General features: G+C 66.9%; 72 protein-coding genes and 3 pseudogenes (1 of these 75 cut by a window edge). 38 read left to right on the forward strand and 37 right to left on the reverse strand.

Annotated elements, in window-relative coordinates:
* The 5 genes from C8258_RS18390 to C8258_RS18410 form a co-directional block, all read right to left on the reverse strand.
* Window positions 1–3,019 carry the 5' portion of a TIGR02680 family protein gene (locus C8258_RS18390; protein WP_106956237.1) on the reverse strand. 971 nt of this gene lie to the left of the window's left edge, so the window shows 3,019 of its 3,990 coding nt (coding positions 1–3,019); its start codon is at window positions 3,017–3,019; its stop codon lies off the left edge, out of view.
* Window positions 3,016–4,272: a TIGR02678 family protein gene (locus tag C8258_RS18395; RefSeq protein WP_106956238.1), complete on the reverse strand. Its 1,257-nt coding sequence runs from the start codon at window positions 4,270–4,272 to the stop codon at window positions 3,016–3,018. The genes C8258_RS18390 and C8258_RS18395 overlap by 4 nt, the downstream gene beginning before the upstream one ends.
* Window positions 4,269–5,783 carry a TIGR02677 family protein gene (locus C8258_RS18400; RefSeq protein ID WP_106956239.1) on the reverse strand — a complete coding sequence of 505 codons (1,515 nt, stop codon included), beginning with the start codon at window positions 5,781–5,783 and terminating at the stop codon, window positions 4,269–4,271. Before C8258_RS18400 ends, C8258_RS18395 begins: the two co-directional genes overlap by 4 nt.
* Window positions 5,784–5,832: 49 nt before the next feature.
* Window positions 5,833–7,050 carry a TIGR02679 family protein gene (locus C8258_RS18405; RefSeq protein ID WP_369974767.1) on the reverse strand — a complete coding sequence of 406 codons (1,218 nt, stop codon included), beginning with the start codon at window positions 7,048–7,050 and terminating at the stop codon, window positions 5,833–5,835.
* Window positions 7,051–7,112: 62 nt separating this feature from the next.
* Window positions 7,113–7,448, reverse strand: a complete 336-nt coding sequence (locus C8258_RS18410; RefSeq protein WP_106956241.1) for a cupin domain-containing protein — start codon at window positions 7,446–7,448, stop codon at window positions 7,113–7,115.
* 71 nt (window positions 7,449–7,519) lie between these two features.
* Here C8258_RS18410 and C8258_RS18415 point away from each other — a divergent pair, with 71 nt between their 5' ends.
* Together C8258_RS18415 and C8258_RS18420 are read left to right on the forward strand one after the other, a co-directional pair.
* Complete coding sequence (locus tag C8258_RS18415) at window positions 7,520–8,470, forward strand: GlxA family transcriptional regulator (protein ID WP_106956242.1); 951 nt, start codon at window positions 7,520–7,522, stop codon at window positions 8,468–8,470.
* A gap of 365 nt (window positions 8,471–8,835) precedes the next feature.
* Entirely contained in the window at window positions 8,836–9,744 is a 909-nt protein-coding gene (locus C8258_RS18420; protein WP_106956243.1) for a sugar phosphate isomerase/epimerase, read from the forward strand.
* Between the two features lie 180 nt (window positions 9,745–9,924).
* On the opposite strand, the gene C8258_RS18425 is transcribed toward C8258_RS18420, so the two are convergent.
* The 5 genes from C8258_RS18425 to C8258_RS32305 all read right to left on the reverse strand — a co-directional run bounded on the left by C8258_RS18425 (window position 9,925) and on the right by C8258_RS32305 (window position 15,236).
* Entirely contained in the window at window positions 9,925–11,178 is a 1,254-nt protein-coding gene (locus C8258_RS18425; protein WP_106956244.1) for a cytochrome P450, read from the reverse strand.
* Window positions 11,179–11,191: 13 nt separating this feature from the next.
* Entirely contained in the window at window positions 11,192–12,445 is a 1,254-nt protein-coding gene (locus tag C8258_RS18430) for a cytochrome P450 (protein WP_106956245.1), read from the reverse strand.
* Window positions 12,446–12,617: 172 nt separating this feature from the next.
* Window positions 12,618–13,352 (reverse strand): MerR family transcriptional regulator, encoded by a 735-nt coding sequence (locus C8258_RS18435; protein WP_106956246.1) that lies wholly within the window; start codon window positions 13,350–13,352, stop codon window positions 12,618–12,620.
* A gap of 28 nt (window positions 13,353–13,380) precedes the next feature.
* Window positions 13,381–14,802, reverse strand: coding sequence for a serine hydrolase (locus C8258_RS18440; RefSeq protein ID WP_106956307.1), 1,422 nt, complete (start codon window positions 14,800–14,802; stop codon window positions 13,381–13,383).
* Between the two features lie 239 nt (window positions 14,803–15,041).
* Window positions 15,042–15,236 carry a hypothetical protein gene (locus tag C8258_RS32305; protein ID WP_146161266.1) on the reverse strand — a complete coding sequence of 65 codons (195 nt, stop codon included), beginning with the start codon at window positions 15,234–15,236 and terminating at the stop codon, window positions 15,042–15,044.
* Between the two features lie 175 nt (window positions 15,237–15,411).
* Between C8258_RS32305 and C8258_RS18450 the strand changes: the two genes are divergently transcribed.
* The 3 genes from C8258_RS18450 (at window position 15,412) to C8258_RS18460 (ending at window position 17,785) form a co-directional block, all read left to right on the forward strand.
* Entirely contained in the window at window positions 15,412–16,272 is an 861-nt protein-coding gene (locus tag C8258_RS18450; RefSeq protein ID WP_106956248.1) for a haloalkane dehalogenase, read from the forward strand.
* Between the two features lie 397 nt (window positions 16,273–16,669).
* Window positions 16,670–17,113, forward strand: coding sequence for a hypothetical protein (locus C8258_RS18455; RefSeq protein WP_146161267.1), 444 nt, complete (start codon window positions 16,670–16,672; stop codon window positions 17,111–17,113).
* Between the two features lie 96 nt (window positions 17,114–17,209).
* The gene (locus C8258_RS18460; protein WP_106956308.1) at window positions 17,210–17,785 is read left to right on the forward strand and encodes a GNAT family N-acetyltransferase; all 576 of its coding nucleotides are present in this window, start codon (window positions 17,210–17,212) and stop codon (window positions 17,783–17,785) included.
* 34 nt (window positions 17,786–17,819) lie between these two features.
* On the opposite strand, the gene C8258_RS18465 is transcribed toward C8258_RS18460, so the two are convergent.
* Complete coding sequence (locus C8258_RS18465; protein WP_106956250.1) at window positions 17,820–18,620, reverse strand: nuclear transport factor 2 family protein; 801 nt, start codon at window positions 18,618–18,620, stop codon at window positions 17,820–17,822.
* A 100-nt stretch (window positions 18,621–18,720) separates the two neighbouring features.
* On the opposite strand from C8258_RS18465, the gene C8258_RS18470 reads away from it, so the two are divergent.
* Window positions 18,721–19,587 carry a class I SAM-dependent methyltransferase gene (locus C8258_RS18470; protein ID WP_199195753.1) on the forward strand — a complete coding sequence of 289 codons (867 nt, stop codon included), beginning with the start codon at window positions 18,721–18,723 and terminating at the stop codon, window positions 19,585–19,587.
* 127 nt (window positions 19,588–19,714) lie between these two features.
* Window positions 19,715–20,662 (forward strand): NADP-dependent oxidoreductase, encoded by a 948-nt coding sequence (locus C8258_RS18475; RefSeq protein ID WP_106956251.1) that lies wholly within the window; start codon window positions 19,715–19,717, stop codon window positions 20,660–20,662.
* An 11-nt stretch (window positions 20,663–20,673) separates the two neighbouring features.
* On the opposite strand, the gene C8258_RS18480 is transcribed toward C8258_RS18475, so the two are convergent.
* The 3 genes from C8258_RS18480 to C8258_RS18490 form a co-directional block, all read right to left on the reverse strand.
* Window positions 20,674–21,975, reverse strand: a complete 1,302-nt coding sequence (locus C8258_RS18480) for an NtaA/DmoA family FMN-dependent monooxygenase (protein ID WP_106956310.1) — start codon at window positions 21,973–21,975, stop codon at window positions 20,674–20,676.
* Between the two features lie 124 nt (window positions 21,976–22,099).
* Window positions 22,100–22,438 carry a ferredoxin family protein gene (locus tag C8258_RS18485; protein WP_062963090.1) on the reverse strand — a complete coding sequence of 113 codons (339 nt, stop codon included), beginning with the start codon at window positions 22,436–22,438 and terminating at the stop codon, window positions 22,100–22,102.
* A complete protein-coding gene (locus tag C8258_RS18490; protein ID WP_106956252.1) occupies window positions 22,438–24,033 on the reverse strand; it encodes an FAD-dependent oxidoreductase in 1,596 nt (531 codons plus the stop codon). The genes C8258_RS18485 and C8258_RS18490 overlap by 1 nt, the downstream gene beginning before the upstream one ends.
* A gap of 245 nt (window positions 24,034–24,278) precedes the next feature.
* Here C8258_RS18490 and C8258_RS18495 point away from each other — a divergent pair, with 245 nt between their 5' ends.
* Window positions 24,279–25,607: an LLM class flavin-dependent oxidoreductase gene (locus C8258_RS18495; protein WP_106956253.1), complete on the forward strand. Its 1,329-nt coding sequence runs from the start codon at window positions 24,279–24,281 to the stop codon at window positions 25,605–25,607.
* Between the two features lie 28 nt (window positions 25,608–25,635).
* On the opposite strand, the gene C8258_RS18500 is transcribed toward C8258_RS18495, so the two are convergent.
* The gene (locus tag C8258_RS18500; RefSeq protein ID WP_233225174.1) at window positions 25,636–27,012 is read right to left on the reverse strand and encodes a lipase family protein; all 1,377 of its coding nucleotides are present in this window, start codon (window positions 27,010–27,012) and stop codon (window positions 25,636–25,638) included.
* A gap of 453 nt (window positions 27,013–27,465) precedes the next feature.
* On the opposite strand from C8258_RS18500, the pseudogene C8258_RS33255 reads away from it, so the two are divergent.
* From C8258_RS33255 to C8258_RS18530, 6 genes and pseudogenes are all read left to right on the forward strand, one after another.
* Window positions 27,466–28,872, forward strand: a pseudogene (locus C8258_RS33255) (MFS transporter); the annotation flags it as partial.
* 18 nt (window positions 28,873–28,890) lie between these two features.
* Entirely contained in the window at window positions 28,891–29,817 is a 927-nt protein-coding gene (locus tag C8258_RS33260; protein WP_255420430.1) for a collagen binding domain-containing protein, read from the forward strand.
* Window positions 29,818–30,133: 316 nt separating this feature from the next.
* Window positions 30,134–30,910, forward strand: a complete 777-nt coding sequence (locus C8258_RS18515) for an STAS domain-containing protein (protein WP_369974769.1) — start codon at window positions 30,134–30,136, stop codon at window positions 30,908–30,910.
* 191 nt (window positions 30,911–31,101) lie between these two features.
* On the forward strand, window positions 31,102–31,614 hold the full coding sequence (locus C8258_RS18520; RefSeq protein ID WP_051025313.1) for a hypothetical protein: 513 nt from the start codon (window positions 31,102–31,104) through the stop codon (window positions 31,612–31,614).
* A 36-nt stretch (window positions 31,615–31,650) separates the two neighbouring features.
* Entirely contained in the window at window positions 31,651–32,370 is a 720-nt protein-coding gene (locus tag C8258_RS18525; RefSeq protein WP_106956256.1) for a hypothetical protein, read from the forward strand.
* A gap of 149 nt (window positions 32,371–32,519) precedes the next feature.
* On the forward strand, window positions 32,520–33,668 hold the full coding sequence (locus tag C8258_RS18530; RefSeq protein WP_106956257.1) for a cation:proton antiporter: 1,149 nt from the start codon (window positions 32,520–32,522) through the stop codon (window positions 33,666–33,668).
* Between the two features lie 7 nt (window positions 33,669–33,675).
* Here C8258_RS18530 and C8258_RS18535 read toward each other — a convergent pair whose 3' ends face one another.
* Both C8258_RS18535 and C8258_RS18540 read right to left on the reverse strand, forming a co-directional pair.
* Window positions 33,676–34,482, reverse strand: coding sequence for a methyltransferase domain-containing protein (locus C8258_RS18535; RefSeq protein WP_106956258.1), 807 nt, complete (start codon window positions 34,480–34,482; stop codon window positions 33,676–33,678).
* Between the two features lie 20 nt (window positions 34,483–34,502).
* Window positions 34,503–35,051 carry a TetR/AcrR family transcriptional regulator gene (locus tag C8258_RS18540; protein ID WP_106956259.1) on the reverse strand — a complete coding sequence of 183 codons (549 nt, stop codon included), beginning with the start codon at window positions 35,049–35,051 and terminating at the stop codon, window positions 34,503–34,505.
* Window positions 35,052–35,161: 110 nt separating this feature from the next.
* Here C8258_RS18540 and C8258_RS18545 point away from each other — a divergent pair, with 110 nt between their 5' ends.
* A complete protein-coding gene (locus C8258_RS18545) occupies window positions 35,162–35,650 on the forward strand; it encodes a hypothetical protein (RefSeq protein ID WP_106956260.1) in 489 nt (162 codons plus the stop codon).
* Between the two features lie 12 nt (window positions 35,651–35,662).
* Here the strand turns inward: C8258_RS18545 and C8258_RS18550 are convergent, their stop codons facing one another.
* Window positions 35,663–37,057, reverse strand: coding sequence for a glutamine synthetase (locus tag C8258_RS18550; RefSeq protein ID WP_233225175.1), 1,395 nt, complete (start codon window positions 37,055–37,057; stop codon window positions 35,663–35,665).
* Between the two features lie 183 nt (window positions 37,058–37,240).
* Window positions 37,241–37,738: a DUF6764 family protein gene (locus tag C8258_RS18555; RefSeq protein ID WP_233225176.1), complete on the reverse strand. Its 498-nt coding sequence runs from the start codon at window positions 37,736–37,738 to the stop codon at window positions 37,241–37,243.
* A gap of 341 nt (window positions 37,739–38,079) precedes the next feature.
* Between C8258_RS18555 and C8258_RS18560 the strand changes: the two genes are divergently transcribed.
* From C8258_RS18560 to C8258_RS18570, 3 genes are read left to right on the forward strand one after another with little or no spacing between them, the layout of a single operon-like run.
* On the forward strand, window positions 38,080–39,207 hold the full coding sequence (locus tag C8258_RS18560) for a polyprenyl synthetase family protein (protein ID WP_369974770.1): 1,128 nt from the start codon (window positions 38,080–38,082) through the stop codon (window positions 39,205–39,207).
* Window positions 39,208–39,218: 11 nt separating this feature from the next.
* Window positions 39,219–40,757 carry a phytoene desaturase family protein gene (gene crtI, locus C8258_RS18565; protein WP_106956262.1) on the forward strand — a complete coding sequence of 513 codons (1,539 nt, stop codon included), beginning with the start codon at window positions 39,219–39,221 and terminating at the stop codon, window positions 40,755–40,757.
* Between the two features lie 10 nt (window positions 40,758–40,767).
* Window positions 40,768–41,739 carry a phytoene/squalene synthase family protein gene (locus C8258_RS18570; protein ID WP_106956263.1) on the forward strand — a complete coding sequence of 324 codons (972 nt, stop codon included), beginning with the start codon at window positions 40,768–40,770 and terminating at the stop codon, window positions 41,737–41,739.
* On the opposite strand, the gene C8258_RS18575 is transcribed toward C8258_RS18570, so the two are convergent.
* From C8258_RS18575 to C8258_RS18585, 3 genes are read right to left on the reverse strand one after another with little or no spacing between them, the layout of a single operon-like run.
* Complete coding sequence (locus C8258_RS18575; protein ID WP_106956264.1) at window positions 41,696–43,168, reverse strand: SDR family oxidoreductase; 1,473 nt, start codon at window positions 43,166–43,168, stop codon at window positions 41,696–41,698. The genes C8258_RS18570 and C8258_RS18575 overlap by 44 nt on opposite strands.
* A gap of 24 nt (window positions 43,169–43,192) precedes the next feature.
* Window positions 43,193–44,515, reverse strand: coding sequence for a deoxyribodipyrimidine photo-lyase (locus C8258_RS18580; protein ID WP_106956265.1), 1,323 nt, complete (start codon window positions 44,513–44,515; stop codon window positions 43,193–43,195).
* Between the two features lie 55 nt (window positions 44,516–44,570).
* Window positions 44,571–45,167: a lipocalin family protein gene (locus tag C8258_RS18585; protein ID WP_369974771.1), complete on the reverse strand. Its 597-nt coding sequence runs from the start codon at window positions 45,165–45,167 to the stop codon at window positions 44,571–44,573.
* A gap of 280 nt (window positions 45,168–45,447) precedes the next feature.
* On the opposite strand from C8258_RS18585, the gene C8258_RS18590 reads away from it, so the two are divergent.
* Together C8258_RS18590 and C8258_RS18595 are read left to right on the forward strand one after the other, a co-directional pair.
* Window positions 45,448–46,329 carry a MerR family transcriptional regulator gene (locus tag C8258_RS18590; RefSeq protein ID WP_106956266.1) on the forward strand — a complete coding sequence of 294 codons (882 nt, stop codon included), beginning with the start codon at window positions 45,448–45,450 and terminating at the stop codon, window positions 46,327–46,329.
* A 243-nt stretch (window positions 46,330–46,572) separates the two neighbouring features.
* Window positions 46,573–46,707: pseudogene (locus C8258_RS18595) on the forward strand (SDR family oxidoreductase); the annotation flags it as partial.
* A 27-nt stretch (window positions 46,708–46,734) separates the two neighbouring features.
* Here the strand turns inward: C8258_RS18595 and C8258_RS18600 are convergent.
* Window positions 46,735–48,852, reverse strand: coding sequence for an MMPL family transporter (locus C8258_RS18600; protein ID WP_233225177.1), 2,118 nt, complete (start codon window positions 48,850–48,852; stop codon window positions 46,735–46,737).
* Window positions 48,853–48,951: 99 nt separating this feature from the next.
* Between C8258_RS18600 and C8258_RS18605 the strand changes: the two genes are divergently transcribed.
* The 9 genes and pseudogenes from C8258_RS18605 to C8258_RS33265 form a co-directional block, all read left to right on the forward strand.
* Window positions 48,952–49,473: a MarR family winged helix-turn-helix transcriptional regulator gene (locus C8258_RS18605; RefSeq protein WP_106956267.1), complete on the forward strand. Its 522-nt coding sequence runs from the start codon at window positions 48,952–48,954 to the stop codon at window positions 49,471–49,473.
* 380 nt (window positions 49,474–49,853) lie between these two features.
* On the forward strand, window positions 49,854–51,050 hold the full coding sequence (locus tag C8258_RS18615) for a CdaR family transcriptional regulator (RefSeq protein ID WP_233225178.1): 1,197 nt from the start codon (window positions 49,854–49,856) through the stop codon (window positions 51,048–51,050).
* 174 nt (window positions 51,051–51,224) lie between these two features.
* Window positions 51,225–52,679 carry a dihydrolipoyl dehydrogenase gene (gene lpdA / locus C8258_RS18620; RefSeq protein ID WP_106956269.1) on the forward strand — a complete coding sequence of 485 codons (1,455 nt, stop codon included), beginning with the start codon at window positions 51,225–51,227 and terminating at the stop codon, window positions 52,677–52,679.
* Window positions 52,680–52,690: 11 nt separating this feature from the next.
* Entirely contained in the window at window positions 52,691–53,851 is a 1,161-nt protein-coding gene (gene pdhA / locus C8258_RS18625; protein WP_106956270.1) for a pyruvate dehydrogenase (acetyl-transferring) E1 component subunit alpha, read from the forward strand.
* 19 nt (window positions 53,852–53,870) lie between these two features.
* Window positions 53,871–54,854 (forward strand): alpha-ketoacid dehydrogenase subunit beta, encoded by a 984-nt coding sequence (locus C8258_RS18630; protein ID WP_199195760.1) that lies wholly within the window; start codon window positions 53,871–53,873, stop codon window positions 54,852–54,854.
* A gap of 12 nt (window positions 54,855–54,866) precedes the next feature.
* The gene (locus C8258_RS18635) at window positions 54,867–56,189 is read left to right on the forward strand and encodes a dihydrolipoamide acetyltransferase family protein (RefSeq protein ID WP_199195755.1); all 1,323 of its coding nucleotides are present in this window, start codon (window positions 54,867–54,869) and stop codon (window positions 56,187–56,189) included.
* Window positions 56,190–56,360: 171 nt separating this feature from the next.
* Complete coding sequence (locus tag C8258_RS18640) at window positions 56,361–56,600, forward strand: hypothetical protein (protein ID WP_143859980.1); 240 nt, start codon at window positions 56,361–56,363, stop codon at window positions 56,598–56,600.
* Between the two features lie 311 nt (window positions 56,601–56,911).
* The gene (locus tag C8258_RS18645) at window positions 56,912–57,358 is read left to right on the forward strand and encodes a PaaI family thioesterase (protein WP_233225179.1); all 447 of its coding nucleotides are present in this window, start codon (window positions 56,912–56,914) and stop codon (window positions 57,356–57,358) included.
* Window positions 57,359–57,411: 53 nt separating this feature from the next.
* Window positions 57,412–57,585, forward strand: a pseudogene (locus tag C8258_RS33265) (transcriptional regulator); the annotation flags it as partial.
* Between the two features lie 127 nt (window positions 57,586–57,712).
* Here the strand turns inward: C8258_RS33265 and C8258_RS18655 are convergent.
* From C8258_RS18655 to C8258_RS18705, 11 genes are all read right to left on the reverse strand, one after another.
* Entirely contained in the window at window positions 57,713–59,017 is a 1,305-nt protein-coding gene (locus C8258_RS18655) for an MFS transporter (protein WP_106956274.1), read from the reverse strand.
* Window positions 59,018–59,204: 187 nt separating this feature from the next.
* Entirely contained in the window at window positions 59,205–60,425 is a 1,221-nt protein-coding gene (locus C8258_RS18660) for an aspartate aminotransferase family protein (protein ID WP_233225187.1), read from the reverse strand.
* Between the two features lie 177 nt (window positions 60,426–60,602).
* A complete protein-coding gene (locus C8258_RS18665) occupies window positions 60,603–61,466 on the reverse strand; it encodes a phytanoyl-CoA dioxygenase family protein (protein WP_106956276.1) in 864 nt (287 codons plus the stop codon).
* Between the two features lie 159 nt (window positions 61,467–61,625).
* Window positions 61,626–61,907, reverse strand: coding sequence for a hypothetical protein (locus tag C8258_RS18670; protein WP_106956277.1), 282 nt, complete (start codon window positions 61,905–61,907; stop codon window positions 61,626–61,628).
* A 3-nt stretch (window positions 61,908–61,910) separates the two neighbouring features.
* Window positions 61,911–62,255 carry a hypothetical protein gene (locus C8258_RS18675; RefSeq protein WP_106956278.1) on the reverse strand — a complete coding sequence of 115 codons (345 nt, stop codon included), beginning with the start codon at window positions 62,253–62,255 and terminating at the stop codon, window positions 61,911–61,913.
* A 306-nt stretch (window positions 62,256–62,561) separates the two neighbouring features.
* Window positions 62,562–63,677, reverse strand: a complete 1,116-nt coding sequence (locus C8258_RS18680) for a Zn-dependent alcohol dehydrogenase (RefSeq protein WP_106956279.1) — start codon at window positions 63,675–63,677, stop codon at window positions 62,562–62,564.
* 42 nt (window positions 63,678–63,719) lie between these two features.
* Window positions 63,720–65,075, reverse strand: a complete 1,356-nt coding sequence (locus tag C8258_RS18685) for an NAD-dependent succinate-semialdehyde dehydrogenase (RefSeq protein ID WP_106956280.1) — start codon at window positions 65,073–65,075, stop codon at window positions 63,720–63,722.
* A complete protein-coding gene (locus tag C8258_RS18690) occupies window positions 65,072–65,776 on the reverse strand; it encodes a transporter (RefSeq protein ID WP_106956281.1) in 705 nt (234 codons plus the stop codon). The genes C8258_RS18685 and C8258_RS18690 overlap by 4 nt, the downstream gene beginning before the upstream one ends.
* Entirely contained in the window at window positions 65,773–67,164 is a 1,392-nt protein-coding gene (locus C8258_RS18695) for a flavin monoamine oxidase family protein (RefSeq protein WP_106956282.1), read from the reverse strand. The genes C8258_RS18690 and C8258_RS18695 overlap by 4 nt, the downstream gene beginning before the upstream one ends.
* The gene (locus C8258_RS18700) at window positions 67,148–68,071 is read right to left on the reverse strand and encodes an alpha/beta fold hydrolase (RefSeq protein WP_106956283.1); all 924 of its coding nucleotides are present in this window, start codon (window positions 68,069–68,071) and stop codon (window positions 67,148–67,150) included. The genes C8258_RS18695 and C8258_RS18700 overlap by 17 nt, the downstream gene beginning before the upstream one ends.
* Window positions 68,064–69,599 carry an NAD(P)/FAD-dependent oxidoreductase gene (locus C8258_RS18705; RefSeq protein WP_106956284.1) on the reverse strand — a complete coding sequence of 512 codons (1,536 nt, stop codon included), beginning with the start codon at window positions 69,597–69,599 and terminating at the stop codon, window positions 68,064–68,066. Before C8258_RS18705 ends, C8258_RS18700 begins: the two co-directional genes overlap by 8 nt.
* A gap of 155 nt (window positions 69,600–69,754) precedes the next feature.
* On the opposite strand from C8258_RS18705, the gene C8258_RS18710 reads away from it, so the two are divergent.
* The gene (locus tag C8258_RS18710; protein WP_106956285.1) at window positions 69,755–70,984 is read left to right on the forward strand and encodes a CdaR family transcriptional regulator; all 1,230 of its coding nucleotides are present in this window, start codon (window positions 69,755–69,757) and stop codon (window positions 70,982–70,984) included.
* A 101-nt stretch (window positions 70,985–71,085) separates the two neighbouring features.
* Here the strand turns inward: C8258_RS18710 and C8258_RS18715 are convergent, their stop codons facing one another.
* On the reverse strand, window positions 71,086–71,682 hold the full coding sequence (locus tag C8258_RS18715; RefSeq protein WP_106956286.1) for a TetR/AcrR family transcriptional regulator: 597 nt from the start codon (window positions 71,680–71,682) through the stop codon (window positions 71,086–71,088).
* Window positions 71,683–71,823: 141 nt separating this feature from the next.
* Between C8258_RS18715 and C8258_RS18720 the strand changes: the two genes are divergently transcribed.
* On the forward strand, window positions 71,824–74,043 hold the full coding sequence (locus C8258_RS18720; protein ID WP_106956287.1) for an MMPL family transporter: 2,220 nt from the start codon (window positions 71,824–71,826) through the stop codon (window positions 74,041–74,043).
* Here C8258_RS18720 and C8258_RS18725 read toward each other — a convergent pair.
* A complete protein-coding gene (locus tag C8258_RS18725) occupies window positions 73,977–75,890 on the reverse strand; it encodes a YhgE/Pip family protein (protein WP_255420428.1) in 1,914 nt (637 codons plus the stop codon). The two genes, C8258_RS18720 and C8258_RS18725, sit on opposite strands and share 67 nt — an antisense overlap.
* A gap of 740 nt (window positions 75,891–76,630) precedes the next feature.
* On the opposite strand from C8258_RS18725, the gene C8258_RS18735 reads away from it, so the two are divergent.
* Window positions 76,631–77,368 carry an HAD family hydrolase gene (locus C8258_RS18735; RefSeq protein WP_106956319.1) on the forward strand — a complete coding sequence of 246 codons (738 nt, stop codon included), beginning with the start codon at window positions 76,631–76,633 and terminating at the stop codon, window positions 77,366–77,368.
* Here the strand turns inward: C8258_RS18735 and C8258_RS18740 are convergent.
* A complete protein-coding gene (locus C8258_RS18740; RefSeq protein ID WP_146161270.1) occupies window positions 77,362–78,792 on the reverse strand; it encodes an XRE family transcriptional regulator in 1,431 nt (476 codons plus the stop codon). The two genes, C8258_RS18735 and C8258_RS18740, sit on opposite strands and share 7 nt — an antisense overlap.
* 115 nt (window positions 78,793–78,907) lie before the next feature.
* Here C8258_RS18740 and C8258_RS32905 point away from each other — a divergent pair, with 115 nt between their 5' ends.
* The 6 genes from C8258_RS32905 to C8258_RS18760 all read left to right on the forward strand — a co-directional run bounded on the left by C8258_RS32905 (window position 78,908) and on the right by C8258_RS18760 (window position 83,299).
* Window positions 78,908–79,078 carry a hypothetical protein gene (locus C8258_RS32905; RefSeq protein WP_199195757.1) on the forward strand — a complete coding sequence of 57 codons (171 nt, stop codon included), beginning with the start codon at window positions 78,908–78,910 and terminating at the stop codon, window positions 79,076–79,078.
* 376 nt (window positions 79,079–79,454) lie between these two features.
* Window positions 79,455–79,769 carry a hypothetical protein gene (locus C8258_RS18745; protein WP_146161271.1) on the forward strand — a complete coding sequence of 105 codons (315 nt, stop codon included), beginning with the start codon at window positions 79,455–79,457 and terminating at the stop codon, window positions 79,767–79,769.
* 428 nt (window positions 79,770–80,197) lie between these two features.
* A complete protein-coding gene (locus C8258_RS32310; RefSeq protein WP_146161272.1) occupies window positions 80,198–80,587 on the forward strand; it encodes a hypothetical protein in 390 nt (129 codons plus the stop codon).
* Between the two features lie 1,544 nt (window positions 80,588–82,131).
* Window positions 82,132–82,668: a helix-turn-helix domain-containing protein gene (locus tag C8258_RS32315; RefSeq protein WP_146161273.1), complete on the forward strand. Its 537-nt coding sequence runs from the start codon at window positions 82,132–82,134 to the stop codon at window positions 82,666–82,668.
* Complete coding sequence (locus C8258_RS32660) at window positions 82,637–82,810, forward strand: hypothetical protein (RefSeq protein ID WP_158271281.1); 174 nt, start codon at window positions 82,637–82,639, stop codon at window positions 82,808–82,810. Before C8258_RS32315 ends, C8258_RS32660 begins: the two co-directional genes overlap by 32 nt.
* A gap of 108 nt (window positions 82,811–82,918) precedes the next feature.
* Window positions 82,919–83,299 carry a hypothetical protein gene (locus tag C8258_RS18760; RefSeq protein WP_106956294.1) on the forward strand — a complete coding sequence of 127 codons (381 nt, stop codon included), beginning with the start codon at window positions 82,919–82,921 and terminating at the stop codon, window positions 83,297–83,299.
* The last annotated feature ends 523 nt before the right edge of the window (window positions 83,300–83,822 follow it).

The raw sequence follows: 83,822 nt of genomic DNA on the forward strand, positions 1-83,822 counted from the left end.
TCGGCCAGGCAGCCGTCACCTTGCGGGCGGCGTCGAGGGCCGCACGGACACCGCCGGACCCGGTGAGCAGTTCCCGGAAACTTTCGGATTCGGGGATCTCGGCGTCTGCAGGCAGGTTTCCGCCGGCGAGCTCCCGGAATCGCTGAGCAATGAGGTCGCGTTCGGTGGTCTTGTCCCGGTGAGCCTGCGCGGCGGCATCGGCCTCCGTGCCCAGCGTGGCTTCATTTCTGGTCCATTCGCGCTCCCGCTTACGTTCTGCTTCCAAAGAATCTGCGGTGGTGGAGATTTCGCGCCGCAATGCGTCGATCTCGTTCAACACCTCGCGGTATTCCATGCCGACGGAGTCGTCGACCGCGCGCAATTGTTCTTCGGCGTCCCGGAGTTCGGATGCGGCGCGCTCTTCGCTTTCGGCGGATTGCTGTGCCGCACCGGCCGCCTCGTCGGCGTCTGCGGTACGAGCTCGCTCGTCGGACTCGGCATGCTCGAGGTCGCGGCGATAGTCAAGCCACGTCTGTGCCTTGCCCTGGAACGATTTCAGCACGGTGCGTAGTGTCTCCAGGGTTGGCATTTCGGTCGGCAATCCGCTTTCGGCACTGCACATATGCAGGTCCTGCAGCGCGGTTGTCTGTGCTGCTTGCGCGCGTGCCAAATCGGCGATCGTGGCTCGCACTGCCTGGTCCGCAGCATCTCGGCGGCGGTCCGCATCCGCGAAGGCCGTCCGGGCGGAGCGGAATGCGCTGCGGTCCGGTTGTGCCCGCATCTCGGCATCGACGGACCCGCGACGGTTCGACAGATTCTCCAGTTGCAGCTCGTAACCCTCAATACGCCTGTCGATTTCGGCGATCATGGCATCGAGTTCGGCGAGGCGGCGCTCGCGATTCCGTCTCCTGGCTTCGGCACCGATAAAGGTGACGGCCGGTTTGGCCCAGCTGCCGTGCAGAGTGCCGATGCGCCAGCTGCCGTCGGCCGCGACCGCCATCGTCGGACCGCCGGTGAGCGTTTGGCCGAAGGATATGGCTGCCAGCACCTTTCGTACCGATTCGGCCTCCGCCGCGTCCTCGTGCACGATCAGCATGTCGGCGAGAGACCGGCCGATAACCGCCTCAACCGCGTCGGGGACGGCGAAGATGTCGTGTCCGGCAATCTCGCCGCGGGGGCCGATCCAGGCATCGAGGAGCCCGGACGACTCGAGTGCCGCTTCGATCGCCGCGGCCGTGGCGGGATCCACCGCCGGTGCGAAATCGACCAGCTGCCAAATTGGTGCGCCCGACATGAGGGACCGGTCGGCCGTTCGCCATCGGGGCACGACCGGAGGCACATCTTGTTCGGTCAGCAGCTTCTCGCGGTCGGCGGCCGGTTGTTCCCGGTCCCCAACCGCCCCCTCTTTGTCCCGGCGACAGGCTTCGATCGCGGTAGCGATCGCCTCGCGCGCGTCGGTGACGGCCTCATTGACCAGGTCGGCGAACCCGGTATCCGAATCCGCGACGGAAAGCAACGATTCCGCAGACACACGCAGTTCCGAGCAGCTCTGCGCCCACTCCTCGATGTCGTGCCGCAACGCTGCCAGCGCCCGGTCTCGCTCGTCTCCGGCGGTGCGCAGCCGCTCATCGGCGGCAACCAGGTTGCCCCGGGCCTGCTCGACACGCTTTTCCTCGGCCTCACTCAGTGCCCGCGTCTTCTCGTGCTCCGCGATATGGCGTTCGACCAGCCGAATCCGGTCTTCGCGCGCGGCCACGGAATTGCGCAGCAGGTCGGAGCATTCCGCACGTACCGAACTCGCGGCCATCTCGTCCACAGTCGCGCTCATTCCGCAGGACAGAGCTGCTTGCCGAATTTCCGTGGCAGCCAGGGCCACAGCTTCCCGCCACGATGCGGCGGTCTCCTGGGCCTTCCGGTACCGCTGCGTCGCGCTCGCCGCCGCTGCGACGGCGGCACGGGTCCGGCCCTGCGCGTCGTCATACCACCGTTTTGCCTTCGCCACGTTCGCGCGCAGATCGTCGAGCTTCGCTCCCTCCTGGTAAGCGTGGGACTTCATCAGCCCCTCCCGGCGCGAGACGGACTGGGCATGGGCCTGTTCGAGCTCGATCACTTTCTGCTCGATGTCCATGAGCTGTTGTTTCGCCGCACCGTGTTGTCCGGCAGCCTCCCGTGCCTGCTCCGACAGGGTGTCGAGTTCGGAGGTCACCGAAACCAACTCCCCGGCATGAGCTCGGAGTACGCGCTGTGCGTAGGTGCGCTGCTGATGCGCGAGCTTCGCCACCGCGGCCGATTCCTCATCGAGACGTGCCAGCCGCTCCCGCTGCGCATCCAGCCGCTCGAACCCCTCGGCGAGGTCGGCGAGTTCGTCGGTTCCCAAGGGCGGCAGCGCCTTCGACAACAGTGTCGACAACAGTCCGGGATCGAGGCGCTGGGACAGTTTCGGCATCCGCAACTGCAGCAAGGCGGTGATGAGAGCGTCGTACCGTTGTTCGGACAGTTCCGGGAACAGCTTGGTACGCACGGCATTCCGGTATTCCGCGGCGTTCTCGTAGACATCGCCGTACTCGCCGATCCGGGCATCGAGTTCGGATTTGCCGATCGGCCGCTCCGAATCGGTTAGTACCAGCACTCCTTCTTCGCCCGGCTCGCCGATCCGCTGGCTGGTGGTGAAGAAGTCCGGATGCACGCTGATGGTCCGGCTGGTGGCCTGTAGTCTGGCACCGCAGGTGAACCAGCGGTCCTGCTGCCGGAATTCGAGCCATACGTAACCGACGCGGGTCACCCCGGTGGCGCCCTCCCCCATCATGTTCCAGTGCATCGTGCGTTCGTTGGTGCCGAAGGTCGAGAGCCGATTGGCCCGCAAGCTGGCATCGAACAGGAAGGGCAGCAACAACTCCAGCGCCTTGGATTTGCCGCTCCCGTTCGCACCGCGTAGCAGCAGTCGGCCTTCGTGAAATTCGAAAATTTCACGGTAGTAGCGCCAGATGTTGAGGATTCCGGCGCGAGTCGGTGTCCAGCGCACCTGAGCGGCAGCGGTCATGACTGCTCCTGAGTGGGATCGGCGAGGCGAGGCTGCTGCACGCAATAGCGCGCCGCAGCGGGTAGTGGCACGACCAGCCCGGCCGTGGTGATGCGAACCAGCTGGAACTGAGTGAGCACCGCCAGCGCGTCGGTAACCAGGTCACGGGGACCGTCGTCGGTGCGGTAGGTGCGTGCCCAACGGGGGAATCGCTGCAACAGCTCAGCCGCGTGGCGGCGCAGTTGCTCGACCGTAGTCGGGCCGATCAGCTCTTCCAGCAACAGCAAGGCGGCGACCTTGGCGGTGGCGGCATCATCCGGGAATTTCTGGTCGGTGGACAGTGCCTCGGGGTCTACGAACATCACCCCTTCGGCCCGCTCCTCCAGAACGAAGCCGGCGGTATCGGCAGCTCGTTTGAGCATCTGCCGTCCGGTCGGGGTCGCCAGGTAGGCGCGTTCGGCGTCGGTCAGGGTGTCGAAGTACAGCACGGGGTCCTCGACCAGTTGACGAAACACGCTGTGCCGCAACCAGAGATTGCGCTGCGCATCCGGCACTGCGGGGGAATCGGTATGGCGACCTCGATGTTCGGCGGCAGCGCCGTAACGACGTTCCCGGGTCAGTTCGCCGAGTACGTCGGGCAGCCGCAGCGGGACCTCCTCGGCCGGAACGCCCAGCTGCGAGGGACCCGACGTGGTGACCAGGAGCCGCAGCAACAATGTGGTATCGACCCGGTAGAGCACCTTCGCCTGCGTCGAGTCGATGAAACTGTCCGATGATCCGTCGACGATTTCCAGCACGCCGAACGACTCCAGAAGTCGAAGGACATCTACGAACGCTCGCCGCTCTGCCCGGTCGACCGGGTCGAACCCACTGATCAGCGGTTCGCTCGCGGTGGCGGCCGCGACATTGCCGGCCAGGATGCCGATGGTGGTCACCGGAACTGTGCAAAGCTCCGCCGCGACGACACACAGCAGCACATACCGGCGGCGGTCGAACGGCGCCCGCTGAGAACGATGGCGCCGAGCCGGACGCGTGGGATCGACACTTGTACGGACCTTACGCAACCGCGCGTATCCCACCCGCGGCTCCACGATGAGCCCCCATCCGCAGAAGGTGTCGAACCAGGCGGCAATCGGTACCCGGCGCCGGCGGACGACGTCGAAACGGTCGGGGGCCGACCTTGCGGTGAGCAGCGGTTCGGCGAGCAGATAGCGGATGCCGCGCCCTACCTCTTCCTTTTCGGCGATCGCGAGCTGGTTGGTGAGGTCGCTCATCGCCGGACTCCGACCGCACGAATCCCGACGAGATAGTCCGGGCCACGGAAGACACCGTGCGGCAGGCGCAGTTCGGCGACAGCGCCGTCCGCGGCGGGCCGCAGCACGATCTGGATGCGGCCGTCGTGTGCCCGGGCCGACCGGACGCCCTCTGCATCCGGTGCCGAACCGAGTGCACGTCCGATCAGGTCGAGAAGTCGCTGGAACATCGCGTGGTCGAGTTGCTCGAATTCCGACAGCCGCCGGGCGGTGCCGCCGGTATCGAGCATGTCCCACGCCGCCTGGATTTCCGCGCGCTCGGCGATCGCTTTGGCCGCTCGTTCCTTACGCAAGGCCGATACATCAGGAACGGCGCCCGTCCGTCCCATCCGTTCGGTCTTTCCCGCGGTGCGCAGAAGTGGCGACACCGGCACACCTGGGGCCTCGATCCACGAAGCCGTGTAACTCACCAGCTCCGGGTCCGGGTGTGCCAGATGAGCGTGCCGCGCCGGACTGAGGCCGAAGACCGTGGACCACAGGCGATTCAGGTCGTCTCCAGCCGGGATGATCGCGAACCAGCGAGCGAGCTCACGGAAGTCGGCCGAAGCATTACTCGATCGGCGGCGTGATTCGGTGAGGCGGTCGAGAACTTGTAAGAGAGTGACGATGGCACGCCGTCCCACATGTCGCAGCTGATCGACACGTGGCACGGAGCCGTCGGCTGGCAGGAACCAGGCGCGCAACCCCGCCCAGCGAGCCCGGCGCTGTTCCAGCCAGGCCGGACGGGGATCGGTTCCACTGAACGCGGGCAGATCGGCACCGGCCAACGCCCGCTGCTGCAGCCGGGCGACACCGAAATCCTCCAGCTGCCGAATCCGCATCGCGATGGTGTGCGCACGGATATCGAGATCGTCGAGAAACTCCTGCAGATATGCAACTGTGGCGGCCTTGACTTCGTGGAACACCACGAGATCCACGCCGTCCGCACGCAGCAGGCGTTGCAACTCGCCGTTGAATTGTTTTGTCCCCGAACGCAATGCCTCCAAGTGCCCCTCCAGCTCGGCCAGCACCACATAGACCTGCCGGTCGGTGCCGGACTCCGACACGCGGATCAGGTCGGCCAGGCGATCGGCGATCGCGTCCAGCACCGCGGTCTGCAAGGCGCCGCTCGAGGCAAGGACGGTCAAGGCGTGCACAACTCCGGCGAAGGCCGCCTCCCCCATCTTGGTCAGTGAATACAGCAGATTGCGGCGTTCGTAATCAATTGCGGTGCGGTAGTTCTCCGAGTGATTCTGGATTACATCCACGAGATTCCACGCCCGCAACTGGTCGAGTACCTCGGCCAGTTCGTCGTCGGCGACGGGTTCGAGCCGGCCAACCGAAGGCAACCGGGAACGCAGATTATCCAGGCTCAGCGCCGTCTCGAGATGTTCGTTCGCCTCACCGAACGCATGCAGCACCGCCGTATACAGTCCCGAACGCTCTGCACCGGTGAACCGGAACATCTCCGGTGGGACTCGAATCGGATCCATGCAGCGCCTCCCCTCGATCAGCAGCCACGGTAACGCCGTGCACCGACAACTACAGCGCCAGATCGTCCAGGAGTATCCCCACGACTCGTTCCTCCGGCACCGAAACCCCGGTTCGCCGCATATGGGAGGCCAGATCGCTATCCCAGGGAGCCTCCGATACCCGGCCCACCGGGGGCCCGCCCGGACCGACCGCCGGCAGGTAGTCCGAGCTACCCATGCGCCAAGGATGCGCACCGGTCCGCGCGATGACGTGTGCCGCAATCCGCAAACCCTCACCGTCGAAATCGCCGTGATATTCGAGCCGGGCACCCGCAGTGGACAGGAGATCCAGGAGCCGAATACCTGCGCTGGACGGCCAGCCTGCGGTGCACACGATCGGCGGACAGGAGGGTCCGAAGCGCCGCAACGCGCTCGCGAGCACGCTCGGATTCTCCACCACCCGAACCACTTCCGGCACCGCATCGAGTTGCTGTGCAGTGCGCACCTGCTGCAGCGTCAGCGAGGCAGCCGAGCCTGCGGCTGCGCAGACGGCGAGCATCGCTTCGAGCACCGATCCGGCTCCGGCCACACGTAGTCCCGCGGCGAGAACGGTGGACGAGAGTTCGTCGTCGGCCACGCCTGCCGTCTCCCAGAAACTGCGCACCCCCGCGGCATCCCGGGGCACATCACAGTCGTGGATTGCTGCCAGCGCACGAAAAACGATCGCCTGCAACCGAGTTCCGTTGTCCAAGGCATGTGGGTCACGCAGCGTCTGCTCCGCGAAAACCGGGAGCGGCGTCCCTGGTGCGGGTATAGCGTGCAGCACTGCCAGGGCCTCGGCCAACAGATCCCGCGTTGTGTCCACCGATCCCCCGACGATGCCGGCACGACGCATGGCGTGGGCCCACTCCCCCAGCGCCGGTTGTGAGCGAACGACGGGATGAGTATCCAGCCAATTCCACAACTCCCACCGCCGACCCGCCTGCTCTGCACGAGCGGCCGACCGATTCTCGATCGGTCCGACGAGCTGTTCCACAACCTGATGAGCCGTCATCCCCACGGACTCTGTCAATGCGGAGTCCAGCTGATCGACACGAATGCTGCACACCTCGGGCGGCAGAACTGCCATGCCCAGCAGGTCTGCCAACGCTTCGCGCTCAGCCTCGCTCAAAGGGCCGACTCGAACCGACGTCACCGTGGTGCCGGATCCGAAGCGCCGATGTAGCGCACGCCAAACAATCATCAGATCGGCTGAGAGACCGACCACCGTCCCGCCCGTCATAGGCATCAGTATCCGGTATGGAGCGTTGGCTGCACCCCACTAACCGAGCCGCGGCTACCGCCTGCGATCTACCCCTCGGGATAGAAGAGGAACAGCGTGCACCCCGTCTCGCTTCCTGGCACATGCCAGCTTTCCGCCGGAGCATGAATGAACGTGCCCGCCGAGTAATCCCGCGCGCCGTCGTTGAAGGTGCCGGTCAGGACGTAGACCTCCTCGGGCCCGGGTTCGTGCACGTCGCGGCGGGGCCACGACGTCCCGGGGTCCATTTCCAGGACGTGGGCGTGGGCGCGGTTGTCGCCCTTCCACAGTTGGCGTAGGCGGATGCCGGGGAAGAGTTCGCGGCTCGGAGCGTCGGCGACGGTGGTCCAGGTGTAGCCGGGCTGGGCGAGGATCTCGGGGTTCATATCTGTCACGGTGCCGGATGCGGCGAAGCCCGGACAGTGTCTGAGATGACGTCGAGGGGTACATTCTTGCCATGCATCGTGTGGTGGCGTTGGTGCGGCCGGTGCAGTCGACGTTCGAACTCGGTTGCGCTGTCGAGGTTTTCGGTACCCAGCGGGACGGCGTGCCGCAGCACTACGAGTTCGAGGTATGTACGGAAGCGCCGGGGGCGGTGCCGACGACTGCGGGTTATGCGATATCGGTGACGCGAGGGTTGTCGGCGCTGGACTCGGCGAACACCGTGATCATTCCGGGGTGGCTGCCGGTGGAGACGCCGCTGTCGGGACCGGTGCGGCAGGCGCTGGTCCGGGCGCACGGCCGTGGGGCGCGGCTGGTCACCATCTGTTCGGGAGTGTTCGCGTTGGCGCGGACCGGGCTGTTGGACGGGCGTTCGGCGACGACGCATTGGGCGCGGGCCGGGCAATTGGCGCGGGAGTTTCCGCAGGTTCGGGTGGAACCGGATCGGCTGTATGTCGACCACGGCGATGTGGCCACGAGTGCGGGAGCGGGTGCGGGAATCGATCTGTGCCTGCACCTGGTTCGCGCGGATCACGGGGTCGCGCATGCCGCACTCATCGCGCGGCACATGGTCATGCCGCCGCATCGGGACGGCGGTCAGGTTCAGTACGCGCCGCCCTCGCCGGTCGAGGACGGATTCGACGGTTTGCTGGAGTGGGCCGAGGCGCGGCTCGAGACATCGCTGTCGGTGGCCGATATGGCCGCGCAGCTCAACGTCTCGCCACGAACGCTGGCGCGCCGGTTCGCCGATCAGGTCGGCACCAGTCCGGGTGGGTGGTTGCTGGAGCGTCGGGTGGCGCGGGCGCGAGTTCTGTTGGAAAACACGGACTTACCGGTCGATGCCATCGCGGTCCGGGTGGGTCTGGGCTCGGCGGTCAATCTGCGTCGCCGCTTTCACGACCACGTCGGCACCACGCCGGGCGCGTATCGGCGCGCGTTCCGAACACCGGTCGCCGGTAAAACGTAGTTACTGCCGCCGACAGGAGCAGGCTCCGGCGGTTCGTCGTGATCGAGGAGTTCCGCAGCAGTCCCGACCAGAGTGCCGTCACCGTCTCGTCCCAACCAACCGGGCCCTCACCGTCTCGCCCTAACCGACCCGGCCCCCTCACCATCTCGCTCCCAACCTGCCGAGACCCTGCCGCCGACCGAGTTCATGTCTTCGTTGCGTCTCAGCCGACCAGCAGTGGCCGAGGGTTGGGACCGACTCGCAGGAGGGCCGACCCCACGCCGAGCAGCAAGCCGTGAGAATCCGACGAGGAAACCGACGTCGGCCACGAGTGCCACGCAATCTCGACGAGGGTTTCGTCGCGGGTGGCAGGGTAGACCGCCAGTGTGGACATCGGCGCAACCGGCGACCGCGAGACAGTTCGTACGCTCGGCACGCGTGGCGACTACTCGCTGACGCTCAGCGATCTCACGCTGCGAAACGCGGATCTGCGTACTCGTTGTGCGGCGGCCGCGGCGGCCGGCTTCACCGGCATCGGGCTTTCTATCGAGCACTACCGTGCGGCATTGGAGGACCAGCTCTCCCCCGCGGATATCGCCGCTGTGATCGCGGAGCACGGTCTCGAAGTGAACGAAGTCGAGTTGGCCGCCCACTGGGCGGATCCGGCCGCATATTCCGAGGACGAACTCGAATCCGACCGCACCGTGGTGCGAATGGCGGCCGAACTGGGCGCCAGCCGAATCCACACGACCATGTCGCAGCATTTCCCGTTGGACACCCTGGCACGCGGGTTGCGCGCATTGTGCCGCCGCGCCGCCGATGCGAGAGCCTGCGTCGCCCTCGAGTACATGCCGTACGCCGCGATCGATTCCGCTACCTGCGCCTGGAAGGTGATCGAGGCATCCGGCGCGGACAACGCCGGACTCCTCATCGATGCCTGGCACTGGGAGCGCGCCCACACCGCAGACGAACCGGATTCCGCACTTCGGGCCATTCCGGCGGAGCGGGTGGCGGCGATCCAATTGTGCGACACCCTGCCCGAACCGTTGTCCGACCTTCGCCGCGAGGCGCTGCATTGTCGCTGGCTGCCCGGTCACGGTGCGGCCGAGCTGATTCCGATGCTGCGCCGACTCGCGCGCCACGGCGTCCGGGCACCGATCGCGGTCGAAGTCGTATCCGACGAACTGGACGCACAGGATCCGTACGTCACTGCCCGGCAGGCTTACGTCAGTTCGCGAAGCGTGCTGCGGGACTCCGGCTGGCCACTTTCGACTCCGCGCAGATCGGTTCGGTGAGCGCACCGGGCCGCAAACGCACCGCACCGGTTCCACCCGTTGGTGATGTCGTCGGGAGGATCGGGTGTCGAGCTCACCGTAGGTCAGTGATCACACGCCGTGCGCGTATCGGCGGGTCTGCGGAGACCCTGCGGCAGCGGGAGTCCGCGCAGGGCGAGGCCATCCTTCGCTCGGTTGGGGTCAGGATTCGCGTGCCGTCCGGTAAACGGGAATTTCGCGATGCCCATTGGTGACAATGCTCGGAATTGGTTTCAGCTCATCGGGTTCCACCGCCAGCTCCATATCGGGAAACCGCGCGAACAGAGCCGGAAGCGCTATCGCCGCCTCCAATCGCGCCAGCGGCGCCCCCAGACAATGATGTACCCCGTACCCGAACGCGAGGTGTTCCTTCGACCGCCGCCCGGCATCGAACATATCGGCATTGTCGCCGTGCACTTTTCGATCCCGCCCCGCACCCGCCAACGACGCGATGATCACGTCACCGCGGTTGAGCCGCACTCCCGGGAAGTCGGAATTACCGGCGATGTCGATGTCCTCCACCGCGAAACGCATCGGCATATGCGCCAGCGGCGCATTCCAACGCAGTCCTTCTTCGATCACCTCGGACCACGGCGTTTGTTCCGCGATGGCCGCCTTCCGTTGTTCGGGATGGGTAAGGAGACCGATGATGCTGTGGTCCAACAGATTCGCGGTGGTTTCGTGACCGGCCGTAATGATCAGCAGCAGTGTGTCACGCAGCTCCTGTTCGTCCAACCGCGATCCGTCCGCGTCGTCGTGGGCGTTCATCAACACGGTCGTGAGGTCGTCGCCGGGATTCTCCCGCTTGTGCCGCAGCAGTTCTTCCATGAGGACGAACAGCGCTCCGAAATGCGCACCGACTTCGGCAGGGTCGAGGCTGGTATCGAGAATTCCGTCCGCGTGGATGCGCAGTTGTTCATCCATCCCGGCCGGAACACCCATCAGTTCGCCGATGACGCGAATCGGCAACTCGGTGGCGAAACCCGCACGCAGATCGACGATTTCGCCGTCGGAGACAGCGGACAACTCGTCGAGCAGTTCGGTGACGAACGCATCGATCCGCGGCCGAAGTGCCTGGGTGCGTTTGTTCGTGAACGCCGGCGCCACGAGTTTGCGCAGCCGCTGATGCTGCTCGCCGTAGGTGGTGAGCATATTTCGCGCCGCCACCCACGGAAACATCACCCACTCGGGCCCGATCTCACCGTCGATGAACCGCGGCCAGTGCTGATGTGCGTCCTTGGAGACGCGCGGATCGGTGAGCAGTTGCCTGAGGATGGCGGCGTCGGTAACCGACCAGGCCGGCACGCCGCCGGGAAGCACCACCTCGGTCACCGGGCCGCGAGCGCGGATGCGAGCCAGCTCGCCCTGGATGTCGGCGGCGCTGGGATCCAGCACCAGCGGCTGCGTATCTGTCATCGGTGACCCTCCATCAGGTGAGACGCATCGGCGGGCATGCGGGAAACACCACCGGCAGGGCTGCCAAGGCGCGGTGAAACTGCCCGGTTCTCCAACTTAGTTGCTGCGCAGGAACTTCCGGGCGAATATCCGGAAGCGCATCGAGCAGCAGATCGATGGCCTGCCGTGCGATCGTTTGCGCGAGGGGCTGCGCCGGGCACGAGTGCGGGCCGACTCCCCACGCCAGATGGGACCGGTTTCCCCGGCGGTCGCCGCCGACGATATGCGGGTCGGTGTTGCACGCCGCCAAGCTGACGACCACCGGCTGATCGGCCGGCAACCACACGTCGCCGATGAGTTGCGGCTGTCTCGGATACGTCATGCAGAAATTGGCCAGCGGCGGATCCGCGAACAGGACCTCGTCGATGGCATCGCGGGTATCCATGGCGCCGCTGAGCACGTTGCCGCCGTACTCTTCGTCGGCCATCAACAGCAGCAGGGTGTTCAGGATCAGGTTGCAGGTCGGCTCCGTGCCCGCCGAGAACAGCAACGCGGCCTGGTTCACCATCTCCATGGGGTCCAGGCCCTCGGGGTGGGTCAGCAGTCGCGAGGTCAGGTCATCACCGGGGCGTTCGCGCTTCTGCTCGACCACCGCGAGCAGCGCCTCGATGAACCGCTGCTGACCTTCTTCAGCGCCGACCCCGTCCAGCATCGCGGCCATCCCCTGATAGGCCGCCGATGCGGCGTCTTCGGGAAAGCCCATCAGCTCACTGAGAACCCGAAAGGTCAGTGGGAAGGCGTAATCCATCCGGAGATCGGCGGTGCCGCGCTCGCAGAAGGAGTTGACGAGAGCGTCGGCGGCGCGTGCGACCGCGCCGTGGACCTTGTGCAGGTTGACGGTGTCCAGCGCGTCGGTGATCGTGCGCCGGTAACGGGCATGTTCGGCACCCGCGGTGCGCAGGGCGTTCTGCCGATAGCCGAGCATCGGCGTCACCGGGCAGTCCGGCGGAGCGTTCTTCTCCCATCGGCGCGGATCGGCGGGAAAGCGAGCCTCGTCGTTCAAAATCTGCAGTGCCGCTTGATATCCGATCACCAGAGTGGCCGGCACGCCGGGCGCCAGTTCGATCGGTACCAGCGGCCCGCGGCGGCGCATGGATTCGTAGGCGCGGTGCGGGTCCGCCGCGAAGTCGGTGGAATCGAGCCGGATCTGCGGTTCCGCGGAGCGCGCCGGAGAACCGTGACCGGATGTCCGGCCGCTGTGGTGCACCGCGTTTGCGTCGTTCAGCATGCGTCCCCCGCGTGAGATGTTGCGTGTCCTGTCCGATGTCCTGCGAGATTGCCTGCCATTCGTTGTATGGGCACGGCGGACACCCTAGCGGAAACCGTTGTACTTCAATGTTTTTGACGAAACCGTCAGCGAGGTAGCTTGTTGCGTGCAGGTAGCTGCTCGGCGGCGAGCGTTACTGCTCCTCGCTCGGCTCCCGCATCAGCTCGGCGAGCCGGTCCCACGCCGGGGATGACGCGCCGGGCTGCGACTGGACCGCCAGGCGGGCGATGGTCGCATCGTGATCCGGCACGTCGCTCGCTCCATTGTCTCTGCGCCCGAACCACTCTCGCGTCCGCGCCGCCAACTCGGGTAGCCGAGGATCCGCCGGGGAGCAATCGTAGACGGCGTCGTAGTCGAGATAGATGGCGCGGAATTCGGGATCGGTGAGTAATTCGCGCTTTTCGGCGATCCACGCGGCGGCCGCTGCGGGTGAGGCGGTCTGCATGAGGATCCAACCGTCCCGTTCCAGCTGGATCTGCCGTTCGCTGACGCCGAGTTCGCGCAGCTCGTCGAGATGATCGGCGACGTCCGCGGACACGTAGAGGCGGTCGCCGCCACGCAGCTGCGTGAGTTGTTCCCGGGTGCGCCGCAACTGCTCGATACGTTGTTCGAGGTCGTGGTCGATCTCGGTGAGGGCCGCCGAAAGGGCGCCCGGGTCGGCGTCGAGCAGATCCTTGACGCGGGCCAGCGGCACCCCGGCGTGCGCCAGTGTCCTGATCTTGACCAGGTCGATCGCGTGCTGCGCGGTGTAGCGGCGATAACCCGAGGCGTCGCGGTCGGGTTCGGCGAGCAGACCGCGTTGGTGATAGTGGCGCACGGCCTTGACGGTCACGCTCGCATAGTCCGCGAGCTGTCCGATCGTGAGCATACCGACATCCTTCCGCGCGCCGAGGCGGTCAGGAACGCCGGGTCAGGCGGCCGCCGGCATTGCGGAAACGGGCACGGCCGTCGCGAATGTCGTGATAGGAGACCAGCAGCAATCGCAGATACCCGTCGAAGATTTCCGGCGGATAGCCCACGGGCGCGAACAGACCGGGCCGGACCGGAACATAGCGTTGCGGCGGTGCCGAGGTCGCACCCCCGGCGAATGCGGTGAAGATGCGTTCCTGCGTCGCGTCGTCGGGTTCGTAGGTCACGCGCTCCTCGAGCTGCCCGTCGACGACGCCGACATCGACGCGGAGCTGACCCGATCGGTAGGTGCCGGCGTACGGGGTGAGGTCGAACTCCGCATCGAATTCATCGACGAGCGTGGGGATTTCGATGCCCAGATATTCGGTCAACAGCCACCGCAGCAGCCGGTCGTGCAGCACGATCGCTCCGGACATGTTGCCGAAGGCGGTGAAGACCAGATCGTGTTCGGGGACCACACACAGAATGGACACCCCGCCCGGTGACGCGCCCGACATCGCCAGCACCGTGGTGTCACCGAACGGATACCGCACCCAGCCGAGTCCCATCGGCGGGACGTTCGGAGTGCGCATATCGTGGGCGACTCGTCGCATCGTCGCCGTCGATTCCGCGGACAGCACCCGCACACCGGTCGGCGCGACGCCACCGGCGAGGTGGGTGCGTCCGAACGCCAGCAGGTCGGCGACCGTGCCGATCGGGGTGCCGCCTGCCGGTCCCCAGGTGTCGGGGAGCATGAACATGCCGGTCGGCGCGACACTCCCGGTGTCGGGATCGATGAAGTGGCCGACCGCCGTACTGCGCAGAATCGCTTGTCGCGCAGAGGTACTCGACGTCGTCATGCCCACCGGGTCGAACAACTCCCGTTGCAGCAGGTCCGGGTAGGACGTCCTGGTGACCACCTCGAGCAGCCGGCCCGCCACGATCATGCCGCCGTTGGAGTAGCTGAGCTGCTCGCCGGGTGCGAACAGGGTGCCGCACTGCGCGAGGCCCTCGACGTAGTGTGTCAGCGCGTCGCGCCCCTCGGCGTCGGGGAAGAACAGGTCCGCGTCGATACCGTTGGTGTGGGAGATCAGGTGCCGGACCAGGATTTTGTCCGCGGCGCCCGGTTCCGCGAGCGCGAATTCGGGCAGGTATTCCACCACCGGCGCATCGAGTTTCAGCAGTCCGCGTTCGACCTGTTGCAGGACGAGCGTGGTGGTGAGCACCTTGGTGACGGAACCGAAGAGGAACCCGGTGTCCTCGCGCATCGGGGCGCCGGTGGCGAGGTTCGCGGTGCCGTGCGAGACGAGAATCTGTTCGCCCGCGTGATGGATACCGGCGACGTAGCCGGGGACCTGGTCCGATTCACAGCAGGAGTCCACCTGCGAGCGGATCCGGTCGGCGATGGCGTGCAATGCGTTGTCGTTCATGCGGACCATCGTCGAACCTTGCCCCTGGGTCAAGGTCAAGCCGGAGACGGAAATTGTTCGACGCTATGACGCGGGGGGCTCCGGGCTGAGCTCATAGGCCTTCCGGACCATCGGCGACCGCTCCCCGACCCAGTCGGTGGTACGACGCTTACGCCGCCTCGCAACATGCGGTGGAGGCGGTCGCCGACGCGATGCGTCAGGAACTGGCCGAATTCGGTTTCTCTGCGGGCGGGGCGGTTTCACGGCACGTGGTAGATACATCCGCCCATTCCGAGGTAGTCCCGGAATTCACAGAGCAGATTGCTCAGCGCATTCGCCGAGCCCGAGGCCGAACCGGTGCCGGTCGTGTCGGCGGATGCCGAGGGTGCGGTGGCCGCGAGCGGCAGTGCCAGGGCGGCAGCGGTCACTACGGTGACGGCGAATCGCTTGCTCATGAGACTTCTCCGTATCGATGAGTGTCAGGGCTGACTTCGGCCCCCACTTCGAAGCGTAAGAAGCCCTCGGAGTGCGAAACAGCCCCGAGTTTCCAGGTCTGGTGACCTTGGTGATTCGGGTCGCAGAGCGCACCGGGCGGGTTGCGGGGATAGCCTGGGCCGGAGGGAGGGCACCATGATGATCGATTTCGTTCCGGACAAGAGTCTGTATCCGTTCGAGTCGCGCTGGTTCGACTCGGCGGCCGGGCGCATGCACTACATCGACGAGGGGTCCGGGCCGACGATCCTGTTCTGCCACGGGTCTCCGACGTGGAGTTTTCTCTATCGTCACATCGTCACCGAACTGCGGGATCGATATCGGTGTGTCGCGGTGGATTATCCGGGGTTCGGATTGTCCGAGCGACCTTCCCATTTCGGATATACAGTCGCCGAAGTCACCGCGGTGCTCGGCGAGTTGATCGATCATCTTCGGCTCGACGAGTTCATCGTCATGGGACAGGATTGGGGCGGGCCCATCGGGTTGGGCGCGGCGGTCGCGCGGGCGGATCGGGTGCGGGGAATCGTGTTGGGTAACACGGTGTTCTGGCCGATCGAAGCAATGGCCAACAAGGCATTCAGTGCGATCATGAGCAGCCGTCCGATGCAGCGCCGAATACTCGAGCAGAACTTTCTCATCGAGCGCGTGCTGCTCTCGGAATTGGGGCGCACGCTCACCGCGGCAGAAGCCGAGCATTATCGCGCGGTACAACCCACCGCGGCCGCGCGTTGCGGACTTGCGGTGATGCCCAGAGAAATTCGTGCCGCGACTCCACTGCTGGAGCAGCTTTCCCGAGATGTTCCCACGCGCCTCGGGGACAAGCCGGCGCTGTTGGTGTGGGGGATGCGCGACCCCGTCTTCCGGCCGAAAACGTGCATTCCGCGCATGCGCGGCGCCTTCACCGATGTCGAAACGGTCGAACTGCCCCGCGCTCGGCACTTCATCCAGGAGCAAGCGCCGAACGAGATCGCAACGGCCATCGCGAATCGTTTTCCGTAAGTGTTTCGCGGCAGAGGCGTAGCCCGCCAGGCTTTACCGGCGCGCCGTCCGACACTCCGCACGGCGAACCGAACTATCCGAAGACCTGCGTGGCTGTCGGTCGAACAGCTTATTGTGGACGCCGTCCAGCCCCGCGATAATCGGTAGCCGATCTGCGGCAAGTCGGCCGACCACTCGAACCTGATGAGACCGAAAAGGTTTCGGAAAGCGTGCGATGAACAGGCGTGCAGTTGTTTCACCGTTCGTCACGATGTCGATCTGCTTGCTGACGATGGGCGTTGTCGGGTGCGGTGGTTCGGCCGGCGAGGCAGTCGGCGACAACGAGGCGGTCGGTGATGTGCGGAGTGTCGGGACAGCCTCGCCCGCAGGCACATCCGCTGCGTTGTCGAATGTGGCGATGCCCGGCGTGGCAGTAGCCGATGCCCGGTCGTACGCAGCCAACTCCGGCGGGATCGACGGTTACTACTTCACCACTCCGGCCGGGAGTTGGCATTGCGCGATCGTCGTCGGCGGTGACCCACATATGGCCGGATGCCAGCCCGCGACGAACACCGGCGCGGGGATCGGCGTGAAAGGCGCTCCGACGGTGGAGAGCCACTACTCCCACAAACAGGTCCCGCCCGACACGATCATGATCGAGCGGGGCAGCCAACCGCGTTTCGCGGTACTGGGGCAAGCGGTGTTCCGGCAGACGCCGAACGAGGCAAAAGTGTTGCCGTACAACACATCCCTGTCGGCCGACGGCTTCACCTGCACCGCCCGAGACTCCGGCGTGTCATGCCGAGACGATGCCTCCGGAAAGGGGTTCACCTTCTCCACCGAAGGCTTTGCGATGAACTGAGCCGGCACGTACACCACGAGGCTATCGGTCGACCACGCGCGCACGGGTGTGATGGAATTTGTGAGCGGACGCGCCACGGCGAGCGGAGCGGGGGAAATGCCTTATCTCACTTCCGATGTCATCACAGCGGGGATGCTGTCGCGGGACGAGCAACCCGAAGTCGCGGTGGGCGGCGAGCTCCGGCTGCGGCCGTGGGATGCGAACGATGCGGAATTGCTCCTGGCCGTGTACGCGGACCGTGATATTCAGCAATGGCACTGCCGAACACTCACGGATCTCGACGAAGCCCGGGAAATGATCGACCGGTGGCAGAGCGCGTGGAGACAGGAGACCGGCGCCCACTGGGCGATCACCTCCGGTCGGCGCGTCGTCGGCAGAGCCGGTTTCCGGCATCTCGACCTCGCCTACGGGGAGGGCGAACTCGCCTACTGGGCCGTGCCGGGGCAGCGTGGACACGGGTACGTCCCGGCTGCGGTGACCGCGTTGACGCACTGGGCCTTCGACATCGGATTCCTGCGAGTGTTCCTGCGCCATTCGTCGGCGAATACGGCGTCGTGCCGGGTCGCGGAAAAGACCGGCTTTCGGTACGAGGGCACGCTGGTTTCGGCGGCGCCGCATCCGGACGGGCGCCACGACATGCATGTCCATGCCCGGATGGCGAACCACGGCTGAGCTCGGGGAACCGCGACCTCATCGCCAAGCGGGTTCAGTCCTCGGCGACGAAGCCGCGCAGTGCGACCACCCGCCGGCCGTCGACCTCCAGTTCCGCGATCCCTCGTCCGGTCGGGGTGCGCACACTGACGGTCACGAATCGGCCAGCAGCGATGGTCTTGCCGACCTCGAGTCCGCGCACCCGCTTGACGAATTCGGCATGGCCCACATCGGAACCGGCCGGCCATTCCACCACCGCGCCTGAGCTGAGTACCGCGCGCACACCGGCGACGTCACCGCGACCGGCCGCTTCCAGCAATCCGGTGGCGGCGCGTTTGCCCGCCGCGCCGACCCGGAGGAACCCGCGGCTGAAACCCACAGCGCCACCGATGCCTTGGTTTCCGAGCAGCTGCGGCGCGAGTTTCGTGGCCGCGGCAAGCCCGCGCCCACCGGCGGCGAGCAGTTGACCGACCATCACCGGCAGCTCCCAGTGCGCGTAGAGGCGGGCGATCTTCCATTCGCTGCCGACGCGTGTCAGGTCGTAGCGCAGGTGCATCGGCACGTGCAGGGTCACACCGGTGGACATGGTGGTGTCGAGGACGAGGTCGCGGAAGACCGTGGCACCGCGTACGACGTCGTGGTCGACATGAAAGACGATGTCGTTGGGGCCGATGAAGGTGTCGTAGAAGCGTTCGATCGCCGCTCGGCCGATGTGCGGGCGCGAGCCGACCGGATCCTCGACCCGGCCATCGGGTGCGAACAGATCCACCCAGGCCACACGATCGTGCACCGCGACCGCCTGCGGGGATCGTTCCACCGTGGCGAGCAGTTCCGCCGCCGACGCGTTCGCGGACATCGTTCCTCCAGACTCTCGACTGCCCCCAATCTATAACGCGTTCCAGTTTCATACCGGGTAACCAGCGAACCTCCGGCAAGTGCGCGTGACGGATCTCGCGATGATCAAGCCGCGACCCGGGCGTACGGTGACCGGTATGCAGGTCGGGCAACCCAGCAGAACCGCGATGGCCACGGCACAGTCGCGGGCCTATCACCAACTCGCCGATGAACCGCGGATCTTCACCGATCCGCTGGCGGTGCGGATCGTCGGCGAGGAAGCGGCTCGCGACAATCCCTTCGACAAGGGAGTGGATCCCGAACTGGCCCGGCGCCGCCGGCTGTTCCTCGCCACCCGCAGTCGCTTCGCCGACGACACCGTCGCGGAGGCGGTCGCCGGCGGAACCCGCCAGGTGGTCGTGCTCGGCGCGGGTATGGACACCGCCGCCTACCGCAATCCCCACCCGGATGTGCGGTTCTTCGAGGTCGACCACCCCGACACGCAGGCGTGGAAGCGAAACCGTCTGTCCGAAGCGGGAATCGAGGTGCCCCACTCGATGACCTTCGCCCCGGTGGACTTCCACCGCGACAATCTCGCCGACGCGCTGGCACAGGCGGGACTGGATCGTGCCCGCAGCGCGGTCTACGTCTGGCTCGGCGTGGTGGTCTACCTCGAACACGACGCCATCGCCGAGACGCTGCGCTACATCGCCGGCCAGGGTGGCGGTGCGGACCTGGTGTTCGACTACTCCTACCCACCCGACGCGGGCCAGCAGGCTCGCGGGAAACGCGTTGCGGCCGTGGGAGAACCATGGGTGAGCTTCTTCACCGAAGAGCAGATGCGGAGCGAACTGGAGTCGGCCGGATTCACCGACATCGAGGACCACTCGGGGATCGCGCTGGTGCGGTCCTATGCCGACCTCCCCGCCGACGGACCGGCGCTCCCGGGCCCGCATCTCGTTCGCGCGAGAACCGCTGTGAACGGCTGAGTCGACCGGAGGCTCCCGAGACCGGCTGCGGCACTACGCGCACCTTTATCTTCCGAACCCTCGGAACAAATCTCCGGCAGACGGCGGTTGCCCCGAGAGATAGCAGAATGCGAACTCGGGAGGTGCAATGCTGGCGATCGGATTCGAGGAGCCGGGTGGTCCGGAAGTACTGAAACCGGTCGAGGTGCCCGAACCGCACGCCGGTCCCGGCGAGGTGCGGATCCGGGTGGCGGCCGCGGCCGTGAACCCCTCCGACACCGTGACCCGCTCCGGGATGGCACACGATCGCTACCGGGAGGTGACGCCGCCGTACGTCCCCGGCTGGGACGCCGCGGGAATCGTCGACGAGGCCGCTCCCGAGACCGGCTGGCACAGTGGCGACCGGGTCGTCGCGATCACGCTACCGGTACTCGCCGGGGGCGGTGCCTATGCGGAGAAGATCGTGGTACCCGCGGGCCAGGTGGCGCGCCTGCCCGAGGGAAGCGACTTCGTCTCCGCCGCAACGCTTCCGATGAACGGCCTCACCGCCTGGTTCGCCCTGGACGCGCTCGACCCGCGCGCCGGGCGCACCATCGCGGTGACAGGGGCGGCCGGTGCGGTCGGCGGTTACGTGATCCAGCTGGCCAAGACGCGCGGCTACACCGTGATCGCCGACGCGAAACCGGCCGATGAGCAGCTGGTCCGCGATTTCGGCGCGGATGTCGTCCTACCGCGCGGCGAGGACCTCGCTTCTCGCATCCGCGCCCACGCTCCCAACGGTGTGGACGCGCTGATCGACACCGCGCTCCAAGGCGATGCGGTGCTCGCGGCGGTGCGCGACGGCGGTGCGTTCGTCATCCTCCGGCCCGCAGCCTTGGGTGGCGGAGCCACGCCGGAGCGCGGCATTTCGGTCCACCTCGTGATGGTCGCCGACCATCTGGACGAACCACATGCGCTGAGCGAATTGAGCCGCCTCGCCTCCGAAGGCGCACTCACCCTGCGCGTGGCCCGGACCTTCCCCGCCGACCACGCCGCCCGAGCGCATGAGCTGCTCGAAGCCGGCGGTGTCCGGGGCCGGATCGTCCTCGAATTCTGAAGAGCGCGGTACTAGTTCCGCGGCGGCAACGGAGGAAGTTCGAGGTTGTCGCGGAACGTCTCGCCCACGTAGTCGGAGCCGACGATGCCGCGGCGGCGAAGTTCGGGTAGCAGGCCCTCGAGCAGGAAGTCGCGGTTGCGCGGGTCGTCGAGGCCGCCGAGGCCGATCACGTCCAGGACGTCGGCGTCGTAGCGTTCCTGAATCGCGTCGGCGAGTTGTTCGGGAGTGCCGGCGGCGGCCCAGTGGCCGGTGTCCTTGGCGGCGATGATCAACTCGCGCAACGTTTTTCCGGAACGAGCCAGCGCGGTGAAGATCTCGACGCGGCCGCGGCGCCGGTTCACCGCGTGCACATCGGGCAGCAGCGAGTCCGGGATCGGCCGGTCCAGCGGCAATTCGGACAGGTCGATCTCGCCGCCCAGCATATCGGCCAGCGCATGGCGGCCCGCCTCGAAATCGGTGGCCTCGGCACGTTCACGAACCAGCCGCCGCGCCTCCTCCTCGGTGGCGCCGTAGGTGGTGTGCAGCGAGCTGAAGATGTACGGCAGTCCGTCGGCTCGGCCCAGATCCGCTGCGCGCGTGCGAATTTTCTTCGTGTAGGTGAGCGCGTCGTCGAGCGTCGCCAGCGAGGTGAACACCACCTCGGCGAACCGGGCGCCCAATTCCACGCCACCCTCGGATTGCCCCGCCTGGAACTGCACCGGGCGTCGCTGCGGCAGCGGCGGAATGTTCAGGGGGCCGCGCACGGTGAAATAACGTCCGGCATAGTCGATCGGACGTACCAGCTCGGCATCCAGAACCGCACCGCCGTGGCCGTCCGGCGTGAGCGCGCCCGGCTGCCAGCTGTCGAACAGCGCGTTCGCGACTTCGAGGACTTCGGTCGCGCGGGCGTAGCGTTCCTCCGGGCTCGGCAGGTCCCCGGCGCCGTAGTTCTCCTCGCCCAAAGAGGAGGTCACCGCATTCCACGCGGCGCGACCGTTGCTGATGTGGTCGAGCGTGCCGAACAGTCGCGCCAGGTTGTAGGGGTGGTGGAAAGTCGTTGTGACCGTGGCGATCAGGCCCACATGCCGGGTCACCGCGCTGAGGGCGGACAGGAAGATCAGCGGTTCCTGCGCCCCGATGGCGCCCTGGGCGCCGAAACTCAGTAGATCCGCCGCGAACAGGGCGTCGAAGCGGTGTTCCTCGGCGAGTTTCGCGACACCCAGGGCGTCGTCGAGCGTCGAGCGCCGCGGATCGATCGCGGCGTCGTAGATTTTCGGCGAACCACTGACCCCGGTCACGACCTTCAGCGGCCGGCGTCGCGCACTGCTACCCATCCCCCGACGGTATCGATAGCCGCCCTCGTCGCCACCGGTTGCATTCAGCGAGATCATTTCGAGCGAATCGGGAATTGTGTTGCGAGCCCGATTGTTTCAGCTCGGCTGCTGCCAGGCGACCGGCTCACGCTCCCGAGGGCTTCGGCGCCGGGCCGGGAGGAAGTTCCGGCCCCACCGCCGTCAGACTGCCCGGCCGGCGCCCCTTCCCCCAGCCGATCTCGCGCCGATACGCGCCGATGTGCTCACGCGGGACCGCCTGTTGCGGCGGCAGCGGTGTGGATTGCGGGTCCACGTACAGCGCGTCGGTCGGGCAGTACGCCTCACACATGAAACAGGTCTGGCAATCGGATTGCCGTGCGATGACCGGGATTCCGTCACCACCGCGGTCGAAGACGTTCGTCGGGCAGACGTCGACGCATTTGTCGCACGCGATACAGGCCGGAGCGTGAACAAGTTCGATCATCAGGCCACCGCCGCGACCGCGGGGGCATCGGCCAACCGCAGCGCAGCCGCCACCGTCCACACCTCGTCGAGCCCGCCGCTGAGGATGTGGTGGTGCTGCGCGGGATCCAGCTCCGGATGGTCGGCCCGTTTGCTCATACCGCGAGATTCGGTGCGCGCCAATGCCGATCGGTACATCAGCCGTCCGACCGCGGTGATCGCGGCGGCCTCGCGCGCCCGCACGCGGTCGGCGCCGGTGGCCCGCAACCCCGCGGCCGCCTCCGTCCACACCGCGTCCAGGGCGGCCAACGCCGGACGGACCCGGTCGCCGTGGCGCAGATAGTTCTTCTCCACCGGCAACAGTTCGGCGCGGGCCGCGGCGAGCACCTCGTCCGCGCCGATGCGCCCGGATCCGGTGGGCCGCAACCCGGTTCGCCCGGCCCGGGTCAAACCGTCCGGACGGCCACCGCGCCGCGCGAATCGCGCCGCACCTTGCCCCGCCCAGCTGCCCGACGACATCGCCCATGCCGCATTGTGGCTGCCGCCGCCGGTGAATCCACCGCAGATGCGTTCGCGGGTGGCAGCGTCGCCCGCGGCGTACAGCCCGCTCACCGAGGTCGCACACTCGTCGCTGACCACCTCGATCCCGCCGGTGCCGCGCACCGTGCCCTCGGCCAGCAGATCCACCTCGAAGCGCTGGGTGAACGGGTCGATACCGCGGCGATCGAATTGCAGGAAGAAGTTCGGTTGTCCACGCCGCATCTGCTCCTGCGTGGTTCGGTCCGCGCGGTCCAGTTGCGCGAACACCTTCTCCTGCAACAGGGTTCGCGCGATGACCGAACGTCCCTGCACCGATCCGGCGCCCTCGAGAATGCTGCCGTCCTCGTGGAAGAAGGTGGCGTAGCGGTAATAGGCGGTCTTGGTGACGGTCGAGCCCTTCGCGGCGATGCCGTAGGCGTTGGAGAATTCCATCCCGGAGAAGCGTGCGCCCACCTCGGCGGCCATGAGGGTGCCGTCGCCGGTGTCGACGTTGGTGCCGAGCGCGCGCGAGAGGAAGGCGCAGCCGCCGGTGGCCAGCACCACCGCGCCGGCGTGCACGCGGTAGTCGCGATGCTCGCGCAGCAGATAGCCGGCCGCGCCGCGGACCGTGCCGTCCCGATCGACCAGCAGTTCCAGGGCCGGGGCGTGGTCGACGATCCGCACACCCAGCCGCTGCACCCACGCCCGCATGCGGCGCATGTATTCCGGGCCTTGCACGCCGGTGCGAATCGGGTTGCCGGTGCGCGGGTCCACCGGGAACGGGTAGCGGCCCTCCTCGGCCAGCCGGTGCATATTCGCGTAGGTCTGGTCGAGCACTCGGTCCATCCAGCGGTGGTCGGCGAGGAAGCCGCCCAACTCCTCGCGACTGGCCTTGGCCGCCGCGCGGGCCGACGGATCGGGCGCCACGTACCAGACGCCCGTCCCCGCGGGTGCGGTGGCGCCGCTGGTGCCGCAGTACCCCTTGTCGACCAGGACCACCTCGGCCCCGGCCTCGCGGGCGTGGATCGCGGCCCAACAGGCGGCCGGTCCACCGCCGATCACCAGCACATCGGCATCGATCTGCCATGCCTCGCTCATCGCCGTACTCCTTCGAAAGCGGGGCCGAAACCGCCGCCGGACAGATGCCCGACAGAAATACTCGCCCGCGCCCCGGCGGCGGAGAATCCTTACGATCAGCAGGATTCTGTGGTGAAGTAGCGCGCGTCGGCTGAATTCGAATCACGCCCCGCACAAACCGTTTACGCGACCGCACCCGTTTGGTTGACTGCCGTCGCCCGGTCCGCAGACCGGTTTCATCGCGACTATCGGACGGGTGTGCTCGTATGAGTGAACGGCAATTGCATCTGAACGCCTTCATCTATCCCGCGGGCCATCACGAGGCCGCGTGGCGGCACCCCGACAGCAGGCCCGACCGCATCTATGATGTGACCTATTACCAGGAGATCGGCCGCACCGCCGAGGCCGCCACCCTCGATGCGGTGTTCTTCGCCGACGGCCCCGCGCTGCGCACCGATGTGCGCTACAACGCTGCGCCCGGCCTGGAACCGATCACACTGCTGACCGCGATCGCCTCGGCCACCACGCATCTGGGCCTGATCGCGACCGCGTCCACGACCTATTACGAGCCCTACAATCTGGCCCGGCTGTTCTCCTCGCTCGATCACATCTCGGGCGGGCGCGCCGGATGGAATATCGTCACCACCGGAACCGACCTCGCCGCAGCCAATTTCGGACTGGACCGTCACCCCGATCACACCGAACGTTATGCGCGCGCACGCGAATTCGTGGACGCGGTCGTCGGATTGTGGAACAGCTGGGACGACGATGCGGTGCTCCTCGACCGTGCCGCCGGCATCTACGCCGATCCCGACAAGATCCATCGCATCGATTTCCGCGGCGAATATCTGCGCGTGCGCGGACCGTTCAACGCCGCGCGCACTCCGCAGGGCCATCCCGTGCTGGTGCAGGCCGGCGCCTCCAACGACGGACGGGCCTTCGCGGCCCGCTACGCCGAGGCAATTTTCACCGCCCACCAGCGGCTCGAGGACGCCCAGACGTTCTACGCCGACATCAAGCGCCGGGCCGAAGATTTCGGCCGCGATCCCGGGCACGTGAAGATCCTGCCGGGTATCAGCCCGTTCATCGCCGACACCGAGGCGCAGGCGAAACAACTACAACGCGAATTCAACGAGCTGACCGTGCCCGAATACGGTCTCGGCCAGCTGGAAAACCTCGCCGGGGAATCGCTGCGGAATCTCGCGCTCGACGAACCGGTGCCCGCCGCATTGTTCGCCGACGCGGGCGATGTCACCGACAATGCGGCCAGCCGCCGACAGGTGATCGCGGGCATCGTCACCCGCGAGCAGCCCACGCTGCGCGGACTGCTGCACCGGCTCGCGGGTGCGCGGGGGCACCGGGTCTTCGCGGGCACGCCCGAACAGGTCGCCGACACCATCGAGGATTGGTTCCGCCACGGCGCCGCCGACGGATTCAACGTCATGCCGCCCTACTATCCGGGCGGACTCGAGGTGTTCACCAGCACGGTGGTGCCTATCCTGCGCAGCCGCGGGCTGTTTCGCACCGAATACACCGGCACCACGCTGCGCGACCACTTCGGATTGCCGCACCCCGGGTCGGCCGCAGCGAACTGATGCCGAAAACCTTACGCCACAGCACTTTTCAGCGGGCGGGGCATTCATTCGGCGCGGGGACACCGCGCAGTCGCTGATCGAGCCAGTCGATCGCGCCCGGGAAACCGGCCATCAGGGTGATCGAATGTTCTCCCAGGACGCTGCGGAAGACAGCGGGAACGCCGCGAGCGCACTGCGTGCGGAACAGATCGGTCGACTCGACCTCGGGGATCCAGATGTCGAGCAGGCCGTGGTAGATGTACAGCGGCGCGGCGGAGGTGCGGTCGCGCAGATCGGTGGCGGCGAACAGTGCGCGGGCCGCCTCGGTGTCGAGCGGATGGGCGGTGTCGGTCGCCAATTCGATCGGCACGCCGGTCACGCCCAGCGGCCCGTTGCTGTCGCCGCAGGTGTCCTTCACCGGGGAGGTGGCCAGCCACTCCCCCAGATGGTTCAGCTGATCCAGCAGTTCCGGGTGTTCCCGGGCGAAGGCCAGCGCGACGACCATCAGGATTCCCGACGCGATATTGCCGTTGAAATGACGGGCCACCTCGCTGTAGTCGGTGGCCAGACCACCCACCGACACCCCGACGATCGAGCCCGCCAGTTCCGGCGCGTACTCGCCGAGCAGCATATCCGCCGCATAGGCCGCGATCGCACCGCCGGAATAGCCGCCGATCGCGAACTTGCTGTCTCCCAACGTCTTCGGTTCGACCGTCCGCACCGCGCGCATGGCGTCGAGGATCACGTGCCCGGCGACATGCGGTTCGGCATAGGCCATCCACGGGCCCTCGTGGTCGGGAACGAGCACTCCGTACCCGCGCGAGAGGCCCCACCACGTGGTGGGCGGGAAGAGGTCACCCGCGCTGAATTTGGGATGCAATCCGTGCGCCAGGGCATAACCGGGGGTGCAGCGCAGGCCGAGCGAATTGATCGGGATGGCGTTAACCAGCACGGGCCGCTGTCCGGGACCGGTCCAGTTCGCGGCGGGAATCAGCAGGGTCGCCGTGCCGAACGAGGGCGCACCGGTCGCGCCCGTGGAACGGAATTTCAGCTGCAGCGCGCGGGCGATCGGCACCACCGCCAGCGGCGCGGCCGTGGCCGTCACATCGCGCACCTCGATCGGGTCGCCGGGACGCATGGCGTCGAGTCCGGCCGGCCATTGATCGAACAGCGGATCGCCGGCCGGCGGCGACAACACCGACCGCCACAACGCGGCGAGCTCGGGCGGCAGTTGGGCGTTGGGCGGCGAGGGGGCCGGTGGCAGGTTCGGCGCCGGGATCGTCCGATCGATCCACTGTTGCCATTCGGTCGAATCCGTGGGAGCAGGGCCGTTGTCCGCACGACCGAGCGGTGGGCGAACCGTCATCGACACCAGCAGGGCACATGCCGCGAGCACGACGATCAGCAGCGTCCGGGCTCGTTTCACAGCAACCTCCACAACAGATCGACCAGCCCCGTGCCGGGGCGGTAGTGACTGGAGCCGAGATCGGGTTCGAAGGACCCGCCAGGCACAACGATATCCCCAGCTGACGACACCTGCGCGCAACTCACCGCCGCTCCGCCGACCGCGTCGGCCACGAGAATGCCGGCCGCGAGAACGGCCGCCGGGAGGAACCGCCGGCAAGGTTTGGATGCCACACCGAAAATCACTGTGCCCCTTTGTGAATGACTGCCCCGACGCAGGCACACCCTACGGTCGGCGGGTGCGGCGCAGAGCCGATCGGGCCGCGGTCGGGCACAACTCACGAAGCCGGAGCGCCGATATGGGTGCCCGGCACAACGGCTCGACAGGTGAAACGGGCGATTTTCATCAAAATGTGCATGATGCACCTCATATGTATGATGCAAACTTCGGCTCGTGATATCCGAGGAGTAGGGCGTGGAGAAAGCACATACCGCCGGGCGTTCCGGCGCGATACTGGCGGTGCTGGCATTCGCCGGCATCGTCGTCTCGCTGACGCAGACGGTGGTCGTGCCGTTACTCGGCCAGCTGCCGCAAATCCTGCACACCAGCCCGGCCAACGCCACCTGGGTGGTCACCGTGAGCCTGCTGGCCTCCGCGGTCACCACACCGGTGTCGGGGCGCTTGGGCGACCTCTACGGCAAACGCCTCGTGCTGCTCGGCTCGACGGTGCCACTGCTGGTCGGGTCGGTGATCTGCGCAGTGTCCTCCTCGCTGTGGCCGATGATCGTCGGGCGCGGCCTGCAGGGTATGAGCGCCGGCATCGTGCCCGTCGGCATCGCCGCACTGCGTGACCTGCTGCCGCGCGAACGCCTCGGATCGGGTATCGCGCTGATCAGCTCCTCGCTCGGAATCGGCGGCGCGCTGGGCCTGCCGATGGCGGCCGCGGTCATCCAGTACTCCGACTGGCGGGTGCTGTTCTGGACGATGGCCGCGCTCGCGGCGGTGATCGGCGTCCTGATCTTCACCCTGATTCCCGCCACCCCGCCGACTTCCGCCGCCACCGGCCGGTTCGACGTGCTCGGCGCCCTCGGTCTCGGCGTGGGCCTGGTGTGCTTGCTGCTCGCGGTGTCCAAGGGGTCGAGCTGGGGCTGGGGCAGCGGCCTGACCATCGGCTTGTTCGTCACCGCCGTCGTCGTCCTGCTGTTGTGGGGCTGGTGGGAATTGGCCGCCCGCAACCCCCTCGTCGATCTCCGCGTCACCGCACGACCGCAGGTACTGCTGACCAACGCGTCCTCGATGGTCGTCGGCATGGCGATGTACGCCCAGTCGTTGGTGGTGCCGCAGCTGTTGCAACTGCCGAAGGCCACCGGGTACGGACTCGGGCAATCGATGATGGCCATGGGCCTGTGGATGGCACCGGCCGGACTCATGATGATGCTGGTCTCCCCCCTCGGCGCCAAACTCTCCGCCCGCAGCGGACCCAAGATCACCCTGATCGTCGGCTGCGTCATCATCGCCGCCGGATACGGATCCTCGATGGCGCTGATGGGCAGCACCTGGGGCCTGCTGATCGTGACGCTGATCATCAACACCGGCGTCGGATTCGCCTACGGCGCCATGCCGGCCCTGGTGATGGCCGCGGTACCGCAGTCGGAAACCGCCGCGGCCAACAGCTTCAACACGCTGGTCCGCGCGATCGGCACCTCGGTCGCGGCCGCCGTGGTCGGCGCGGTGCTGGCGCAGATGACGATCTCGCTCGGCGGGCATGCCCTGGCCAGCGAGAACGGATTCCGCGTGTCGCTGCTGATCGGATGTGGTGTGGCCGTGGCCGGCGCACTGGTGGCGACGTTCATTCCGGGACACCGGACGGCCGCGATCGCCGCGACCGCCGCCGTGGATATGGATGCCGAGCACAGCTCGTACTCTGCGTCGCACGCCACTGAATCCGCGGTTGCGAAGGACGCAAATGCTGTGCGGCGCAACGGTATTGAGCAGACGCCGCGCCGGCCCGATGTCTCCGGACCGGTCGCCTTCGGTCGCGTCCACGACTCCCGCGGTGCGGCGCTGCCGAATGCCGTGCTGACCCTGATCTCGATGTCCGGCCGCCAGATCGGCCGGGCACTGACCGACGCCGAGGGCTACTTCGAACTCGCCGCCCCCGAACCCGGCTCGTATGTGCTGATCGCCTCGATCGACGGACGCCGCCCGGACGCGTCCACCGTGCAACTCGCGCACCATCCGGTGCCCTGCGATGTCGTACTCACCGCGATGGCCGGACTGGCCGGCACCGTGTCGCGCGGCGACGACGGCACCCCCATCGCGGGCGCGCGGGTGTCGGCTCTCGACGCTCGCGGTGAGGTGCTCTCCTCCGCGGCCACCACCGACGACGGCACGTTCGGCCTGGCGGAACTGCCCGAAGGCGATTTCACGATCGCGGTGAGCGCCGACGGCTTTCACCCGACCGCCCTTCCCGTGCGAGCGGGTGGCAGCGACACACCGCGCCTCGACGTGACGCTGCGCCCCTGCGCCCGCCTGCACGGCGTGGTGCGCGGCCGCGACGGCCGTCCTCTGCCCGATGCCCTGGTCACCCTCACCGACTGGGACGGCACCGTGGTCGACACCATGGTCACCGGCCCCGACGGCGCCTACACCTTCGCCGACCTGCACGACGGCACCTACACCGTGGTGGCGAGCGGTTACGCACCGGTGCACACCCCGGTGGTGGTCGGCGGCGAGGCAGAGGAGCTGAACGTGGAACTGGGACACGGCAATTCGAGCGAATCTCTGGAGCAGCTCGCGGCCCGGTCTTCCGCCGACCATCGGTAGCAGGGCTGACGTTGCTCTCGCCTTCCTCACCGGGAGGTCGGCTGCGGGATCGACGACAGTCGTAGTGAGGTGGAGCGAGCGTGTCTGCTGGGCCCTAGAGAGGGGTTGGAGCATCGGGGGTGAGATACCTGGGCGGTGCCGCTTACTGTCTGCTTCCGGCCGAACGCCGGCAAGTTGGTCGACCGTCCGGCGTCACGTCGAAAAGAAGTTTCGGCGAAGGCGGCGCGGGTACGGATCGAATATGTGCGGTATGCACCCCACCACGACTGCCGGTCGCAGTGCGGACCCTGGTGTCGGCATTCGGATGTGATCCGTTGTGACTACCGCCCCGCTCATCTGCTGGCAGGCCAGGAAAGCCGATCGTTGTGTGGTGCTCGAACCAGATTTCACACTCGATGCGGGGACATACCGCCAATTCAGCGACGGCCTGGTCAAATTCATCGTCGGGCAACCTCGGGCCGTCATCGTATGTCTCGACCACATGACGGTCGCATCCGAAGCCGTTCTCACCGCCTTCACCAGCGCCCGGCTGCGCACGTCGAATTGGCCGAATGTACCGATCCTGCTGGCCGCCGAGAGTGAGGAGGCGCGGCGCAGGCTCGAGCGCAGCGCAATCCGACGATGGCTGACAGTGCATTCGACCGTCGCCGCAGCGATCGCGGCGGCGGGCGAACCGCCGATTCGGCGGTGGGTCGCAAGGACCATGGCGCTGTCACCTTTCACCGGGCACAGGGCGCGTCGGCTCATCGACGAAGTCTGCGCCGAATGGGACCTCGGCGAGATCAGCGAGGCCGCACAGATCATCGTCACCGAATTCATCGACAATGTCGACCTGCACGGCCACTTCACCGGCGTCCCCGATATCGACGTGCGGCTGGAATATCGCGAAGACCTTCTCACTATCGCGGTCGCGGATCCCGATCCTCGCGAAGCCGTTCTGCGGGAACCGGCCCCGGGCTCCGCCGGGCGCCGATTACACGGCCTGCACATCGTGGCCGAGATGGCTTCGGCGTGGGGATGCATACCGCGGTGGCCGACCGGCAAAGTGGTGTGGGCGACGGTGGCGGCCACCCGGCACCCGCAGGACACCTGATCGGGTCCGGACCGCGATCATTCGGCCGGCTGAAAACCATGGTGCCGATGTAGATCACTCGGCCCGATCACGTCCGACCGCCCCCGCGCCGGCGCGAAGCGCGGGTGGTTAATGTACGGACAGCTCGTGAGAACCCTCGGTTCACCATCCGAGAGGGCACGAGCGATATCAGGCATCGAGAAAGAAGAATCATGCGTCACGTCATTCGCGCAGCCGCGATCGCGGTTCTCGCCACCTCCGCCACGGTCGGCATCGCCGGTCCGGCCTTCGCCGAGTCTGGGTCGCCCGCGACCGCCACGGTCGCGGGCGAGCAGGGCACACCGGCCGATCCGGCCGCCCCCGCCGGTACACCGGTCGATCCGACCACGGAGTATCTGAACGCATTCGACACCATCGCCGGTGCGTGGGCCGACGACTCGACGGTCGGTCAGGTCGTGGGGACGGCGGCCGGCCTGGCGGTCGGCTGTCCGCTCGGCGCGATCACCGGCGGCACGCTGACCATTCCGGTGCCGGTGCTGACCCCGATCGGCATCGTGGGCGGATGCATTCTCGGCGCGGGCACACTCGGTTTCCTCGGTGGCATGGCCGGCGGCATCGTCACCGGCGGACCGAGCTTGGCGAACGCGGTGGGCGACCAGTACAACTCGCTACATTCCAAAGGCCTGATCGCACAGTCGATGCCGGCCGACGGCAACGCACGGTAATCGACACTCGCCCACCGATCAGAGCGGAAGAACTTCATGAAGACCACCACCCGGACCATCGCCGTGTCCACCCTGCTCGCCACCGCCGTCGTCGCGGCGGCCGGAGCGGCCCAGGGCGAGACCGTCGCCCCCGCACCTGCTGCCCCCGTTGTCCCGCAATCGAATTGGACCAGTACCGATCTGGGCCCCGGCATCCGCTACCAGGACGACACGACCACCGGCACCGCGGCGCTACAGACTCCGCTCGGCGCGGTGGCGGTGCGCCCCGGACAGTTCGACATTCGCGACGGCGCCGGTAGGACGCTGCTCGGAACTCCGATCGAGGTTCCCGCGACCGCCGAGTCCGTCCCGCCGGCGACGCCGTCGCAGACCGTCGCCGGTACCGTGGAAAGCACTGCGGCGCAGCCGAATCAGGTCGCCGACACGCAGATGTCGGATCTCAACCAGGCCGTCGCGGCGGCGGGACCGCACATGGGTCTGGCAATGGCGGTCGGCGGTATGGCCGGTTCGGTGATCGGCGCGGCCATCGGCTGCCCCCTGGGTATCGCCACCGGCGGCACCCTGATCTCCGTCGCCACCGCCGGCACCATGACCGTGCCCGCGATGGCCGCGGCCTGCCTGGTCGGCGTGGTCGCGGTGGGTGGCCTCGGTGCGAGTGTCGGCGGAATCGCGGTCGCCATTCCGGTCGGAATCGCCGCGGGCACACAGAAATACAACCAGCTGCAGGCCGAACACGCCCAGGGCGTCACGCACTGAGCCATCGCCGTGCCCGGCTCTCCGCGCATGCGGCCGGGCACGGCGCCGGACAGCAGGCGACGGCGTGTCGGCGTGACCGGGAGTGTTGCGCGGCGGACAGTGTGCACGACGTCGAGCGGCAGCAGGTCGAGCGGAAGAAGTAGACACCGATGAGTTTGTCCACCCTGGCCCTGGTGCTGGCGCTCGGGCTGGCGGGACCGTTGCTGGCGTGGCGCGCGGCCTGGCACATACCGGTGATCGTCGGCGAACTGCTGGCCGGAATCATCTGCGGCGTCACCGGGTTCGGGCTGCTCGACGCCTCGGATCCGGTGTTCGCCTTCCTGGCCGACATGGGTTTCGCGCTGGTGATGTTCGTGGCCGGCACCCATGTCCCGATTCGTGATCCGCGGATCCGCTCGGCACTCGGAATCGGCGCAGTACGCGCCGCGCTGGTCGGTGCGGCCGCGGCCGTCATCGGCTACTTGCTGGCCGGATTCTTCGACACCGGACACGGCGCGATCTATGCGGTCCTGCTCGCCTCCTCCTCCGCGGCACTGGCGCTGCCGATCATCGATTCCCAAGGGCTGCAGGGCAGATCGGTGCTGGAACTCACGGCCCAGGTGGCCATCGCCGACACCGCGTCGATCGTCGCGCTACCGCTGGTGATCGACGCGGGCAATTCCGCACGCGCGGCACTGGGTGCGCTGGCGGTGATCGGCACCGCGCTGCTGTTGTTCTTCCTGCTGCGGTGGCTGGAACGATCCGGTCTGCGCCGGCGTGCGCACCGGGTCTCCGAGCGCCGCAAATTCGCCCTCGAACTGCGGGTCAGTCTGGCCATCGTGTTCGGGATGGCCGCCCTCGCCACCCGTACGTCCGTCTCGATCATGCTGGCCGGGTTCGCGGCCGGACTGGCCGTCGCGGCCGTCGGCGAACCGCGCCGCGTGGCGCGGCAATTGTTCGCCGCGACCGACGGATTCCTGGCTCCCCTGTTCTTCGTCTGGCTGGGCGCTCGGCTGAATCTGCGGGAATTCGCCGACCGCCCGCGACTGGTCCTGCTCGGACTCGCGCTGGGAGCCGGTGCGCTGCTGGTGCATCTGCTCATGCGGATGCTGGGGCAGCCGGTCGCCTTCGGTGCGCTGGCCGCCGCGCAGATCGGTGTGCCGGTCGCGGCCGTCACCGTCGGCACCCAGCTGCACGTGCTGGTTCCGGCCGAGGCGGCGGCGATGATGCTGGGTGCGCTGATGACGATCGTCGCGGCGGCGGTGGCTGCCACGCTCGCGGCGCGCCGGCCGCCGGTGGCCGATCCGGTCGCGCCGTGAACCAGGGTCAGGGTTTGTGCGCCACCACCGCGAACATGGTCACCGAGAAGTGATAGTCCCCGGTCTCGGCACCGCGCCGGATTTCGGCGAGAACGTAGTCGCGCTGGGCAGCGGTGATCAATCCGTCGGCCACACCTCGCTCGGTGACCGCCGTGAACATCGGGAGGATCGACTCCGGCTCCCAGATCACGGCCTCGGAACCGATATCGTCGATCACCAGCCCCGCGTCGACCAGCCGGCCTCGTAAACGCCTGCCGGAGTTGCGATTCGGACTGTTGGTTTCCATCCGCTGCTGCAAGGCCGCGACGACCTCCGGATCGCCGGGATGGAAGATGGCCGTCGACCAGTCGCTGTCGATCAGCACCACCCGGCCGCCCGGCCGCAGCACCCGCGCGATCTCCGCGGTGGCCTTCGCCGGATCGTCGAGGTGCTGATACACCCGCTCGCAGCGAACCGCGTCGACGGAGGCGTCCGGCAGCGGCAGATCGTAGGCCGATCCCTCGATGAATTCGGCCTTCACGTCGGCGGCGCGCTCGCGTGCCACTGTGAGCATCGACGGATTCGGATCGATACCGATGGCGCGACCGGACTCCCCCACCAGAGCGGCCAGCTCCACCACTTCGGTGCCGGTGCCCGAGCCGAGGTCGAGGGCCGTTTCGCCGGGTCGCAGGGCCAGCGCGGCGCGCGCCCACTCGCGCATCCGCACCACGCCGGGTAGCGCGGCCTGATTGTCGAGTATTCGGACGATCAGGTCTTGTTCCGGGTGGTCGACCTGGTCGATGTGGAAGGACGGAACGGCTTGTTCATCGCTCACCCCGCCAGTATGCCGCGCGGTCAGTCGAACAGCAGCTGTGCGGCGTGAGCGAGCACATCCGATCTGCTCTGTCCGGGGTGTTCGGCCTTGATCAGGCGATTGGCGATGACCATCGAAAAAGACAGCAGCGCAACCGCTTCCACGTCTTCCGCGGCGACACCGGAGTTCCGCAGGAGGGTGCGCAGGTAGTCCATCCTGGCGTTGTCCACTTTCCGCAACCGCGCCTCCACGTCCGGGTCGCGCCGGGCCCAGGCCCGGATGGCGAGGTCCAGCGGCGTCAAATCCTCGGCGAAGGTGAGCGTGCCCGCCCGCCGGATCTTGTGCTTCGGGTCGCCGCCCTCGCGTTCGACCTGTTCGCGCACATCGTCGACGGCTCGCCGCTCCCAATCGTCGAGCATCGCCTCGAGTAGTTCGTCGCGGGAGCGGAACTGCCGGTAGAAACCACCGCGGGTCACGCCGAGCTGCGCCGCCAGCGCTTCCACCCGGACCGCGTCGGGGCCGTGGTGCTCGAGCACGGAGAGGCCGGCATCGACCCACGCCTGCCGCGGAGTGCGCACCGGTGGTGCCATCACGTCCTCCTTCTCGACCGGCTCGCTACGCCCTTGATTAGATCACCCTCCGATAGATACAGTACTGTTCTGTATCTATCGTGCAGTACCGAAACCAGAAGGTTCTCGTCATGTCCGTGCACACCTCCCCCCGCGTCCGGCAATGCGGAATCACCGCCGAGCTGCTCACCCTCACCACCCTGGACGACGTCGTCTACATCGACAGCCACGTGCTGGAAACCCCGGCCGTCACCGGCCGCACCGCCGAGCAGTGGGCCCGCACGATCATGGAGGACGTCCCCGAGGAGGTCCGGGCGCGATTGCGTGCGGCGTGGGCCGGCATCGAACTCGACCTCACCCCCGGTGCGCCGGAGACCGTCGCCGGCTGGCGCATCACCTTCTCCGCACCGGATTGCCTTCTGCTGCGGGCCGATTCGGGACTCGGCTTCCACGGCGAACTGGCACTCGAGATCCGCGACGGCGTCGTCGCACTGTCGACCTTCGTGGCCATGCGGGGCACGCGCGCGCCGGATGTGTGGTTCAGCGTGGTGCCCGGCCATCTGGCGTTCGTGCGTTCACTGCTCGAACGAGCCGGCAGTACGGAGCCGGCGGCGAGCTGACGACCGCGCGGGTCAGTACCTCCACCGGCACGCGTCGGTGATCTGCTCGGGCGTGGCGTCGGCGAACAGCGCGATCTCACCGCGCCGGACGCTGTCGATGGTGTCGGCGAGGTCGTCGCCGAATGCCGCCCACAGCACCTCGTCTGCGTCGAAAGCCGCCACCGCGTCCGCGAGCGTGGTGGGCAACGGGGTGATCCCGCGCGCCGACCGGGTGGCGGAGTCGAGGCGAGCCGGATCGCCGGCGACCGGTTCGGGCAGGGTCGCGCCCGCTCGTAAGCCCGCCCGGCCCGCCGCCAGCAGGCCCGCCAGTGCCAGGTAGGGGTTGGCGGCGGCGTCGAACGTCTTGATCTCGATATTGGCCGCGCGGTCGCGTTCCCCCTCACTTCCGGTGATGTAGCGCAGGGCGGCCTCGCGGTTCTCCAACCCCCAGCAGCGGAAGACCCCGGCCCAGTGACTGGGCTGCAATCGCAGATAGCTCGCCACCGCCGGGCAGCCGACGGCCAGCAACGCGGGCAGATGGTCCAGGATCCCCGCGGCGAAGTACTCCCCCTCCGCACCGATGCCGAACGGACCCGGACCGCCGCACATCCGATTCACGCCCTCGCGCCACAGGCTCAAATGGACGTGGCCGCCGTTGCCGACGACCCCGGGCACGACCATCGGGCTGAACGTCGCCCGCAATCCGTGGGCGCGGCTGACGGCCCGGACGACCTCGCGCACCAGCACGGCGTTGTCGGCGGTGCGGACCGGATCGGCGGAGGCAATCGACAGTTCGAACTGGCCCACCTCGTATTCGGGATGGATCTGCTCGACGCCGATGCCGCTGTCGCGCACTTTCGTCACAACATCGCGCAGATAGGGGGCCAGTTCGCCGAGTCTGGCCATGCCGTAGGCGGGCGCCGAGGTGGCAGGGATGAAAGTGTCCGGGTCGAGTGGATCGGGGCGCGATATCGTCCATTCGAATTCGATCGCGGTGCGCAATTCGTAGCCGTCGCCGGCCAGTTCGGCGACGAGCCGGCGCAGCAGCAACCGCGAATCGCGTGAATGCGGCGTGCCACTTTGCGTGTAGCGATCCGCGGGCGCCCATCCCCAGCCCGGTAGCGCCGCCACGGCGGTGGCCCGGTCGACGTCGGGGTACAGCCGCAGGTCACCGGTCGGGCCACCGGCGACGTGTTCGGTCAGGATGGAGTCGTCGACCAGGAAGGCGTCGAAAACCGGCGACGCCCCGATGCCCCAGGCGGCCGCGTGCGAGAACCGTTCCACCGGAACGGCTTTCATCCGGACGATGCCGCCGGTGTCGACCCAGGTGACGGCCACGGCGTCGATATCCCGGGCACTCAGGGCGGCAGCGACGGCGCTGGCCCGATCCGCGCGGTCGCGGCGCAGCCGCTCGGTCAGTGGTTCCACGTCGACTCCCGGGAGTTCGAGGGAGGCCGGCACAACCAGACACAGACGCCGGCGGGTTGCCGCGTTCGAGACTACGCGCCGAGATCCCGATCGCTCGCACTTGCGCCGCTGTCGCGCCGGATCACCCGACCACCCCACACTCGTGTGGAACCCGCACGAGAACCGTGGCGTGGCGGTGTGTGGTCACCGCATCGACAGGCAGCCCTGGAAGGTCTGGAAATCGCCCGCGAAGCCCGGGCCGCCGGTACATACCGGGGTCCCGACGCCGGAGACGGTGACCGTGGCGCCCGGCCCCGCGATGCCGATGGCAAGACCCGGCCGGACCCCGGACAGGTCGGCGGTCGCGCCGGAGCCCACCGCGATCGCCGCGGGCCCCGACCACGGCCCCGAGGCGGACCGGGCGGTGCCACCACCTTGCGCGATGGCCAGCGACAAACTCGTCGGCCCCGCGTTCGCGGTGGCCGTACCGTTGATGCCGTAGGCGGCAGCCGCGCTCCCGCCGGTGCTGGTGGCCGAACACGCGGCATCGGCTCCCGTATCGGCGACCGATGTGGCGCCCGGCGCCGGGCAGCTGGTGGAGTCGGCTTGGGCCGGCGCGGCCAGCAACGCGGCCGAGGTCAATGCGATACCGCCGCCGGAGATGAGAGCGAACAGCGCGCGACGCGCGGAAGAACGAGACATGAGGGCCTCCTCTGATTGGTTCGTCTCAGCCAGAATACCCGCAATTCGATGCATAAACGATGCAATTTCTTCTTTGTTGCATCTGACCGCAGTGGGAACCTTCCGGACCCGGCCCACCTCGGACGAGTCGACCGACAGCCCTCCCTGCGCCTACGCGACACTCGGTCGACCCCAGCAGATGAATACGGTTTTCACTGCATCATTTATGCATCGTTTGCTGTAGCCTTGGGGTCGGAAGTCGAGGGAGGATCCCCCACCCGGACCGGAAGACGCGGTCCCGATCCCGCCTCGCAGACCCAGCCGGCACCCGTATCGCCGCACCACCGAACCGAGGAGTGGACGTGAGCGTCACCATCGACAATTCACGCCGATTGTGTTCCCCCGCAACGATTCTGGCCGACCATCCGGTGAACGTGGCGGACGGTGTGGCATGGTGGCGCGCCGCGGTGCGGGATCGAGTGCTGACCGAACTGGACGCCTTCCTGCGCGCGAACCGGATCGGCGCCGTCCACGGGATCGCGGTCGACGACATCGCACGCCGATACGTGGCAGGCGGCAAATGCCTGCGATCGACGTTCATGTACATCGGCTGGTTGTGTGGCGAGGCCCCGGATGCCGCCGCGCTGCGGGCCGCCGCCGCGCTGGAACTGGTCCACGCCTTCGCGTTGATCCAGGACGATGTGATGGACGAGTCGGCGCTGCGTCGCGGCGCGCCCACCGGACACGTCGCCTTCGCCGACGCGCACCGAGATCGTCGAATGCCCGGCGACGCCGCACGATTCGGCGAGTCCGCGGCCGTGCTCCTCGGCGATATCTGCCTGGTCTGGGCGGACAAGATGCTGCGCGACAGCGGAATTCGACCCGATTGCCTCTACCGCGTGTGGCCCCGCTTCGACGCGATGCGTATCGAGCTGGCGGTGGGCCAGTTCGGCGATCTGCTCAACGACGTCCGCACCGAACCGGATTTCGGGCAGGTACTGGCGCTGGCACGTGCGAAATCCGGCAACTACACCGTGCGCCGGCCACTCGAACTCGGCGCGGCGATGGCCGGATGCGACGAGCCGACCCTGTCGGCGCTGAGCCGGTACGGACGCGCCGTGGGCGAGGCGTTCCAGATGCGCGACGACCTGCTGGGAGTCTTCGGATGCGCCGATGCCACAGGCAAACCCGGTGACGGAGACCTGACTCAGCACAAGGCGACCACCGTGGTGATCGCCGCCCGGCAGCTCGCCGAACCCGCCGCCCGCCGCGAACTCGACACCCTGCTGTCGGCACCGGTTGTCGACGCCGGCGCCACCGACAGACTGCGCGCCCTGATCACCGCCTCCGGAGCGCCCGCCCGGATCGAGGCGATGATCAGCGACCGCATCGGCGAGGCGCGGCACGCCGCCGAGAGCGCGACCCTGCCCGAACCGATGCGCCGCGTACTCGACGGCATGGGACTCATCTGCGTCACCCGCCACCCCTGAGGAGGAAGACCATGCGCACGACCACAGGTCGCAGCGACCATATCGTCGTAGTCGGAGCGGGGCTGGCCGGATTATCGGCGGCACTGCACCTGGTCGGCCGCGGCCGTACCGTCACCCTGCTGGAACGTGATTCGGTTCCCGGCGGCCGCACCGGTCGCGCCGACGTGGACGGCTATCGCCTGGACACGGGTCCGACCGTGCTGACCATGCCGCATCTGGTCGAGGAGACGTTCGCCGCGGTCGGTGAGCGGATGGACGACCGCCTGTCGCTGGTGCCGGTGGATCCGGCCTATCGGGCCCATTTCGCCGACGGGCGACACCTCGAGGTCCACAGCGACGCCGATCGCATGGCGGCCGCGATCACCGAGTTCGCCGGACCCGGGCAGGCGGCGGGATACCGCCGACTGCGCGCCTGGCTGACCCGGCTCTACCGGGCCGAATTCGACTCGTTCATCGCGGCGAATTTCGATTCACCGCTGTCGGCGCTGCGTCCCTCGCTGGCGCGGCTGGCGGCGATGGGCGGGTTTCGCCGCTGGGACCGTGCGGTCGCCCAGCACATCCCCGATCCGGAATTGCGGCGCCTGTTCACCTTTCAGTCTCTGTACGCCGGAGTCGCGCCCAGCCGGGCGATAGCGGCGTACGCGGTGATCGCGTATATGGACACGATCGCCGGTGTCTGGTTCCCGCGCGGCGGTATGCGAGCGCTGCCCGACGCGCTCGCCGCGGCCGCGCACGACGCCGGTGTGGAGATTCGCTACGACACCGCCGTGACGAGCCTGGGCCGCACCGGATCCCGGATCCGCACGGTCGTCACCTCGTCCGGCGAGCGCATCCCGTGCGATGCGGTCGTGCTCACCACCGAGTTGTCCGAGACCTACCGGTTGACGGGCCACTCCCCGCGCCGCCCGCTGCGTCCCACGGCGGCACCGTCCGCCGTCGTATTGCACGTGGGCTGTGAGGCGATGCCCCGGGCTGCCCACCACCATCTACTCTTCGGCCGCGCCTGGGACGAAGCCTTCGACGACATCATCGCCCGCGGCAGCGTCATGGCGGATCCGTCGCTGTTGCTCACCCGGCCCACCGCGGCAGATCCGAGCCTCGCCCCACCCGGTCGCGACCTGCTCTACATCCTCGCTCCGGTACCGAATCTGGTTCGGGGGCCGATCAATTGGGATCGCTTCGCTCCCGCCTACGCCGAGGAGATCCTGACCACCGTCCGGGATCGCCTGCCGTTCCCGCTGTCGGATCCACGGTTGCTCCACATCACCACGCCCGCCGACTGGGCCCGGCGCGGCATGCTGGCCGGCAGCCCGTTCGCGTTGGCGCACACCGTCACTCAGACCGGCCCCTTCCGCCCGTCCAATATGATCCGCGGCCTCGAGAACGTGGTGCTGGCCGGCGGCAGCACCGTCCCCGGCGTGGGCATACCGCCCGTGCTGATCTCCGGGCGGCTCGCCGCGGACCGCGTCACCGGGCCGATTTCTTCGCCACGTCCCGCACGCCGACCCGCTCCTGCGCTTACCGCACGGGCCGCCGCCCTCGTCCGCTGATCGGAAACTCATGTCCCCCATCGCTTTCATCGACAACGGCCGCACCGATACGCAGTTGCAGCGGTCCTATCGCGCCTGCCGGACGCTCAACGCACGCCACGGCAAGACCTTCTTCCTCGCCACCCGGTTACTCGCCCCCGATCAGCGTCCGGCGATCCACGCGCTCTACGGCTTCGCCCGCCGCGCCGACGACATCCTCGACGACATCGATCCGAGCCGCCCGGTCACCGAACGCGCGGCTCGACTGGCTGCGCTGGCCACGCAGTTCACCACCGAGGACGCCGATGCCGACGCGGTCCTCCCGGCCGTGCTGCACACGGCACACTCCTACCGCATCGCTGCGTCGCTGTTCGACTCGTTCCTGGAGTCGATGCGCATGGATCTCACCGTCACCGACTATCCGGATCGGCGCGCGCTGGACCACTACGTCTACGGTTCCGCCGAAGTCATCGGATTACAGGTGCTGCCGGTGCTGGGCACGGTGTGCCCGGTGGACGAGGCCGCCCCCTACGCCGCCGCGCTCGGAAAGGCCTTCCAGCTCACCAACTTTCTGCGCGATGTGGACGAGGACCTGGTCCGGGATCGGGTGTATCTGCCGGCGGACGAACTGGCCGCCCACGGCGTCGACCACGATCTGCTGCTGTGGTGCCAGGCGCACCGCCGCACCGACGCCCGAGTCCGGCGTGCCCTGATCGCCCAGCACGCCCACACTCGCGGCATCTACGAGTACGCCAGGGCCGGTATCGCCCTGCTCGATCCGCGGTCGCGCCCGTGCGTCACCGCCGCGCTCACCCTCTATTCGGAGATCCTGGATCGCATCGAGAGCCTGGACTTCGACATCTTCGTTCATCGTGCCCGCGTCGGTATTCCGCGACGTGCCGCGGTGGGAACCCGCGGTCTCGCCGCTGCCGTCCGGGCTCGGAGCCGCGTTGGCGGTGCTATGAAACCGACTGGGACACAGCCTCTTCGGCCGCTCCGGTGATGTTGCGGGTCATTCCGCCGAAGATGAGCGCGTGGAAGGGAGCGATCGCCTTCCAGTACAGGTGACCGGCCAGGCCGTGCGGGTCGAATACGGCCCGCTGCCGGTAGACCGTGCCCCGCGCATCCGTGTCCACGCTCAGCTCCAGCCACGCCCGCCCCGGCACCCGCATTTCCGCGCGCAACACGAGGGTGCCCGGGCGTTCGATGCGTTCCACCCGCCACCAGTCCAGCGCCTCGCCGGCATGCAGCCGATGCGGATCGCGTCTCCCCCGGCGTAATCCGGCACCGCCGGCGAGCCGGTCGATCCAGCCGCGCAACGACCACGCCAGAGGAAACGAATACCAGCCGTATTCGCCGCCGATGGATTCGATCACCGCCCACAACGTCGCCGGATCGGCGCGGGTGTGGCGTTCTCGCACATCGACGTAGAGGGAACCGCCCGACCACGCGGGATCGGTGGGCAGCGGGGACGACGGTTCACGACCGAGCTGGTCGGCATCCGACCAGCGGGTGGGGACGTCGAGGTCGCGGATGCGGGTCAACGCCAGTTCCACCGCGGTTCGGTAGTCGATCAATCCGCGCGCCGGGTCGGGGATGTGCTCGGCGATTGCGTGGTCTTCGCAGACCACGTCGTTGACCAGCGATTCCATCAGCGGCACCGCGATCGCCTTGGGCACCGGGGTGACGAGATTGACCCACTGCGCCGACAGCCACGGGGTGAGCACCGGGACCGGGACGATCACGCGCCGCGGCAGCCGCGCCACTTCGGCGTAGTCACGCATCATCTGTTCGTAGGTGAGCACATCCGGACCACCGATATCGAAGGCGCCGCGCACATCCGACGGTAGTTCGGCCGCCCGCGTCAGGTAGTACAGCACATCGCGCACCGCGATCGGCTGGATGCGGTTGCGCACCCAGCGCGGCGTGACCATCACCGGCAGCCGTTCGGTGAGATACCGCAGCATTTCGAAACTGGCCGAACCGGATCCGATGATCACCGCGGCCTGCATCGCTATCGCCGGAACCGATCCCGCGAGCAGGATTCGCCCGACCTCGGCACGGGAGGACAGGTGCCGCGACAGTCGCTGACCGGGCGGAACGATGCCGCCCAGATACACGATCCGGCGTACCCCCGCCCGGGCCGCCTGCTCGGCGACCAGTGTCGCCGCGCGGCGGTCGACATCGCCGAAATCCGTTCGCGTCAGCGAATGCACCAGGTAATAGAGCACATCTGTGTCGGCGCATGCCGCGGCCACATCGTCGGCGCGGAGCACATCACCGCGCAGGACTTCCACGCTGTCGCGCCAGGCGGCGTCGTCGAGTTTGGCCGGGGTGCGGGCCAGCACCCGCACCTCGTGCCCCGCGGCCAGTAGCTCGGGCACCAACCGGCCACCGATGTAGCCGGTCGCACCGAACACCACACATCGCATACCGTCTCCTGATCACCGCATCGATTACATGCCGGGCACTTCCACGATCGGCGCCGAATAGATCGCATTGTCGACGTCCTCGCGCCACGGGCGGTGCACCGCCGCGCCGGACAGGTGGACGAGTTCGGGCAGCCAGCGGCGGACGTACTCACCCTCCGGATCGAAACGGTGCGCTTGCCGCAGTGGATTGAGCGTGCGATTGGGGCGGGTGTCGGTTCCGGTGCCCGCAACCCACTGCCAGTTCATCTGGTTGTTCGCCACATCACCGTCGACCAGCCAGCACCGGAAATGGGCTGCGCCGATTCGCCAATCCAGCCGAAGGGTTTTGGCCAGGAACGATGCGGTGATCAGCCGCGCGCGTCCCGGCATCCACCCTTCGTCACGCAGTTGGCGCATCGGCGCGTCGACGATCGGAAAACCGGTGCGACCGTGCGTCCACGCCTCGAAGGCCTGTTCATCCTCGCGGATCTCGACCGGACCCGAGCGGTAATCGGACCACGCCGCCGCGGGCCGGGCGGCCAGCACCTGATGATGGAAGTCGCGCCAGGCCAATTGCCGGGCGAAACTGTGCGCGCCCGGGTCCGACATGTCCAGCCTCGACACCACCTCCGCGGCGGACAGGCATCCGAAATGCAGGTACGGCGACAGGTGTGAGGTGGCGTCGGCGGCGAGGTCATCATTGGCCTCGTCATACGCGGTGACCCCATCGGACAGCCAGCGGCGCAACATCTTTCGCCCGGTGGTCTCACCGCCGACGCGCAGGTTCGGTGAGGTCCGCACGGTGCGAAGTTCATCGAGATCCGGTTGTTCACCGTCCAGCCGCGGCACCTCGAGGTCTGCGGGCGGCGGCAGCGGACGCCGATGGCGAGCGCTTTCCCAGCGCCGGAAGTACGGCGTGAACACCGCGAAATGATCGCGTCCGGTGCTCGGCTCGATCGCGTCGAGGTCGACACTGGTCACCGTGGCAGCGTGCGTATGCACCTGGCAACCGTGGGATTCGAGCCTGTCACGCAGGGCGGACTCGCGTCGTTTGCCGTAGTAGCTGACTTCGGCCGCGAGGTGGACCGACTCCGCCTGCGTCTGGGCGACGATCCGCTCGACCTCGTCGACCACCTTGCCGCGTCGTAGAACGAGATGCCCACCGCGCGTTTGTAATTCGCCGTCGAGTTCGTCCAGCGCCGCGGCGAGAAATCGCACCCGGTTGGGTGCGGCCTCCGAGCCCGTGACCAACGATTCGTCGAGGACGAACAGTGGAACCACCGCATCGCCGGCACGCTGCGCCGCGGTCAGCATCGGATTGTCGTGAACCCGCAGATCACGAGTGAACAAAGCTATCGCCACACCCATCGCTACTCACCTCCACTCACCGGAGCGGCCAAGGCTTGTACGCACCGAGCCGGGCTCACAGCCGGCACAGTGGGGTGATGTCGCCGCGTCCACCCGTCACCGGCGAGGTCAGGTACAGGCAGGGTTGCTCACCAGCCGCCACGATCGCTGCGACGACCTGGTTCCACTGGTCCGCATCCAGTGCGGGCGTGCGGGAGAGCACGAATCCGGAGATCCGGTAGGGGTCCGTGACGAGGGCCCAGGAGTAGTCCGGACCGAGTGCGGTCACGACATAGTTGGGCGGACCGTCCAGGCTTTCCTGCGTCGGCACTCCCGGGAACGCGACGCGCAATTGTGCTCCCGTCACCGGATCGACCACGCGCGCCGCACCCTGGATCTCGTTTCCCGTACCCGACCAGGTGGTGCACGAATTATGCACCGACACATCACCGTTCGGCAGTGCCGCGTATTCGGCGCGCGTATCGCGGGCGCAGACGAGATTGAAATACTGCGGAACTGCGGCGACCTGATACCACATGCCGACGTAACGGCTCAGATCCAGCGCGGGAACGGGAGCCGGACCGGCCGCCGGACTCGCACCTGCGGGTGCCGCGACGGCGCCGAACACGACCATCGCCGAGACAGCGACACCGGCCAGCCGAGCCGGGCGCATCGCTGCCGCAGCGAACGCGGTCACACGGCGAAGGGCACCGCTCAGCGTTCCCGCCCCCTTCCCCTCGAAGCCATCGGGCCGATCTACCTGCGAACGATGTTCGAGCACCTGCGACTCCTCTGTTCGATGAGCATGGGTTCGACGACACAGACGATCCTACAGCAATCGATGCGTAATCGATGCATACTGGAGGTGCCGCCCACGCATCACCCCCACCGCGCGGGTGCCGCAGCACTGTGACGTTGCGGTGCCCATGCCCGCGAAAGGCAGAATGATCGTCATGTCCGATGCCTCGCCTCCCGACAACGACGCGACCGGATTCTCGGTACGCACCGTCGCAGAGCGCATCGGCATCCCCACCGCGACACTGCGCAGTTGGAATCAGCGCTACGGCATCGGCCCCTCCCAGCATCGGCGCGGTCGCCACCGCCTGTACTCCGAGGCCGATATCGCCCGGCTCGAGCGCATGGTCGTACTCGTCCGAGGCGGATCGAGCCCGGCGCGGGCGGCCGAGTACGTGCGCGGACCATTGCCGGTCGCCGGAGACCACGCGTCACTCCTGGAAGCCGCCTTCGCCTCCGACCCCACCACACTGCAGTCGTTGCTGCTCGCCCACATTCGCGCCTTCGGCGTGGTCGACACCTGGGATCGACTGTGCCGCCCGGCCTTCGCCGAGATCGTCCAGCAGCAAGGGGCGGGCATCGGATGCATCGACGTCGAACACCTGCTGTCCTGGTGCATTACGGCCGCACTGCACCGCGCGGTCCCGCCACCGGCCAACGCGCCCGCCACCCCGGTACTGCTCGCCTGCACCAGCGGTGAAGCGCACTCCCTGCCACTCGAGGTCCTGCGCGCGGCCCTCGCCGAGCGCGACGTCCCGGCCACCATGCTCGGCCCCAACGTCCCCACCCCCGCCCTCGGCGACGCCCTGGATCGCAGCGTGCCGGAGTCGGTAGCGGTGCTGTGGTCACAACAGGAATCGACCGCCCTCCTCTCGGCCGTGCGCACCTGCGCCGGCCGCGGCGCCCGCGTCCTGCTGGCAGGCCCCGGTTGGCAGGACGTCCCCGCCCCCGACACCGCCGAAATCGTCGACGACCTCCAGTCCGCACTGGCGGAACTGACCGAAGCCCACCCGGCAGAGGTGTCGGCTCAACCACGCTGATCGGGCATCACCGGTCCGCCGGCACGCAGTGCAGTACCCGCTGCCGAGAGCTTGCCGGACCTTGCCCCACAGCATGCGTGATGCTAATTTTCGTATAAGAGAATCGCATTCTCACCTGGCCGACACCACCGGCAGCTCGAAAGGTCGATCACGTGCGCGTCATTCAATGGACCACCGGGAAGGTCGGAAAGCTCAGTCTGCGAGGGATTCTCGACGATCCGCGACTCGAGTTGGCCGGAGGACAACCCGTTCGCCGCCCACGCCCTCCAACGCATCGGCCAGCCCAGTGAAATCGTCGGAGCCGCAGTGTTTCTCGCTTCCGACGCCTCCAGTTACACCACCGGATCGATCCTCCGCTCCGACGGCGGCATGCCGTAAGGACCTGCGCGGCTGCAAGGCCTCAGCTCAACGGCTCTGTTCCGACGTCGACGCGCTCGCGGCGACCGACGAGGCCGGCGGTCCGGAATCGGCCGGCGCCGCACCACGTATCCAGCGCCCCGGCCACCAGATTCTCGGACCGATCAGGGCGAACAGGGCGGGGATCACCAGGGTGCGGATGACGAAGCTGTCGAGCAGGATTCCGACGCCGACCACGATGCCCAACTGGGTCAGCGTGATCAGGGGGAGGACGCCGAGGACGGCGAACACTGCCGCCAGCACGATTCCGGCGCTGGTGATCACCCCGCCCGTGGAGCCGACCGCGCGGACGATGCCGCCGGTCACGCCGTGGCCGGGCGTCTCCTCGCGTGCTCGCGTCACCAGGAAGATCGTGTAGTCGACACCGAGCGCCACCAGGAACAGGAAGGCGAACAGCGGCACGTTGGTATCCAATGCCGGGAACCCGAAAACGTAAGTGCTGAGCAGGCTTCCGATCCCCAGCGCGGCCAGGGCGCTGAGCACCGTGACCGCGACCAGCAGTATCGCGGCCGGCAGTGCCCGCAACAGCACCAGGAGTACCAGCAGGACGACCACCAGAATGAGCGGAATGATCAGGTGCTGATCGCGCCGGGCCGCGTCCCGGGTGTCCATGGCGACGGCGTCGGAGCCACCGACCAGCGCCTCGGCGCCGGGCACCGAGGACAGTGCGGTGCGCAGGCGACTCACATCGGCGAATGCCGCGTCGGAGGCCGGTGGGGCGTCCAGGATCACCGACCAGCGCGTCGACCCGTTGTCCGAAACGCCGGCGGGGGTCGCGCGCACGACGCCCGGGGTGCCGTCGAGGACCGCCTGCACCTGCGGCGCGGTTTCGGTGCGCGCCAGTACGATCGCGGGATCGCTTGCGCCGGAGGAGAAATGCTCGCTGACAGCCCGCAGGCCGTCGACCGATTCCGCGTGTACGCGGAACTGCTCGGACTGCGCGAGGCCGACATGAGCGAACGGCAGCGCGGCGGCACAGGCGGCCGCGACCACCAGGAAGACGCCGGCCACCGTCGCCGGTCGCCGTACGACCTTTTCCGCGACGGTATGCCAGGCGCCGGAGGTCGCGGTGTCATGACCGTCGACTCGGGGAATGAACGGCCAGAACACCTTTCGTCCACACAGCGCCAGCGCGGGAGGCAGCGCGACGAGGACGAAGACCGCAGCGATCACCAGCCCCAGTGCACCGAAAGCGCCCAGACCGCGGGTATTGGGCAGCAGCGCGAGCAGCAATATCAACAGGGCCAGCACGACCGTGAGGTTGCTGGCGAGCACCGCGGGCCCGGCTCGCCGCGCGGCGATCCGCAGCGCGGCCCGGTGGTCCTCGCTCCGATACAACTCGTCGCGATAGCGGGACACCAGTAGCAACGCGTAGTTCGTGCCCGCCCCGAATACCAGCACGCTGGTGATTCCTGCGGTCGAACCGTCGAACGTCAGACCACTCACCTGGGCGAGCGCGTTTCCCGCCGCGGAGGCGACCCGGTCGGCGACCGCCACCACCGACAGCGGAATCAGCCACAGCACCGGGGAACGGTAGGTCGCTATCAGCAGCACCATCACCACGGCGGCGGTGACCGCGAGCAACAGGGTGTTGGCGCCGGAGAAGGAGTCGGCGATATCGGCGCCGAAGGCCGGGCCGCCGGTGATTCGCACCTGTAGGTCGGCGGGTGCGCCGGCCCGCGCGGCCGTGCGCAATTCATCGATCCGGTCGGTCAGGGCGAAGCCGTTGAGCTCGGACGGAATCGGTGTCTGCCCGAGTGCGGCGCGCTGGTCGGGCGACAGCACGAGACCCGGCCCACTCGCGCCGGAACGAATCCGGGCCAGCGCGGCCTCGGCCTGCGCTCGGTCGCCGGAGGTGAGGACTTCGCCGTCGGCGCGGGTGACGATCAGGACCGCCGCCGCCGAATCCCCGCCGGGAAACTGCCGCAGCAACCGCTGCACCTGCGCGGATTCGGCGTCGTCGGGTAACGAGTTCGGCGCCGAGCCACCCGACTCGCCCCCACCGGACAAGCCGAGCACCGCGACGGCGGCGACAACCATCGCCACGAGGACGAGCCACCCTCTCCGTCCGGAGACGATCTGCGCATATCGATCCCATCCGCCCATCCCGGAACTATTTCAGAAACTGAAATAGTTTGCAAAGGGTTCGGCCCGCCGTCCGATTACCCTGTGTGCACGCCCACCGGCGGGAGAAGGGAGACAGCGGTGACCGAGCGCTCGACCGACGCGGCGCCCACCGAGCGCGACCGCGACGCACTCGAGACGGCGATCGCCCGCGACATCCGCGCACTCAGCGCCGTCTCGGATCAGATCTCGCACCTCTTCGCCCATTCGAACGATCTGCGCCCCAACGACTTCCGTGCCCTCATGCATATCGCCACCGCCGACGCGGAAGGAACGCCCCTGACCGCCGGACGACTCGGGGCGCTGCTGGGCGTCTCCCCCGGCGCGATCACCTACTTGATCGAGCGCATGATCGAGTCGGGCCATATCGAACGCGAAGCCGACGACACCGACAAACGCCGCGTGCTCCTGCACTACAGCGACCACGGCATGACCGTGGCCGCGGGCTTCTTCACCCCCATCGGCATACGAACCCGAACCGCACTCGCCGCCCTCCCCGACTCCGACCTGCAGGCCACGCACCGCGTCCTGACCGCCATAGTCGGCGCTCTACGCGACCACAGCGCCGCGATCACTTCCGAGAACGAGCGACCGAACCGATAGGCCGGAGCGCGGAAGCCGCACTCGAAAACGGCGCCACCGGAGAGTCGTCGTATTCGCGTCGGCCGGGCGGCCGGTGCGGAATCGTCGAATGTCATGCGCGGCATCGCTTTCTGTCGAGGGGCGCGGCGAGTGCAGCACCAGCCCCCACAGGTAATGGTGCAGATGAGTTCCGCCGGTGGACACATCGCCAGGGTCGCTGGTGTCGATGTGGATCAGCCAGGTCACCACCGGGCGCCACCGAACGTGACGGTGAACGCCAGCCGGGCACCGCCAAGCGGTCACGAAGGGCTGGTGCTACCTCACATCGGGCTGCCGAAACCGTCACCGTGCCGACCGACCGGCGTCCTCTGCGCATCCCCTTTCGACGTACTGTGGCCGTCGTGGCGCCCGCAGAAATCCCCGAACCCGTGCCCGACTCCGCGGAGTTGGCGAGGGCGTGCGGGAGCGATATCGCCGAGCTCACCGCCCGGCTCATGGCGGCGGTGTTCACCGACAATCCGGAGTGGACCGACTATTCGGCGGTGAGCAGAACGGATCTGCAGGAGGGATGCCGGCGGTTCCTGACGCGGGTGCTGGAGTTGCTCGCGGCGAAGGGGGCCGGCGCCGAGCGCGACGATGTGGCCGCCGCGATCGGCCGGCAGCGCGCCGCGCAGGGTGTTCCGCTCGAGGCCATGCAGCGCACCTTCCGTCTGGGCGGGCGCATCGTGTGGGAAGCGCTGATGGATCGTGCCGGCGATATGTCACCCGCCGATTTCCGTGAAATCGGGACCGCCATGTGGGCGGTTGTCGACGGGATGTCCTCGGCGCTGGTGACCTCCTATCGCGGTGCCGAACTCGACCGGGTCCGACGCGACGAGCGCCGCCGCCATGCTTTGATCGAAGATGTCCTCTCCGGGCGTGGCCGCGACGCCGCTTTCGCGGCGTATGCGGCGCGGGAACTCGACCTCCCCGCCGGCGGCGACTACCTGGTGGTCGTCGCTCGCGGGGAACAGCCGCTGCGGCTGGGCACCGAAAGTGCGTTGGCGGCCATGGGGATTCGTTCGGTCCGCCACGATCGGGGCGACCACACGGTCGGTATCGTCGCGCTGGAACAGCATTCGCCGCAGCAGGTGGCGGAGCTGCTGGGTCCGCTCGTGCTCGGACGCGCGGGTCTGTCCCCAGCGGTCGACGGTCTGGCCGAGATCGACGTCGCCCACGCACTGGCCACGCTCGCACTCGATACCGCGCCGCGAGGCCGCGAACCCACTCTCACGCTGCTGGACGATCGCTACCCGGAGGCCCTGCTGGTGCGCGCGCCCGATCTGGCGCAGCGATTGGTCCAGCGATGCTTGGGCCCGATTCTGGCGCTGCCCGCCAGAGAGCGCGACATCCTGCTGCGCACGCTGACGGTCTGGCTGGCCGAGAACTGCTCGGCCGCGCACGCCGCACCGCTGTTGCACTGCCACCGCAACACCGTCATCAACCGGCTCCAGCGCGCCGCGACGCTGCTCGGGCGCCCACTGGAAGGCCAGCGCCACCAATTCGAACTCGCCCTCGCGCTCACCGCGTACGACCTGCTCGAACGCCCCACCGACTGAACGTTTGGCCCGGCGCAGCCGCAAGCGACATTGGGCGCAGCGCCCAATTCCGGATCGCAAAACCTGGGCTTGCCGAGAATTGTCCGCCGTCCGTGCGCGGATAAGACTCCAGACCTGATGGCCCACACCGCAACCGGATTCGGGTCACGCGATTCAGGACGAGGAGCACCACAAGTGCCGGAATTCGATCTCTTGATCATCGGCGGCGGGCCGGGCGGGTACGTCGCGGCGATCCGCGCGGCCCAGCGCGGCCTGCACGTCGCCGTGGTCGAGAAGGAACGCCCGGGCGGGGTGTGCCTGAACTGGGGCTGCATCCCCACCAAGGCCATGCTGCGCTCGGCGGAGGTATTCGAAACACTGAGCGCCGCAGCAGATTTCGGTGTGCAGGCCGACAATGTGCGGTTCGACTTCGCGGCCGTCCGCCGGCGCAAGGACGGGATAGTCGGCAAACTGACCGGCGGCGTGGCCGGGCTGCTGCGGGCCAACGGCGTCACCGTGATCGAGGGGCATGCCCGTTTCACCGGACCGACCACGGTCGAGGTATTCGAGCCGGGTCCCTCGCCGGTCTTCACCGACGGTCCGCGTTACGCGGCCGCCCCCACCGGCACCCCGACGCGAACCGTGACGGCCACCGACGTGATCGTCGCGACCGGGTCCGTGCCCGCGGCCCTGCCCGTGCCGGGCGCCGACCTGCCCGGCGTGATCACCTCCGACGGCGCGTTCGGGTTGACCGAGGTGCCGCGGCGGCTGCTCGTCATCGGCGGCAGCGCGGTCGGCGTCGAATGGGCCGGCCTGTTCGCCGCCTTCGGCGCCGAAGTGACCGTCGTGGAGATGCAGGACCTGCTGGTTCCCGCGGAGGACACCGAGATCGGCGCCGCGCTGGGCCGCTCGTTCACCGAGCGCGGCATCACCGTCCTGACCGGCTGCACCGTCACCGGCATCGACCGGACCGGCGATGCGCTGGAGGTCGACGTGAACGGCGCGACGACTCGGAAAATTGCGGCCGACATCGTGCTCGTCGGTGTGGGACGACGGCCGAACACCGCCGATCTCGACCTGAAATACGCCGGACTCGATACCGACGCACGAGGTTTCATTCCGGTCGACGACCGGCTGCGGACCACGGTCGAGAACGTCTACGCCATCGGCGATGTCACCGGCAAGGCGCTGCTGGCCCACGTGGCGTCCCATCAGGGGCTCACCGCCGCCGACGTCATCGCCGGTCACGACGCCCACATCGACTACACCGTCATCCCCGCGGCGACGTTCACCCATCCGGAGATCGCGAGCGTCGGCCTGACCGAGGACGCGGCTCGCGCCGGCGGCCACGAGGTGGTCATCGCGAAGTTCCCGTTCGCCGCACTCGGGCGAGCCGAAGCGCTCGGCGAGACCCAGGGCTTCTGCAAGATCGTCGCCGGGGCACGCTATCGGGAAGTGCTCGGCGTGCACATCATCGGCCCTTCCGCGAGCGACCTGATGGCCGAAGGGGCACTGGCGATATCGCTCGAAGCGACGCTCGACGAACTCGCCGACACCATCCACGCCCACCCCACCCTCGGCGAGATCGGTATGGAGGCAGCCCTGACCGGGCTCGGCCTGCCGATCCACATCGCGCCGCGTTCACGTTGAGGAGCACCACCGTGACTACCACAACCCCACAGAAGACGACGCGCACGTCGACCCGGCGCGCACCGATACGACCGGTCGCGACCACCGAGACGGCCGGGAGTGAAGCTCTGCTGGCCGACCGAACCGACTCCCAGACAGCATCATTCGACGCACGAGTGGCGGCCGAGGACCCCGGCACACTGCGGAAGCTGTATCGCGACATGCTGTTCGTGCGCCGATTCGAGGAGCGCACCGCGCAGAGCTATCAGCAGGCCAGGATCGGCGGCTACTGCCACCTCAACCTCGGCGAAGAGGCCACCGTGGTCGGGCTCGGCGCGGCGATGCGGCCCACCGACTATCTGTTCACCAACTACCGCGAACACGGCTACGCCCTCGCCAAGGGCATCGAACCCGGCCGGGTCATGGCCGAACTGTACGGCCGCTCCACCGGCACCTCCAAAGGGTGGGGCGGATCGATGCACATGTACGACACCCAGACCCGGCTGCTCGGCGGCTACGCCATCGTCGGCGGCCAGGTGCCGCTGGCCGTCGGCGCGGCCCTGGCGATCGACTACCGCGGCGGCGACGACGTCGTCGTCTGCCAAATGGGTGAGGGCACAACCAATATCGGCGCCTTTCACGAATCGCTGAACCTGGCCGCGCTGTGGAATCTGCCGATTGTGTTCCTGGTGGTCAACAACCAGACCGGCATGGGCACCACCGTCGAGAAGTCCTCCGCCGAACCCGATCTGTTCAAACGCGCCGCCGCCTACCGCATGCGCGGCGAACGCGTCGACGGCACCGATGTCCTCGCCGTCCGCGATACCGCCGGCGAGTTGATCGAGGCCGCGCGGCGGGAGGGAAAGCCGGCCCTGCTGGAAGCGGTCAGCCACCGCTTGAAAGGGCACTCGGTGGTCGATCCCGCGAAATACCGCACCGAGGAAACGGTGACGGCGGCGCGATCCCACGACCCGATCGAGATCTGGCAGAGTGCACTGCTGAAAGCCGGTGTGTTCAGCGAGGATTCGGCCACCGCCCTGGACGCGGAGATCATCGCCGAGGTCGCCGCCGCCGTCGAGTTCGCCGACACCAGTCCGCATCCGGAGCCGTCGAGTCTGTTCGACTACACCTACGCCACCCCGGTGCTCGGCGATTCCCGCCGCCTGCCCGCAGACCCGCTCTTCACCGCCTGAGGATCATCCCGTGCCTGTCATGACCTACCGCGAAGCGCTGCGCGAGACCCTGCGCGAGGAAATGCGCCGCGACGACGACATCTTCCTCATCGGTGAGGAGATCGGCGTCTTCGAAGGCTCCTACAAGATCACCGCCGGACTGCTGAACGAATTCGGCGACAAGCGAGTTCGCGACACCCCGATCGCGGAGGAAGGATTCGTCGGCGCGGCCATCGGCGCCGCCATGCTGGGGTTGCGCCCGGTCGTGGAGATCATGACGATCAACTTCTCGCTGCTCGCGCTGGATCAGATCGTCAATCACGCCGCCAAGATCTACGGCATGTTCGGCGGGCAGACCAGCGTGCCGATGGTCATCCGCACCCCGGGCGGCGGCGGACAACAACTCGGCGCCACCCACTCGCAGAACATCGAGCTGTACTACGCGTTCGTGCCCGGTCTCAAAGTCGTCGCGCCCAGCACTCCCGCCGACGCCCGCGCTCTGCTCAAAGCCGCCATCGACGACGACGATCCGGTGCTGTTCCTGGAGAACCTGTCGCTCTACAACACCAAAGGCGACGTGCCGGACGATCTTCCGCCCGCGCAGATCGGCAAGGCCGCCGTCACCCGCGAGGGCACCGACATCACGCTGATCGGCTACTCCCGCATGGCCACGGTCTGCACCCAGGTCGCGGAAAGGCTTGCCGCCGAGGGTATTTCCGCCGAGGTGATCGACCTGCGCAGCCTGCGCCCGCTCGACCGCGACACCCTCGTCCGCTCGGTCCGCAGCACCGGATGCGCGGTCGTCGGCGAGGACGACTGGCTCACCTACGGCATCGGCGCCGAAATCGCGGCCTCGATCTCCGACGGCGCCTTCGACTATCTGGATGCCCCCGTGCGCCGCGTCGCCATGGCCGAAGTGCCGCTCCCCTACGCCAAGCCGCTGGAGAAGCTGGCCCTGCCGTCCGTCGAATCGCTCTACACCGCCGCCGTCGAAACCCTTGCGGCCGTGGGCAAGCGACGCTGAGAGGAAAGATCGTTGTCCGACATCACCATGCCCCGCCTCTCCGACACCATGGAAGACGGCGTCGTCGCCACCTGGCTCAAACAGGTCGGTGACACCGTCACCCGCGGCGAAGTACTCGCCGAAATCGAAACCGACAAGGCCCTGATGGAACTCGAGGCCTACGACGACGGCATCCTCGAACGCATCATCGCCGCACCCGGAACCCGCGTGCCGATCGGCGAACCCATCGCCATTCTCGGCGATGGCAGTGGGACCGCTGCGGCGTCGTCTTCGGCACCTGGCCAGCAGGCCGAGACCCCGACGGCACGGCAGAGTATCGAACAGCAGCCGGAACCGGCCTCGGCCGACAATGCATCGGCACGACAGCACACCGCGCACCAGGCAGTATCGGCCCCGGCCGACACCGCGACGCCAGCGGTGACTGCTCCGCAATCGGCCGCCGACGCTACCCGTCGCAAGTCCTCGCCGCTGGCGCGCAAGATCGCGCAGGAACTCGGTGTCGATATCACGACCGTCACCGGAACCGGCCCCGGCGGGCGCATCACCCGACTCGACGTCGAAAACGCCCACGCGGCAAGTACTTCCGATATTGCGCAAACGACCGCCACGCCGGAACACACGGCACCGGGCACCCCGGCGACCGGCGACTACGACGAAATCCCGCTGTCCAGCATCCAGCGCGTGTCCGCCACTCGCCTCACCGAGAGCAAACAGCAGGCGCCACACATCTACCTGACCAGCGCTATCGACGTCACCGAACTCCTCGCCTTCCGCACCCGGATCAACGAGACACTCGCCGACACCGGGGCCGGCAAGGTCAGCGTCAACGATCTGCTCGTCAAAGCCGTCGCCACGGCACTGCGCGCCAACCCCGCGGTCAACGTCTCCTTCGCCGGTGACACCCTGCGCCGCCACCACGGCATTCACCTCGGCGTCGCCGTCGCCACCCCCGCCGGCCTGCTCGTCCCGGTCATTCGCGACGCCGACCGCAAAACGGTGTCGGCCATCGCCACCGAAACCCGCGACAAGGCCGAACGCGCGCGCGACCGCAAACTCCGCGCCGAGGAGATGACCGGCGGCACCTTCACTCTCTCCAACCTCGGCATGTACGGCATCGAGCATTTCACCGCCGTCATCAATCCGCCCGAAGCCGCCATCCTCGCGATCGGCGCCGCCACCGACGAACTGCGACTCGACGGTGACGAGGTCGTGAGCCGAAAGGTCCTGCGTGTCACCATGTCTGCCGACCACCGCGCCATCGACGGCGCCGTCGCCGCCCAATTCCTCGCCCAACTGAAGGAGCTGATCGAGCACCCGCTGCGGATCGTGACCTAGGGTCACGACGATGTGCCGGGGTCCGAGAGTTCCGGAAAATGATCTGAAATGCGTTCGAACCGTTGAGTCGGACGCGGGAACGGCGTTCAATCGAAGGCACGGTCCACGAGTCGGGGCACGAGAATCCTGTGGATCGCGTGCGCGCAGCGCGCAATACGGAGAGTGATCGACATGATGGGGACAGTGCATCGAACCGCGGCGCGAGTGCTCATGGTGACCGCCATCGCGGTCGCGCCGATACTGCCTGCCGCGCCGGCTCTGGCCGAACAGCCGGCCGGAGCACCGGCGGTTCAGGTGGCCCACGACACCGGCTGGTACGGGAATCCCTGCAATTGGGGATTCAACTGGCTGTACCCGCAATGCTGGTTCGGCTGGGGTAACTACGACGGTTTCCACGGCTGGCTGTGGTAGGCCGATAGCCGCGGGGAGGGACAGGTCGGTCGCCGCTCGCGTGGTGACCGATGCTGTTTGCGGCACAGCACTTTCCCCGGACGTCGTCGTCAGCTCTGCGGCGCGTATGTCGTCAGATGAGCGGTGACCAGGCCGCGCCTCTTCGATGACGACGTGGTCACCGGGCCGCATGCTCCGGAAAGCGACCTCGCGGGAGCCATGACTTGAAGTTGACGTCAAGTTTAAATTAGAGTGGCGAGTGTCGTTGTTGTCGGCATCTCTCCTCCGATTCCGGCCGGAGAGCGTGGGTAGCGCCCGAGAGGAACCGAGTGGTGAGTGGGCAGCAGGCGGAGAATCCGGAGTTCGCACAGCTCGTGCAGGCCGTCGTCCTCAGCATGCCGGCGGCGCGGCACCTGGGGTTCTCGTTCCGGCGCGTGGAGCGCGGCGAGGTGGAGATCGTCCAGCCCTATCGCACGGAGTTGACCGAGCACAACGGCAACTTCCAGGGCGGTGTGATCGGTTCGCTCGCGGACTTCGCCGGTGGATCCGCGGCGGGCACGCTACTACCGACCGGCTGGGTGAACATGACGGTCGACTACACCGTCAAACTTCTCGCACCGGCGCGCGGCGAGTATCTGGTGGCCCGCGGACGCGTGCTGAAGCCCGGCAAGGCGATCACCGTCGCGGCCGCCGACGTCTTCGGCGTCGATCAGGGTAGCGAAACATTGTGCGCGACAGCGTTGGTCACGATGCGAAACGTCGACATGCGCGGTGCGTGACCGCGCGGGGCGCTGTAGCGTCGCCGAGTCGGTGCGCGTTGTTACTGTTTCTCATGACCAACGACGCGCACCGGCGTAGGGAACAGCTGCGCGAATTCCTCCGCAGTCGCCGAGAGCGGCTCGCGCCCGCCGAGGTCGGGCTCGCGCCGGCCGGGCGGCGCCGCACACCGGGACTGCGGCGCGAGGAGGTCGCACAGCTCGCCGGGGTAACTATTCGGTTACACACTCCATATGCACTGACCTGCTAAAAGATGATCTACCGGTGTCGTGCACAGCTGTTTTGGGTGTGTCCATTACGCACGTCGGGGTTTCAGGGGTTTCTGTTGTGTGGGTTTCTTTTCGGGGTCTTCGGGCTCAGCATCGACGCCGGATGCCGAGTAGCGCCGGCACCCCGAGAAGGGCGGCCACCGCTCCGAACGCGTACAACGCGTGGTAATTGTTCGGGCCATCGATGCTCAGGAGTATGGGTGCCACCAGGGGCGCGACCATCAATGCCGCCGACTGGGTCAGCACCACCAGTCCGAGATCGCGCGCCGCGTTCTCCCACGATGTCATCGTGGATGCCGCCAAGGCCAGCATCTGCCCGATCAACAGGCCGTATCCGATGCCGAAAAAGACGCAGATGACGAGGAATTCGGGAGCTTCGGTGACGACGTCCATGCCAGCGCACCCCCCTGCGACGAGCAGTCCCGCGGTCGCGAACACCGGTTTGCGTCGGCCGATCCGGTCGGCGATTCGCCCGCCCAGGGGGCTGATGATCGACGCCGTCCCGTTGATGATCAGGGTGGCCTCGAAAACCGTAGGTATCAGGGACGCGTCGTCGAGCTTCAGCTCATTTTGCAGAAAGTAGACCAGGAAGGTCGCCGCGACTGCGGCGCCGACCGTGACACCGAAGATCGAGCCCAGGCACCAGGCGAAGTCGGGCGACTTTCTCGGATCGAAATATAGGGTCCGGACGAAGTCACGGAAACTGAATTTGGCGCGAGCCTGCCCCACGAAATCGGTTTCCCGAAGAATGGCCACGAATACCAGGACGAGTGCGGCGCCCAGAGCTGCCGGAATGAGAAGCCTAGCGGTCATTCCGGGCGTGATGCGGACAATGAATGTGCCTGCGATAAGCCCCACGCCCTGTGCCGCACCTGCCAGACCTGCCACGAAACCGGCACGATCCGGCGGAATAGAATCGGCGATCATCGACCACAGCACCGTCAGTCCGATCGTTCCTGCAACGGACACGATGATCCATCCGATGACAAGACCCGGGATGCTGTCGGAAACGGCCACGATTCCGTTGCCGACCAGGATGGAGGTGGCGGCGAGCACCAGCCATGGTCGCCTACGGCCGAAGCGTGACATCGTGATATCGGCCAGGCGTCCGAAAAATGGTCTCGCAGGCAGTGATACGAGTGCGCCGATCGCTGCGATCGCCGAGTAGGTCACGGAGGCGTCGGCTGGGTCGGCCTGCGCGACCCGCAATGCCAGAGTGATCATCGTGGGGGTCAGAACGGCCGTCCATACACCGAAGATCGCGAATATGTACGACCAGATGAATGCAGAACTGCCATGATTCAGCGTGACGGCCGACGAAAAGTCATCGCTGGTTACTTCTGAATCGTTTCCCGTCGCAGCCGCAGGGATCGGCGAATCTGGAGCTGTCATAATACTTCCGAACTTTCGTGAATTGCGGGTTTTTGCGGCACGCACAGCCACACGAGTAGAAGGTGGCGCGGAATTGTGCAGAGACTCGCCCGGCGGTTAGTTCGCAGCTCGCGGCGCAGGGCTGCGAAATGGGCGCACCAAGATCCGTGACCCTGTTGTGCAGCGGGAAATGATGAGGAATTCTCGGCTATCGACCGGGCCGAGGCGATCGCAGAACGCGCTGGACCGAACGTGCAGAGACCTGCTGAAGGACTCGCCGCAGGCGCACGGCCGTTTCCTGAATGTCGGCGACCGTGTGGACGGTGCTGAGGAAGATCTTTCCGGACGGCATGAAGACGACACCGGCTTCGAGCATGCCCTCGGTGACCTCGGACCAGAGCCCACCGGTGCCATGCAGGCTCGTCGCCTGATCACGAGGCACGAACTGCAGCAGCGATCCGACGCGCCGGAGGCTGCCAGGGGTTCCGGCCGAGCGCAACACGTCGGTGATCGCCTCCTCGAAAGCGGCTCCCAGCTCGTCCAGCTTCTCGTACACGCCTGGCGCCGCGGACAATTCCATCGCCGCTTTCACCGCCGCCAGCGCCACCGGATTGCCGTTGAACGTTCTTGCGTGGGTGACACCGTCTTCCACGAGATCGATGATGTCCGCACGTCCCACGACCGCGCTCTGGGTGAACCCGCCCGCGATTGCCTTGCCGAACACCGAAAGATCAGGGCGCACACCGAATCTCTCGGCGGCGCCACCGCGGGCGATCCGGAATCCTGTAATGACCTCGTCGAAGATCAACACGACGCCATAGCTGTCGCACAGCTCGCGCAGCGTCTCGAGGAAACCAGGTACCGGGATCAGCACACCGCCATTGCTCATCACCGGATCGACTACCACAGCGGCAATTCGGCGCTCCTGGGCGCCGGCGAGCAGCGTGGTGATCGCGGCGATGTCGTTGAACCGGCTGATGATCAGATCGGCGTAGGCGTTGGGGCTCTGCCCACGACTGGCGGGAACGGCAGCCTCGCTCGTGTCGTCTGCGGCCATGCTCGCGTACACGCTGTCCTGCCAGCCGTGATAGGCCTTCGCGAACTTGACGATCCGGTGCCTGCCGGTCGCTGCACGCGCGAGCCGCAGGGCGACCTGCACCGCTTCGGTCCCCGTATTCGTCCACACCACACGTTCGGCACCGGGCACCGATTCGAGCAGCGCTTCCGCAGCCTCGTATTCGAGGCGGTGCCCCATTCCGACGACCTGCATCGACGTCATGACTCGCGCCACCGAGTCGACGATATGAGGGTGGCTGTGCCCATGGACCAGCGGCCCCCACGCCATCACATAGTCGAGGTAGCGATCGCCGTCCAGGTCCCGGACATGAGCGCCGCGCGCGCTCTCGACGAAGAGCGGAACGGGCCGCATCGCAGCCCGGAGACCCGAGCTGACGCCACCGCCGAGACTTCGGCGGGTGCGCTCGAACGCGGTTCTGGACGATTCGATCGCCATGACAGTTCCTTGCAGGCAGTGAGCGGGCCTACCGAAGGGAACTCATCGGCTCCCCAGCGGGCCACGAGATGGACCGATGCGCCGGATGGCATTTCAGAGCTGGAGGTAGTCCCCGAGCTCGCTGTAGTCCACCTGCCACAGGCCAGGCGACCCCACGGGGTACTGGGAGCGGAAGCCGAGAATCCGCTGCACACGCGGCGAGAGCTGCTTCGCGATGTCCATATCGACGAGGAAGGGGTACGCCTCCTCGCCGGTGAGGAAGCCGGGGTTGAACGCGAAGGCCAGCCCCCGGCGGTACTGGTCGGTGGTGACATTCGCGCCGCCGCCGTGCACGGTCTTGCCGCTGTAGAAGAACGCGTCACCCGCCTTCATGATTGCGGGAATGGTGGCCTCGGGGCTACCGCGATCCTGGAAGTCATCCCACTTGTGACTCCGCGGGATCACCCGTGTGGCGCCGTTCTCCTCGGTGAAGTCGGTGAACGCGATCATGAAGTTCACGCACGCCTCGGGGCCCTTCGGACCCATGCCGATGAACGGGTACCAGTTCTCGAGGTCTCGATGCAGGAATTGGGCCCGGTTACCCGGGCCTATCTCGATGAGCTGCGCCGTGGTCATCCAATAGGTGCCGGATTCCTCGAGGAACACCGCGTCACACAGCGAGTGGATCAGGTCCTGTTCGAGGATTTCCTCGCGGAAGGTCTTGCTGTGCGTCACCAGGTTCGTCAATCGCTTCGTATTGCGCCCGTGGAACTCGGCGACAAGTTCGTTCTCGTGCGTCGATCCCGGATTCAGCGCCGTCATGGGCTGCTCGACTTCGGTATTGAACCGAGCGATCTGATCTGCCGACAAGAAGTTCTCGATGATCACGCCACCGTCTTCCACGACGATGTCGAGGATCTCGGCGAGGGGGGTTGTCACAGCCACCGATCGCAGGGCGGCTTTGGCTTGGGTACTCATAGTTCCTCATTTCCACGACTGATCAAACGTATTGTTCATTTGATCTGGTCAAATAATTGACCAGATGAACTTGTTGTTGTGCTGGGCCACCTGCCGTGTCGGCATTGGAGCGCAGGATTGCCGAAAACCTCAACGGCGACGAATCACCGGAGGCCGGACCTACCCGGTGATCCGGTTGCACATCGCGGGGATGCCCGCGCAGAGGGCATCGACATAGGCATCGACCCGAGCCTGGTCCCGATGCGAGGCCCATTGCACGACAAGCCCACCGATGGCGCCAACCAGCACCCAGGCAAGATCTTCGATGGCCTGCCTTGACGCGGACGGCCCCGCGGAACGCCCGAGTACATCGGAGATCGCATGCAGGAGAAAGGCATACGACTCCGACGCCAGCGCCGGCCGGGTCCGGGCTATCCGCAGGTACAGGTCGAGCTGAGCCAACGCCTAGTCCGGGGGTTCTATGAGCCAGCGCACCGACATCCGGACGACCTGCGCCGCGGTCACGTCGAGTTCACCCGGTTCGATCACTGGGCGGCCGTCGGCGAGCTCGCACAGTCCGCCCGCGAGGCGGCGGCAGCGGTCGCGGAATTCGGTGTAGGTCCACCGTGAATCACCCTCGACGACCGCGATTCGTGATCCGTGCGCGGCCGCGGCCCGGTCTAGGAAGGTCGCAGGCGTCATCGCCGCCCACGCGTGCGCCGGGTCGGGCGTGGTCGAATCAGACACGGCGGCGATTCCGGAAACCCCCGCATCGATCGTGACGACGTCGAACTCAGGTGGGCTGGTCATTTCAACTCCTCACTCGTTCGGTTGTGCTCCCCGACGGGAGCACTGGCCGCGGCACACAGTTCCCGCTCGACGAGCCAGGGGAAACACGAATCGAGCTCGACGTTGGTTTCCGCATGTCATTGCAGGACCGGGTGGCGGGCCGGTCGCGGTTTCGGACACAGCGGGCAGGACGCGCGGGTCGCCGTGTCCGAGCACGAGCGGGCCCCACGCCGCCGACGCTGCGGCAGGCTCGTTCGAAAGCGGTCCGTGACGATTCCAGGGCCATACGACGACCAGTGCCTTTCTGCAGAGGCTGGGCAGCAGATTTCAGTACTTGATCACCGAGCGGATGCCGATGCCGCGCTTCATCTCGTCGAACGCCTCGTTCAGGTCCGTCAACTCGATCACTCGCGTCACCAGAGAGTCGAGATCGATGCGCTGGTTCAGGTAGTGGTCGATCAGTAGCGGGAAGTCGGCGGCGGGGTTGCTCGACCCGTAATTGGAACCGATGAGCGACAGTTCCTGATCGGACATGACGAACGGATCGATCGACACCCGCACGCCGTCGGCCACCTGCCCGGCGACGACGGCCTTTCCACCTCGCGCCAGCACCTCGTAGGCCGCCTCGATGGTGCGCGGGAGTCCGATGGCCTCGATGGCGACATCTACTCCGCGTCCGTCGGTGAGCTGGCGGACGCGGTCCGCGAAGTTTTCTTGCTCGCTGTTGATCACATCTGTCGCACCGAAGTGGAGAGCCTGCGCGAGCTTCTCGTCGGCGATGTCCGCGGCGATGATCTTCCGCGCGCCGACCAGGCGCGCACCCTGCACCGCGTTCAGCCCGACGCCACCACAGCCCAGGACGAGCACCGTGTCGCTGGGCCGGACCTGCGCGGTGTTGACTGCTGCCCCGACGCCGGTGGTCACCGCGCACCCGATCAGGGCCGCTTGTTCGAACGGGGCGTCGCTGCGGATGGGGATCGCGGCTGATTCGGGCACGAGGGTGTACTGACCGAACGTTCCCAGGCCCGCGAAGCTGTGGACGTTCCTGTCGTCTGCCGAGGTGACCCGGGTGCGGCCGTCGAACGACAGGTGGTTGGCCGAGTGCTGGCTGACCATGTCGCAGAGGACGGGCCGACCGCTGACACAGTAGCGGCACCGGCGACACGTCGGGGTCCAGGACAGGATGACGTGCTCGCCCTTCGCCAGGGTCGTGACGCCTTCGCCCACGCTTTCCACTATTCCGGCGCCTTCATGGCCGAGGATCAGCGGCGCGGGTGCGTCCCATTCCCCGGCGAGCACGTGCAGGTCGCTGTGGCACACCCCGCTCGCTTGGAGCCGCACCAGCACCTCGCCGGGTGGTGGCGTGTCGGGGAGTGAAACTCGCTCGATGGTCAGCGGTGCGTCCGGCTGCCGGAAAACGGCGGCGTCGAACTCGATGGTCATGGCGGTTTTCCTTCTCTAGCTGACGCTGGTTCGTCGCCGAAATCAGATCCGTGCGGTGCGGATGAGCTTCTTGTTGGCGAACTCGTCGATCCCGGCTCGGCCGAGTTCACGACCGAAGCCGGACCGTTTGACCCCGCCGAACGGCAGTTCCGGGCCTTCGAGGCCGACGCCGTTGACGAAGACCATGCCCGCCTCGATCTCGTCGGCGACCCGCATCGCCTGCTCGGGGTCGGTGGTGAACACATAGGAGCCCAGGCCGTACGGAGTGCTGTTGGCCAGCTCGACGGCCTCGGCTTCGGATTCCGCTCGGTAGACCGTCGCGACGGGCCCGAACAATTCCTCGGCGGCCGACGGCGAAGTCGGCGGCACATCGGTCAAGACGGCGGGAGGGAAGAACGCGCCTTCTCGCCGCCCTTCGCACACCAGGGTCGCGCCGTCATCGACGGCCCGCTGTACCTGGACTTCGAGTCGCTCCGCGGCCGCCACCGAGGACAGCGGAGCCAGCGAGCCGGTCCGGGCGAGCACCTTTTTCGTGAACGTGTCGAGGAATTCGTCATAGAGGTCCGCAGCGACGATGATTCGCTTGCCCGCGTTGCAGGCTTGGCCGGCGTTCTCGAAGCGAGCGTCCACCGCCGCTTGCGCCGTGGCATCCACGTCGTCGGAAGCCAGCACAAGGAACGGGTCCGAACCGCCCAACTCGAGCACTACCTTCTTGAGGTGGCGACCTGCCCTTTCCGCGACTTCCGCGCCGGCGCGCTCGGAACCGGTGAAGGACACTCCTCGCACTCTGGGGTCGGCGATGGCGTCGGCGGCTTGTTCGTTGGTCGCATAGACGTTGACATAGCAGCCCTCGGGACAGCCGGCATCGGTGAATATCTGCTGCAGGGCGGCAGACGATTGCGGGCATTGCGGCGCGGGCTTGAGCACGATGGTGTTGCCCAGGACCAGGTTGGGCGCGGCGAATCGGGCGACCTGGTAGTACGGGTAGTTCCAGGGCATGATGCCCAGCAACAGACCGATCGGCTGGCGGCGGATGAACGCCGTGCCCTCCCCCTCGATCAGTTCGACGGGCTCGTCGGCGAGAAACCTGTGCGCGTTCGCGGCGTAGAACGAATAGATCGATGCACTGAACTCGACCTCGGCCACGGCCTCGTCCAGGGGCTTGCCCATCTCGCGGCGGGCGATGCGGGCGAGATCGTCGCTGCGCGCGGTGTGCAGGGCAGCGACGGTGTTCAGCACTTCGGCGCGCTGAGCCAGCGTGGTCTGTTTCGACCATTGCCGGTAGGCATTCGCGCCCGCCTCGAGTGCCCGGTCCATGGCCGCGTCGGTCGCGGTCGGGTACTCCCGCACCACCTCGCCGGTTGTCGGATCGACGACGGTATACAACTGCGTGTTCATGACAACACACCCGCTTTCTGCGCTGTGCTCGCGCCGGAGGCCACGTTGCGGTCGTGCAGCGCGCGGTAGCCGAAGAAGTAGACGAACAGCTGGGTTCCCCACGTCGCCAGCGCGGCGGTGTAGAAGAGCGTGCGGTTCGCGTCGTCGAACGGAAAGGGAAAGAAGTCGTAGGTGATGGCGATGATGGTCCCGGCAGTGGTCGCCAATCCGGTACAGATCGCCAACCATGTCGCCCCGATGTCCCAGAGCCGCTTGGCGAAGTACGCCAGGAAGACCGTGGTGGCGAGGTTGACCGCAACGTAGATCGCCGCGACCGCGAACGCGGCGTTGTCGACGCGGGGGTCCACGCCGTGGAACGGTCGCAGGAACAACCCGGCCACGGTGGCGAGGGCGAACACGCCGACATCCACGGCGATGGTCGGCTTGTAGTGGTGGGTGACCCGCATCAGGCCCATGACGAGAATGACCGTGACGCCGAGTGATCGCGAGAAGGCGTCGAAAAAGTACGCCACGTCGTAGAGGACACTGCCCTGGTTGGCACCGAGCATCGCCCAGACGAGGAAATTGCTGCCCGAGGTCGCGATGACCATCGCCTCGAGGCCGAGCAGGTAGTTGCCGTAGCGGCGGATGAGTTTCCAGCCGAAGAGATAGCCGACGACGATCATCCACACATCGGCGAGCAGGAAGAGCACATCTTTCATCGCATCGCTGCCTCACGGGGCTCGCGTGCCAGCGCGGCCGCGATGCGCTCGGCAGCGCGCTGACCGGTCAGGACCGCACCGTTCATACAGCCTGCCCACTCTCCGGCGGTTTCTGTGCCCGCCCAGTGAACGCGCCCGTGCGGCTCGACGAGAGCACGGCCGTAGCTCGTGGTCGCGAAGGGGGCGACGGCCGGATTCGGGCCGCCCGGCGCGAATGGCTCCTCCCCCCAGCGGTGATCGATGTAGTCGATGGGAGCGTTGGCCTGCGGGCCATAGAGCTGGACGAGCTGCTCGATGACCATGCTGCGTCGACGCTCAGGGCTGAAGCCGTCGAACGTGCGAGGGTCGCAGAACGCCATCAGGACACCGGGTCCGTTGTCGGGCGAGACGTCGAAGGTGATGAACACGGTCCCGGTGTCGGTGACCCCCTCACCCGACAGTCCGTCGGCCCGCCAGAAGGGCTTGTCGTAGGCGACGAACGCCTTGCTCAGCACACCCATGCGCCAGGTTTTCGCGAGGCCATCGGCCTGCTCGGGCAGCGCCGGGTGGAACTCGATGCCGGCGCGGTGGCTCGTCGCGACGGTGACGATCGCGTACTTCGCCTTGATCTCTGCCGAATCGGTGGCGACGGTGACGCCGTCGCCGTCTTGGGTGATCCGGCGCACCGGCGTCCCCAAGACGACGCGGTCGCCGAGTTGCTTGGCGACTCGATTCGCGATCTCCTGGGTGGTCTCGATGTACCGCTCCTCTTGCTGGCCCCCCTCGACGTCGAGCATGTGGTCAACGCCGCCCGCCGCGCGGATGTAGCGCAACGCGTGCAGCAGCGAGACGTCTCCCGGACTACAGCCCCACTGCACCTTGCTGACGACGGTCATCAAGGCACGGGTGGCGGGCAGCGCGTGCTTGCGGTCGAGCCATTCGCCGAACGAGATCGCGTCGAACTCGACTGCTCGGGGCGAGTCCCAGGCCGCTTCGACGTCGATGCTCGCGACCAGCTTCTCGAGCGCCAACTGCACACGGGCCATGTCGACCAGCGTCATCGGCGAAACCTTGGGAATGGTGCCTTTGTAGGTGCGGCGCCGCCCGGCTAGCCACAGGACATTTTGTCCCTGGCTGAACTGACGGGTCGTGGTTAACCCCGCTCGTCGCGCGAGGTCGCGGATCGCCGTGTGCCGCTGAGCGACCCAGGTCGCGCCCAGATCGACCTTCACCCCCGCCACCTCGCCGGACAGCGATCGGCCGCCGACCCGGTCGCGACCTTCCAGGACGAGGACGGACAGGCCCGTGTTCACCAGTCGCTCCGCGGCACTCAGGCCGGCGAACCCGGCTCCGACGACCACGACATCGACCGAGGTGGCACTGGAACGGCGCTCACGAGATGGCGACATGATTGCCTCCTTCGATCACGCGCGTGGCGTGCTGTGAGATGTATTCGGTGATGGGCTCGACCAGGGCCTCGGGAATGTGGTGGCCCATGCCGGGAATGACGATGTGCTGCGCGGAGCGGATGGCCTTCGCGGTCGCGACGCCGCCGCTGGGAGCGACCAGCAGGTCCCGGTCGCCGTTGATGACCAGGGTGGGAGCGGTGATCTTGCTCAGCTGGGCGGTGCGATCTCCCGAGCGTTGGATCGCCTGGATCTGTCTCGCTGCGCCGGCGCCCAGGTCACCGGCGCCGCGCTCCCAGCCACCTGCCGCGATGGCCGCTTCGGCCACGTCATCGATGGGATATCCCGTTCCCGCGATGTGCCCGGTGATCCGCAGGTGAGCGCACACCGCCTCGGTTCTGGTCCGCGCCGGTGGGGCGGCGAGGAGCCGGATCGTCGACAGCGCCGGCCTGCCGACTTTCTTCGCGCCCGTGGTCGAGAAGATCGAGGTGAGGGACAGAACACGCGAAGGTTCGGTCGCAGCGACCGTCTGCGCGATCATCCCGCCCATCGACCGGCCGACCACATGGGCCTGCCGGATCCGGAGATGGTCGAGGACGCCGACCGCGTCGGCGGCCATGTCCGACAACGAGTAGGCATCACGACGGGGGCGCGCGAGCGCCTGGCGCCACAACCGGGGAGGCGGGGTGGCCGCGAACGTGGACCGGCCGACGTCACGGTTGTCCATCGTGATGACCCGGAAGCCCCGCGCCACCAGTGAGCCGACGAACGAACCGGTCCAAAAGGTGAGGTCTTCGCCCAACCCGGCGATGAGCAGGATTGCTCGGTCGGTCTTGTCGCCGTGGTCGCGGAAACAGATCCGCACGCCGGAGGGCAGCTCCGCGTACTGGTCGACGTCGCCTTCAGACATGAGCCGACCGCCTCTGCCCGGGCAGCCCCGCGTTGGCGGCGCTGCCGAATTCGAGGTTGTCGTCGGCGACCGGACCGCGCAGTGCCTTGGCGTCCTCGGGGTAGGACATCGCCATCCGCCAGGGTGCGGCATGCCCTTGCTTGGGCAGCATCGCCTCGGCGCGTTTGGCGTAACCGGCCTGCAGGTCTATCACCGGCCTGCGCGGCATCCCCTCTGGTATCGCGACGGGGACCACCTTGTCGTATCCGTGGGTGTCCATGTGCCGGACCAGGTCGATGAAGTAGCGGCACACCAAGCTCACCTTGAGCGTCCACGACGAGGTGGTGTAGCCGATCGCCACCGCCCAGTTCGGTATCCCGCTCAGCAGCATCCCGCGGTAGCAGACCGTGTCCGCGAGGTCGATCTCGCGCCCGTCGACCACGATCGGTATGCCGCCGAAAAGCCGCATGTTCAACCCGGTCGCGGTGACGATGATGTCGGCTTCGAGCTCCTCGCCCGATTGCAGGACGATTCCGCGTTTGCTGAACCTCGTGATCGTGTCGGTGACGACAGACGCTCGCCCGGCCGCGATCGCGTCGAAGAAGTCGCCGTCCGGTGCCAGGCACAGCCGCTGGTCCCACGGGTCGTACGGCGGGTTGAAGTGCTTGTCGACGTCGAATCCCTTGGGCAGTCGCTTGATGTTCTCGCGCCGGATCAGAGCGCGCCCGGCTCGAGGGAACGCCCGCAGGGCCTTGACGACCGCGTGTTCGGTCCAGATGTTCTTGAACCTCGTCGCGGCGTACCCGCGCTTTTCTCCGAGTAGCTTCGTGAGCGTCGTGGCGACCCGATCGACGCGGGGCAGCGCCATGATGTAGGTGGGGGTGCGCTGCAGCATTGTCACGTGCGCGGCGGCGCCCGCCCCGGTGGTGATCGCCGGTACCAGGGTGATCGCGGTCGCGCCGCTGCCGATGACGACGACCTTCTTGCCGCTGTAGTCGAGATTCTCGGGCCAGTGCTGCGGATGGACGATCGTGCCCGCGAAGTCGTCACTGCCCGGGAACTCCGGCGAGAAACCTTGGTCGTACCGGTAGTAGCCGGTGGCGGCGAACACCCAGCGCGAGCGGATCGTCTTTGTCCTGGTCGACGTCGTGGCGGGATCCGAGACCTCTACGGTGAGGGTCCACCGCAAGTCCGTTGAGGACCATTCCGCCCGGACAACACGGTGGCGCGGCCTGATCAGGCGTCGCAGGTCGTTCTCATCGACCGTCTCCTGGAGGTACTCCCGGATCAGCGGAGCGTCGGCGATCGCGGCCTTGTGCCGCCACGGCTTGAACTCGTATCCGAAGGTGTGCAGGTCCGAGTCCGACCGGATGCCCGGATAACGGAAGAGATCCCAGGTACCGCCGATGTTGTCACGGCCCTCCAGTACGACAAGGGACTTGCCGGGCAGTTCTCGGCTGAAATACGTTGCCGCGCCGATCCCGGAAATTCCCGCGCCGACGATGACGACGTCGAACTCCTCCTCGGCGTTCAACTCCTCAGATGTCATCTGTCTCTCCTCGTTGAGCCCGCTACTGACGGTTTCAACTGTCAGCCAGGGATGACCTCGGTCACAACGACAGCGAGCACAGGGTTCGGCGGGGTGTGGTGCACGGTGCACAGGGCCCATGTCGCCGCACGGCCGAAACAAGGCAGACTTACGCCATGGAAGAACTCTGGCCACCGCCCGGCCCCGAGGTCGCGCACGCGATCCGGACGCTGTGCCAGCGCTTCCTGACCGACACCGATGCCCTGGTCGACGGCTTCGCAGCGCCGGTTCTCGCGGCGCAGGACGATCCCGCTCTGCTCTCGGACGCATCGTTGGGTGAGGAGGACCGCAACCTCAATCGCTCCGATGTCGTGCAGTGGCTCACTTCGAACATCCAGCATCCGGGGCGACGGGTAGAACCCTATGTCGGTCCGAGGCTCATCACGTACATCGGCGATCTGGTCTCACGCGGCATTACCCCTGATTTCGCCGAGGGATACCGCGCGGCACTCGCGGTCTGCTGGCGCCAATGGCTGGAAGAATGCGTGACGTCATACTGCCGCACGAATCCCGGCGTTCTCGTGGATGTCCTGGACGTATCGGCGAAATCGATGGTGCAGTACGCGCTCGACTCGGTCGCGGAGCTGCGCGAGGTCACCCGCCGCGCCGCGAGGGGCAACGCGGAGGCCGACGCGGTCGCGCTGATCCAGTTGATCGCCGGCGGGGCCTCGTTCACCGAGGACCTGGTCGAGGTGCGCTTGCGCTATCGGATGGCGCGGTGGCACGTGGCCCTCGTCTTGTGGGGCCAGGTCGACGCCTTGGACGAGACGATCGCGGCCGTACGCGCCGACGAGGTGGGCCGAACTGCCCTGGTGGCCCGGGCCAGTGCCACGTCGAGGTGGATATGGCTCTCCGGGACGGATACTCCGGACCTCCACCATGTCGAGAAGACTCTCGCCGCGGCTGCCGACGTACGCGCGGCGATCGGCAGGCCTGGACGTGGACTGGACGGATTCAGGTCGAGCCACCAGGACGCCCTCGCCGCACAGGCGCTGGTCATCCGGCTCGGCTCCGACCGGCGATTCACCGCCTACGCCGACGTCGAACTGATCGACGCCCTCACGAAAGACCGCGCCGGCGCACGCCGATTCGTCGTCAAGACTCTCGGCCCGCTGGCCGAAGCCGACCCCGCGTTACAGAAAACGCTTCTCACTTATGTGCAGTGCGGTTTCAACACAACCCGGGCAGCCGCCAAACTCTTCGCCCACCGCAACACCGTCGAGCGGCGGGTCTCGCGCGCCAACGAACTGTCGGTCGTCAAGGTCGAGGACAACCCCACCCACGTCGCAGCCGCGCTCCTGGTGCTCGATCTCGCGCCGGACATCACGACGACCAGTGCCGACTGAATCGACACAGCGGCGTCGCGTTGCTCCAGCCGGCCGTTTCGCCTCGGTCAGGTTCCGGTCTGTTTCCGCGACACGGTTCTCGGTGCTACCACAGATGTGGCTCATTCCCGGGTGATGATCTCCCAGATCCATACTGCGACATCGGCGGTCGGTACCTGCGGCACTCGTTCGAGCCAGTAGGTGATGACGGCGAGGATCGCTCCGGCCAGTGCCACGGCGTCGACTGCCGGCGGGACCGGAGATTCGACCGGTGCGTCCTGGTCGAGAATTCCGATGCCTTCGCCGAGGATGGCGGCGATCCGGCCGGTCAGTCGGGCGTGGACCGCGGCGGATCCGTGGGCGCCGAGCACGTTGCGATACAGCTGGGCGTGATCCGCGATGTGCTGGAGGTAGTCGATCAGGAACTGCGGCGGTTGACCGGGCAATCCTTCGTCGAGTCCGACAGTTCGTAGTGGGACCCCCGCCTCGAGGGCCTGGCGGTCCATGGCGTCGGCGAGCAGCGTTTCCTTGTCGGTGTAGTGGTCGTAGAAGGTGCTTCGGCTCACTCCGGCGCGCTGGGTGATGTCGGAGATCGCGATGCCGTCCACCGGGCGTTCCTGCCCGAGTTTCAGGATCGCGGCCTGCAGCAACCCGCGGCTGCGCAGCACGCGCAGGTCATCGGATATCGGTTTGCGCTGAGCTGTCTGCTCTCGACTCACACCTCAACCTTGCCAGCTCCGCCTCGTGTGCTGCCCAACACGTTGACGCACCTACATCGGACCCCGCTATCCTACAGGTGTCCGAAAACCTACATGTGTAGGTAAACGCGCGTTTGTAGTCTATGTTCAGAAGGGGTCGGCATGGCTCGTCTTCTCTATCGCCTCGGCGAACTCTGTTTCCGGCACCCGTGGCGGGTGGTCGCGGCTTGGTCACTGGTCGCTGTCGTGGTTGCCACGGTCGGGATCACGTTGGGCGCTGCACTTTCCGACAAGTTCGAGATCCCCGGCACCGAGTCCGCCCGCGCGCAGCAGGTACTGGTCGACCGCTTCGGCAAGGGCGCGCCGACAACGCCCGGCGAAGCCGCGGCACGCCTGGTCGTCCGGGCGCCGGAAGGTCATGGCCTACCGCTGGAGCGGATCGACGCCGAACTGGCGGGACTGTATGGCGTGCGGGGCATCGAGTCGGTCACTCCAGCTGCTCCAGCGGTCGCTCAGCACGGTGACGTCACCTTCTCCGACATCAACTTCGCCCGACCGGTGAATCCCGCGGCGAAGGCGGCAGTGGACAAGGTGCACAAGACATTCGAGGCGATGGGGTTGCGGCCACTGCTGACCGGTGGCCCGTACTACGCGGAGGCTGAGTTCGTCGGTCCGACCGAGGCGGTCGGGGTGGCGATCGCGATGGGTGTGTTGCTGGTGACTTTCGCGTCGCTGCTGGCCGCCGGGTTGCCGATCCTGATCGGTGTGATCGGCGTCGCCATCGGAACCGGCGGCGTGGTGGCGGTCTCCACACTCTTCGACGCGTCCTCGGCCACCCTGGCCTTGTGTTTGATGCTGGGCCTGGCGGTCGGTATCGACTACACGCTGTTCATCGTGTCCCGCCACCGCCAGCAGCTCGCCGAGGGCATGGACGTTCGTGAATCGGCGGCCCGGTCGATCGGGACGGCGGGCAGCGCTGTCGTCTTCGCCGGCGCTACGGTGCTCATCGCCCTGTGCGGACTGTCGATCGCCGGAATACCGTTCCTGACCGGTATGGGTCTGGCGTCGGCGGCGTGCGTCAGCGTTGTGGTGGCTCTGGCCGTCACGCTGCTGCCCGCACTGCTCGGGTTCTCCGGTGCCCGGCTCATTCCCCGTCGGCGCGGGCTGCACGCGATCAAGGGCGCGCATCGGCCCAACCGGTGGGCCCGGCTCGTCACCGAGCGCCCGATCACCACCTTGGTCACCGGTATCGCGGCGCTGGTGGTACTGGCACTGCCGGTCGCGGATCTGCGGCTCGGTCTGCCGAACGCGGGTCAGGAATCCGTCGGCACGACGCCACGCACGTCCTATGACGTGCTGGCCAAGGCCTACACACCGGGTCTGACCGGGCCTCTGGTCGCGGTCGTCGAAGGAGAGCCCGGTCGGATCCAGGCCCAGGTCGAGGCCGCGGCGCAGCGGATCACCGCATTGCCCGGGGTCACGATGGTCCTGCCGCCAGAGATCAACGGTGCGGGCGACACCGCTCAGTTCGTCGTCGTTCCCGCTACCGCTCCCAGCTCCGAACAGACTGCCGATCTGGTGCGCGCTATCCGGCACAGCGGAGCGGCCTTGCACACCGAACTGGGTGCGGTCCTGCATTTGACCGGTGAGACCGTGGTCGGGATCGACGTGGCCGACAAGCTCTCCGGCTCGTTGATCCCGTTCCTGGTGGTCGTGGTCGGTCTCGCGCTGGTGTTGCTGATGGTGGCGTTCCGGTCGGTGCTGGTGCCCCTCACCGCGGCGCTGGGATTCCTGCTGTCGTTAGCGGTCGCACTCGGCGTGACAACCGCGGTCTACCAGTGGGGGTGGCTCGGCTCGCTGCTGAACGTGCATCGGCCCGCACCGATCCTGGCGTTTCTGCCGATCCTGTTGATCGGCGTACTTTTCGGCCTGGCGATGGACTATCAGGTGTTTCTGATGTCGCGAATGCGGGAGGCCCACATCAGCGGAAAGAACATGGCGCTGGATGCGGTCCGCATCGGATATGTGGGCAGCGCGCGGGTGATCACCGCGGCGGCGGTGATCATGATCGCGGTCTTCGCCGGATTCCTGTTCAGCCACAACACCATGATCGCGCCGATCGGCTTCGCGATGGGCGTAGGTGTGCTGTTCGACGCACTCGTCGTCCGCATGACACTCGTCCCGGCGGTCATGGCCCTACTCGGCCGCCATGCGTGGTGGCTGCCCGCACCGCTCGAACGCTGGATGCCCCACGTGGACATCGAAGGCGAAACCCTGCCCGAACCAGCCTCGGCGAGAGGTGAAGCCCAGGGACTTCACCCTGCGAATGACCCGCTTTCGGGGTCGGCGGGGACGGATACCCGTCGCCGGGCCAACGTCTGACCAGTCCGGTGGACGATCACCGTCGCAACAAGCACCGTGACGGTGATCGCGACGATGCCGATCATGGCGGTGGGAAACCCTGAAGCACCGTTGAAGACTGCCATCATCGCCTGCCTGACATAAGTCATCGGGTCGACGGCGTGTAGCCACCGCATCGGGGCGGGCAAAGTTTCGACCATCCATATCCCGCCGTAGCAGAACACTTCGAACATGAACACGGTCAGTGAGGCAAGCGAGCCTGCGACGTAGCCACCGACAGCGAACAACAGGGACACGACAGCGACATTCATGACCGTGGCGGCGATGAGCGTGGCGGCCAAACCCGAGACCGACGACACCGTCGGCACCGAACTCAAGCCGGTCCACACCAACCCGGTGAGCGCCGCGACACCGAGCAGTCCGACGGTGCTGGTGGCAAGCATCCTGCGCAGCAGCCTGGCCGCGGGCCCGCGGTTCCCTGGCGGGGTGAAGCGATGGGAGCGGAAACACATCACCACCACGATGGCGATCAGTGCCGAACCGATGGTCAGCAACATGGGAGCGCCTCCGGGACCGCCGAATTGGGCCGAAGCGATGTTGTGGGTGTCCTCGGCGACCGGTGTACCGAGAAGCTCCGCCAGACTGCTCTGCCGTTCCTTGGTGCCGAAGTCGGGGAGCTGCTGCACGCCGTCGTGCAACCCGGCGGCTAGTTGGTCGGCGCCATCGTCGACACTGTGGGTACCTTGCTGCAATTGCTGCACCCCGTCGCTGACGCTACGCACACCACTATCCAGTTGCTGCATACCGGTCGACAGCGCGGTGGCTCCGGTGGCCAAGTCCTTACCGCCGTTGACCAGCTGGTCCAGGCCGCTGCGATAGTCGGCGTGCGGATCGGTGAGCTGATAGGCGACTTCGTGACTTCCTGCTTGCAACTGACGCAACCCGTCCACAACGGCGGCGATTTGGTCGAGGCCGTCGTGGAGCTGATCGGCGGCGGAGCCGGTCGATGATTGCGGCAGCTGAGCGCGAACTTTGCTCACAACGTCCTGCATCGCGGCGACGTCGAACCCGTCGATGAGTGTGTCCATGCCCTTCGCGACTTGCTGCGCACCGTCACCGAGCTGATCGGTGCCGCCTCGGAACTGCTGCAGGCCGGTGGCCAGGGCGCCGGCGCCGTCGGCCAGCTGCTTGCTGCCCGTAGTGGCCTCGGCCATCCCCGGGGCCAGCTGGTTGACGATGCCCGCAGTGAGCTCATCGGCGCCGGAGGCGAGCTGATTGGTGCCCGTATGCAATTGGGCGGCACCGTCGGCTGCACTCCGCATGCCCGCGCCGAGGTCGTCGAGCCCGGTGATCACAGTTCCGACCGTGGTGGCCGCAACCCCTTTCAACACCGCGGCGTCGATCTGTGACATCGCGCGCGATCCGATGTTGGACGCCATGACCGTGTTGTTGTCGTTGTAGACAACCTTGATCAGAGCCGGCGCCATCGAGGCGGTGCCGAGCGTAGACAAGGTCCTGCTGAAATTCGAGGGGATCTCGATGACGAAGTAGTACTTGCCCGCGCCGAGGCCCTCCATGGCCGCGTGATGGTCGACGGTGTGGAAGTCGAGGGCCTGGCTATCGAGCAAGCTACGCGTAACCTGCGCTCCGGCGGCGACTGTGGTCGAACCCTGCTGGATCGGTTGATCGGCGTTGACCAGAGCGACCGGCATCTTGTCGACGGTGTTCGTCGGGTCCCAAGCGAACCACATGTACAGAGCCGAAATCGCAAGCGGCAGTGTCACAATCAGCGCCAGGCACAGGCGCGCCGGACGATGGTGATGCCAGCGGTGGCGTGGCGAGGCCGACCGGCGGAATGCTCGATGCACTGACAGCAAAGCTCTAGACCTTCCCAGATCACTCGAACGCCGGAGACGCCGTCGTCTCCGTGGCGCCGGCGAAGCAAATTCGCGGCACGCTCCTCAGCGATGCGTACCCGGGCCGTCTGCACTAGCGGGTGAACAGCCGGGGCCGGGTGCGCCAGGTGAGTGACCTACATAACAAGTACGAATGATCGGTGTGCCGAATCACTTACCGCTACGGCAATGTGCACCGTGCCCTGTCGACTTCGAGGCGAAGTGCACACGGCTACCGGATCACCCACCCATTGGTCGACGAACAGGCTTCTCATTGTGGACGAGGATCTGAATGGGAGTGGCCTGTCCCCGGTGAATGAGTCCGTCCGATTTAGAGTCCTTGTTGGCCTGGTTGGGGCTGGAAGCGACACTGACGGACATGGCAGGACGTAAGCAGCATTCCGCGGATGACATTGTGCGAAAGCTGCGCCGGGCCGACGAGCTCGCCGCGCGGGTGCGGCCTACCCACAGACCAGGACTCAAGGAGTGTGGAGGGGTATGCCTGGCCGTCACATACGCATTCCTTACATGCTGACGTGGGTTGCATTTGATGCGGACCGCGCCGACGTCGGATGGACGGGTCAGAGGGACGTGGCTAGCCTGTCGTTGGCGGGCGGTACTTCTCGAAGACGCTGGGGGATCCGCCGGGGCCAGCAGCAGCACCTCTGACGGCCCGGTGCGGAATAGACCCCTGTCTGCAAGAATCCGTGGACATGGCTGAGACACAGGCGGGACTCGTTATCTGGGATGTTGACGGGACATTGATACCTGCGGACTTGCGTTGGCTACGGCGAGCGGTGGCTCGCACGTATCACATCGAGGAGTCGTCCGTCGTTTTTCCCGCTGCGCGTGTGCACGGCTACACAGACCAATCCATTGTCGTAGACACGGCTATCGCCTCTGGAGTCACCAGCGACGCGGCTGAAGAGGGATTCAGCCGATACGCCGACGTCCTGATGGATGTCATGTCGGACGGTGCGGCGGAGCTTGCCCGCGACCAAGCTGCGTATCCGGGTGCGGCGCATACGATCACTGCCTTGGCAGAGCAGGGATATGTACAGACTGCGCTCACCGGAAACTTGCGGGTGTCGGCTGAGTTCAAACTCGCGGTGGCGGGTCTCGACTCACATCTGGATCTGGATATCGGCGCTTTCGGCTCAGACGCCCGAGACCGGTTCGATTTGCCCGCCTTCGTCGCGGACCGGTTTCGGGCAAAGTACGGGCATCCGATCGATCCTGCGCGGACCATCATCGTCGGCGACGCGCCGAACGATATCGCTACCGCTCGGCACGCCGGATTCGGGGTTGTTGCTGTGGCTCACAGGCTGACCCGCGAAGAGTTGTCGGAGCATTCGCCGGATGCAGTCGTCGACAAGTTGGATCCGGACGCTGTGTTGCGAGCGATCCGATTGGCTCAGGCAATCCAGTCGGCAGTCGGGATCGATCAGTAGGCGTTGATACTGTCGACCAGCTCTCTCAAAGCGAGGACCGGTCGTTCATTTTGCCACGGAGTCATCCTTTCGATGGCTCGCTGGGCACGCTCGATTCCGCGATGATTGCCCATTGTCGCCAGCTCGTCGAAAGTCTCGCCGAGAATTCTGCAACCTTCGTCCAACTCCCCCGACAAGGAGTAGGCGCTGGCGAGGTCCACGCGGGCGGCCAGTGCGACGTTGCGGCTGTCCATCTCGGGCGAGTTCAACGCTCGTTCGAGCGCGGCTATCGCTAGTTCCGGTCGGTCGAGGAGGAGTTGGCAGGTCCCGACGTAAACGTGGATGCGGGTGGTGTTCCAGTCACTGAATAGTCCGGCGCGGTCGTTCTCATCGATATCCTCAGCAGCGCGTTGGGCGCGGACCAGTGCTTCCTCGCATTCGTCGCGTAGATCCAGCACTGCGTAAGCTTGCGCTTGTTCGGCTCCAATTCGTGCTCGCGCGGCAGGCGGCAGATGATTAGAGACGTTGGCGGCCTCCTTCAGGATCCGGAGGCCGACGACGACATCGCCATCCGAGCTGATCAACGTCGCAGCATCGGATCGTAGGTTGCTCTCGAAGATGCGTGCGATCCCGCCCATTTTCTTGTCTTGGAGCTGGTCCGCGAGTTTCCGGGCGAACGCGCAATGCGTAAGTGCCATCGCTCGGTCACCGATTGCACTCCACACCCGGCTCGCCACGACGGATGTCTCGCCCAGTAATGCCCCGGCCTGGTGTTTGATACGGTCATCGGTCGCAGCGCGGAACAGGGCGGCTACGGCGTCGCGATGGGCTTCAATCGGGCCGATCAGCGCGTCGGGTGCGATGCTTTGACGCTGACCCGCCAACAGATCGGTGACGGCGGCAAAGCCCCCAAGGCACCTCTCCGAAGCCGCTCGCGATCGAATCAGTGACGAAGTTGCGTCGATGTCAAATGATGCGACGGCCTCATGATCGTTCGTCGGCCGGCAAATGCTGTTGGGAGACGCGGTGCGTACGGCCATCGCCGGCGCAGCGGCCTCACATGAGGAGGGGTGCCGACTTCTCCAGGCGGCTTCGCCTTCCGCCACAATCTGTTCGAATCGTGCACGGTCTTCCGGCGTCGCCCGTTGCGCATAGGTCGTGTCCAGGATCTCTTGCGCCGCAGAGCGAGGTTTAACCGCGCTCAGGCCCGAACGCCAGTTGCTGACCGTCGTCGTCTCGACACCAAGTAGTTCTGCGAACTGCCGGACCGACCGACGCATCGCCTCCTGGAGCGCAGCCGCTTCGAAGCCGGTCCATTCCTGCCCACGTATCATCGCCGCCCCCAACTCTTCCGGTGCCTGAACGGGGAAATGCCTACGGTACGCCCACGGTACCCCACGGCTGAACGGTTCCCGCCGATGTCGCTGGCGGGCGACGATTTTCATCAAATCCCGTTTCGGGGAAATCCGTGGCGACGCCGCCGGATCGGGTGTGCCCCTCGTTGTTGGCAGCGTCATCCGGACGCTCGATACGACGAGGAAACGAGCCGAGGGAGACGGAATGTATCGGGTGATGAATCACGATCGCGTGCCGGTGATGACCACCGGTTTCGCACATATCGTCATGCAGGTTCATATCGATTGCGCGCTGTGTGTCTGTCCGATCAAGCAGCAGGCGAAACAGCGGTTGATCGAGGCGAAGCACCTTGTCCCCGACAGCGCTCGGCCATGACGGCTGTGGGGTGGGGACTTGCAGCTGCCGTCGGCATTCCGTTGGCGGTAGTCGTGTTCGCGGTGGTCTGGCCGGAGCGGGTTGCGCGGGGTGTTTCCGAGACAACTCAGTGCACGAGATTGTGAACCGCGTTGCGCGAGAGCGAACACGAGATGAGCGGGCGGAACATCTGCGCCGACTCCGGCGTGAATCTGGATCGTTTGCTACAGATCGCCTGCCCCGGGTGCGGCCTGGGCGTGCAGGTGCTGCGCGGCCCGGGTCCGCGAGTGAACCTCGCCCCTCACCGCGCGCGGGGACGAGAAACGACATGCGGCGCGTCCAGCGCCGAATTCCGCAGGCGCATACCAAGACTCAAGACATGGGAGGAGAGCCGGAGGTGACCAATTTCGGCAAGACCACAGTCGGCGAGCAGCGCGCGGAGTGGGCATTGACAGACGGGCAAATCACTGTCCTGGGGTTCGCAGGCGGCGACGGCGACGGTATCGACATGGATCGGTTCGGTCAGGTGAACGCCTTGTGGTGCGAGCTCGGTGGTGTCGTGTTCCCGGATGGCCTGTCGTTGGCTCGCGTTCGTTCGATCCTGCCCGAGTATCACGGCTTGTGGTGCCAGGTAAGTGAGCAGGCCAGGGTGCTCGGGCAGAAAGAACGCATCAAGGCCAGAAGCGCACTGCTCGAATTACCCGATAGCTGAGATGCCATGTCTGCCCGTGCTTGCCGCGCCACGCAACATCACCGCAGCCGAAGGCACGTCAGGCGGGACCGATGACGTCCAACTCGATCGCCTCGTCCGCATCGAGACTCGGCTGGGCGCTGGAGCACTGGACACAGATGATCTTGCGGCAGCGTTGGCGGAGGCGTGCTCAATCTGGCTCGCGTCCTTCTCGCCTGGCCGCAGTAGACCGCTCGCCGATCGGTGCGGGTGGGAATTAAGAGGGGAAACGCAATGCGCGACAGTAGAATACGGGCACTCGTCTTCGCGGCGCTGGGGGTGCTCCTGACGCTTGGGCTGGTGGCTCCGAGCGCGAGCGCTGACGTGGACAAGGAGTGGTGCGATGCCTACTACCATCACGTTTGGGGTGAGAGCTGCCGGAAGCAAAGCGACTTGGAGCAGGTGCGACGATGCTGGCAGATGGCGAACGAGTGGTATGCGAAATGCTTGTCGGGCCAAATCCTGAAGAAGACAGATCAGCCGACGGGGACGAGGGAACAAGCGTGGGAGATTGGAAACATCCGGTTATAGCTCGACGTGAGCTGCGGAAGGGTGAGGGTCCGGTCATCGTTTCGATCGGACTGCCGTATCAGCCGCACCAGGATGAGCCACATACGTGGTTCTGCCCCTTCATGATCGAGGGACTGGACAAGCTGGTTGACCAGTACTCCGGGGGTGTGGACGCGGTACAGGCATTGGAACTCGGTATGAAAATGATTGGTGACGTGCTCGCCTTTTACAACAAGGACGGCGCGATCACATGGGATGGACATCCCGATCTAGGATTCCCGCGTCACTGACGCCACGATGCGGGATAGCGAATACCCCTTCCGCTCCTCGGTGGGGGTATTCGTCTTTACCGCCCCACCCGTGGAGGCGCACACATATGGGCGACCCCTACTGCCCCGCTCCGGTACGGGCGAGCGGTCGGTGTTGGGCGGAAGTTGAATTGTGTCAACATTCTTGTGCCGGTAGAATTCCCTTGTTCCGCGCGGGCATTATTTCCAGGCACCTGCTTCCCGTCCCGAGGGCGTTAATTCTGCGCTCTGAGGCGAATAGTCCCCCTTTCATACTTAAAAAGGTCGTGCGGAGTGAATCCGTGGGCTATGCGGGGGGCTATACGGGGGGTTGTTCGGCGGGTTGATCAAGTCAGCCCACCCTCGGGTAGGGTATTGCCTGGTAGATGTGGGTACGTGGGGGCTTCAGCGGCCCGGGATCATATACCCGTAAAACACAGAGGTACATGATTTTCACCCCGGCGCAGCGGGTGGTACACGCATCCGCTGCGGTGGTGCTGGCCCCTGAGCGCTTCCGACGGTCGCCTTCGACGGCTGTGTCAACATCGTGTGCCTGTCCGTTCCGACGCGCCGCGCGTGCCTCGCGTGTGGTGTCGAGGCTTCGCTGGCTGTGCTCGGAGTACCGGACGGACCCGCGAGCCTGGCGCGCCGTTGTCGCAGCTTACGGCGGCGGTGAGTGTGGAGTCGATTCCGTGGTCAGATCCGTAGTCCGATCAAATCGGACGACTTTGCGGCGGTATACACACTGGTGGTCGCGGATTTCTCTCGTTGGTTGTCCCCCAGGATCACGTACCTGTAGGAGTGCACGTACGTGATGGCGGCCCGTGCGGCGCGTGTGGACTCGGTGTTGCAGGGTGTGGTCACTCGACGCAGCGTGGTCGTGCGGGCTCGCGTTGATCGCTGTCGACCTCGCTTTTCGCCTGATCGGGTCCCAGACCGAGCGCCGGGTGCCGGCCGAATTCGGCCTCGGGCTGGATCGTTGCGATGTGGCAGTGCCGATACGGGGGCCGATTCGTGGGCCGATACGGGGGCCGGTTGAGATCGGCCCACCCAGACGAACATATACACGCAGGTCACGGTGTATCTCACGGCGAGCCACATGTCCAGGCTGTATGACATACAACAGGGTCAAGACATCGCGGCGGGGGCACGGGGCGACATGGAGGCGGCCCTCCCGCGGCGAGCGCGGGGCTTGTATCTGAGACCTGCTGTGCCGTGTCGGTACCGGGCGTGCCTGTCAAAAGCTATTCGTGGACATCCGAGTCGGACGGGTGAGGATGGGACAAATTATCGTAGGCGGATAATTCCGTTCCTTTTGCTGTGTCGGAGAAACATGAGAGTCGCCTCGCAGTTGTCGACCGGAATTTGAAAGGTACTCGGCCGCAAGGTTTTTCTTCCCGTGGGCCGCTTGACATTGATGCGGGTATGGAGCGTCCATATAGGTGGAACGACGCCGCGACTCCGGCCAGGGTCACCGGCGGCGTGGTGTCCGTCCCGGCCGGGACATGACCGAACATCCACCGAGCCCCATTCCGGGAGGAACTGTCATGTCCACACAAAAGAAGACCTGTACCGCCACACGCCGCGCAACACCGATCCCCGCCACGTCCGGCGGCCCGGCCGACGAAACACCGACGACGGGTGTCCCGGTGTTGGGCACCGATGCCGAGAAGTCGCTGTGGATGGTGCTGGGTGATTACCCGGGGACCAGCGCGGCCGAGTTGGCTGACGCGACCGGGATGGCAGGATCGACCGCGCGTCGAATCCTGTCGCGCTGGGCCGCCACCGGTGTGGCGCGCCGCGACCGCAACCCCGACAACCCTCGCGCGGCGGACCGCTGGACGGCCGTCACCACTGACAGCAGCGACACCAACAGCATCGGCGGCAGCGACTGCCCCACCCCCACGGGCGGGCCGTCGGGTGCCGAATTCGGCCCTGTGGGCGGCAAGACCGCCGCTGCGGCCCCCGATGCCGGGGCCGACAGTCCGGACCCGGTAGGAGCGCAGCAGGAGGGATCGGTGCGGTTGGCTCCGGGGGGCGTTGCGAGGGCAGGTGGAGGACTTCCTGCGCGATCACCCCGATGACGAGTTCAGCCCGCACGAGATCGGCAAGGCACTCGCACGCAGCAGTGGGGCCGTGCACAACGCGCTGGCCAGACTCACCACCCTCGGCACCGCGCGGCGCACCAGCGACCGGCCCAAGAAGTTCGCCCTCGCCACCTCCTGACCGCTCTGCCGGTGCACCGGGAGCGGACCGTTGTTCCGTTTCCGGTGCATCGCGTGTCACCTGTTCGACCTACAGACACCGTCTTTTCGAGAAAGGACCGTTACGGTCATGAACGACACCGCCTGCGCTCCAGCCGCTCTCGCGGCGGCACTGCACGATGTGTTCGCTGCCTCCAACCAGGCCCCCGACAGTCTCGAGCTGTGGCTGGCCGTCACCGCCGAAGCCACCCGCCACCTCACCGGCCCCGACGCCAGTTCGTCGCCGTGGCTGCCGGTGTTCACCGTGTACCGCGCCCAGCGCACCGACGCCCGCTACGACCCGGCCACCGCCACCGTGGAAATCACCAGCGGACCACTCACCGGCACTCGCTACACCGATACCGCCAGCGCCGCCGACGCGGTCGCCACCGCCCACCCCGGCACCCAGCACGCCCCCAATACCCAGAAGCAGTTGCCGAGCTGGCGGCTGCCCCTCACCGCATCACACTGACACCCTGACTGCCCCCGGAGGGACAGGACCCGAAAGGGGCCGAGCGCACGCCGCTCGGCCCCTTTTCGAGGTATCGGGCCGAGTCCCGTGACATGCTTCGCTTCCCTCCCCGCGGCCCACGGGGAAGGCCGCATCTAGCTGGGGTTGTGTACGGCTGGAGGTGCTTTCGAGGTGCCTTCGAAAGGTTCTGGAGGCGCGTCGGTGCTCGAGGCGGAGTTCGCCGGCACTCCTTCTTCTGCCACAGGGGCCACTGGCGCGAAAAGTTGTCGAGGTCGAGAACTGTCGCGTGGCTTCTTCTTCGGTGACCTTGCCCACCCCGGTGTCCAAAAATGGGGGTTGCGAAGGCATTTAACTAATGAACACCTTTCTCTTCATCAGCCCGCCAGGACCGCTCGACCCGGCACAGGAAGGCCTGTCTCTTATACACATCTCACGCTTCCGCCGAAGCTAGTAAAAAATCGGTGGTCGCCGTATCAATAAAAAAAGTAGGTATATTTTGTATTGTCGGTGCTGTGTGCTGTGT

Origin of the sequence: Nocardia sp. MDA0666 (genome assembly GCF_003023875.1) — a bacterium.
In the GTDB taxonomy this organism is placed as follows: domain Bacteria; phylum Actinomycetota; class Actinomycetes; order Mycobacteriales; family Mycobacteriaceae; genus Nocardia; species Nocardia aobensis.

What these genes read in the sequence shown, in the direction of transcription:
- C8258_RS18495 (WP_106956253.1), top strand. Translation starts at nt 24,279, where the DNA reads ATGAGTGAACGGCAATTGCATCTGAACGCCTTCATCTATCCCGCGGGC.
- C8258_RS18460 (WP_106956308.1), top strand. Translation starts at nt 17,210, where the DNA reads ATGCCTTATCTCACTTCCGATGTCATCACAGCGGGGATGCTGTCGCGG.
- C8258_RS18580 (WP_106956265.1), bottom strand. Translation starts at nt 44,515, where the DNA reads ATGGGTGTGGCGATAGCTTTGTTCACTCGTGATCTGCGGGTTCACGAC.
- C8258_RS33260 (WP_255420430.1), top strand. Translation starts at nt 28,891, where the DNA reads ATGGATGCCGAGCACAGCTCGTACTCTGCGTCGCACGCCACTGAATCC.
- C8258_RS18700 (WP_106956283.1), bottom strand. Translation starts at nt 68,071, where the DNA reads ATGTCTGAAGGCGACGTCGACCAGTACGCGGAGCTGCCCTCCGGCGTG.
- C8258_RS18540 (WP_106956259.1), bottom strand. Translation starts at nt 35,051, where the DNA reads ATGGCACCACCGGTGCGCACTCCGCGGCAGGCGTGGGTCGATGCCGGC.
- C8258_RS18665 (WP_106956276.1), bottom strand. Translation starts at nt 61,466, where the DNA reads ATGAGTACCCAAGCCAAAGCCGCCCTGCGATCGGTGGCTGTGACAACC.
- C8258_RS18735 (WP_106956319.1), top strand. Translation starts at nt 76,631, where the DNA reads ATGGCTGAGACACAGGCGGGACTCGTTATCTGGGATGTTGACGGGACA.
- C8258_RS18760 (WP_106956294.1), top strand. Translation starts at nt 82,919, where the DNA reads ATGAACGACACCGCCTGCGCTCCAGCCGCTCTCGCGGCGGCACTGCAC.
- C8258_RS32315 (WP_146161273.1), top strand. Translation starts at nt 82,132, where the DNA reads ATGTCCACACAAAAGAAGACCTGTACCGCCACACGCCGCGCAACACCG.
- C8258_RS18430 (WP_106956245.1), bottom strand. Translation starts at nt 12,445, where the DNA reads ATGCTGAACGACGCAAACGCGGTGCACCACAGCGGCCGGACATCCGGT.
- C8258_RS18485 (WP_062963090.1), bottom strand. Translation starts at nt 22,438, where the DNA reads ATGATCGAACTTGTTCACGCTCCGGCCTGTATCGCGTGCGACAAATGC.
- C8258_RS18720 (WP_106956287.1), top strand. Translation starts at nt 71,824, where the DNA reads ATGGCTCGTCTTCTCTATCGCCTCGGCGAACTCTGTTTCCGGCACCCG.
- C8258_RS18590 (WP_106956266.1), top strand. Translation starts at nt 45,448, where the DNA reads ATGTCCGATGCCTCGCCTCCCGACAACGACGCGACCGGATTCTCGGTA.
- crtI (WP_106956262.1), top strand. Translation starts at nt 39,219, where the DNA reads ATGCGCACGACCACAGGTCGCAGCGACCATATCGTCGTAGTCGGAGCG.
- C8258_RS18525 (WP_106956256.1), top strand. Translation starts at nt 31,651, where the DNA reads ATGAAGACCACCACCCGGACCATCGCCGTGTCCACCCTGCTCGCCACC.
- C8258_RS18660 (WP_233225187.1), bottom strand. Translation starts at nt 60,425, where the DNA reads ATGCGGCCCGTTCCGCTCTTCGTCGAGAGCGCGCGCGGCGCTCATGTC.
- C8258_RS18395 (WP_106956238.1), bottom strand. Translation starts at nt 4,272, where the DNA reads ATGAGCGACCTCACCAACCAGCTCGCGATCGCCGAAAAGGAAGAGGTA.
- C8258_RS32905 (WP_199195757.1), top strand. Translation starts at nt 78,908, where the DNA reads ATGTATCGGGTGATGAATCACGATCGCGTGCCGGTGATGACCACCGGT.
- C8258_RS18440 (WP_106956307.1), bottom strand. Translation starts at nt 14,802, where the DNA reads ATGAACGACAACGCATTGCACGCCATCGCCGACCGGATCCGCTCGCAG.
- C8258_RS18705 (WP_106956284.1), bottom strand. Translation starts at nt 69,599, where the DNA reads ATGACATCTGAGGAGTTGAACGCCGAGGAGGAGTTCGACGTCGTCATC.
- C8258_RS18695 (WP_106956282.1), bottom strand. Translation starts at nt 67,164, where the DNA reads ATGTCGCCATCTCGTGAGCGCCGTTCCAGTGCCACCTCGGTCGATGTC.
- C8258_RS18575 (WP_106956264.1), bottom strand. Translation starts at nt 43,168, where the DNA reads ATGCGATGTGTGGTGTTCGGTGCGACCGGCTACATCGGTGGCCGGTTG.
- C8258_RS18470 (WP_199195753.1), top strand. Translation starts at nt 18,721, where the DNA reads ATGATCAAGCCGCGACCCGGGCGTACGGTGACCGGTATGCAGGTCGGG.
- C8258_RS18455 (WP_146161267.1), top strand. Translation starts at nt 16,670, where the DNA reads ATGCCCGGCGTGGCAGTAGCCGATGCCCGGTCGTACGCAGCCAACTCC.
- C8258_RS18435 (WP_106956246.1), bottom strand. Translation starts at nt 13,352, where the DNA reads ATGCTCACGATCGGACAGCTCGCGGACTATGCGAGCGTGACCGTCAAG.
- C8258_RS18630 (WP_199195760.1), top strand. Translation starts at nt 53,871, where the DNA reads ATGACCTACCGCGAAGCGCTGCGCGAGACCCTGCGCGAGGAAATGCGC.
- C8258_RS18640 (WP_143859980.1), top strand. Translation starts at nt 56,361, where the DNA reads ATGATGGGGACAGTGCATCGAACCGCGGCGCGAGTGCTCATGGTGACC.
- C8258_RS18570 (WP_106956263.1), top strand. Translation starts at nt 40,768, where the DNA reads ATGTCCCCCATCGCTTTCATCGACAACGGCCGCACCGATACGCAGTTG.
- C8258_RS18655 (WP_106956274.1), bottom strand. Translation starts at nt 59,017, where the DNA reads ATGACAGCTCCAGATTCGCCGATCCCTGCGGCTGCGACGGGAAACGAT.
- C8258_RS18475 (WP_106956251.1), top strand. Translation starts at nt 19,715, where the DNA reads ATGCTGGCGATCGGATTCGAGGAGCCGGGTGGTCCGGAAGTACTGAAA.
- C8258_RS18450 (WP_106956248.1), top strand. Translation starts at nt 15,412, where the DNA reads ATGATGATCGATTTCGTTCCGGACAAGAGTCTGTATCCGTTCGAGTCG.
- C8258_RS18425 (WP_106956244.1), bottom strand. Translation starts at nt 11,178, where the DNA reads ATGACAGATACGCAGCCGCTGGTGCTGGATCCCAGCGCCGCCGACATC.
- C8258_RS18530 (WP_106956257.1), top strand. Translation starts at nt 32,520, where the DNA reads ATGAGTTTGTCCACCCTGGCCCTGGTGCTGGCGCTCGGGCTGGCGGGA.
- C8258_RS18545 (WP_106956260.1), top strand. Translation starts at nt 35,162, where the DNA reads ATGTCCGTGCACACCTCCCCCCGCGTCCGGCAATGCGGAATCACCGCC.
- C8258_RS18600 (WP_233225177.1), bottom strand. Translation starts at nt 48,852, where the DNA reads ATGGGCGGATGGGATCGATATGCGCAGATCGTCTCCGGACGGAGAGGG.
- C8258_RS18410 (WP_106956241.1), bottom strand. Translation starts at nt 7,448, where the DNA reads ATGAACCCCGAGATCCTCGCCCAGCCCGGCTACACCTGGACCACCGTC.
- C8258_RS18740 (WP_146161270.1), bottom strand. Translation starts at nt 78,792, where the DNA reads ATGAAAATCGTCGCCCGCCAGCGACATCGGCGGGAACCGTTCAGCCGT.
- C8258_RS18490 (WP_106956252.1), bottom strand. Translation starts at nt 24,033, where the DNA reads ATGAGCGAGGCATGGCAGATCGATGCCGATGTGCTGGTGATCGGCGGT.
- C8258_RS18520 (WP_051025313.1), top strand. Translation starts at nt 31,102, where the DNA reads ATGCGTCACGTCATTCGCGCAGCCGCGATCGCGGTTCTCGCCACCTCC.
- C8258_RS18415 (WP_106956242.1), top strand. Translation starts at nt 7,520, where the DNA reads ATGCATCGTGTGGTGGCGTTGGTGCGGCCGGTGCAGTCGACGTTCGAA.
- C8258_RS18690 (WP_106956281.1), bottom strand. Translation starts at nt 65,776, where the DNA reads ATGAAAGATGTGCTCTTCCTGCTCGCCGATGTGTGGATGATCGTCGTC.
- C8258_RS32305 (WP_146161266.1), bottom strand. Translation starts at nt 15,236, where the DNA reads ATGAGCAAGCGATTCGCCGTCACCGTAGTGACCGCTGCCGCCCTGGCA.
- C8258_RS18400 (WP_106956239.1), bottom strand. Translation starts at nt 5,783, where the DNA reads ATGGATCCGATTCGAGTCCCACCGGAGATGTTCCGGTTCACCGGTGCA.
- C8258_RS18675 (WP_106956278.1), bottom strand. Translation starts at nt 62,255, where the DNA reads ATGACCAGCCCACCTGAGTTCGACGTCGTCACGATCGATGCGGGGGTT.
- C8258_RS18685 (WP_106956280.1), bottom strand. Translation starts at nt 65,075, where the DNA reads ATGAACACGCAGTTGTATACCGTCGTCGATCCGACAACCGGCGAGGTG.
- C8258_RS18465 (WP_106956250.1), bottom strand. Translation starts at nt 18,620, where the DNA reads ATGTCCGCGAACGCGTCGGCGGCGGAACTGCTCGCCACGGTGGAACGA.
- C8258_RS18680 (WP_106956279.1), bottom strand. Translation starts at nt 63,677, where the DNA reads ATGACCATCGAGTTCGACGCCGCCGTTTTCCGGCAGCCGGACGCACCG.
- C8258_RS18585 (WP_369974771.1), bottom strand. Translation starts at nt 45,167, where the DNA reads ATGCGCCCGGCTCGGCTGGCCGGTGTCGCTGTCTCGGCGATGGTCGTG.
- C8258_RS32310 (WP_146161272.1), top strand. Translation starts at nt 80,198, where the DNA reads ATGCTGGCAGATGGCGAACGAGTGGTATGCGAAATGCTTGTCGGGCCA.
- C8258_RS18480 (WP_106956310.1), bottom strand. Translation starts at nt 21,975, where the DNA reads ATGGGTAGCAGTGCGCGACGCCGGCCGCTGAAGGTCGTGACCGGGGTC.
- C8258_RS18405 (WP_369974767.1), bottom strand. Translation starts at nt 7,050, where the DNA reads ATGCCTATGACGGGCGGGACGGTGGTCGGTCTCTCAGCCGATCTGATG.
- C8258_RS18555 (WP_233225176.1), bottom strand. Translation starts at nt 37,738, where the DNA reads ATGTCTCGTTCTTCCGCGCGTCGCGCGCTGTTCGCTCTCATCTCCGGC.
- C8258_RS18710 (WP_106956285.1), top strand. Translation starts at nt 69,755, where the DNA reads ATGGAAGAACTCTGGCCACCGCCCGGCCCCGAGGTCGCGCACGCGATC.